Raw genomic sequence first — 93608 nt, forward strand, 5'->3', positions numbered from 1 at the left:
GGGCTTCCCTTCTGCGTGTCGGTCGCTGCCGTGTCGGCGGCGCCGGCGTCGTTCGCGTCGGGAGGCGTCTTATATGCGGCCCAACCCGGACCACGCAAGAACTTTCTGCACTCCCATGACGATTTTTTGACCGGAGGCTCGAGAGGGGCGCCGCATCGCGCGGCGCCCCTGCCCGTCAGAAGGCGGCCGACGGGATTTCGTCGTCGTGCCAAGTGCGACCGTCGCGCTCGATCAAAGCGATGGACTGCGAAGGCCCCCAGGTGCCGGCGATATAGGGCTTCGGCATCTCGTGCCGGGACATCCAGCCGTCGATGATCGGCTCCGCCCACTGCCAAGCCGCCTCGACCTCGTCGCGGCGCATGAACAGGGTGGAGTTGCCGCGCACCACATCCATCAGCAGACGCTCGTAGGCATCCGGGAACCGGCCGCCGAAGGTCTGGGCGAAGCTGAGATTCAGCGCCGCCGGCCGCAGACGCATGCCGCCCGGCCCCGGCTCCTTGGTCATCAGGTGCAAGCGGATGCTCTCGTCGGGCTGGAGCCGGACGATCAGGCGGTTGGCCTGTAGCTCTCCTGCCCCTTGCGGGAAGATCGAATGACGGATCGGCCGGAACTGAATGACGATCTCCGACATTTTGGCCGGCAGGCGCTTGCCGCTGCGCAGATAGAAGGGCACGCCGGCCCAGCGCCAATTATCGATCTCCAGCTTCAGCGCAACGAAGGTCTCGGTGCCGCTGCCCGGCGGAATGCCGGGTTCGTCGAGATAGCCGGGCACAGCACCACCTGCCACCGCACCGGCGCGATACTGACCGCGCACGGTGCAGCCACCGACCTCGTCCGCCCCGATGGCCTTGAGCGAGCGCAGGACCTTCAACTTCTCGTCGCGCACCGATTCCTGGGCGAGCGAGATCGGGCATTCCATGCCGACCAGACAGACGAGTTGCAGCAGGTGGTTCTGGACCATGTCGCGCAAGGCGCCGGACTGGTCATAATAGCCGCCACGCTCCTCCACCCCGACCGTTTCGGCGACGGTGATCTGCACATGATCGATGTGGTCGGCATTCCACAGCGGCTCGAACAGGGAGTTGCCGAAGCGCAGAGCCAACAGGTTCTGCACCGTCTCCTTACCGAGATAATGGTCGATGCGGTAAATCTGCTGTTCGGTGAAGACGGCGCCGACGCGGTCGTTGATCTCCTGCGCCGAGGCGAGGTCGCGGCCGATGGGCTTTTCCAGAACAACGCGAGACTCCGGAGTGGCGAGGCCGAAGGCGCGCAGCTGATCGCTGACCGGACCGAACAGGCTGGGAGAGGTGGCGAGATAAAAGATGCGCACGGCATCGTTGCTGCGCGACGGCGGGTTGTTCAGCCGCTCCGCCAACTCGTCCCAACCATTGTCCGAGGTGGCATCGACCGGGACATAGTCCAGCCGCTCCAGGAAGCGGGCGACCAGGGCGGTATCGCGCTCGTCGGCCGGCACATGCTCGCGGATCGCCTCCTCCGCCTTGGCGCGGTAGTCGGACGGAGCCAGCGGGCTGCGCGAGACGCCGATGATGCGGCTGCCCTCGGCCACCTGCCCCGCCTTGTCGCGCAGGTAGAGCGCCGGCAAGAGCTTGCGCAGGGCCAGATCGCCGGTGCCGCCGAACACCGTATAGTCGAAGGGAGGCAGTGCGGGGGCTGCACCGGTGGAGCGGGAGTGCATCTTCGGACCTCTCGACGTCGATGGCACGGTGCCTTTGGTCTGCCCGTGCGTCATGGTGCCACAGGGATGGGCCAGTCACAATGCGGGGCCGGCACGGCCCGATGCCAGCCCACGGTTCCAGGATTCTGTCCTGCGGGATCACCCCAGCAGGTTGAGGACGGAAGCACCGCTCTCCGCCGGGCCGGCATTGTTGCGGAACAGGGAAAACAGCTCCCGCCCGCAGCCATGGGAGGCATCCTCGCTCGGCGGCGGGGGAGCGCCACGGCTTTCCCACTCAGCGTCATCGACCAGGGCGTTCAGCGTTCCGGCCTCCGCATCCAGCCGCAGGATGTCGCCATCGCGCACACGGCCGAGCGGACCGCCGCCCTTCACCTCCGGCGTGACGTGGATGGCGGCCGGCACCTTGCCCGACGCGCCGGACATCCGGCCGTCGGTCACCAGCGCGACCTTGAAGCCCTTGTCCTGCAACACGCCCAGCGGCGGTGTCAGCTTGTGCAGTTCCGGCATGCCGTTGGCGCCGGGCCCCTGGTAGCGGACGACGACGATCACATCGCGGTCGAGTTCGCCGGCGCGGAAGGCGGTCTGGACCGACTCCTGGCTGTCGAAGACGCGGGCCGGGGCCTCGACCAGGCGATGCTCCGGCTTGACCGCCGAGATCTTGATGACGCCGCGGCCGAGATTGCCGGTCAGCACGCGCAACCCCCCTTCGGCGGCGAAGGGCGCCGCGGTGGTGGCGACGACCGACGGGTCGCCGCTCTGGTCGGTGGCGGCACGGGTCCAGGCCAGGGCGCCGCCCTCGTCCAGTTCCGGCATGCTGCGGTACGGCTCCAGGCCGCCGTCGCCATGAATGGTGGAAATGTCGGTGTGGAGCAGACCGGCGTCGATCAGCTGACCGATGACGAAGGGCATGCCGCCGGCCTGATGGAAACGGTTCACGTCGGCGCTGCCGTTGGGATAGACGCGGGCCAGCAGCGGGACGACCGCCGACAGCTCCGAGAAATCCTCCCAGTTCAGTTCGATGCCGGCGGCGGCGGCGATGGCCGGGATATGCAGGGTGTGGTTTGTCGAACCGCCGGTGGCCAGCAGTCCGACGATGCCGTTGACCAGCGCGCGTTCATCGACGATGCGGCCGATGGGAGTGCCGGCGCCGGGGGCGGTCATCGCCACCACCCGGCGGGCGGCGGCATCGGTCAGCGCGTCGCGCAGCGGCGTGTTGGGATTGACGAAGCTGGCGCCCGGCAAATGCAGGCCCATGATCTCCATCAGCATCTGGTTGGTGTTGGCGGTGCCGTAGAATGTGCAAGTGCCGGGGGCATGGTAGGACTTGGACTCGGCCTCCAGCAACTCCTCGCGACCGACCTTGCCCTGGGCATAGAGCTGGCGCGCCTTGGCCTTGTCGGCATTCGACAGGCCCGACGGCATCGGACCGGCGGGGACGAAGATCGTCGGCAGATGGCCGAAGGCGAGCGATCCGATCACCAGGCCGGGAACGATCTTGTCGCAGATGCCCAGGCACAGGACACCGTCGAAGGTCGCGTGGGAGAGTGCGACGCCGGTCGCCAGCGCGATCACGTCGCGGCTGAACAGCGACAGCTCCATGCCCTCGTAACCCTGGGTGACGCCGTCGCACATGGCGGGCACGCCGCCGGCGACCTGCGCCACACCGCCGGCCGCGCGCACCGACTCGCGGATCATCGCGGGATAGCGCTCGTAGGGCTGATGAGCGGAGAGCATGTCGTTGTAGGCGGTGACGATGCCGATCGACGGCTGTGTCTCGCCGCGCAGCGCCGCCTTGTCGTTCGCACCGCAGGCCGCAAAGGCGTGGGCGAGGTTGGCGCAGCCCAGGCGTTGGCGATGCGGCTTTCCGCCGGCGTTTTCCAGCCGCGCCAGATAGGCGGCACGGCGGTCGCGGCTGCGCTCGGCGATACGCTCCGTGACGCGGGCGACGACAGAATTCAGGGGGGCGGGCTTGCTCATGATCGCGTCTCGACCGTTTGTGGGAGGCGATGATTTCCGGAACGGACCATACGCCTGGGAGGACGGGCTGTGAAGAAAAATTTTTTCATAAATGGGATGGCTCGGTTGGATTTCTCGCCATCCACGGCAAAATTCTTCATAATGATGGCAGCGCCGCTCCGGACACTGAGGCTTTCGCGATGCTCCAGCGGCCGGCGCCCTGCGGAATCGGCCCTTTCCAGGGAAGTAACCTTACGCCATGACATCCCCGGTCAACAGCACAGCCGCCTCCCCTACACCATTGGATATACTGGATGAGATCCGCCGGTTGCGAGGCGAGCTGAAACGGTCGGAAGGACGGATCGCCGATCTGGTGCTGGCCGATCCGCGGCGGGTGCTCGACCTGAACGTCACGTCGCTGGCACAGGCGGCGGAGGTCAGCGAGGCGACGGTGGTGCGTTTCTGCCGCAGCGTCGGCTGCGCCGGCTTCCCGGACTTCAAGCTGCGGCTTGCCGAATCCCAGGCACGGGACGCGTTGCGCGACGAGGTGCGCGGCGGCACCCCCTATGTCAGCAAGGATGTCGCGCCGGACGACGATGTCGGAACACTGGCGCGAAAAATTTTTTCATCGAGCGCTGCGGCTCTGACCGCGGCATCGTCCACGCTGGACGACGAAGCACTGGAGCGCGCCATCGCTCTCCTGGCGGGTGCGTCGCGGGTGTTGTGCGTCGGCACCGGCGGGTCGAGCGCGCTGGCCCAGGACGCGGCGCACAAGCTGCTGCGCTTCGGCGCCGACGCCCAGCCCTGCGCCGACCCGGTGCTGGCGCGCATGCTGCTGGTCAACATGACGGCCGGCGGGGTGCTGCTGGCGCTGTCCAACACCGGGCGCAGCGGGACGATCAACGAACTGGCGGCGGCGGCGCGGTCGCAGGGCACGGCGGTGGTGGCGATCACCGCGCCGCGGTCGCCTCTGGCCGCGATGGCGAGCGTCGTCATCGCCAGCCGACCGGTGGAGGACACCGAGATGTACACGCCGATGGCCTCGCGGCTGGTGCATCTGACGCTGATCGACGTGCTGTCGACAGGGGTGGCGCTGCGGCTGGGCGATCCGGCGGTGCGGCTGCTGGCGAAGGTGAAGGCGGCGATCAATGCCGGGCGGCTGCCGCCGCTGAGCTGAACGGCAGGGTCCCGGCGGATTTCCAGAGGGGCGGATTTCCAGAGGCCTGCCCTTTGCGTCATCCGACCATAGACCAAGCCGCCGCGGCGCAATTCCGGCCTTGATGGCGGGTGTTGTACCATCGTCGAATAATTAAGCGAACGAACGATTGCTATCCTCGGCCGCAATCCGGCCCTGCAACCGTCAAGCACCTCCACGAAACGCGGAGTCTGCGGCACGGCACAAAGCGGGAGCCCAAAGACGGATGCAGGAAGAGGACGCAAGAGATGACGCAGAGCCCTGCCACGCCGCCCACCCGGTCCCGCCGGCTCGCCCCCTTTGCCCCGCTTGCCCTGGCCGGCCTGTTGACGGTGGCACTGTACGGCCAGGCTCTCGCCCATGGCGACGTCGTCCCGCAGCCGGTGGACACCACCGGGCTGGAGAAGCTTGGCGAGACATGGCGGGACAGCAATCCCTACCGCGGCAACCCGCGCGCCGTCGAGATCGGCGCCTCGGCCTTCAACCAGAACTGCGCGCGCTGCCATGGGCTGGGTGCGGTGTCCGGCGGCATCGCCCCCGACCTGCGCTATCTGGAGAAGGGCGATGCCGGCGACGAGTGGTTCAAGGAGCGCGTCACCAACGGCTCAATCCGCAACGGCGTCACCTACATGCCGAAGTTCGGTGACGCCCTGGGGCAGGAGGCGCTGTGGTCGATCCGCTCCTGGCTGGAAACCGTGCACGAGGAGTGACGGCACGCTCCAACCGAAGGGGAGTACATCCGATGGCGGTGCGACATGTTCGCGCACAAAACAATTTGGGTCGTTCGCGTTGTTGCACCCGTCCATTTCGCTCTGACACAATGGAGGCGGGACGCTGTCCCAATCTTCATCTTTTCTGCCGCTGTGCAGGGAACCGCAGGCCATGACCCGGATCCTGATTGCCGATGACCATCCGATGGTGCGCGACGCTTTGCGCAGCGCGGTGCTCTATTCCTGCCAAGCCACCGACGTGATGGAGGCGGACCGGCTCGACAGCGTCATGCAGGCGCTGGAGGAACGGGGCGACCTCGATCTTGTGCTGCTCGACGTCAACATGCCGGGCATGAACGGCCTGGGCGGGCTGCGCACGTTGCGCCAGCGCTTTCCGGCGACCCCGGTCGTCGTCGTCTCCGCCCATGAGGAACGCCGCTGGGTGCGCGAGGCGATGGAGAGCGGGGCCGCCGGCTTCATTCCCAAATCGACCCCGCGCGACGCCATCGCCGCCGCCCTGCGCCAGATCCTGAACGGTGAGCTTTACGTTCCGCCCCAAGCCGCGGAAGAGGCGACCGCCGACGAGACCGAGGATGCCGAGACCGCGGAGATCGCGCGACGCATCTCCACCTTGACCGCGCAGCAGCTGCGGGTGCTGGAGCTTCTGGGCACCGGCAAGCTGAACAAGGAGATCGCCTTCGACCTCAGCATCACCGAGACGACGGTGAAGGCCCATGTCTCGGCGATCCTGCAAAAGCTGAAGGTCTACAGCCGCACCCAGGCGGTGGTGATTGCCAACCGTGTGCTGGCCGACCGGCGGTGAGGGTCTGTACGCACTTACCCCCACCCCTCCCGGCGAGGGAGGTCGGGTGGGGTTCCAAACTCCCAGCAGTTGCCGCTGTTCTTCTAACCCTCGCTCTCACCACCCCCGCCCTTGCCGCCGGCATTCCGCAGCCGGACGGTTACCGCCTGTCCGACTACCGCTCCCCCACGCCGGACGGAGTCGTCGGGGCGGAGACGGTCGATACCCCCGCGGTGCAGGCGCTGCTGTCGCCAGGCCGTCTTATTCCAATCTTCGTCCAGCGCCTGGAGCGCAGCACGCTGCCCGGCGGCCCCTGGCTGCAATCGAAGCCCTACCGGCAAATTCCCGGCAGCGTCTGGCTGCCCAATGTGGGGGTGGGCGCCCCCGATCCGGCGACGCTGGCATGGTTCGAGTCCCAGCTGGACCGGCTGACCGGCGGCGACCGCACCCGCGATCTTTTGTTCTACTGCCTGTCCGATTGCTGGCTGTCATGGAACGCGGCCAAGCGGGCGGTGTTGCTTGGCTATGCCCGTGTCCATTGGTACCCGACAGGCATCGACGGCTGGATGGAAGCCGGTCTGCCGACGGAGGAGGCGCATCCGCTTCCCCCTCCTGCTGCTCCCACTCCCTGATATCGGGGGCGGATCGGCACCGAAGGAGGTGGCGGATTACACCATGGTAGCATGGCGGCCCTCCGCCCCGGACCGCTACTCTTCATCTTGCCAACCATCCTGGTAAGCAACAGTCAGCAAGCAGGAGTATCACGCGATGAAGACCTGGCGCAAACCGAAGACCACCGAAATCGCCGTCGGCACCGAGATCAACGCCTACGCCTGCGCCGGCCTGTAAGCCGGACGAACCGGGGCCGGGGAAGCACGGCGTGACAGCTCTTCCCCGGACCTGCCTTCCATGGGTCCTTTTTCTCAAAGACCGCGCTTAAGTCGCGCTCAAGACGGTGGCCATGAAGATTCTCGTACTCGGTTCGGCAGCCGGCGGGGGCTTCCCGCAATGGAACTGCGCCTGCGAGGGTTGCCGCCGTGCCCGTTCCGGCGATCCGGCGGCCAAGCCCCGCACCCAATCGTCGCTGGCGGTGACCGCCGACGGCGAACGCTGGCTGCTGCTGAACGTCTCGCCCGACCTCGGCGCGCAACTGCTCGCCAACCCGCAGCTTCATCCCCGGAATGGCCTGCGCGGAAATCCGATCGGCGCGGCGCTGCTGACCAATGCCGACATCGACCATGTCGCCGGCCTGCTGACCCTTCGCGAATCCCATCCCTTCGCCGTCTATGCCACACCGCGCGTCCATGGCGTGCTGGCCGGCAACAGCGTGTTCAACGTGCTGAATCCCGAACTGGTCGCGCGCCGCCCGATGGCGCTGGGCGCGCCCTTCCAGCCAGCCGGGGCCGACGGTCGGCCGCTGGGGCTGGAGGTCGAGGCATTCGCGGTGCCGGGCAAGGTGGCGCTCTATCTGGAGGACGCGTCGGCCGGACCCGGCTTCGGCTCCGTCGCCGAGGACACGGTGGCGCTGCGCATCCGCCCCAGCGACGGGTCCAGCGACGGTTTCTTCTATATCCCCGGCTGTGCCGGCATGCCGGGCTGGCTGGCCGACCGGCTGCATGGGGCGCCGCTCGTGCTGTTCGACGGCACCACCTGGACCGACGACGAGATGATCCGCAGCGGCACCGGGGTGAAGACGGCGGCACGCATGGGCCACATGCCGATGTCGGGACCGGCCGGCAGCATGGCCGCCTTCACGCCGCTGAGCGTCGCCCGCAAATTCTACATCCACATCAACAACACGAACCCCGCCCTGCTGGAGGATTCGCCCGAACGGGCGGAGGCCGAGGCGGCCGGCTGGCGCATCGCCCATGACGGGCTGGAGCTGACCCTATGACTGAGCTGATGTCCCGCGAGGAGTTCCGCGCCGCGCTCTATGCCATCGGCGAGCGGCAGTATCACGACCTCCACCCGTTCCATCAGCTGCTGCATGGCGGCAAGCTGCAAAAGGGGCAGATCCAGGCCTGGGCGCTGAACCGCTTCTATTATCAGGTGTCGATCCCGCGCAAGGATCTGACCATCATGTCGCGCATGGACGATCCGGCGCTGCGCCGCGCCTGGTTGCAGCGCGTGCTGGACCATGACGGGCTGACCCAGACCGGTGAACTGGACGAGACCAAGGTCGGCGGCATCGAGCGCTGGTTGCGGCTGACCGACGGGCTGGGGCTGGATCGCGACTATGTGAAGTCGCTGGAGGGTCTCCTGCCCGCCACCCGCTTCGCCGTGGATGCCTATGTCAACTTCGTGCGCGACCATTCGCTGCTGGAGGCGGTGGCATCCTCGCTGACCGAGCTGTTCGCACCGTCGATCCACCGCGAACGCATCGCCGGGTTCGAGCGCAACTACGCCTTCGCCAACGACAGCACGCTGTCCTACTTCCGCAAGCGGCTAGACGAGGCGCCGCGCGACGTGGAGTTCGGGCTGGATTATGTGCTGACCAATGCCCATACAGCGGAACAGCAGCAGCAATGCCTGCGTGCGCTGCGCTTCAAGACCGAGCTGCTGTGGGCGCAGCTGGATGCCCTGCACCATGCCTATGTCACCCCCAACCTGATCCCGCCCGGCGCCTTCGTGCCGGTGGACATGGAACCGACACGGTACAGCCGGTGAACGCCGTCGCTCCCCACATTGCCGAGACCGACCGGTTGAGGCTGGCCCCCGGCGTCATGCTGCGCAACGACCGCCGCCGCGGCCAGTGGATGCTGATGGGGCCGGAGCGGCTTCTGGTGCTGGACGAGATGGCGCTGGCGGTGGTGCGCGCCTGTGTCGGTGCGGAGATCGCCGATGTGGCCGCCGGCATCGACCGGCTGACCGTGGAATACGACGCGCCACGCGCGGAGGTCGCCGCCGACGTGCTGGAGATGCTGACCGACCTGCGCAACAAGGGTTATGTCGTCACATGAGATGCCCCGGGAGGTGTGTCTCCAGGAGGTGTGTTCAATGAGCTGCGCCCTGCCCGCCTTCGCGGCATCCCCGGCCGCCGAACCGGCCCCGCCCTTCGCCGTGCTGATGGAGCTGACGCACCGCTGCCCGCTGCGCTGTCCCTATTGCTCCAACCCGGTGGCGCTCGAGTCCGCCAGCGCGGAGCTGGACACCGCCACCTGGAAGCGCGTGCTTGACGAGGCGGCGGACGCCGGTGCGCTCCAGGTGCATTTCTCCGGCGGAGAGCCCTGCGTCCGCAAGGATCTGGAGGAGCTGGTCGCCCACGCGACGGAGATCGGGCTCTACAGCAACCTCATCACCTCCGCCGTGCTGCTCGATCAGTCCCGGTTGGAGCGGTTGCAGCGCGCCGGGCTTCAGCATGTGCAGATCAGCCTTCAGGATGCCGAAGCCGTTGGCGCCGACCGCGTCGGCGGCTTCAAGGGCGGCCATGCGAAGAAGCTGGAGGTGGCACGGGCGGTGGTCCGGCAGGGTATGGCGCTGACCATCAACGCGGTTCTGCACCGCCACAACATCGACCGGGTGAACGACGTCATCGATCTGGCGATGGATCTTGGCGCCGGGCGGATCGAAATCGCCAACGTGCAGTATTATGGCTGGGCGCTTGCCAACCGCGCGGCCCTGATGCCGTCGCGTGAGCAGTTGCTGGCGATGGATGCCGCAGTGCGCGGCCGGCTGCCCGAACTGGCCGGGCGGATCGTCGTCGATTACGTCGTGCCGGATTATTACGCCCGCCGGCCGAAGAGCTGCATGGGCGGCTGGGCGCGCCGTTTCATGAACGTCACCCCGCGCGGCCGGGTTCTGCCCTGCCATGCCGCGGAGACGATTCCGGGGATGACGTTCGAGACGGTGCACGACCGCAGCCTGTCCGACATCTGGCGCGATGGCCCGGCCTTCGCTCGCTACCGCGGCACCGACTGGATGCCGGAGCCCTGTCAGTCCTGCGACCACAAGGAGGAGGATTGGGGCGGCTGCCGCTGTCAGGCCCTGGCGCTGGCGGGCAGCGCCGATGCGACCGACCCGGTCTGCGAACTGTCGCCGGCCCATGCGGAGGTCGCCGTTCTGCGCGACCGCGACGCCGCGGCACTGGGGACGGAGTGGACCTATCGCGGACTGTAGAAGAGTTTGGCGTCAGGGGGAGTATCGGCCTCGACCCTCCCCCTACTTGACCGCCCTCGTCACTTGTCGTGCCCCGATCCGCCCTTCTTGCCGCCGCCATCCTGCTTGTTGACGGTCGCCCAGGCCCGGCTTTCCGCCTCATCTTTGGACACGCCGCGCTTCTCGTAACTTTCTTCGATATGCTCGGCCTTGCGCTTCTGCTTGTCGGTGTATTTGTCCTTGTCGCCCTGGGACATCGGATCCTCCTGTTGGGCTGTGGGATGTTTCCCGCTCAACAGTGTCGCCGGATGGGAAGTTCCTCAGGGAAATAGGCGAAAACTCATATCCGGGACAGGACAGACGGAAAGCGCGGCTTGCCGTAAGCGCAGCCGTCACCCATCCTTTTCCCAATGCTTTCAGGGGGAGGTTCCGGGGTGTTCACGATCTTCAACAAGAGCCGCGCCTATATGGGTGCGGCAATCCTGGCGGTCGGTCTCGTCGCCGGCACGGCACAGGCGGCGGATGCGGTCCGCGTCGGCTCGAAGCTGGATGCCGAAAGCGGGCTGCTCGGCACCATGATCCTGCAGGTCTTGCAGGCGGGCGGCATCCCGACGGAAAATAAGATCCAGCTGGGCCCGACCAAGATCGTGCGCGGCGCCCTGCTGTCCGGCGAGATCGACATCTATCCCGAATACACCGGCAACGGCGCCTTCTTCTTCAATGTCGACAGCGATCCGGTCTGGAAGAATGCCGGCGCCGGCTATGACAAGGTCCGGCAGCTCGACCAGGAGAAAAACAGCATCGTCTGGCTGAAGCCGGCCCCGGCCAACAACACCTGGGCGCTGGCCGTGCGGCGCGATGTGGCCGACGCCAACAAGCTGAAGACCATGGAGGATTTCGCCAAATGGGTCGGCGGCGGCGGCAAGGCCAAGGTCGCCGCGTCGGCGGAGTTCGTGGAGAGCCCGGCCGCCCTGCCGTCCTTCCAGCAGACCTACGGCTTCGCGCTCAAGCCCGACCAGATGCTGATCCTGGCCGGCGGCGACACCGCGGCCACCATCCGTGCGGCGGCCGAACAGACATCGGGCGTCAACACCGCCATGGTCTACGGCACCGACGGCGCCATCGCGGCGCTCGACCTCGTCGTGCTGGCCGACACCAAGGGCGCGCAGATGGTGTATGAGCCGGCACCGACCGTCCGCGCCGCCGTGCTGACCGCCAACCCGAAGATCGCCGACCTGCTGAACCCGGTCTTCGCCAGCCTCGATGCCGAGACCCTGCGCGGGCTGAACGCCAAGATTTCGGTGGACGGCCGGGACCAGAAGCAGGTCGCCACCGACTATCTGAAGTCCAAGGGCTTCCTGAAGTAAGCCGGCGACGTGACCAGCCGACTTCTCCTGCACAACCGCGTCGCCCTGCTGATGGCGCTGGCCGCGGCGGTCGCCGCCATGGCCTTGCCCTTTCTCGGCTTCGCACCCAACCGCCTGCTGTCGGGACGGCCGGTGTCGCTGTGGGCGGCGGTGCAGGGGCTGGATGGGGCCGCGGCCCTGCTGCCGGGGTTGGTGCTACTGGCGACGCCGTTCCTGCGGCCCACCCGTGCCGGGCTTGGCTTGACCGTCGCAGCGAGTGGACTGTTCACCGCCGGGCTGGTCTGGCTGGCGGGCGCACAGGCGGCAGCACTGGCCCAGGGAGCGTCCGCAACGGCGCGGACTTCCTTCGCCTCCGGCTTCTGGGTGATGGCGGCGGCGGGTCTGCTGACCGCCATCGACGCGGCGCGCCGGCTGGAGCTGGGCGCCATCGGCCGTATGGCGGTCGGCGGCGCGGTCGCCGCGCTGGTGGCGCTGCAACTGGCGTCCGGCCATCTCGACGCGCTGTCGATCCTCAAGGAATACGCCAACCGGCGCGAGATCTTCGCCGACGCCGTGCTGCGCCATGCCACGCTGGTGGCGGCGGCGCTGATCCCGACCCTGCTGATCGGCATCCCTCTCGGCGTCGCGGCCCACCGGGTTCAGGCGGTTGGACGGGCGGTCTTCCCGGTGCTGAACGTGGTGCAGACCGTGCCGTCCATCGCCCTGTTCGGCCTGCTGATGGCACCGCTGGCGGCGCTGGGCGCGATGCTGCCGGGGTCGGGGATCAGCGGGGTCGGACCGCTTCCCGCGGTGATCGCGCTGACGCTCTATTCGCTGCTGCCCATAGTCCGCAACACCGCGGTCGGTCTGGACGGCGTTCCCGCCCCGGTGCGGGAGGCCGCCCGGGGCATGGGGCTGACGCCGCGCCAGATCTTCCTGCGCGTCGACCTGCCGCTGGCGCTGCCGGTCTTCCTGTCGGGACTGCGCATCACCGTGGTCCAGGCGGTCGGGCTGGCGGCGGTGGCGGCGCTGATCGGAGCGGGCGGGCTGGGTGCCATCATGTTCCAGGGGCTTTTCGCCAACGCGCTGGACCTTGTGCTGCTGGGCGCCGTTCCCGTCATTCTGCTGGCGGTGGCGGCCGACGCCCTGCTTTCCATCGGCATTGCCGCCGCCACCCACAGCATCGGCGTCCTGCCGGGAAAGAGTGCGCCATGATCGAATTCGAGCGCGTGACCAAGCGTTTCGGCTCCTGGACCGCGGTGGATGCCGTGTCCTTCACCGTGGCGGAAGGGGAATTCCGGGTGCTGATCGGGCCGTCCGGCTCCGGCAAATCGACGGTGCTGCGGATGATCAACCGTCTGATCCCCGCCGACGAGGGCACCATCCGCATCGACGGCGAGGACATCGCATCCCTGAAGCCGGAGGAACTGCGCCGGCGCATGGGCTACGTCATCCAGTCGGTCGGGCTGTTCCCGCACTGGACGGTGGAACGCAACATCGCAACGGTGCCCGGCCTGCTCGGCTGGCCCAGGGCGCGCATCCGCGACCGGGTGACGGAATTGCTGGAGTTGCTGAACCTCGACCCCCGCCGGTACCGCGGCGCCTATCCGCACCAGCTGTCCGGCGGTCAGCAGCAGCGCGTCGGTGTCGCCCGCGCCCTGGCGGCGGAACCGCGCATCCTGCTGATGGACGAACCGTTCAGCGCGCTCGACCCGATCACCCGCGCCAGCCTGCAAACGGAACTGTCGGCCATCCACCGCCGCACCGGCACCACTGTGGTCTTCGTCACCCACGACATGGACGAGGCGCTGCGGCTTGGCGACAGCATCGCGGTGATGGACCATGGCCGGCTGATCCAGTGCGCCACGCCGCTGGACATCCTGACCCGTCCGGCCAGCCCGCTGGTGCGCGATCTCGTCGGGCGCGAGGAATGGGGGCTGAAGCGGCTGGCGGTGGAGACGGTCGGTGACCGCGCCCGCCGGCAGGAGAGCGTGACCGGCGAACCGCTGACTGCGGAGACCCCGCTCCACCGCGCCCTTTCGGAGATGGTCGCCCGCGGCACCGAACGGCTGCCGGTGGTGGACGGCGACGGCCGGCCGGCCGGCGTGCTGCACCTGTCCGACCTCGTCCGCCCCGCCTCCGGCGGAGCGGTCCCCGGCGGCACCGCATGACCGGCGCCGGCATGGCCCCACGGGATTTCCTGACCGACCGGCTGATGCTGGGTCTGGTGGTGCTGGTGGCGCTGGTGCTGGGCATGCCGTCGCTGAAGCCGCTGTTCGCGACGCTGTTCCCCCGCCTGGACCGGCCGCTGTACGAGGCGGAGAGTTTCGTCAGCCTGACGCTCGACCATATGGCGCTGGTCGGCGCCTCCAGCCTCGCCGCGATCCTGCTGGGCGGCGGTGCCGGCATCGCCGTCACCCGTCCCTGGGGACGGGAATTCCGCGGCCTGCTGGAAACCGTCGCCACCATGGGCCAGACCTTCCCACCGGTGGCGGTGCTGGCGCTGGCGGTTCCGGTGATGGGCTTCGGCCCCGAACCGGCGCTGATCGCCCTGACGCTCTACGCCCTGTTGCCGGTGGTGGAGAACACGGTCGCCGGGCTGGACGGCGTTTCGGCCCCGGTGCTGGACTCGGCCCGCGGCCTGGGCATGGGGCCGGCGGAAGTGCTGTTCCGCGTCGAGCTGCCGCTGGCCGCCCCGGTGATCCTGGCGGGCATCCGCACCGCCGTCATCATCAATGTCGGTACCGCCGCCATCGCCTCCACCGTCGGCGCCAAGACCCTGGGCCTGCCGATCATCGTCGGGCTGAACGGGTCCAACCAGGCCTATGTCATCCAGGGTGCGCTGATCGTCGCCGCACTCGCCGTGGTGATCGATGCCGGGTTCGACCGGCTCGCCGGCTGGCTGACCCGCTGGTCGCAACGCTGACGTCGGACCAGAAGCGGCCACATATTGCGAATGACTTGCATTCGCAATTTTGGCGTCCTACTCTCCGCTGATCCACACCAAGCGGAGTCCGCCATGTCCAGCATGCAGTCCCATCGCCGCCCCGCCCCTCGTCGGGAGCGCTTCCAGGATCTGTGCGATGCGGAGACGCTGGTCGTCTCGGTGCTGCGGCTGTGGGCGGAGCCTCTGCGCGAACCGGAACGGCAGCATCCGCATTGGCAGGATGGAATGACCGCAGCCGGGCTGTCGAACGATGCGGCGGTGGCGTTCGACACGCTGATGCGCATCGTGCTTTCCGCCACCAACCGCCCGCTCGACCTCCACCGTCCGCCCTGCCCGGCCCTGGGCACCGACGAGGCTTTGCTGCTCGACATGTTGCGGCTGGCGCAGCAGGGACAACATGGCGAGGCCGGGGTGCTGATGAACGACTGGCTGTCGCTGACTGCCGTGCGCATGGCGATGGCGCCGCTCTGCGTCCTGGCCGGGGCCCTCGCCCGCGCCGGCCTGACGCTGCCGGACCCCGGGAAGACATCGCATATGCCGAGCCGGCCGGTCACCGGCCCCATCGACCAGTTGAGGGACAGGCCGCGCCCCACCGCCGACCGCGGCGCCACCCTGCTGCACTGAAGCGGCGCTATGCGCCAGCCTAGCGCCGCAATCCCGCGGCGATGCGATCCGCCAGCTGGCCGACCGCCTGGCTCATCGTCCGAACCTGCGCATCGGCCTCTGCACCGCCGGACGACACCTCGACGGTTTCGCGCGCCGGCGCGATCCTGCGCCCGCCGGACCCGCTGCCGGACGACAGGGTCCATTGCGCATCCAGAACCACACGCCCGGTGGCGTCGGCGTCGAAGCGCAGCACGGTGACGGCCAGCACCGGCGTCCCCTCGGCCAGCCCGCTGCCGGCCACCGGCAGCACCGTCGTCCCCGGCAACCGCGCCGCAAGGTCGCCGGCCAGGGTGGAGCGCAGGCCATCGGCCAGCGGCTCCGCCCAGCGGTCATACTCCAGCGTCTCCACCCGGTTGCCGTCGATGCGGCGGACGATCTGCGGCCGGTCGATCAGCATCGGCAGGTCGAGCGAGCCCAAGGCCAGGGTCCGGAACGTTGTCGCTGCCGGCTGCGCCGAACCGGCTGGCGGGATCACCGCCAGCGTGTAGAGCCGGCTGTCCGGCGTCGACTGGCAGGCCGCCAGCACGAAAAGCGGCAGCGCCAGCGCAGCATTCCGGAATCCGCGCATCACCTTCATCCCCTCTGCTCCCCGTCCCATTATTTCTTGCCCCGCAGCAGCGCTTCGGGGTGGCGTTCCAGATAGTCGGCCAGCACACGGAAGGACCGCGCGGCATCGTTCAGCTGCCGCATCACGCCCGGCAGGTCGGCCTGTCCGCTCCCACCGCCGAGCAGCCCGTTGGCGTTCTTCAGCGTTCCTTCCGCCGCGGTCGCCACCCCGCGCAGGCTCTTCACCAGCTGCGGCAGTTGCCGGTCGGCGTCGCGCATCAGCGCATCGGCGCTGCCCAATGCCTTGGCGAGTGCGGCCAGCGACCGCGCGAGGTCCGGCGATCCGGCGAGCCCGCCCACCGACTGCAAGGTGCCGCGCAGGTCGGCGATCAGCGCGTCCAGCGGCAGGGCGGAGATCTTCTCCATCACCACCCCGGCCGAAGCCATGATCGAATCGAGGTCGCTGGAGGCCACCGTCGGCAGTTCCGACCGCTCCGATCCCGGCGAGGGCGGCAGGCCGGGAGCGTAATCGAAGGAAACCAGCTTCTGCCCGGTGATCAGGTTGCCCGAGGCCAGCCGGGCCCGCAGACCCTTCTGCACCTGCATGGCGACCAGCTTGCGCACCGCCGCCTCGTCCATCGGCTTGCCATCGATCACGGCATAGGTCCGGGCGACGAGATCGGGTTCGAAATCGATGTCGACGGGGATGTGCAGTTCCTCCTTGGCCTCGTCATACACCAGCCGCACGGCGGCGACGTGGCCCACCGTCAGGCCGCGCATCAGCACCGGTGCACCGGCCTGAAGCCCCTGCACCGAACCGGGGAATTCCAGCCGGTAGCGCACGCGCAGCCGGTCGCGCGCCGCCGCGGCGGACGCCTGATCCTCGTAAAGCGTGAAGCTGGCCCAATCCAGCGACTGTGCCCCGGCCTCGGGATCGGGCGGGGTCTCCAGCACCACGCCGCCCAGCGCCAGCGACTTCAGCGATTCCGTCTGGAACTTGATGCCGTCGGCCCCGGCGGAGAACTGGATGCCCGACGACCGCCAGAAGCGGCTTCCCTCATGCACCAGGCCCTCATAGGGCGCACGGACGAAAATCGCCACCGACACGCTGCGGTCCTGCGGCGACAGGTTGTAGCCCATCACCTCACCCACCTGGACACCGCGGAAATAGACGGGAGAGCCCTGGGCCAGCGATCCCAGCTGCTCGGTCTTCAGGTTGAAGCTGCGGCCCGGCACGTCGGCGCGGACCACCGGCGGCTCGTCCAGCGCGTCGAACTCCCGACGGTCATCGCCGCCGCCGGGCTCCATCTCCACATAGGTGCCGGACACCACGGTGCTGAGCCCCGACACACCGCCGAGGCCGAGGCGCGGCGCCACCACCCAGAAACGGGTGCCATCCTTCAGATGACGGTCGGCGGTGCGGTCCATGCGCGCGGTGGCGATCACCTGCGACAGGTCATCGGACAGCCGCACCGATTCGATCACGCCCAGATCGACGTTCTTGTGCTTGATGCGGGTCCGCCCGGCCTCCAGCCCGTCGCCGGACTGGAAGGTGATGACGATCTGCGGCCCGCGCTCCTCGAACCAGCGCCAGCCGAGCCAGCCGGCGATCAGCGCCGCCACCAGCGGCAGCAGCCACAAGGGCGACAGCCGCCGGCGCGGCGGTGTCGCGACCTCGGGCGGGTGGCCGGCAGACGGGTGGTTGGCAGGCGAATCGGTGTCCGGCCGGTCGTTGTCTCGGGTCTCGTCAGCCATGCCGCGTCATTCCAGCCTGTTCGTTCTGCGCCGCATCGGGCGCGCCCTCTTCCGCGCGGTCCCACATCACCCGCGGGTCGAAGATGTGGCTTGCGATCATGGTCAGCACGACCACGCCGGCGAAGGCGATGGCGCCGGGATCGGCGCGGACGGAGGCGACGGCGCCGAACTGCACCAGCGCCGTGAGGATGGCGATCATGAACACGTCGATGTTGGACCAGCGCCCGATGGCGTCGATGATGCGGTACAGCCGCGTCCGGGCATGCAGCCTCGCGGCCGAACGCCGCCACGCGGCCAGGAGAAACCAGCCGAGCCCCACCAGCTTCAGCACCGGCACGGCGACGCTGGCGACGAAGACCAGTAGGGCCAGCGGCCACAGCCCGGCCTCCGCCAGTTCATGCACGCCGCTGAGGATCGTGCTGGGGGCACCCTGGCCGAAATTGACGACGGTCATCACCGGCAGCAGGTTGGCCGGGATGTAGAGCACGGCGCCGGCAGACACCAGCGCCGCGGTGCGCTCCAGGCTGTTCGGTTCGCGCGGGTGCAGGCGGCTGTGGCAGCGGGTGCAGCGGTCCGGTGCCGGCCCATGGTCGCCGCCATGGACCCGCTGGCAGACGGTGCAGGCGACCCAGCGCCTGGGCGCCGGCGCATCGCTGGGCGGCACATGGTCGATCGCCTGCCAGACCCGGCGGCTGTCGAGCGCCAGATCCATCAGCGTGCCGGCCAGCACGAAGCCGCCCAACGCCAGCCCGCCGACCAGGAACTCCGCGTTGGCGAAGCCCTTAAGCCGCGAATAGCCGACCAGCAGCCCAAGCAGGAAGACGTCCAGCATCGCCCAGGGCCGCAGCTTCTCGGCCCAGGCGAAGAGACGCGCGGTCTCCCGCACGTGGGTGGGTTGGCGACCGTCATGCAGCCGTTGCAGCACGGCGATCACCGCCATGATGCGGGCGAAGGGAGCGGCAAGCACCAGCGCGCCGACCAGCAGCGACAGCGGCCACATGCCCTGGTCGGCCAGAATCTCGACACCGGTGGTGACCAGGCTTGTGCGGTCGTTGCCCTGGATGTTCACGCCCATCAGCGGGTTGGCGGCGATGAGCATCAGCATCAGGGCGCTGGCGACCGCCATCGGCAGCGCATGGCGGACGCCGCCGCGTCCATTCCGGAACAGCACCGCGCCGCAGCGCGTGCATTCGGCCCGGCGGCCCGGCGCCGGCAGGCGGACGCGGTGCAGGCGGCCGCAGTCGGGGCAGGCGACGAGATCGTCACGACTCTCCGCCGCCGGCACCATCAACCCTTCCTTGCCCGTTCCAACCGACATGCACGCACGCGAACCTTCCAACCGACGAAACCCGCTCTCCAATTGGCTTTTATCAGCGTTGGCGCAAGCCCCTTCGAAGCGGATAGGCGGAATTCCGCCGCATTGCAACATGGCTTGTGTCACGTTCGGGAATTCGCGATTGACCGAAAGATTATGTACATACATTATCGCTGAAACGTCACATCGCGGCGCGGAGAGCGGGGTGCAGGGGTTGGCACGGCAAGGCCTGACCGGACAGAACCGCGGTAACGGACCGGCGTCTCCGCCGGAACATCCGTTGCAAGCCGGTCCGGCGCAGACCGGCCTCGCTCCGGACAGCGCCCCGAAGGACAGCACCCTCGACGGCCGCGGCCCCCTGTTCGACCAGATCAAGCGCGCCGTCGCCGGGCAGATCCTGCGCGGACGCTGGCAGGCGGGCCAGCGCCTTCCCAACGAGGCGGAACTGTCCAGCCTCTACGGCGTCTCCCGCCAGACGGTGCACAAGGCCATCGCCCTGCTGGCGCGGGAGGGCTTCCTGGTCCGCCGCCGCCGCGCCGGCACCTTCGTCGCCACCGGCCGCCGCGACCGCTTCGCCCTGCCCATCGAGGACATCGGCGACGTGGTGGCGCGGGATGGGCGTGTCTACGAATTCCGCATCCGCGACCGCAAGATTTTTCGCAACGGCGAGGGCATCCGCTGGCCCGACCTGCCCGACGGAACGCCGATCCTGACGCTGGAATGCCTGCATTTCAGCGACGGCACGCCGATCCAGCACGAACGTCGGCTGGTCAATCTCGACGTCGTGCCGGAGGTGGTTGACGAATCCTTCGATGTCGTGGCACCCAGCCGATGGCTGGTCGACCGGGTTCCCTGGTCATCGGCCGACCACACCGTGCGCGCGGTCAACGCGACGGCGGAGATGGCGGCCTTGCTGGGGGTGGAAGCCGGTGCGGCCTGCCTGTCGATCCGGCGGCAGACCATGCATCTCAGCCGGCCGGTGACGCTGGTTCATTTCCTCTCGGTCGGCGACCGCTTCAGCCTCAGCGGATCGTCGATCACCGACAGCGCGACCGAGTTGAATTTGTAAACACAAAAGGACCGGTGACAGGCGCCGGCCGCAACAGGGGTGACTTCACGATGGAGAGCAAGGCTATGGTTCGGACGATGTTCAAGACGGCGCTGCTGGGCGCCACCCTGCTGGTCGCCGGTGCCGCCGCCGGGACGGCGATGGCCGACACGCTGGCCGACGTGAAGAAGGCGGGCGTCTTCACCGTCGCCACCGAGATGCAGTTCCCGCCCTTCGATTTCCTTGAGAACAACGAATACAAGGGTGTCGACAAGGACCTGTTCGACGAGGTGGCGAAGGAGCTGGGCGTCAAGGCCAAGTACATGGACCTGCCCTGGACCAGCGTGCTGCCGGGCCTGGAAGCCAAGAAGTTCGATCTGGTCATCGCCCCGGTCACCATCACGAAGGAGCGCATGAAGCGCTACTCCTTCACCGTTCCGATTTCCGAGGCGACCGCCGCCCTGATGAAGCGCGCCGACGACAAGACCATCAACAAGCCGGAAGACATCGCCGGCAAGAAGGTCGGCGGCGGCAAGGGCACGTCGCAGCTGGCCCAGGCGAAGGAATTCGGCCAGACGCTGCCGACCCCGCCGGATGTGCGCGAATATGTCGACAGCAACCAGTCCTACGCCGATCTGGCCGCCGGCCGCGTCGACGCCTCGGTCAACTCGCTGCCGAACCTGAACTTCGCCGCCGCCCAGCGCAAGGAGACCTTCGCCGTCGTCCTGCCGCCCTTCGGCAAGCCCTCCTACTTCTCGTGGGTCGGCCGTCCCAGCGACGACGACAAGAGCCTGATCGAGGCGGTCAACGCCGCCCTGGTCAAGATCCAGAAGGACGGCCGCATGGCCGCCATCCAGAAGAAGTGGTTCGGCGTCTCGCAGGAGCTGCCGACCACCGTTCCGGAACCGCAGCTCTAAGGAACGCATGACCGTCCCTCTCCCGCCTTTCGGGCGGGAGAGGGACAGGATCGCCCGACCAAGGCCCACACGATGAAGTTCAGCGTCATCATCGACGCCTTTCCCTATCTGCTGGGAGCGGCCGTCACGACCATCTGGGTCTCTCTGCTCGGCGTGCTGCTGGGGCAGGTGATCGGCGTTGTCGTCTGCGTGGCGCGCCAGTCCGGCGGCCGGGCGGCGGACATGGCCGGCGGTGTCTATGTCAGCTTCTTCCGCGGCGTTCCGCTGCTGATCCAGCTTCTGCTGATCTACTACATGCTGCCGCTGATCGGCATCGACGTGCCGCCGCTGGTCGCCTCCATCGCCGCGCTCGGCCTCGCGTCCGGCGCCTATGTGTCGGAGATCTACCGCGGCGCGCTGAACGCCGTCCCGCACGGCCAGTCGGAGGCGGCGCTGGCGCTGGGCTTCCCCGGATCGTCGATCTGGACGCGCATCCTGCTGCCGCAGGCTTTCCGCATCTCGGTCCCCGCGCTGGTCAACGAACTGATCCTGCTGCTGAAGGCATCCTCGCTGATCTCCGTCGTCGGGGTGGCAGAGCTGACGCGGACCAGCCAGACCATTTCGGCCAGCAACTACCGTCCGCTTGAGATTTATCTGGCGGCCGGCCTCATCTATCTGGCGATCAACGGCGCGCTGGCCCTGTTCGGCACGCTGGTCGAACGCCGCCTGCAACAGGCCTGACCCGATGTTGGACCTTTCCCTTCTCGTCCAGTACGGCCCGGCGCTGCTGCGCGGCTTCGGCGTCACCATCCTGTGCTGGGGCGCCGGCTGCCTCATCGGCATGGTGCTGGGCTTTGCGCTCATGCTGCTGCGGCAATTGCCGGTGAAGCCGCTGCGCTGGATCATCCGCGCCTACATCGAGGTGATCCGCGGCACGCCCTTCCTGATCCAGCTGTTCCTGCTCTACAGCGGCGGCCCGGCCATCGGCCTGCGGCTGGAGGCGACGACCGCCGGCATCCTCGGCCTCGGCATCTACGGCAGCGCCTATTTCGCCGAGATCTTCCGCGCCGGCTATCAGGCGGTGCCGAAGGGGCAGGTGGAGGCGGCGCTCAGCCTCGGCATGTCCTACGGCTCGATCCTGCGCCGGGTGATCGTCCCGGCGATGCTGGTGTCGACCATCCCGGCCATCGTCAACATGATGGCAATCCTGACCAAGGAGACGGTGGTGCTGTCGATCATCACCGTGCCGGAACTGATGTACGAGATGCAGACGATGGCGGCGGAGACCTTCGCCACCTTCGAGACCATCCTGGGGATGGCGCTGTTCTACTGGCTGCTGGTGGAGGTGGTGTCGCGCCTGGGCCGCCGGCTGGAGGCGCGCGTCACCCGTTTCCTGACCCACGCCTCGCCGCAAGGGTCGTCGTCCGAGACTGCAACCGCGAGGGCGTGATGACCGCCGTTTCCCGAACCGCCAACCCGTCGCGCAGCATGGCCCAGAGCGACACCGTGCCGATGGTCTCGATCCGCGGCGTCGGCAAGAGCTTCGGCACCAACGAGGTGCTGCGCGACATCGACCTGACCGTCAACAAGTCGGAGGTCGTCTGCCTGATCGGCCCCAGCGGATCGGGCAAGAGCACGCTCCTGCGCTGCATCAATTTCCTGGAGGTCTACGACCGCGGCGAGATCCGCATCGAAGGCAAGCTGGTCGGCTATAGCGAGGACACGCCGCGCCGCCGCCTGTCCAACCGCGACCTGCGCGATCTGCGCCGCAACGTCGGCATGGTGTTCCAGCAGTTCAACCTGTGGCCCCACATGACCGCGCTGGAGAATGTGGCCGAGGCGCTGGTGCAGGTCCGCGGCATGGACAAGGCCGCCGCAACATCCCATGCCCGCCGGATGCTGGACCGGGTCGGCCTCGCCGCCAAGGCCGACAGCTACCCCGCCCGCCTGTCCGGCGGCCAGCAGCAGCGCGTCGCCATCGCCCGCGTCATCGCGATGGAACCCCACCTGATGCTGTTCGACGAGCCGACCTCCGCCCTCGACCCCGAACTGGTGGGCGAGGTGTTGCAGGTGATGCGCGATCTGGCGGCCGACGGCATGACCATGGTGGTGGTGACCCACGAGATGGGCTTCGCCGCCAACGTCGCCGACAAGGTCGCCTTCCTCGACCGCGGACGCATCGCCGCCTTCGGAACCCCGCGCGAGGTCTTCCACGAATCCGCCGAACCGCGGGTGCAGCAGTTTTTGCAGACGTATCACGAGCGCAACAGCTTCTGATCGCCATTCGCCGATGAAGAAAGGCCGCCCAAATTGGGGCGGCCTTCGTGGCGGCTCAGTAATGATACCGGCAGGCCAGTATTTCGAGCGATTGAGCGTCGCCGCTCCCGGCCACCCGATACACCAGCCGATGTTCGCCCGTTATCCGTCGCGACCACCAGCCGGCGAGTCCTTCCTTGAGAGGTTCAGGCTTGCCCAGCCCTGAAAACGGATTACGCTCCGTATCGCGGATCAGGTCATTGACCTTCTTCAGCACGGCCCGGTCGTTCTTCTGCCAGTATAAATAATCCTCCCAAGCGCCGTCAGTCCAAATTTTCTTCATTCAGAATGTCCCGCTCGATGCCTTTGCCAGCATCGAGTTGGGCGATGCCTTTGAGCAGCCGTTCCGCATTCTTCGGGCTTTTCAGGAGATGAAGCGTCTCCATCAACCCTTCGAACTCTTCTTCGGAAATCATCACCACCGACCGCCCCTTCTGACGGGTGACGGTCAACGGTGCGCGGCTGTCACAGACCTCGTCCATCACGCTGGCAAGGTTGTTTCTAAGGTCGGTGTAGCTGATGTGTCCCATTTCAGGTCCTGCCCAATCCAGATGAGTGCGGGAAGGGGCTTTTGTCTAATGAGGCCCGCAGTCACCACAACTATGTACAGAAATACGGACATACATCAAGCCCGAGCTGCCACAGCCACGCTACCCCTGGCACCCCGCCGACAAACCCGCTAAGAACCTTTCGCACGCGCAACAGAACAGCAATGCGAAAGCCCGGTCTCCGTCGATGATCGAACTCCGGTCCGTCACCCACGCCTATGGCGACCGCCCCGTCCTGCACGACCTGTCGCTGCGGCTGGCCGAGCGGCGCATCGCCATTCTCGGCGGCAACGGCTCGGGCAAGAGCACGCTGGCCCGCCTGCTGAATGGGCTGATCGTGCCGGCAGCCGGCACCGTCACGGTCGATGGCCTGGATACCCGCAGCGACGGCCGGGCGGTGCGCCAGCGGGTCGGTTTCGTCTTCCAGAATCCCGACACCCAGATCGTCTATCCGACGGTGGAAGAGGATCTCGCCTTCGGGCTGAAGGCGCGCAAGCTGCCGAAGGACGAGATCGCCCGCCGCGTCGCCGGGGCGCTGGAGCGCTACAACCTCGACCGCTACCGGCACCAGCCGGCCCACCAGATGAGCGGCGGCGAGAAACAGCTGCTCGCCATCGCCGGGGTGCTGGTGCTTGAGCCGGCCTATGTCATCTTCGACGAACCGACCACGCTGCTCGACCTGCGCAACCGCCGCAAGGTGATCGACCTGCTGCGCGGCCTGCCGCAGACGGTGGTCGTCGTCACCCACGACCTCGACATGGTGAAGGATTTCGACCGGGCGCTGGTGCTGGAGGATGGCCGCGTCGTCGTCGACGGCCCGCCGACGGAAACCGTACCGGCCTACATCGAGCGGCTCGACTGATGCTGGGCCTCTACCTGCATCGGGAGTCGGTCGTTCACCGCCTGCCGGCAGGGGCGAAGCTCGGCGGCCTGCTGCTGGTGACCATCCTGGTGCTGGCCCTGCCCGGCAGCTGGGGAGCGCTGGCCGCCGGACTGATCGGCGCCGCGGTGCTTGTGGCGGCAAGGCTGCCGGCCAGGCGGGTGCTGGCGGAGTTGCGGGCGCCGGTGCTGATGCTGACTTTGCTGTTCGGTTTCCAGGCGCTGCTGGCCGGCGGCGGGTGGGAGGAGACGGCGGTCGCCGTCGCCCGCTTCGCCGCCCTGATCCTGCTGGCGACCCTGGTCACGCTGACCACCCGCGTCATGGACATGGTCGATCTGTTCGAGCGGCTGTTCGGCCTGCTGCGGCCGGTCGGGGTCAACCCGGCGAAGATGGCGCTGATGCTGGCCCTGACCATCCGCTTCATCCCGCTGCTGGGCGAACAGGTGCGCGAGGTGCGGATGGCCCAGCGTGCCCGCGGCGTGGAGCGCAACATAGCCGCCCTGTTCGTTCCGCTGCTGGTCAAGATCCTCACCATGGCCGATGATCTGACCGCCGCACTGGAAGCGCGCGGTTATGACCCGGTCGATGCCGGGACGAACGAGAGCGAAAACAAAAACAGCACGCAACGATAACGTCACCAGCCGAAGGAAGCGTCCGCCATGTTGTCCACCCGCGACCTCGTCCTCTGCGCCCTGTTCGCCGCCCTGCTGGGCGGGCTCGGCATGGCACCGCCGATTCCGCTCGGCTTCCTACCGGTGCCGGTCACCGCGCAGACTCTGGGCGTCATGCTGGCCGGCACCATCCTGGGCGCCAAGCGCGGCGGCATCGCAGCGCTGCTGTTCGTGCTGCTGGTCGCGGCCGGCCTGCCGCTGCTGGCGGGGGGTCGCGGCGGCATCGGCGTCCTGATGGGGCCGACCGGCGGCTTCGTGCTGTCCTGGCCGGTCGGCGCCTTCGTCACCGGCTGGCTGGCGGAACGGTTCGCCACCACCGCCAACCCGATCCGCCTGTTCGCGGTCAGCGTGCTTGGCGGCATCCTGGTCGTCTATGCCGGCGGCATTCCCTGGCTGTGGCTGGTCGCAGGCCTGCCGATCGACAAGGCGGTGTTCGGCACGCTGGCCTTCGTGCCGGGCGACCTGATCAAGGCCGGCATTGCCGCCGTCGCCGCCTCGGGCGTCCGCCGCGCCGGCATCCTGCCGATTCATGCCTGAGAGAATGATTCCTGAGCAACCATCCCTTACCGGCGGCTATCTGGGTGAGGACAGCCTCGTCCGCCCCTTTGCGCTGGCCGCCGAACGGACGCCTGACCATCCGGCGCTGATCCTCGGCGAGGAAGCGCTGTCCTATGGCGCGCTGCTGGAGCAGGTGCGGCGGGCCGGTGCCGGTGTGGCTGCCCTGCGCCGGGATGGAGCGCCGCCACACGTAGCGCTCAGCCTGGGCAACCGGCCGGAACTGCTGGCATTGTTCTTCGGCATCGTCGCGGCCGGCGGCATCGTCGGCCTGCTCGACCCGAAATGGAGCGCCGCGCAGACCGCCGCCGCCATCGAAACCTTCCGCCCCGATCTGCATCTGACGACCGAGATCGCCGCCACCTGGATCGCTGCGCAGCCGGCGGGCTGGACCATGCCCGCCGTCGATCCGAAGAGGCCGTTCCTGGTCGGCTTCACCTCCGGCACCACCGGCCGGCCCAAGGCCTTCATCCGCAACCAAGGCTCCTGGCTGGCGACGCTGGAGGCGAGCCGGGTGGAATTCGGCATCGGTACCGAGGACGTCATTCTCGTGCCGGGGCCGCTGGTCCATGGCCTGGGCCTCTATGGCGCGGTGGAGGGGCTGTCGGCCGGCGCCACGGTGCGGGTGCAGGCGAAATTCGACGGAACCGACGCGGCGGCGCAGTTGGCGGAGTGCGGCGTCACCACGCTGGTGCTGGTACCGACGATGCTGGTCGGCATTCTCGACGCTGCCGAGCGCGACGGCCGACCGTTCCCCGCCCTTCGCCGGGTGGTCTGTTCCGGCGCCAAGCTGGCGCCCGCGGTGCATGACCGGCTGGCCGCCCTCTGCCCCGATGCCGCCGTGCTGGAATATTACGGCGCGTCCGAGCTGAGTTTCGTCAGCCTGCGCTCGTCCCGCGAAGGCGCCCCCGCCGACAGCGTCGGCCGTCCCTTCCATGGGGTGGAACTGAGCCTGCGCGACGATGACGGCCGTCCGGTGGAGCGCGGCCGGCCCGGCACCGTCTGGGTGCGCAGCGGCATGCTGAGCGACGGCTATCTCGGTGTCACCGACGGCGCCGGCTACCGCGAGCGGAACGGCTGGGGCACGGTCGGCGATTACGGCTGGATCGACGACGGAGGCTGGCTGCGGCTGGTCGGGCGAGCCGGCGATATGGTCATCACCGGCGGCCTGAACGTCTACCCGGCGGAGGTCGAAGCGGTCCTGCGCGCCCACCCCGCGGTGGCGGAGGCGGTGGTGTTCGGCCTGCCCGACCCCTATTGGGGCGACGCCCTGTCCGCCGTCGTGTGGTGGCGCGGAAGCGCGCGCGCCTCGCTCGCCGACCTGCGCGGCTGGTGCCATGACCGGCTGGAGGGTTACAAGGCGCCGCGGCGGGTCTTCGCCGCGTCCGACATGCCCCTGACCGGCAGCGGCAAGATCGCCCGTGCCGATGTGCGCGAACGGGCGAAGCTCGGCGGACCGGACGGCGGGCTGGAGGTGGTGGCGTGACCAGCCGCCCCATCATCGTTGCAGCCCGGCGAACCCCGGTCGGGCGCATCGGCGGCAGCTTGCGCGAGCTTCCCGTCGAGGATCTCGCCGCCCCGGTCATCCGCGCGGTGCTGGCCGACGCCGGCCTCGACCCCGCGGAGGTGGATGAGGTTCTGCTGGGCAACGCAGTCGGTCCCGGCGGCAATGTCGCGCGGCTGTCGGCTCTGGCGGCCGGGCTGCCGGTGTCGGTGCCCGGCGTCACGGTGGACCGGCAGTGCGGATCGGGGCTGGAGGCAGTCAATCTCGCCTCCCGGCTGGTGCAGTCCGGCGCCTGCGACGTTGTCCTGGCCGGCGGGGTTGAGAGCACCAGCACCGCCCCGTGGCGTGTCGCCAAGCCGTCCAGCCTCTACCGCAGCCCGACTTTCTACGACCGCGCCCGCTTCGCCCCCGACGAGGTCGGCGACCCGTCGATGATCGAGGCCGCGGAGACCGTCGCCACGGCCTATGGCATCGACCGTACCCGCCAGGACCGCTACGCGCTGGACAGCCACCGCAAGGCCGTGGCCGCGCAGGCCGCCGGGCGGTTCGACCGCGAGATCGTTCAGTTGCATCTCCGCGACGGCCGCGTCGTCGTCCTCGATGACTGCCCGCGCGCCGATACCAGCCTCGAAAAGCTGGCGGCGCTGAGGCCAATTCTCCGGCCGGACGGCACGGTTACGGCGGGCAACGCCTGCCCGGTCAATGACGGCGCCGCCGTGGTGGCGGTGGTGTCGGAGCGGAAGTTCCGCGCGCTCGGCCTCACCCATGGGCTGGTGGTGGTCGACAGCGCCGCGGCGGGCGTGGATCCGAAGCTCCTCGGCACCGGCCCGATCCCGGCGGTGACCAGGCTGCTGGCCCGCAATCCCAGACTGACCGTCGCCGACATCGACCTCGTCGAGCTCAACGAGGCCTTCGCCGCCCAGGTGCTGGCCAGCCTCGACGCGCTTGGCATCGACCAATCGCGCGTGTCGGTCGGCGGCGGAGCCTTGGCGCTCGGCCATCCCTACGGCGCATCCGGGGCGATCCTGGTGACGCGCCTGTTCAGCGAAATGCTGTTTTCGGCTGCGGGCCGTGCGCCCCGGCTAGGCCTCGCCACGCTCGGCATCGGCGGCGGGCTGGGGCTCGCCACACTTCTGGAGCCAGTTTGAATGACCAGCGCCCCTGCGGCCGGGGATAGTTTCCGGTCGGCCTTCCGTCACCGCGCCTTCGCCCTGTTCTGGAGCGCGCGGGTCTGCTCGATGCTGGCGATCCAGATGCAGGTGGTGGCGGTCGGCTGGCAGGTCTATGCCATGACCGGCGACCCGCTCGACCTCGGGCTGGTCGGGCTGTTCCAGTTCCTGCCCTCGCTGGCGCTGGTTCTGGTGGCCGGCCATGTGGTCGACAACAACGACCGCAAGACGGTCCTGTTCGGCGCCCTGTCGGTCGAGATGATCGCGGTCGCCGCCCTGTTCCTGCTGACCATGGCGGGCGCCCTGTCGCCCCACGCCACCTTTGCCGTGGTGGCGCTGATCGGCCTCGCCAAGTCCTTCGAGGGGCCGGCCAACCAGGCGATCCTGTCCGCGACCGTCCCGGTGGAGGATTTGCCCAACGCCGTCGCCTGGCAGTCGTCGGGCGTGCAGGTGGCGCAGATCTCCGGTCCGGCGCTGGGCGGACTGCTCTACATCGCCGGTCCGGCCGCGGTCTATGGCGTCAGCACGGCGATGCTGCTGCTGTCGGTCCTGCTGATCGCCGCCTGCCGGCCGCGCCCCGTCACCATGACCAGGCGCGCCATGAGCCTGACCAGCATGCTGGCCGGCGCCGCCTTCATCCGCAGCCGGCCGGAGATTCTGGGCGCCATCTCGCTCGACCTGTTCGCGGTGCTGCTGGGCGGGGCGACGGCGCTGCTGCCGATCTATGCGCGCGACGTGCTGCATGTCGGGCCGTGGGGGCTCGGCCTGCTGCGCTCGGCGCCGGCGCTGGGGGCGCTCGCCATGGCGATGGTCATCACCCGCTGGGGCGTGAAGCGCCATGCCGGGCGCTGGATGCTGATCGCGGTGGCCGGCTTCGGCGTCGCAACCATAGCCTTCGGCCTGTCGGCCGATCCGGTGCTGTCCTTCATCGCCCTGCTGGCGGTCGGCGCCACCGACCAAGTCAGCATGTTCGTCCGCCAGACGCTGGTCCAGTTGTCCACTCCCGACGAGATGCGCGGCCGGGTCGGCGCCGTCACCTCCCTGTTCATCGGCGCGTCCAACCAGTTGGGCGAGTTCGAATCCGGCAGCGTCGCAGCACTGATCGGCGCGGTTCCGGCGGTGGTGCTGGGCGGCATCGGCGCTGTCGGGCTCGCCGGGCTGTGGGCGGCGATGTTCCCGGCGCTGCGGCGGGTGGATAGGTTGCTGGGGCGGTAGTCGCCTCTGCTTTGCAGCGATTGAGGCGTCTTTGTTTCCAAGCTAGACATTTTAAGATTGCGCACTTACAGTCAAAAAGTGTGTTTTCATCCCAATCTTTTCGGCTGCTACGCGCGGCAGACGCTATATCTGTCGATTTTAGTTAGGAAACGAGATGGCCACCATTTTTGCAAATGCTGCTGTCGATCTGTCTTCGCGCGGCGGCCTGGGCAGTTATTGGCCTACCAACTATCGCGTAGTATCAGTAGATCATAATCAGGCTGTCATTCGCTACTGGGTGGGAACAAACCAGACGGTTGACGTTACCATGGGTGGTAAATTTTACTTTACTTCATCCATTCTCCATTCAGGCGCAATTTCCTCAATGACGATCCCCACGATCAGCGGAGGAACATCGTTGTCTATTTCTAATATTGATCTTAAATTCTATTCTTTTACAGATCTTACCACCGTAATGAACAATACGTACATTTTAACAAACAATGATCAGATTTTCGGCTCTGCTTCGAACGATACTCTTTACGGATATGTTGGCGACGATCAGATCTTCGCTGGCGCCGGAGACGACCTGATCAGTGGCGGTCTCGGGAGCGATACGATCGACGGAGGCGATGGCAATGACACTATTATTAGCGACCAGCTATCCTACGTGTATAATCAACCAAATTACTACCGGGATAGTAAGGTCATTGCCTATGGCGGGCAAACGGCCGTTCTGGGGTTGAACACCGATTGCGATTTGCTGACCAACGTCGAGTATATCCGGTTCAACGACAAGACGGTTTCCACGGCCAGCGCGGTCGCGTTTGATGCAATGGGCTATCTGGCGGTCAATCGCGACCTGTCCTCCGCCTTCGGCGCTAATGGAGCCGCCGCATTTCTGCACTTCGTTCAAAAAGGCTTTTATGAACGTAGGCCGACGAGTTTCGATGCAGCGAGCTACATTGCCGCAAACCTCGATCTCGCAACCGCCTTCGGGGCCAACACCGCCGCAGCCACCGAGCATTACGTGGTGACCGGCCGCTTGGAAGGACGAAGCACGTCATTCAACTCGCTGGCCTATATTGCGGCCAACCCCGACCTGATCAAGGCGTTTGGGACGAATACGGCAGCTGCGGCCATGCATTACGTCACTACCGGCCGCTTGGAAGGACGGACGACCAATTTCAACACCGCTGCCTACATGGCGCGCAATCCGGATGCCGGCAAAACCGAACAGGTGGCCCTGGCCCATTACATCACTTACGGCTATCGCGAAGGCCGCTCGACTGCGCCGCTCACCACCACCGGACGGGCAGCTGCCCTGATTGAGGCGAATCCTCTGTCCGGAGCGCTCGCCAACTCTGTTTGACAACGCCGCGGCGGGCGAGGAACCGTCTCCCCGCCCGCTGCATGGCACGGTCGATCACAGATACCGGATCGCCACCTTGTCGGCCGCCTGCTTGGCCCGCGCCCGCGCATCGTCGGTGTCGGTGCCGGTTGCGAGCGCCACACCCATGCGGCGGTTCTTGCGGGTGGTCGGCTTGCCGAACAGGCGGATGTCGACCTCCTGCTCGGTCGAACCCAACCGCAGCGCGTCCGCCAGCCCCTCGATGCGGAAATTCTCTGCCTCGCGGTCGGCCAGGATGACGGCGGAGGCCGACGGGGCATGGCACAGGATGTTCGGGATCGGCAGGCCCAGGATGGCGCGGGCGTGCAGTTCGAACTCCGACAGGTTCTGCGACAGCAGCGTGACCATACCGGTGTCGTGCGGCCGCGGCGACAGTTCGGAGAAGATCACCTCGTCGGCGGTGACGAAGAACTCGACGCCGAAGATGCCGTAGCCGCCGAGATTGTCGACGACGCGCGCCGCCATCGCCTTGGCATCGTCCAGCATCGCCTGCGGCATGGCGACCGGCTGCCAGGATTCCTGGTAATCGCCGCGCTCCTGCCTGTGGCCGATCGGCTCGCAATAGAGGATGCCGTCGCGGGTGCGGACGGTCAGCAGCGTGATCTCGTATTCGAAGGGAACGAACTCCTCGACGATCACCTTGCGGCGGTCGCCGCGCATGTTCGCCACCGCATAGTCCCAGGCCCCCTCCAGCCCTGCGGCGTCCTGCACCGTGCTCTGCCCCTTGCCGGACGACGACATCACCGGCTTGACGACGCAGGGGAAGCCGGTGTGCTCCGCCCCGGCGCGCACCTCCTCCAGGCTCTCGGCATAGCGGTAGCGCGAGGTGCGCAGGCCGAGTTCCGTCGCCGCGACCTCGCGGATGCGGTCGCGGTTCATCGTCATGGTCGCGGCACGGGCCGACGGCACGACAATGGTGCCGGCATCCTCGAATTCGTGCAGCACCTCGGTGCGGATCGCCTCGACCTCCGGCACGATATAATCGGGGCGGTGCTTGGCGATGGCGGCACGCAGGGCGTCGGCGTCCAGCATGGAGAACACCTCCGCCCGGTCGGCGACCTGCATCGCCGGCGCGTTGGCGTAGCTGTCGCAGGCGATGACCTCGCAGCCCAGCCGCTTGGCGGCAATGACGAATTCCTTGCCCAGCTCCCCGGAGCCGAGCAGCAGGATCCTGGCGGTGAACATCGACGCACTCCCGATATTGGCGACAGCTGGCGATAGTGGTGACAGCTGGCCGACCATAGGGCTTCCGGCCAGCCGGGCCAAGCCCCGCCGTAAGCCTCCCGTATGCAGCCGCCAAGCGGAACCGGGGTCGCGCAAATATTTCTAAATAGAAATTATAATGATAGAGGATGAAAAACTCCGCTCATGTGTTCATGCGTAAATGAACCCCTGTTTCGGGAGGCGACAATGGCAATGACCACACAAGCGGCGGCAAGGCGCGGGTTCTTCGGCGGCAGGACCCTGATGGCCGTCTGCCTGGCCGGCTCGCTGGCATTGCCGGGCTGTGCCGGCAACGGCAACGATGACATGGCCGGCGCCCTGCTGATCGGTGCCGCGGTGGTCGGGCTGGGCGTGCTGGCCGCCACCGCCGGCGGGGACGACGACGATGGCGACCGCAACCGCGGCCGGCATCAGCGCCATCGCGGCGGCTACGACAACAGCGGCTATTACGGCAATGGCTATGCGAGCGGCTATGAGGGCCGCGGCGGCTACAACCGCTATGCCGGCAACGGCCAATGCGACGATTCGCGCTACCGCACCTCCAATGGCGGGCGGGCCGAAGCCGGGACCGACGAACGGGACTGCCGCCGCTTCGGTGACGGCCGCAAGTAGAAGGCAGCCGTCCGAATAGGGTTCAGCGCCGCCGCCCCTCCAGGTTCTTGCGGACGATGGCGCCGATGATCAGCAGGAAGGCCAGCAGGCGCAGCACATAGACCCAGCTCTGCTCTTCGCGCTCCAGCCCGCCGAGCGCCAGCACGATCTGGTTCAGCGCCAGCAGCAGGAAGGCCAGCGCGAAGCTAACAAACAGCGCATCCCTCGTCCGTCTCCAGAAGCCGAGGAAGAACAGCCCGGCCACCGCATAGAGCGCCGCAAGCACGCCGGTGAAGAAGCTGGAGGTGGTGGGCAGCATCACTCGGCATCCCAGATGAAGCCGTACAGCAGCACGCCCACGCCGGCCATGGCGGAGAGCTGGCGCAGCGGCAGCAGGTCGACCTGTGTCGGCAGGACGACCACATCGATGAACAGCAGCAGATTGTTCACGGCGAGCCCGACGAAGCACAGCGTGCTCCACAGCAGAAGCCGGCTGCGGGAACGCAAATAGCTGCGCAGCAGCAGGACCATGCACAGCAGGCTGGCGGCAAAGCACAGCAGATAGACCGCCGACTTCACGACATCCATGTCGTCTCTCCCACCCCGCTCTCCCCCTGCAAGGGACGGCACGCATTCCTGACTATGAAGACCGCGGTCATTTCATTCACTGGGATCAATCGTTGAGGCGGAAGCGGAAGGAATCGGCAAAGATCTGCACCTTGTTGCCGGGAGCCGCGAAGATCTCCCGGATGATGGCGGACGGACGGGTGGCGTAGGCCTGCTCGATCTCCTCCACCCACTGGTCCAGCAGCGGGGAAGCCGGCCGGTAGCGATGGCGGCCGTCGGTCTGTGCCACCAGCAGGCCAGCACCGAGGAACCCGGCCAGCGCCTCCTGCACCACCACGTCGCTGCCACGCAACTCGCTGACCAGATCGCCATTCGACCAGTCCCGGTCGGGAGTCCGCCGCAGAAGAAGAAGAAGCTCCAACGCCCAGACAGACCGGATCGAACCTCGCAACAGGGTAAGCGCATCATCGGACAAAACCATGAACCAGAACCTGACCTGATATGCACAACCGGCGGCGTGGGGTAACGCCGCCCTCGATCCCCCTCATCACCCCCGGACGGCCTCCGCCGGGGCGAGAGGGGCCTGCAGATCCAGCGCGCGCCGCAGGGCACGGGCCAGATCGCCGTCACGGTACGGCTTGGACAGCGTTTCCGCCCGGCTCAGCACAGCCCCCAGAACGGCGCCGGGATCGGCGGTGCCGCCGGCGTCGGTGGACGCGCCGGCCTCCGGTCCCGGCGCAGACGTTCCGTTGGCATAGCCCGAGGCGAACAGCACCCGCAAAGAGGGATGGCGGCGCAACCCCTCCAGCGCCAGTTCGCGGCCGTTCAGACCGCCGGGCATGACGATGTCGGTGAACAGAAGATCGACCGGCTGCCGGTCCAGCAGGGTCAGCGCCGCCTCGGCACCGTCGGCCTCCAGCACACGATACCCCAGTGCGGCCACCGCCTGCACCGCGACCGACCGCACATCGGCATCGTCATCGACCACCAGCACAGTCTCGCCACGGCCGGCGAAGGCTTCATGGCCATCATCCTCGTCGGCCGACACGCCATGGGCGCTGTCCATCGCCGCCCGCGGCAGGTAAAGGCGGAAAACGGTGCCGCTGCCGGGCTTGCTGTCGATGCCGATCAGTCCACCCGACTGCTTGACGAAGCCATGGATCATGGCAAGGCCCAGACCGGTGCCCTTCCCGGTCTCCTTGGTGGTGAAGAAGGGCTCGAAGGCGCGCTCCAGCACATGCGCCGGCATGCCGCATCCGCTGTCCGCCACCGACAGCAGGATATAGTCGCCGGCCGGCACCGACATGCCGTTTCCGGTCTGCGGTTCCGTAAACCGGGTGTTCGCCGTGCTGATCCGCAGGGTGCCGCCGCCGGGCATGGCGTCGCGGGCATTGATGACGAGGTTCAGCAGGGCCGATTCCGCCTGGGAGCGGTCGACCGAGGCGATCCACAGCGGCTCGGCATCGGCCGGCGGCGCTTCGATGGCGATGGCGACACCGCCGCCCAGCGTGCGCTCCATCAGCTCGCCCATGCCGGCAACCAGATCGCCGAGATCCACCGGTTCCGGGTGAAGTTGCTGGCGGCGGGCGAAGGTCAGCAGCCGCCGCGTCATGTCGGAGCAGCGCAGCGCCGCCTGAAGCGCCATCTCCGCCCGCCGCGCCGCCTTGGGATCGTCGGCAAGGCCGGGGACCAGCCGCTCCAGGCTGCCGATCACCACCATCAGCATGTTGTTGAAATCGTGGGCGATGCCGCCGGTCAGCTGGCCGACCATCTCCATCTTCTGCGCGTGGGCGAGCTGCTGCTGGGCCTGGCGCGTCTCGGTCACGTCCATGATGGTGCCGAACAGCTCGGCCGGCCGTCCGTCCTCGTCGCGCACGACCACAGCCTGGTCCAGCAGATGGCGCTCGCCGCCGTCCGGACCGCGCCAGCGATATTCCACCGTGGTCAGCCCGGCATCGTGGATCGACGCCAACTGGCGCAGCACGCGGCTGCGGTCGTCCGGATGCAGACCGGATTCCCAGAAATTCGGATCCTCGATGAAACGGGCGGCGGGGCAGCCCAGCACCGTCTGCGTCGTGTCGGACAGGTAGCGGAACGGAATGCCCGGTGTCAGGTCGGCAGTGTAGAGCACGATGGGAAGCTGGCCCAGGATCATCGCCTGCCGCTCCTCCGACCGGCGCAGCGCCTGTTCGGCCTGCCGCATCTCGCGCCGCACCCGCTCGTTCTCGTCCAGCAGGCGCTGCTTGGCCTCGACCTCGCGCTTGACCTCCTCCGTCTTGCGGTAGAGGTCGACGAAGACCGACACCTTGCATTTCAGGATCTGCGGGTCGACCGGCTTGAACATGTAATCCACGGCGCCGGTGGCATAGCCGCGGAAGATATGCGTCTCGTCCTTGTTGATGGCGGTCAGGAAGATGATCGGGATATGGCGTGACTTCTCGCGGAGGCGGATCAGACCCGCCGTCTCGTAGCCGTCCATCCCCGGCATGTGCACGTCCAGCAGGATCAGGGCGAAGTCCTGGCGCAGCAGATGCTTCAGCGCCTCCTCCCCCGACCGGGCGAGCACCAGCTGCGCCCCCAGATCCTCCAGCGTCTCCCGCACGGCGAACAGGTTCCGCGGGTCGTCATCGACGATCAGGATCGCGACGTCCGCCTTGTCGGGCTGCGGGTGTGAGTCGGTGGTCATGGTTCCGCTTTCGCATCCCGCGGGAACGGCGGCCGGCGGTGGCGTCACAGTGGCGGGAGGAACGGCCGCGGGGGCAGCCGGCGCCGCTTCCACCGCGGCTGCCGCCGGCGGCAGAGGCGGCTGACGGACTGCGTCGCCGCCGGTCGGCTGGGCGCTGGCGGTGCCGAGCAGGCGCGACCGGCGGGCCGCCGGCACCGGGCTGGCGGCCAGAGGGACGAACGGCGCGCGACGCACCGCCCGAACGGGCTGCAGCTTGCGCCGGGTCATGCCTGCACCCCACCGCGCTGTTGCTGCCGGTTGTTCTTGGCGGTCCAGATCCGCAGCAGAGACAGCAGATGGTCGATGTCGACCGGTTTGGCGATGTAATCGGTCGCGCCGGCCTCGATGCACTTGTCGCGGTCGCCCTTCATCGCCTTGGCGGTGACGGCGATCATCGGCAGCGCCCGGAACTCGTCGATGCTGCGGATCGTGCGCATGGTCTCATAGCCGTCCATTTCCGGCATCATGATGTCGACCAGCACCACGTCCACGCCGGGGTCGGCACGCAGCCGCTCGATGCCCTCGCGTCCGCTCTCGGCATGCAGGACCTCGATCTTGTGGGCCTCCATCACGCTGGCCAGCGAGAAGATGTTGCGGATGTCGTCGTCGATCACCAGCACCCGCTTGCCGGCCAGCGACGGGTCGTGCTGGCGCAGATCCAGGATGCTGCGCCGCTTCTCGTCGGGCAGCCGGTCGACGGCGCGGTGCAGGAACAGCGCGGTTTCGTCCAGCAGTCCGGCCGGCGACCGGGCGCTCTTCAGCACCACGGTTTCGGCCAGCCGGCGCAGCCGCGCCTCGTCCTCCGCCGCGATGTCGGCGGCGACATAGATCACCACCGGCATCCAGGCGAGCGTGTCGCGGGTGCGCAGCCATTCGATCAGCTCGAAATCCACCGTCACCGGACCAGCCAGGGTCGGGCTCGACAGATCCAGCACCATGCAGTCGAAATGGTCGGCGCTCAGCGCCGCCATTGCGGCCTCGATCGAGGTGACGGTGTGCGTCTCCACATCGCCATTGCCGATCAGGGCGGCGACGCCGCCCGGCTGCGGGCTGTCCTTCTCCACCACCAGAAGCCTGCGGTGGTCGCGCTCCCGGAAGCTCTTGACCCGGTTCAGGGCGTCGAAGATCGCCTCGCGCTCCACCGGCTTTTCCGAATAGTCGAAGGCGCCCATCGCCAGACCGCGCCGCCGCTCGTCCTTGGCGGAGATGACATGGACCGGAATGTGCCGGGTCTGCGGATCGCGCTTCAGCAGGTCGAGCAGCGCCCAGCCATCCATATCCGGCAGCCCGATGTCGAGCAGGACGGCGTCCGGCCGGTATTTGCGCGCCAGCGGCAGCGCCGCCGAGCCACCGCTGGACAGGATGGTGCGGAAGCCCTTCTCCCGCGCCAGATCGATCAGGATGGAGGCGAAGGTGTTGTCGTCCTCCACGATCAGCACGACCGGTTCACCGGGCCGCAGGCGCTCGCGGTCGTCGCCGGCCGGCTGCATGTCCAGGAGTGCCAGCCCCTCCTGCGGGCCGGAAGCCACCACCGGGCGCGTCGCCGTCTCGGTCCGCTTGGGCAGCAGCGCGGTGGTCGGCATGGCGGCGCTGGCGGCGGCGATGACGGGCGTGCCGAACTGCGCGACCGGCTCCGCAACGATGTCGTAGCTGCGCGGGACGAACAGCGTGAAGGCACTGCCCCTGCCCGGCGTGCTGGCGACGCGGATCTCGCCACCCAGCAGACGGGCGATCTCGCGGCTGATCGACAGGCCGAGGCCGGTGCCGCCATATTTGCGGCTGGTGGTGCCGTCGGCCTGCTGGAACGCCTCGAAGATGATGCGCTGCTTGTCCTCGGGGATGCCGATGCCGGTGTCGATGACGGTGAAGGCCAGCACCGAGGACGCGGCGTCCAGCGTCGGATGGGCCGCACTCCACCCCTCCGTCGCCTGGGCGACACGGAAGGTGATGCCGCCAGCGTCGGTGAACTTGAAGGCGTTGGACAGCAGGTTGTTCAGCACCTGGGCCAGCCGCTTCTCATCGGTCTGGATGCTGGCGGGCAGCGCCTCGTCCATCTCGATGGCGAAGTCCAGCTTCTTCTCCTGCGCCAGCTGCGAGAAGGTGCGTTCCACATGGTTGCGCAGGTCGCCCAGCACGACCTCGCCGATCTCCAGCGTCACCGTGCCGGATTCGATCTTCGACAGATCGAGGATGTCGTTGATCAGGCCGAGCAGGTCGGAGCCGGCGGAATGGATGGTGCGGGCGAACTCCACCTGACGGTCGGACAGGTTGGTGTCGGGGTTGTCGGCCAGCAGTTTCGACAGGATCAGCAGGCTGTTCAGCGGCGTGCGCAGCTCGTGGCTCATGTTCGCCAGGAACTGCGACTTGTATTTGGAGGTCAGGGCAAGCTGTTCGGCCTTCTCCTCCAGCGCCGCCTTGGCGAATACGACCTCGCGGTTCTTGCGCTCCACCTCGATGTTCTGCTTCTCCAGCTGCTCGGCCTTCTCCTCCAGCGCTTCGTTGGTTGTGGTCAGCTTTTCCTGCTGGGCCTTGAGCAGCTCTTCCGACTTGCGCAGCGAGGCGGCCTGCTGTTCCAGCCGCTCGTTGGTGGTCGTCAGTTCCTCCTGCTGGCTCTGCAGCTCGGTGGTCAGGCGCTGCGACTGCTTCAGCAGGCCTTCGGTGCGCATGTTGGCGGCGATCGTGTTCAGCACGATGCCGATGCTCTCGGTCAACTGCTCCAGGAAGCTCTGGTGCGTCTCGCTGAAGCGGCCGAAGCTCGCCAGCTCGATCACCGCCTTCACATCGTCCTCGAACAGCACCGGCAGGACGATGATGTTCAGCGGCGGCGCCTCGCCCAGGCCAGAACTGATGGCGACATAGTCGCGCGGCACGTTGGTCAGCAGGATGCGCTTCTTCTCGTAGGCGCACTGCCCGACCAGACCTTCCTTCAGGTGGAAGCGGTTGGACAGGTTCTTGCGTTCCTTCAAGGCGTAGCTGGCGACCAGCTCCAGCAGCGGCTCGTCGCGGTCGCGGGTGGCGACATAGAAGACGCCGTGCTGGGCGTTCACCAGCGGGGCGATCTCCGACAGGATCATGTTGGAGACGGTGACCAGATCGCGCTCGCCCTGCAGCATGCGGGTGAATTTGGCGAGGTTGGTCTTGAGCCAATCCTGTTCCGCATTCTTCAGCGTCGTGTCGCGAAGGTTGCGGATCATCTCGTTGATGTTGTCCTTCAACGCCGCGACCTCGCCCATCGCCTCGACGGTGATCGAGCGGGTCAGGTCGCCCTTGGTCACCGCGGTGGCGACCTCGGCGATGGCGCGCACCTGGGTGGTCAGGTTGGCGGCCAGCTGGTTCACGTTCTCCGTCAAGTCCTTCCACAGCCCGGCGGCGCCCGGCACGCGGGCCTGACCGCCCAGCTTGCCTTCGATGCCCACCTCGCGCGCCACGTTGGTAACCTGATCGGCGAAGGTCGCCAGCGTGTCGATCATGCCGTTGATGGTGCTGGCCAGCGCCGCGATCTCGCCCTTGGCGTCCACCGCCAGCTTGCGCTTCAGGTCGCCGTCGGCGACCGCGGTGACGACGCTGGCGATGCCGCGCACCTGACCGGTCAGGTTGGCCGCCATCATGTTCACATTGTCGGTCAGATCCTTCCAGGTGCCACCGACGCCCTCCACCTTGGCCTGACCGCCCAGCTTGCCTTCGGAGCCCACCTCGCGTGCCACGCGCGTCACTTCCGAGGCGAAGCTGTTCAGCTGGTCCACCATCGTGTTGATGGTCGATTTCAGCTCGAAGATTTCGCCCTTCACGTCGACGGTGATCTTCTTCGACAGGTCGCCCTTGGCGACCGCGGTGGTGACTTCGGCGATGTTGCGGACCTGACCGGTCAGGTTGGCCGCCATCATGTTCACGTTGTCGGTCAGATCCTTCCAGGTGCCGGCGACCCCCTTCACCTGGGCCTGACCGCCCAGCTTGCCCTCGATGCCGACCTCGCGCGCCACGCGGGCGACTTCCGAGGCGAAGCTGTTCAGCTGGTCCACCATCGTGTTGATGGTCGATTTCAGTTCGAGGATCTCGCCCTTCACATCGACGGTGATCTTCTTCGACAAGTCGCCATTCGCGACCGCCGTCGTCACCTCGGCGATGTTGCGCACCTGACCCGTCAGGTTGGTCGCCATCGCGTTGACGTTGTCGGTCAGATCCTTCCACGTCCCGCCGACGCCCTTCACCTGGGCCTGACCGCCCAGCTTGCCTTCGGAACCCACCTCACGCGCGACGCGCGTCACTTCCGAGGCGAAGCTGTTCAGCTGGTCCACCATCGTGTTGATGGTCGATTTCAGCTCGAGGATCTCGCCCTTCACATCGACGGTGATCTTCTTCGACAAGTCGCCATTCGCAACCGCCGTCGTCACCTCGGCGATGTTGCGGACCTGCCCGGTCAGGTTGGTCGCCATCGCGTTCACGCTGTCGGTCAGATCCTTCCACGTCCCGCCGACACCCTTCACCTGGGCCTGACCGCCCAGCTTGCCTTCCGAACCCACCTCGCGCGCAACGCGCGTCACCTCCGAGGCGAAGCTGTTCAGCTGGTCCACCATCGTGTTGATGGTGTTCTTCAACTCGAGGATCTCGCCCTTCACCGGCACGGTGATCTTTTTCGACAGGTCGCCGTTGGCGACGGCGGTCGTCACGTCGGCGATGTTGCGGACCTGACCGGTCAGGTTCGCGGCCATCAGATTCACGCTGTCGGTCAGGTCTTTCCACGTCCCACCGACGCCTTCCACCCTTGCCTGACCACCCAACTTGCCCTCCGAGCCCACCTCACGCGCAACGCGCGTCACCTCCGAGGCGAAGCTGTTCAGCTGGTCCACCATGGTGTTGATGGTCGATTTCAGCTCGAGAATCTCGCCCTTCACGTCGACGGTGATCTTCTTCGACAGGTCACCCGTCGCGACGGCGGTGGTCACATCGGCGATGTTGCGGACCTGACCGGTCAGGTTGGCCGCCATCATGTTCACGCTGTCGGTCAAATCCTTCCAGGTACCGCCGACGCCCTCCACCTTCGCCTGACCGCCCAGCTTGCCTTCCGAGCCCACCTCGCGCGCAACGCGCGTCACTTCCGAGGCGAAGCTGTTCAGCTGGTCCACCATCGTGTTGATGGTCGATTTCAGTTCGAGAATCTCACCCTTCACRTCGACGGTGATCTTCTTYGACAGGTCGCCCTTGGCGACCGCCGTCGTCACTTCGGCGATGTTGCGGACCTGACCGGTCAGGTTGGCCGCCATCACGTTGACGTTCTCGGTCAGATCCTTCCAGGTGCCGGCAACGCCCTTCACCTGGGCCTGACCGCCCAGCTTGCCTTCGATCCCCACCTCGCGCGCCACACGCGTCAGCTCGGTGGTGACGGTGACGAGCTGGTCCACCATGGTGTTGACGTTGCGGGCGGTGCGCAGGAACTCACCCTGCAGCGGCCGGCCCTCGATCTCCAGCGCCATGGTCTTGGACAGGTCGCCCTTGGCGACCGCGCCGATGACGCGGGCGATTTCCGTCGTCGGCTGGATCATGTCGCCGACCAGCGTGTTGATGCTGTCGACGCAGGTTTCCCACCCGCCAGACGCATTGTTCAGCTTGGCGCGCTGGCTGATGCGGCCTTCCTTGCCGATTGCGACGCTGAGCCGGCTGACCTCAGCGGTCAGGTTCTGGTTCAGTTCGACCACGTCGTTGAAGGCGGCGGCGATTTCGCCGTCGATCCCGGTGAGGTCCAGCGGCAGCCGCACCGAGAATTCACCCTTGCGCAATTGCCGCAGGGCCATCAGCAGAACCTTCGGATCCAACGCGTCCGCCGTCTCGACCATCGCCGTCATGCCGTTCCCCAATCCGCGCGCCGTGCCCACCATGGACCGCGCTCCGCCCATCCCCAGGACCGCTTCACTACGCGGTCGAAGAAAACGTAGGCCAACACAACCGGGATTCCGAACGTCCGCACCGACAGTGTGCGCACTCCATCCTCATCCGGAGCGTGACTGCGCAGTCCTACAGCCCCGCACGATGAAGTAAAGGCTATTCGGGTCAACTTGGCCTTTCGTAGGCACTCCGCCTTCCGGCATAAGAACTATGCCTATAACTTAGGGTGAAGTGAGCATTTTCTTGAGCTTAGCCGGCCTTGTCACCGGCTCAACTCAGCTGACGTCCATTATGCGAAGCTCGGGCTTCGGAACGATTCGATGGCGTACATCGTTATGGATCCAGCCATGACGGGACATTTCGGCGCCGGCCGCCTTCCGCAGGGCAAGACGACCAGACACATCACAGCCTGGAGCTTGGCGATGACTCTTTGGACATTTTCCATGCAGGCTTCGATGTGCTGCATGCTCTCTTGGATGCGCGCCTGCCAGCAGGGAGCTGCCCTTGCCCATTCCTTTACCGGAATGCCGCTCCTGCCCCCGCCACGTCCGCTGGCCGATGTGCTGCCCTTTCCCACACGGCGCATGGCACGTGGCGGCGGTTTCGGCGGTCCGGCCGTGGTGATCCCGCTCGGCCGGCGCTGATCGCCCCAAGCTGATCGCGCAACGCGCGGATCCGTTCACGCAGCAGATCCGTTCACGCAATTGTGTAGACCCTGTGATTTGCCGACGGCCGGCCGCAGCCCTATGGTTAGTGGCAGGAATGGTCCGTTCGGGAGAGGGTCGATGCTGTTCAAGTTTCCCACCGCGTCGCAGGCACGCGAAGACGAGGTGACGCCGCGGGAGCTGTTCCTGTCGCGCCGCAGCCTGATCGCCGGTGGCGCCGCCGCCATGGCGCTGGGCAGCCTGCCGGTATGGAGCGGCAGCGCACTGGCAGGCCCCTTCCAGGCGGCGGCCACGATCAAGCCGGCCGATCCGAAATTCGATCCGACGACGCCGATGAAGTCGGCCACCACCTACAACAACTTCTATGAGTTCGGCACCGGCAAGAGCGATCCGGCCGAGAATGCCGGCACGCTGAAGACCCGCCCCTGGGAAATCGCCATCGGCGGGGAGGTCGGCAAGCCGATGACCATCGGCATCGAGGATCTGCTGAAGGTCCCGATGGAGGAACGCGTCTACCGCCTGCGCTGCGTCGAAGGCTGGTCGATGGTGATTCCCTGGGTCGGCTTCCCGCTGGCGGAGCTGCTGAAGCGGGTGGAACCGACCGGCAACGCAAAATACGTCGCCTTCCAGACCCTGAACGACCCGAAACAGATGCCGGGCCTGCGCTCCTGGGTGTTGGACTGGCCCTATACCGAAGGGCTGCGCCTGGACGAGGCGATGCATCCCCTGACCATGCTGGCGGTCGGCATGTATGGCGAGGTGCTGCCCAACCAGAACGGCGCCCCGATCCGGCTGGTGGTGCCGTGGAAATACGGTTTCAAGTCGATCAAATCGATCGTCAAGATCTCGCTGGTGAAGGACCAGCCGGCGACCGCCTGGAACAAGTCGCAGCCGCGTGAGTACGGCTTCTATTCCAACGTCAATCCGGATGTCGACCATCCGCGCTGGAGCCAGGCGACCGAGCGGCGGGTCGGCGAGTTCTCGCGCCGCAAGACCTTGCCCTTCAACGGCTATGGCGAAGAGGTCGCGTCGCTCTATGCCGGCATGGACCTGAAGGCGAATTACTGACCATGACCGCCCCCCTCGCCTCCGCCGGCGGCGTCGATGTGCGCGCCGCCGCGAACGCCGCCCTTACGTCACGCTGGGCCAAGCCCGTCGTCTTCACCCTCGCCCTGGTTCCGCTGGTCTGGACCGTCTGGCTCGCCTACACCGGCGAACTGGGGGCGGAGCCGGTGTTGGAAAGCGTCAAGGCCAGCGGGCTGTGGGCCTTGCGTTTCCTGCTGATCGCGCTGGCGCTGACACCGTTGCGCATGCTGACGGGGGTGGCCGGGCTGGCGCGGTTCCGGCGGATGCTGGGGCTGTTCGCCTTCTTCTATGCAGCCGTCCATTTGTCCACCTACGTCGGGTTGGACCAGTTCTTCGACTGGCCGGCGATCTGGAAGGAGATCGTCAAGCGGCCCTACATCACGGTCGGCATGGGGGCCTTCCTGATCCTGACGGCGCTGGCCGCCACCTCCACCGACGGCATGGTGAAGCGGTTGGGCGGCAAGCGCTGGCGTGCGCTGCACAAGGCCGTCTTCGTCGCCGGGCTGGCCGGCTGCCTGCACTTCATCATGCTGGTGAAGGGCTGGCAGACGGCGCCGCTCGTCTATGCGCTGATCTGTATCGGGCTGCTGGCCTTCCGCTGCTGGCCGATCCGGCTCGGGCAGCGGAAGGACAGGACGCGCAGAGAGGCTTCGGTCAGAACACGGCCCGCAGCAACCCCACGGTCCGGCGAAGCGCCAGCACCGCACTTTCCGGATGGAAGCTCCCCCGTTCGTCGCAGTTGAAGCCGTGGCCGGCCGGATAGACATGCACCGGCACCCACGGATAGCGGGACTTCACCCCCTCGGCGACCGACAGCGGGATGGCGTGGTCCTGCTCGCCGAAATGCAGCAGGGTCGGAACCCGCGGGGCGCTGTCCAGCGACTTGCCGATCTCGCCGCCGTAATAGCCGATGGCGGCGCGCACCGGCAGCAGCGCCGCCGACGCCCAGGCGATGCTGCCGCCCCAGCAATAGCCGACGATGGCCGCGGCCCCGTCACCGCCGAGATGGGCCAGCGCCGCAGCGATGTCCTGCAAGGCGTCGGCGGTCGCCACCGCCCCCTTGAGCGCGATGCCCCGCTGAATGCCGGCATCGTCATAAGGCAGCTCGACCCCGCGCTCGGCCCGGTCGAACAGGTCGGGCGCCACGGTGGTGAAGCCCTGCTGGGCGAAGCCGTCGCAGACGCTGCGGATGTGATGGTTGATGCCGAAGATTTCCGGAGCCACGATCAGGCGCCCGATCTCCTCGCCCTTGGCCGGCGCGCGATAGGCGCGCATCCGGTGGCCGTCCGCCGCCGTGAGTTCGATCCAGCCGGCAGCCGTTGCGTCACTCATGTCCTGACCCCTCTTCCTTGCGGGACCGCTCCCGGATCGTCCGGGCGGTCATTGCGGATGATCATAGGGGGCTGAGACTTTGGGGCAACTGGCGACAGGGCAGCGCACTGACTCCTTCGGCATATCCCCCTTCCCTTCGCGGCGGGGAATCGCTCCGTCACCCTATGAAGCACGTCCGCCGAAACGGACCTCAGGCCGCGCGGATGCCAGCCAGGAAGGTCTCGATCTCCCGCCGCAGATCCGCCGCCTGGCGGGTCAGGCCGGTCGAGGCGTCGAGCACCTGCGATGCCGCCTGCCCGGTCTGTGCGGCGGCCTCATGCACCTGGGCGATGTTGCCGCTGACCTCGCCGGTGCCCTGGGCCGCCTGCTGGACGTTGCGGGAAATCTCCGCCGTGGTGGCGCTCTGCTCCTCGATGGCGGCGGCAATGGTCGCAGCGATCTCGTTCATTGCGCCGATGGTTCCGCCAATCTCCTCGATGGCGCTGACCGTCCCCCGGGTGGCGTTCTGGACGCTGTCGATCTGGGCGGAGATGTCCTCCGTCGCCTTGGCCGTCTGGTTGGCCAATTGCTTCACTTCGCTGGCGACGACGGCGAAGCCCTTGCCGGCCTCTCCGGCGCGGGCCGCCTCGATGGTGGCGTTCAGCGCCAGCAGGTTGGTCTGGCTGGCGATGGACTGGATCAGCTTCACCACCTCGCCGATGCGCGCGACCTCTCCGGCCAGATTGCGGACGGATCCGGTGGTGTCCTGCGCCTCCCGCACCGCACGGGCGGCAACACTGTTGGAGCGGGAGACCTGCTCGCCAATCTCGCGGATCGACGCCGTCATCTCCTCGGTCGCGGAGGCAACCGTCTGCACGTTCACCGAAGTCTGCTCCGCCGCCGCGGTGGAGGCAGAGGCCTGCCGGCTGGTCTCCTCCGCCAGCGCCGCCATCGACCCGGCGGTGTCGCTCAACTGGGTGGAGGCGCCGGAGACGCTGCTGAGGATGGCCGACACGGTGCGGTCGAAGCCCTGCACCATCCGCTCGACCACGGCGGTGCGCTTCTCACGGGCAGCGCGCTGGGCTTCCTGGTCGGCTTCCAGCCGCACGCGCTCCATGGCGCTTTCCTTCAGCACCTGGATGGCCCGCGCCATGGCGCCGATCTCGTCCGGCTGCTTGGAATAGGCAATGTCGACGCCAAGGTCGCCGTCGGCCAGCCGAACCACGGTGGAGGTCAGCGATCCCAGCCGCCGCGTCACCTGCACCGACAGCATGATCAGCACGATGCCGAAGGTGATGCACACCGCGGCCAGAACCAGGCCGGCCAGGATCAGCTGTGTCCAGGCCTCGGCGATGCTTTCCTCGTTCAGCTGATGGGCCACGGCCAGGGCCCCATCGCGCATCATCAGGACATTGTTCAGCATCGGCGTCACCCAGGGACGCCAGTCGGCCAGCGCGACCGGCGGCAGCGCGCCCTTCCGCGCCGCGTCGATCACGCTTTGGAAGCGCTGCTCGCCCTCCGTCATCATGGTGGAGCGCACATGGTCCAGCGCCTTGGTCAATTCCGGCGGATTGCCGAGATTCAGCACCGCCTGCTGCATCATCTGCCACAGGACGGCGACCTTGCCCGTCATCTCCGTCGCGGCCTGCAAGCGGTCCGGCCCGAACGCCATGCCGGCGACGAACAGCCCGAGCGACGCGGAGCGGGTGCCGCCGATGTCGCGCATGTCCTGCGCCAGACGCGCCAGATTGACATGCCCGAACAGGTCGGAACTGTTGACGATGGTGGATCGGTAGGTGTCGTCGATCGCCTTGCCGACGCTCTGGTTGGCCGCGGCGATGGCGTCCACGGTGCTGGCCGTAATGCTCGCCGGGCGGGCGGGTTTGGCCTGCTCCGCCGCCTGCCGGGCTGCCATCCGGGCGGCCTTCATCTGGCTGGCGGCGTTCAGGATGGGAGCGGCGGACAGGCCGGAGGCCTCGATCCGCACCCGGGCCTTTTCGATGGCGGCATCGGTGACCGCGACGGCGTCGTCCAGCGGCTTGGCGGTGGCGGCCTCCAGCGGCTTCTCGCTATCGAACGCCACCGCCCAGCGCCCACGCTCGCTCGCCAGCAAGGGGCCGATCTGCAAGGTCGCTTCGAAGGCATAGAGCGAGCGTTCGGTCCGGTGGTGCTGCTGCAAGGCACCGACCGCATCCCATGCGAGGACGGCAGCCATGCAGATCGGAAAGGCGGCAATCAGGATATTCGCGCACAGAATTTTCGTACGAATATTCATGCGTATTCCCCAAGGAGGCTGACACCGGATTCTGCTGTGTCCGGTAGCCATCGGGAGTCTAAATAAGTTTCGTCGCCCGGTCACTTAGGGGGCATCCGTATTCCGGTGTGACCGGTTCCGGGCCTGCACCGTTCGGCGCTTATTTCCCGCCGGGACCCGAATGCGGTACGCAGTATGTACAGTTGTTATGTGCTAAATATATATGATATTCCCTTGTTAGGGAATATTCATTCATGTAGCGTAACCCGAGCCGTCCAACGCCGGAACAAGCGTCGGCCGCAACGTGCCGAAGGCGGCGAACCAACCCAACCCATTCAAGAAACACCGGGCATCAACCGATGAAATGGCTGAAATCGCTTCTCGTCGCCGGCCTTATGCAGGTCGCCGCCGTCTCCGCTGCCCACGCTCAGGCCGACCTTGATCGCATCAAGGCCGACGGCGTGCTGAAGATCGGCACGGAGGGCACCTATGCCCCCTTCACCTACCACGACGCCTCGGGCGCGCTCGTCGGCTTCGATGTGGAGATCGGGCGCGAGATCGCCAAGCGCATCGGCGTGAAAGCCGAGTTTTTGGAAGGTAAGTGGGACGGGCTGATCGCCGGCCTGGACGCCCGCCGCTACGACGCCGTCATCAATCAGGTCGGCATCACCGAGGCACGTAAGGCCAAGTACGATTTCTCCGACCCCTACATCACCAGCCGCGCCGTGCTGATCGTGAAGGGCGACAACAGCGCGATCAAAGGCTTCGCCGACCTGAAGGGCAAGAAGTCGGCCCAGTCGCTGACCAGCAACTTCGGCAAGCTGGCCGAGGCGTCCGGTGCGCAGCTGGTCGGCACCGACGGCTTCGACCAGTCGATCCAGCTGGTGCTGAACGGCCGGGCCGATGCGACGGTCAACGACAGCCTGTCCTTCCTGGATTTCAAGAAGCACAAGCCCGACGCCAACGTGAAGATCGCCGCGACCCAGGACAATGCCGACCAGTCCGGCATCATCGTCCGCAAGGGCGAGGCCAAGCTGGTCTCCGCCATCAACGAGGCGCTGACCGCCATGAAGGCCGACGGCACCTATGCGACAATTTCGCAGAAGTATTTCGGCGCCGACGTTTCCAAATGACGTTTTCAGACTAGTTTCCCGTCTCACGTCAACGCCCGCCACAATGCCCCCAGCCCCATCCGGGCCGGGGGCATTGTCGTTCCATCTTCACGAGAGGCACCTTCCCCGTGCTGCACTGGCTTACCCTGATGGCGGACTCGCTTCCGTCGCTGCTGTGGGCGGCGCTGGTCTTCACCGTTCCGCTGACGTTGGCCTCCTTCGCGCTCGGCCTGGTCGTCGGGCTGGTGGCGGCGGTGGTCCGGCTGTTCGGGCCGGCTCCGCTGGCCGCCATCGTCCGCTTCTATGTCTGGATCATCCGCGGCACGCCGCTGCTGGTGCAGCTGTTCCTGATCTTCTACGGCCTGCCCAGCGCCGGCATCGTGCTGGACGCCTTTCCGGCGGCGCTGATCGGCTTCACGCTGAATGTCGGTGCCTACACCTCGGAGATCATCCGCGCCGTCATCGGCTCGGTGCCGAAGGGCCAGTGGGAGGCCGCCTATTCCATCGGCATGAGCTGGTCGCAGGCGATGCGCCGCACCATCCTGCCGCAGGCCGCCCGCGTCGCCGTGCCGCCGCTGTCCAACAGCTTCATCTCGCTGGTGAAGGACACCTCGCTCGCCGCCGCCATCACCGTGCCGGAGCTGTTCCAGGCCGCCCAGCGCATCGTCGCCACCAGCTACGAACCGCTGATCCTCTATGTGGAGGCGGCGCTGATCTATCTCGCGCTCAGTTCCGTCCTGTCGGCGTTGCAGGTCCGGCTGGAACGGCGGCTCAACCAGTATGGCGGTTTCCTGGAGGCCAAGTCGTGATCCGGCTGTCGAACATCGAAAAGCGCTTCGGCGACCTCACCGTGCTGAAGGGCGTGTCGGTCACCGTGGCCGAAGGCCGCGTCACCGCCCTGATCGGTCCGTCCGGCGGTGGCAAGAGCACGCTGCTCCGCTGCATCAACCTGCTGGAAATCCCGACCTCCGGCACCGTGCGCATCGGCGAGGAGGAGCTGTCCTTCCAGCCCGGCGGCAAGCCCGGATGGAAGGACATCCAGCGGCTGCGAGGCCAGACCGGCATGGTGTTCCAGAATTTCCAGCTCTTTCCCCACCGCACCGCGGTCGAGAATGTGATGGAAGGGCTGGTGACCGTGCAGAAATGGCCGGCGGAGAAGGCGCGCGACCGCGCCATGGCCCTGCTGCGCAAGGTCGGCATGGACCACAAGGCCGATGCCTGGCCGGCGACCCTGTCGGGTGGGCAGCAGCAGCGTGTCGCCATCGCCCGCGCGCTTGCTCCGTCGCCGCGCGTCCTGCTGTGCGACGAGCCCACATCGGCCCTCGATCCCGAACTGTCGGGCGAAGTGGTGGAGGTGCTCGGTACCTTGGCGGCCGAGGGCACCACCATGGTGATGGCGACCCACGATCTGCGTCTCGCATCGCGCATTGCGCATGAGGTGGTGTTTCTCGACGCCGGACAGGTGGTGGAATCCGGACCGTCGCAAACGCTGTTCACCCATCCGACCCGTGAACGCACCCAGCGCTTCATCGCCACCTTGACCCAGCAGGGACAGCAGGGGGAAGGCGTTTAAGGGGCGTCACCGGGGGGCCAGAGGAACCGGCGGCAAGCAGCATTCGACAGAAGAAAGTTGCTCCTCCGGCCTCCCATGGATGATCGTTGCAAGCACCCCGACAGGAAGCCGTCATTCGAGGCACATCATTTCTCGGAAAAATGACGGAATTCACCGTCGGCGGTGGTGCCACATACTGAATGAAGACGGGTTTATGCGTATTATACCAAAAGATACTTTATCTTTGGTCGCAGGATTATAACGGATTCTACCCCTTATTCGTCCAATCCATGAAAAATGCCTCACTATTGCCCCAGCCGACTTGACCATCTTGGCGCCGCATCAAAACCGCTAAGGATACGGACCAATGGCCACGACCTCCGGGAACTCGACCATCACGGTGAGCGCGAAGGGCACCCTCGACGCGCATTTCAACCTGCTGGTCGACGGCAAGAAGATCGGTGAGGGCACCACGGATGCCACGGCCAAGGATTTCGTCTTCAAGACGGACATCGTCGAGGGCCAGGGCCACAAGGTGCAGGTCCAGTACGACAATGATGGCATCTTTCACGGGACCGACCGCAACCTGATCGTCAACGAGATCACGATCAACGGCAAGTCGGTCCTGCCGACCTCCGACCATGTTACCTATGACAAGGGTGCCCTGGACGGCCACGACGTCGCCGACGGTCAGGCCGGCATGTGGTGGAACGGTACGCTGGTCGTCGATGCCGACAAGAGCTATTTCCCCACCTCCAGCGTGACGCCCCCCACCATCCCGCCGGTCAGCGAAGTGCCGACGACCGAACCGACGCCGTCCACACCGGCGCCGACCGTCCCGAAGCCGACCGATCCGGGATTCTATGTCGCCACCAACGGCAACGACAGCTGGTCGGGCAAGCTGGCCGCCCCGAACGCCGACGGGACCGACGGCCCCTTCGCCTCGCTGCAGAAGGCGCAAGCTGCCATGCGCGCCGACCCCAACATCGACACCACCTACATCCGCGGCGGCGACTATCACCAGAACGGGATGTGGCTGGACGGCCAGGACAGCGGCGTGCATTTCGTCGGCTACGGCAGCGAAAAGGCAGTGATCCACGGCGGCTCCAACGCCACGGTGTCCTTCGGCCTCGGCGGCGCCAAGAACGTCACCATCGAGGGGCTCAACTTCGCCGACGGCGTCGTCGGCGGCCACTATGTCTACGCCGACAATGCGTCCGGCCTGACCTTCGCCAACAATGCGGTCAAGGGTGGCGGCTACGGCATCACGGTGCAGAACAGCGCCGACAGCAAGGTCATCGGCAACCAGTTCGACAGTACCGGTGCGGAGGCCATCTTCGTCAAGGCCGGCTCCAACGCCACGGTCGTCTCCGACAACCATATCACCCACCCGAACGCTGCCGACCGCGGCGATGCCGGTATCTGGATCAACGGCAGCTCCGACGTGCAGGTCACTCACAATCTCGTCGAGGATTCGCCGGAGAAGGCCATCGCCGTCGGCTCGGTCCAGACGGACGGCAGCGATGCCACCCATCGCGTCACCATCGCCAACAACAAAGTGGTCGACGCCAATCTGGAGTCCAACGACGGCGGCGGCATCTATCTGATCAACCGCCAGCAGGATCTGACCGACCACACCGTGGTCAACAACGAGGTGACCGGCACCACCGCGACCAACCCGTCGGGCGATGTCGCCAGCTGGGGCATCTATCTGGACGACTGGACCAGCGGCGCCACGGTGAAGGGCAACATCGTCCACGGCAACATCGGCGGTGTGTTCCTGCACGGCGGCTGGGACAACAAGGTCACCGAAAACGTGATCGCCGACAACAGCGGCGCCCAGATCGGCCTTCAGCAGCCGGTCGCCTGGAGCGGCTGGCAGGGCCATCAGATGAGCGGCAACGACATCTCCGGCAACGTCGTCGATGTCCGTGACGGCACGGCCGTCCATATCTACGGCCCGGCCAATGTCGGCAACATCCACAACAACTTCTACAGCAACCTCGACGCCTCCAAGGACATGTTCGACGTCTGGCCGCAGGTGATGTCGGGCGGCGGCAAGGGCGATCTGGCGGAATGGAAGGCCGCCGGCTACGACAACGGTTCGGTGCAACTGGACCCGAGCTTCGTCAATCCAGGGGCGCACGATTTCAGCCTGGCATCGGACTCCGCGGTGTATGGACTGGGCTTCGACCACATCCCCACCCATGACATCGGGCTGCTCGGCTGATCGCAGCCGGTCGCATCCGGGCATAACGATCCGATCAAGCGCGGTCCTTCAGGACCGCGCTTTTTTCTTGCCGCCTTTGTGGCTGACACCAGGGAGTAGTCTGCCGAATTGCCGGGCAAGCTCTTGAATCGGTCACAAGCGCCATCTACATACCATCCACACAGATGGTGAATGGATGGCAAAGCGATGGCCGAGACTGAACAGAGCTTGAGACCGAAAACCGGCGACAGCGAGAAGATCACGATCAATCTCGGCTATGTCGACCTTGGCCACATCGACCTGCTGGTCGAGGAAGGGTTCTATTCCAACCGCACCGACTTCATCCGCACCGCCATCCGCAATCAGGTCGACCGGCACGCCGATGTCGTCCGGCAGACGGTGGCACGCAAAAGCGTCGATCTCGGCCTGCGCCACTTCACCCGGGCGGATCTCGAGGCGGCTCAAGCAGCGGGGCAGATGCTGGATATCCGTGTCCTCGGCCTCGCCACCATCGCCCAGGACGTGACCCCCGAACTGGCCCGCTCCGCCATCGCTTCGCTGAGCGTGCTGGGCGCGCTGCATGCGCCGTCCGCGGTCAAGGCGGCCCTCGCCGACCGCATCCGCTGAAAGTCTTTCGGCGCGGGCCACCGCCTGCGCCCGATGCGAACCAGGAAAGTATGGACATGCGCCACACCACCCCACCCGGCATGCTTCCCGGCATGGCCGAAGCCGCCCGCCTGACACGGGCCGGTAAGCTCGGCGAGGCGACGACCCTCCTCCAGCGCTTGCTGCGGGGGGACGGCAAGGGCGAGCCGGCACCGGACACAATCGCACTTGGGGCCACCCTAGAGGGGGAGTTCGTAAGGCTCGACCCCACGCCTTCGGCAAAGGACGCCGGCCCGCAGCCCGCCAACGACAGTGGGAGGCAGAGGTCCGGAGCCAAGCCGCGCACAGGACTGGGCGAGACCCTGCGCGGCCTCGCCGCACGGTTCACCCCGACCGGTCTTCATGGCGGCGCCCCGCGACCGGCGCCCGACCCACTGCCGGACGGAGCGTCCTTCACCACGCTTTCATACAGCGGGCCGGCCGGAACACGGGCCTACAAGCTCTATGTGCCAGCCGCGGCAGGCGACGGACCGCGCCCGCTGGTGGTGATGCTGCACGGTTGCACCCAGTCGCCCGACGATTTCGCCGCCGGAACCCGGATGAACGCCTTTGCCGAGCGGCACGGCATCCTCGTCGCCTATCCCGAGCAGCCGGTTTCGGCCAACGCACAGCGCTGCTGGAACTGGTTCAAGCCGGAAGACCAGCGGCGCGACCAGGGCGAACCGTCGCTGATTGCCGGCATCACGCGACAGATCATGCGCAACCATCGGGTCGATCCGGAACGAGTCTACATTGCCGGGCTATCGGCCGGTGGTGCAGCCGCGGCGACCATGGCAGCGGCCTATCCGGATCTCTACGCCGCGGTTGGCGTGCATTCCGGCCTGCCGGCCGGCGCCGCGCAGGACCTGCCGTCCGCCCTCGCCGCGATGCGACAGGGTGGCAACCGAAGCCCGCGGGCGGAGATTCGGGGCAACCGCAGGGTGCCCACCATCGTCTTTCACGGTGACCGCGACCATGTCGTCCATCCCAGCAACGGCGACGGCGTTATCACACAGGCCACCACCGGCTCCAATCTGCGGTCGGAGGTGCAGCAGGGTCAAAGCCCGGGCGGCCACGCCTACGACCGCAACATCCTCCGCGATCCCGATGGGCGGACCCAGTGCGAGCACTGGACGATCCATGGCGCCGGGCACGCCTGGGCCGGCGGCAGCCCATCCGGCTCCTACACCGATCCGCAAGGTCCGGACGCGACGGCGGAAATGCTGCGCTTCTTCCTGGAGCATCGGCTGGAGACCTCCCCGAGCTGAACGGGGCCGCGACCGAAAGCCCCGCCGACGCGACAAGGCTTGGCGAGAGGACTCAGCCCCGGTCCTTCACCGCGCCGATCAGGAACTCCTTATTCCCTTCCGGCCCGGTGATCGGACTTTCGGTGATGTCCAGCACCCGCCAGCCCGGCAGCGCGTCCAGCCAACCGCGGATGCGGTCGCAAACCTCCTGGTGCAGTTCGGGTTCGCGCACGACGCCGCCCTTGCCGACACGGCCCTTGCCGACCTCGAACTGCGGCTTGATCAGCGCGACCAGCCGGCCGCCCGGCACCACCAGATCGAGCACAGCCGGCAGCACGATCTCCAGCCCGATGAAGCTGGCGTCGCACACCACGAGGTCGATGGGATCCGGGATTTCGGTTGCAGTCAGGTGGCGGGCGTTGGTCTTTTCCAGAACCGCCACGCGCGGGTCGGTGCGCAGTTTCCAGGCCAACTGGCCGTGGCCGACATCGACGGCATAGACCTTGGCGGCCCCACGGGTCAGCAGCACATCGGTGAAGCCGCCGGTGGAGGCGCCGACATCCACCGCGGTCAGGCCGGTGGGGTCGATGGCGAAGACATCCAGCCCTTTGACCAGCTTCAACCCACCGCGCGACACCCAGGGATGGTCCTGCCCCTTGACCGCAAGCGGAGCCTCCGCCGCGATCTGGTCGCCGGCCTTGTCGATGCGCCTGGTGTCGGAATAGACCAGCCCGGCCAGGATCAGCGCCTGCGCCTTGGCACGGCTTTCCGCCAGCCCGCGCTCCACCAGCGCCACATCAACCCTTACCCGTGCCATGCCGCCGCCCTTCGCAATCCCGCAATGGCGCATTCCTGACGCGGAACGGCCGGAAGGGCAAGCCCCGCTTCCTGGGAGCAAACGTCAGGCAAGGATCAGGCGGGCGGGAACTCCACCACCACACGGGTGCCGTAGGGGCTGCTGTCCGCCGTCAGTTTGCCGCGCAGCTGGCCGACAAAGGCACGCACCACCTTCAGCCCCAGCGTGGTCGCGCGGGACAGGTCGAGGCCGGGCGGCAGGCCGGCACCGCGGTCGACCACCTCCAGCCGGACGCTGCCCCCGTCGCCGCGGCCAAGCCGCACATCGATGGCCCCGGGCGTGCCGGAGGGAAAGGCATGGCGCGCCGCGTTGCTGACAAGCTCGCTGACGATCAGGCTGAAGGGAATGACCGCCTCGGTCGGCATTTCGGTGGCGTCGGCGGTGACATGGATGCGGTGGGCGCCGGGCAGCGTCGCCTCAAGCTCCTGGCACAGCTCGCTAAGATGGACCGCCATGTCGATGGTGCCGGCGCGCAGGGAGCCGTGGGTGCGCTGATGGGCCTGGGTGACGATGCCGACGCGGCCGCCGGCGCTCTGCAAGGCCCGCCGCACCTCCGGATCCTTGCTCGACAAGGTCTGAAGGGTCAGCAGGCTGGAGACCAACTGCAAGGTGTTCTTCAGGCGGTGGCTGACGTCGCGCAGGCGGCGGTCATGCTCGGCCACCGACTCCGGCGTTTCCTCCGCTGTGACGATCAGGGCGCGGACGACGCCGTTGACGCCCAGCATCGGGGTGACGCGGACATCCCAGAAGCGTTCCCCGTCGGTCGAGCGGTCGCCGGCGGCGCGGTTGCGCTGGGGCTGTCCGGTCCGCCGCGCCTCGGCGAGCAGCGAGGCTGCCAGGGCCGGGAAGCGCTCCGTCAGGCCGGCCCCCGCAACAACGCCCAGCGCCCGGAACGCGGCGTTGGCGAAGGCACAGCGATCGGTATCCCCCTCCACCAGAGCCGTGGGCGTCGGCGTCTGGTCCAGCAGACAGCGCAGCATCGCAGGATCGTCGATGCCGGCACCGCCGGCCGCAACATCGGTGCCGACCACCCGTCCCGCTCCCGGATCGGTGCCGAACTCCGCGTTGCGGAATGCCGTGACCGCCATGATATGCGCCATCGCCCCTGACCCCGTAGCCGTCCTGCCGCTGGCTCCTCCCTCCGGTGTCGGCGGGCTACCATTTCAGCTTCGACATTGTAAGGCGTGGCTCGCGCTCCGCACCAGTCCAACAACCCGAAACCTTGCTAGACAAATGGCATTACGACGTTCGGAAGGCGTAATGCCAGTGAGGGTCAGGCTCGGGCGGCGGCGCTCTCGATCCCCAACGCCTGGAGCGCGGTGTGGACGATGTGCTGGGCGCTCAGGCCGGCCGTCTCATACTGCTTGACCGGCGAGTCGTGGTCGAGATAGGTGTCCGGCAGAACCATCGGCCGGATTTTCAACCCGCCGTCAAGCAGCCCGGCCGTCGCCAGGAATTGCAGCACGAAGCTGCCGAAGCCGCCGACCGATCCTTCCTCGATGGTGATCAGCACCTCATGCTCCAGGGCAAGGCGGCGGACCAGATCCTCGTCCAGCGGCTTGGCGAAGCGGGCATCGGCCAGCGTCGTCGAAAGACCGCGCGCCGCCAGTTCCGCCGCCGCGCGCCGGGCCTCGCCCAGCCGGGTGCCGTAGCTGAGGATGGCGATCTTGGTGCCTTCCTGAAGAATGCGGCCCTTGCCGATGGGCAGGACGCTGCCGCGGTCGGGCAGTTCCAGCCCCACACCCTCGCCGCGCGGATAGCGCAGGGCCGAGGCGCGGTCGTCGATGGCGGCCTGGGTCGCCACCATGTGCATCAGTTCCAGCTCGTCCGCCGCCGCCATCAGGACGATGTCGGGCAGGCAGCCGAGATAGGCGGTGTCGAACGACCCGGCATGGGTCGCCCCGTCGGCGCCCACCAGACCGGCGCGGTCCAGCGCGAAGCGCACCGGCAGATGCTGAAGCACCACGTCATGGATGACCTGGTCGTAGGCGCGCTGGAGGAAGGTGGAATAGATGGCGCAGAAGGGCTTGAACCCCTCCGTCGCCATGCCGGCGGCGAAGGTCACCGCATGCTGTTCGGCGATGCCGACGTCGAAGCAGCGGTCGGGGAAGCGTTCCCCGAACAGGTCCAGCCCGGTGCCCGATGGCATGGCGGCGGTGATGCCGACGATGGTTGGGTCGGCCGCCGCCTCGGCGATCAGGCTCTGGGCGAAGACGCGGGTGTAGGTCGGGGCGTTGGACTTCGGCTTGGACTGGGCGCCGGTCACCACGTCGAACTTGGCGACGGCGTGCAGCTTGTCGGCCGACTCCTCCGCCGGGCCGTAGCCCTTGCCCTTCTTGGTGACGACGTGGATCAGCACCGGCTTGTCGTCGTCGGCATCGCGGACGTTCTGAAGCACCGGCAGCAGATGGTCCAGATTGTGCCCGTCGATGGGGCCGATGTAGTAGAAGCCCAACTCTTCGAACAGGGTGCCGCCGGTGACCATGCCGCGGGCATATTCCTCCGCCCGGCGGGCGGCATTGCGCAGCGGGCGCGGCAGCTGGTCGGCGATCTCCTTCGCCAGATGGCGCAGGGACAGATAGGGTTTGGACGAGATCAGCCGCGACAGATAGGCGCTCATCGCACCGACCGGCGGGGCGATGGACATGTCGTTGTCGTTGAGGATGACGATCAGCCGCGACTTGGTCGAGGCGGCGTTGTTCATCGCCTCGTACGCCATGCCGGCGCTCATCGAGCCGTCGCCGATCACCGCGATGACGTTGCGCTGCTCGCCCTTGATCTTGCTGGCGACCGCCATGCCGAGGCCGGCGGAGATGGAGGTCGAGCTGTGGCCTGCACCGAACGGATCGTATTCGCTCTCCGACCGCTTGGTGAAGCCGCTCAGGCCGCCGCCCATGCGGAGCGTGCGGATGCGGTCGCGCCGCCCGGTCAGGATCTTGTGCGGATAGCACTGGTGCCCGACGTCCCAGATCAGCCGGTCGTAGGGCGTGTCGAAGACGTAATGAAGCGCCACCGTCAGCTCGACCACCCCCAGACCGGCGCCGAGATGACCGCCGGTCACCGAAACGGCATCCACCGTCTCGGTGCGCAACTCGTCTGCGAACTGGCGGAGCTGCTCGGGCTTGAGGGCCCGCAGCTTGGCTGGCGTCGGACAAAGGTCGAGCAGCGGGGTCTTGGTGGCGGTCACGTCGTGATAGTCCTCAAAGCTCTGGTCAGGCGCGGCGCGCGACGACGAAGTCGGCGACGGCCTTCAACATATCGGCACGCCCATCGAAAATGTCCAAGTGCTGCGAAGCCTGACTGGCAAGCATTTCCGCCTGGGCACGGGCACGGTCACGGCCGAGGATCGACACGAAGGTCGCCTTGCCCGCCTGGGCGTCGCGGCCGACGGTCTTGCCGGTCTCCTCCGCCGTGCCTTCCACGTCCAGCAGATCGTCGACGATCTGGAAGGCGAGGCCGAGATCGTGGGCATAGGCACGCAAGGCGGTGCGCTGCGGCGGGTTCGCCTTGCCCAGGATGCCGCCGGCCTCGCAGGAAAAGGCGATCATCTCGCCCGTCTTCATGCGTTGCAGCCGGGTGGTGGTGCCGAGGTCGAACGTCTCATGCTCCGCGATCAGGTCCAGCATCTGGCCGCCGACCATGCCGTGGCCGCCGGCCGCCTTGGCCAGCGCCGTCACGAGCTGGCAACGGATGTTGGGGTCCTCGTGCGTCGCCGGATCGGCCAGCACCTCGAAAGCGAGCGTCAGCAGGCCGTCGCCGGCCAGGATGGCGGTCGCCTCGTCGAACTGGCGGTGGCAGGTCGGTCGGCCGCGCCGCAGCTCGCCATCGTCCATCGCCGGCAGGTCGTCGTGGACCAGCGAATAGCTGTGGACCATCTCCACCGCCGCGGCGGCGCGGATGGCACAGTCCGGGTTCACCCCGAAGAGGGCGGAGGACTGCATCACCAGGAAGGGGCGCAGCCGCTTGCCGCCGTTCAGGCAGCCATAGCGCATGGCGTCGAACACACGCGCCTCGGCCAGGTCGGTGGTCGGCAGCAGGGCGCCGATCTTCATCTCGACGGCCTGGGCGATCTCCGCCATGGCGGACTTCAAATCGGATTGGGAAATGGTATGCACGTCAGTCGATCCGGGCGGGTTCGGTGCCGAGGGAGCCGTCGGCGCTTACGGTGATGCGGTCGATCTTGGCCTGCGCCTCGCGCAGTTTCATCTCGCAATGGCGCTTCAACGCCGTGCCCCGCTCGTAGGAAGAGATGGCATCGTCGAGCTTGCCGCGGCCTTCCTCAAGCTGGCGGACGATCCGCTCCAGTTCGGCGAGCGCATCCTCGAAACTGAGGGCGGCGATGTCGGGCGGAATGGGAACAGAAGCGGCGGAAGGGGGCATGTCGGGCAGAACCATCGATGGAACCTCAAGCCCGCGAAGGTATGCCCCGCCCTCGTCCGGCGCAAGGCCCGAGGCACTCCCGTACCCCGGCCCTTGCGGACTATGTTCGGCCGCTGGGCAGCCTATGCGTTCGGGCAGAACTACCCCTTTCGGGAGACAACGGCCGCCCTCCCGCGGAGAAGGCTCCGGTCAGCAGTACATCAGTTCCCGCACATGGGCCGCACTTGCCGACGCCAGGGCGCGAAGGTTGTAGCCGCCCTCCAGCACCGAGACGATCCGTGCGCCGCAATGGGTGCGAGCCAGTTCGCCCAGCTTGCGCGTGGCCCAGACGAAATCGTCGTCGATCAGGTGCAGGCCGGCCAGCGGATCGCGCGAATGGGCGTCGAACCCGGCCGAAATGATCAGCAGGTCCGGCTTGAAATGGTCGATGGCCGGCAGGATGACGTGCGTCATCGCGTGGCGGAACTCGGGCGACCCCGCCATGGCCGGCAGCGGCGCGTTGACGCAGTTGCCGTATTCGCCCTTCTCGCCGGCATCGCCGGTGCCGGGATAGAGCGGCGACTGGTGGGTCGAGCAATAGAGCATGTCGGGGTCGAACTGCAGGATGTCCTGCGTGCCGTTGCCGTGATGAACGTCGAAATCCATCACCGCCACGCGCTGCAAGCCATGGACGGCGCGGGCATGGAAGGCGCCGACGGCGGCGTTGTTGAACAGGCAGAAGCCCATCGCCTTTTCCCGTTCCGCATGGTGGCCGGGCGGGCGGACGGCGCAGAAGGCGTTGCGCGACTGGCCGGTCGCCACCGCATCGACCGCGGCGCAGACGGCCCCGGCCGCGCGCAGCGCCGCCTCCCCCGATCCGGGCGAGACGACCGTGTCGGCATCGACGCCCGCATGCTCCACATCGGGGATCAGGGACAGCACGCGGTCGATGTGCGACTGCGGATGCGCCCGCAGAAGCTGTTCAACCGTGGCGCGCGGCGCCTCCTGCCGTTCCAGCATGTGGAACTCCTCCGTCTCCAGTGCGGCGAGCACGGCGCGCAGGCGGTCGGAGCATTCGGGATGACCGAGACCCGTGTCGTGCTCCAGGCACGCCGGGTGGGTAAACAGGGTGGTGAACATCGATTTTTCGGTCGTTATCGTTGATTTTCGGGCGGCAAAGGCGGCGTTTCCGAAAACCATTCTTCCCGCATCCCTAATGAAAGTACAGGCTGAATCCAGGACGATTCGTCACAGCCCACTTTCGGGAGCGGAGGCAATCCGTGACACGGCACGATTGGGGTACGAACGGATGCGATGCCGGTGGCGCACCGGCCGGCGGTTCGGGTCAGGCCGCCCGCTCGATGACGAAACGCAGGACGCCCTCCTCCTCCACGACCGACAGCAGGCGGTTGCCTGTCGCCTCGCAGAAAGCGGGAAAATCCTTGCGGGCACCGGGATCGGTCGCCTCCACCGTCAGAGTATCGCCGATGGCGATGGCCTTGATCGCCTTGCGGGCGCGCAGGACGGGGAGCGGGCACTGCAAGCCCTTGGTATTCAACGGATGGTCGGTCATGGCGAAAATGCTACCCGACTCGCCATGCGCTGTCACGATGCATGGAGGGAGGGCTGCAACGCCCAATGCGGTTGATTATCGATCACAACCGGTGGCTGATACAGCCCCATCGGCTTTGCTTCGCGATGCGAGAAAAAGCCGGAGCACAGTGAGGATCGCGACGCTCAAGCCTACGGTGGCACCAAGCAGCGGCATGTTCCGCATGCTGGATTCCCACAGGTGGACAAATCCCGCGAGGTACGAATATACTAGGATACGAGCATTTTTCTTTGCCAAGCCGCGCAACGACGGCTCGGGCGTGAAACGAATCGGAACGGACAGGGCGACGGTAAAGCGATGAAGATCGAGGATTTGCAGGCCAACGCCCGCCGGGCGAGTGCGCTGTTGAAGGCAATGTGCAACGAGCGGCGCCTGCTCATCCTGTGCCATTTGAGCCAGGGCGAACGGTCGGTGGGCGAACTGGAGGATCTGGTCGGCCTCAGCCAGTCGGCGCTGTCCCAGCATCTGGCACGCCTGCGCAACGACAATCTGGTCCGCACGCGGCGCAGTGCCCAGAACATCTACTACTCGTTGAACGGACATGAGGCGCAGACCATCATGACCACGTTGCACGGCCTCTACTGCACGCAGGCCGCCGAGGATATCGCCGAAAGCTCGGATGAGGAGGAGCGCGACATCGACCAGACCACCGACCGTTCCGACCTGCGCGCCGCCGCAGCCGGCTGACCGCCCGAGACCGAACGGGCGCCGCCGATCGAGCGCCCTTGACTGTAAGCTGCGGACCTCAGCCGCGCGTCCGCAGCGCCGCGGCCGCCAATGCCACCCAGCCCAGCATGAGGCACCATCCACCGGCCGGGGCCGTCATCGGCACCGGCAGCGGCCCGACCGTCGCCAGCGCATAGAGCGTGCCGCAGAACAGCAGGATCCCGGCGACGAACAGCCAGCCGGCGATCCGCAGGGTTAGACCTCCTATCCGCCCACCCAGCGCCACCAGCAGGACGAGCGCCAGCGCATGGGCCATCTGGTACTGCCCGGCGATGCGGACCCATTCCTGGGCCTGCGGCTGGGCGGCCAGCGCGTGGCTGGCATAGGCGCCGGTGCCGACCGCCACGGCGCCATTCAGAGCGGCGAAGACGATCCAGATGCGGTCGATCAGTCCCAAGGGGCGTCCTTCCCGTTCTCACGCCCCCCGGGCCCATGTGCAGGGCCGGGGGGCGGTGCTATCCTGTCGCCTGTCTACACGCAGGCCCTGCGCCCGAGCAAGAAAGCACGATGTCCTCCCCTGCATCAGCCCCCCTGGTCAGCATTGTCACGCCCACTTGGCAGCGGGAAGAGTTTCTGCCCCGCCTGCATGCCTGCATCCGGGCGCAGACCCATGGGGAGATCGAGTGGCTGGTGTTCGACGACAGCCCACGTCCCTCGGCCTATCTGAAGCCATTGGCAAATCCGCGACTGAAGTATTTCTATTCTCCCCGCCGCTACGCCATCGGCGAGAAGCGCAACATCCTGGCCGAGCATGCCAAGGGATCGGTGATCGTCCATATGGACGACGACGATTTCTATGCGCCGGTCTATGTGGAGCGCATGCTGGGATGGCTGGAACAGGGATACGATCTCGTCAAGCTGTCGGGCTGGTTCCTCTACAGCGTGCCGCACCAACGCTTCGGTTATTGGGATACGGCACTCGGCGGATCGCATCATCGCTGGGGCAGGCAGACTTGCGGCTATGTCGAAGCGCCGGATGCCCCTTTCTTGCCCGACAATCTCGACGGGTATGGCTTCTCATACGCCTACCGCCGGCCGGTCTGGGAGATTGCGCGCTTTCCGGCGGTGAACGCCTGCGAGGACGCGCCGTTCGTGAAGGCTGCCCGCGAGCGCTTCCGCGTCGGCGTCTTTCCGGATGCGGAGGGGCTGTGCCTGCACACGCTGCATGCCCGCAGCACCAGCCTGTGCCTGCCACAATATGAGCTGCCGCCGCGGCTGATCAAGCGGCTGTTCGGCCCAGAAGCCGCCGCCTACACCTGAACGTCGAGGAACATGCCGCGGCGGTAGTTGCGCGGCAGGGTCAGCACGCCGTTGACCACCAGGGCGGCGAGTTCGCGCAGGGTCGGAACCCGCTGCCGCCCCTGCTGGACGGCGCCTTCCGCCCGGGCGCGCGCACCGGATGCGGGGACGCGCCCGCCACCTGAGTCGGGGCGGATCGGCTCGTTCGAACGGTCGCCGGTGCGTCGGGTCTCTACCATGCCCGATCATTTACCATAAATGCCCGGACCGGAAAAGAGGGGCGCGCGGTGACATTCGCAGCCCCCCTCATAACCAAAGCAATAGGACGAAATCTTTTGCGGCTGGGTGGAATGAAAGCGGGAGCGGCGACGTTCATCGGCTCATGAGGGGACAAGATACCCCCGACACCAGGAGGACGCCGGAATGACTGGCCGCATTGGTACTGGATTGAAAGCCGTGGTTCTGGGCGCTCTGGTCGCCGGATCGATGCTGGGTGCTTCCGTCAGCACCGCCGCAGCCCATGATGGCTGGCGTGACGGCTGGCGGGGCGATCGTGGCCGCGAATGGCGGGATGGCCCGCCGGACTGGCGCGGCGGCTGGGACCGCCCGCACCATCGCCACTGGCGGGAGCGCGGCGCCTATTACGCCCCGCCCCCGGTGATCTACGCGCCGCCCCCCGTGGTTTACGCGCCGCCCCCGCCGCCGCGGGTGATCTATGCCCCGCCGCCCGTCGTTTATGCGCCGCAGCCGATGGTTCCGGGCTTCGGCCTGAGCGTCAACATCCGCTGATCCACTGCTGACCGCATACCGGCACCAAAAAGGACGGCTTCCGGCGGAGCGCCCACCGCATTATGGTGCGCGCCGTTCGGTAAAGCCGCCCCGCCGGGGCGCAGCAGCCAGGGAGACGGCATTTGCGGGTTCTTAGTGTGTGCGCCGCGGTGGTGGGCAGCCTTTCGATTGCCTGCGGGATCGCGACCTCCGCCGGTGCGGCGGAGCCGCGCCTGATGGCGGCGCTGGGCAACACCGTGCTGACGATGACCGACATCGGGCCGAAGCACACCCAGGTGGCGGTGAACGACAAGCCGGTGTTTGACGATAAGGAGAGTGACCTGCTGTCCTTCGTCGGTGCCTATTCGATGAAGGATCGCTGGATCGCCCTGTTCCAGTCCGACACCGGCGCCAAGGACTGCCCGACCCGCTTCCGCATCCTGGAGGTCGGCGGCCCGCAGCCGACGGTCTCCTACCCCTTCGGGTCATGCAGCGACGCCGCCCAGGTCACCATCGACAACGACACCCTGACGGTTTCCATGCCCCAGCCGGGCGGCGGGGCCGATGCCGCCTGGACCTACCGCAACGGCAAGATCGGCCGCAGCAAGTAGGCGGCAACAGGCGCGGGCCCTGCGGCCAAGGCCATGCTGGGTCCCGTATCCCCTGCCACACCCTCGATTGACGACGACAGGCGCAGCTTTTAAGGTCCGGACCTCCGCACATTCCCGTTCCGGGACAGGAAGTTCGCCCCAGAAAGTTCGCCCAATGACTGCCAGCAGCGCCAACCGGCCCAGCCGCCGGCCCAACACTCCGCTCTTCTCCTCGGGTCCCTGCGCGAAGCGTCCGGGCTGGTCGCTCGACGCGCTGGACGGCGCGCTGCTCGGCCGCTCCCACCGCTCCAAGCCCGGCAAGGCCAAGCTGAAGGAGGTCATCGACCTCACCCGCGCGGTGCTGGGCATCCCCGGCGACTACCGCATCGGCATCGTCCCTGCCTCCGACACCGGTGCGGTGGAGATGGCGCTGTGGTCGATGCTGGGCGCCCGCGGCGTCGACATGCTGGCCTGGGAAAGCTTCGGCAAGGAATGGGTCACCGACGTCGCCAAGCAGCTGAAGCTGCCGGACGTCCGCAACCTGATCGCCCCCTATGGCGAACTGCCGGACCTGTCGACGGTCGATTTCAGCCGCGACGTCGTCTTCACCTGGAACGGCACCACCGCCGGCGTGCGGGTGGCCGACGCCGACTGGATCGCCGACGACCGTGAGGGGCTGACCATCTGCGACGCCACCTCGGCCGCCTTCGCCATGGCGCTGCCCTGGCACAAGATCGACGTCGCCACCTGGTCCTGGCAGAAGGTGCTGGGCGGCGAGGCGGCGCACGGCATGCTGGTGCTGAGCCCGCGCGCGGTGGAACGGCTGGAGAGCTTCCAGCCCGACCGGCCGCTGCCGAAGATTTTCCGCATGACCAAGAATGGCAAGCTGATCGAAGGCATCTTCGAAGGCGACACCATCAACACCCCGTCGATGCTCTGCGTCGAGGATGCCATCGACGGCCTGCGCTGGGCCCTGTCGCTTGGCGGCCTGACCCAGCTGATCCGCCGGTCGGAACAGAATCTGCGCATCGTCGCCGACTGGGTGGAGACCAGCAGCTGGGCCGGTTTCCTGGCGAAGGATCCGGCGAACCGCTCCTGCACGTCGATCTGCCTGCGCTTCACCGACCCGGAGGTCACCGCCCTGTCGGAGGAGGCCCAGGCCGCTTTCGCCAAAAGGCTGTCCGCCCTGCTGGAAAAGGAGGAGGCTGCCTTCGACGCCGGTTCCTACCGCGATGCGCCTCCCGGCCTGCGGCTGTGGGGCGGTGCCACGGTGGAGAATGAGGATATGGAGGCGGTGCTGCCCTGGCTCGACTGGGCTTTCGCCACTGTGAAGGCCGAGACATTCGGTCCCAAGCAGGGCTGACGCCGGAACGGTCGCAGGCAGGCCAAGCGCAAGCCGGACTGTCATCCACAGCATTTTCCGCAGCCGTCGAACGGCCCCGCCGTGGCACAACCACCACAGCGGGGCTTTTGGCGTGGGCTGGCGTTGTGCTTTGCAGCAAAGGATCCGACCAGCCAACCGTTCGCACACAGCAGCATTTCTGCACCAGTGTGACCGACGTGACTCGCGTTCGAACCTCACAAGCTTGACCATGGTTATCCACAGAACCGTGGACAAGGTGGTGGATAACCCTGTTGAACCATCGGTCCCGCCTGTCTGGAAACTGTCATGGAGGAAGTGCGGCCGATTCGCCCCCGCCGTCGCCGGACGGACGACGCCGCTTCCCCTGTTGGAGACCCACCCTATCCCGAAGATGGTCTGGCAAACCGTCGGTTGTGTCCCGACTCTTGAAGGGGATTTCCGGCGACCCCGCTGCACTGCGGCAAAGCCGGTGCAACGAAGGAAGGGCTTGGACCGACCATGGCGCACTACCTCATCACCGGCGGCTGCGGTTTCATCGGCTCGCATCTGGCCGACCGGCTCCTGGCCGACGGGCATCGGGTGACGATCCTCGACAACCTGTCGAGCGGCAGGCTGGAGAACAAGCCAAGCGCCGCGAAGCTGGTGGTGGGCGACGTGGCCGATCCCGATGCGGTGCGCGAGGCGATGGCCGGCGATGCCGGTGAGGGGGTTGACGGCGTCTTCCACCTTGCCGCCGTGGCGTCGGTCCAGAAATCGCGGGAGCTGTGGGCAGAAACCCACCGCACCAACCTGCTGGGCACCGTCACCGTGTTCGAGGCGGCGCGCGATGCCAGGCGCGGCGGTCCGATCCCGGTGGTCTACGCCTCCTCCGCCGCCATCTATGGCGACAACAGCAACACCCCGCTGAATGAGGACGAGTTGCCGCGCCCGCTGTCCGCCTATGGCGTCGACAAGCTGGGGTGCGAGATGCACGCCCGCGTCGCCTGGGCGATCCAGGGGGTGCCGACGGTCGGCTTCCGCTTCTTCAACGTCTACGGCCCGCGCCAGGATCCGATGTCGCCCTATTCCGGCGTGATCTCCATCTTCGCCCGCCGGGTCGCCCGCGGCGAGGATGTGGAGATCCATGGCGACGGCCAGCAGGTCCGCGACTTCGTCTTCGTCGGCGACGTGGTGCGCATCCTGGCGCTGGCGATGGAGCGGCGCTTTGCCGGGGCGCAGGTCTACAACCTCTGCACCGGCCGCGCGACGTCGCTGGTGATGCTGCTGGAGGTGTTGCAGGAGCTGTGCGGCAGCAAGGTCCGCCGCCGTCACACCGAAGCGCGGGCCGGCGACATCCGCGTGTCGATCGGCGACCCGTCGCTGCTGCGCTCCACCTTCGACACCGTGTGCCAGGTCGGCCTGCTCCAGGGCCTGAGCGCCACCCTGACCGGCCGCATGCCTTGAGGTTGGATCCGATACCGGGGTATGAGGGGGCCGATCAGATCGGATCGCGTAAAATCGGACTCGATTTGAAGCGTGAATCCGATCGCCAAACATAAAGCTATAGCGTCGTGCCTTTAACATTAAACGCACGACGCTATAAACTTCGTCTCCCGCCCCGGGAGAGGACGCCGCCATCAGGATGAGCGAACCATGGCCCGCCGCCGATCCCTTCCCATCCGGGCGCTGCTGATCGTCCTCGCGATCCTCGCCGTCGTCGCGGTGGCCGAGCGGCTCCACATCATCCCGCCCGGCACCCTCGACCGTCTGCTGGGCGAGGAAACCCATCGCCCCCGCCAGCCGCGCAAGCAGGAGCCCGCCGAACCGCCACCGCCGGTCGTCGCCCGCCCCGCCGACCGGATCGACTATGCCGAGGTCGCCCGCCAGCTCGACGGCATCCGGGTGGAGCCCGAAACGCGCAAGGGCTATCAGCGCGAGGAATGGCCGCACTGGCTGGCACTCGACGGCGGCTGCCTGAATGCCCGCGAGAAGGTGCTGATCCGCGACTCCCGCCGCCCGGCGACGCTCGACGCCAAGGGCTGCGGCGTGAAGTCCGGCGACTGGCTCGATCCCTACACCGGCGAGCGCTACACCGACCCGCAGATGGTCGACATCGACCACCGCGTGCCGCTGGAGGAGGCCTATGCCAGCGGCGGCTATGACTGGAGCCGGGAGAAGCGCGCCGCTTACGCCAACGACACCAGCGATCCGCTGACCCTGCTGGTTTCAAGCCGCGAGGCCAACCGTGCCAAGGGCTCCAAGGGGCCGGAGGACTGGCTGCCGCCCAAGCGCGACGGCATCTGCCTCTATGTCGCCGACTGGGTCCTGGTGAAGGCGCGCTGGAGCCTGACCATGGATGAGCGGGAACGGGTGACCGTCGGCAACATCCTGAACGACTGCCGCGCCTCGGCCGGGCAGCAGCGCTGACGCAGCCCTGTCCTGCCCGGTACTTTGTTGGGCAAGCCACCGGTTTCGCGCTACCGTCCGCCCGGAATTCACGAGGCCGGACACGGGAAGACGCATGACCGGAGAAGACACCCCGCTGTGGCGGGAAGGCGCCGTCGCTCTCGCCGCGCGGCTGGCCCGGCGGGAGCTGTCGTCCCGCGAGGCGGTCGAGGCGCATCTGGACCGCATCGCCGCGGCCGAGCCGGCGCTGTCCGCCTTCCTGACCGTCGCCGCCGACGAGGCCCTCGCCCGCGCCGATGCGCTGGACGCCCTGCCGTCGCCCGCCGGGCCGCTGCATGGTGTGCCGGTCGCGGTGAAGGACCTGACCGACACCGCCGGCATCCGCACCACCTACGGCTCTGCGCTCTATGCCGACCATGTGCCGGCCGACAGCGACATCACGGTCGCCCGGATCGAGGCGGCCGGCGGCATCGTCATCGGCAAGACCAACACGCCGGAGTTCGGCTTCGGCGCCATTTGCAGGAACCGGCTGTACGGTCCGACCCGCAACCCGGCCGATCCGAACCTGACCTCCGGCGGGTCGAGCGGTGGATCGGCGGCAGCGGTCGCGGTCGGCATGGCGCCGCTGGCCCATGGCACCGACTATGGCGGGTCGGTGCGGATTCCGGCGAGCTTCTGCGGCATCACCTCCATCCGGCCGACGCCGGGACTGATCCCGGCGCCCGGCCGGGCTTTGGGCTGGGACACGCTGGCGACCCATGGCGTGCTGGCCCGCGACACGGCCGACTGCACGCTGCTGCTGTCGGCAATGGCCGGCAGCGATCTGCGCGACCCGACCTCCCTCTTCGGCGACCGGGATAACGGATCTGAAACGCGGCTGGGCGCCACCGCCGATTTCGGTGTCGCCACCGTGTCCCAGGCGGTGCGTGGGCGCTTCGCCGAGGCGGTCGACCGGCTGGAGCGGGTCGCCGGTCCGGTGATGCGCCGCCATCCCGACTGCGGCGACGCCATGGCGACCTTCCGCACGCTGCGTGCCGCCCAGACCCGCCATGCCTTCGGTCCGATGCTGGCCAAGCATGGCGAGGCGCTGACCGACACCATCCGCTGGAACATCGAGGCCGGGGCCGGCATCACCGCCGATGCCTATCTGGAGGCGCAGGCCGCCCGTACGGCGCTTTACCGCCGCTTCGTCGCGCTGTTCGGGGAGATCGACGTGCTGGCGGCCCCGGCCTGCGGCGTGCTGCCCTGGCCGAACGGGGATGGCGAGGTGACCGTCATCGACGGGCAGCCGGTGGGGTCGATTCTCGATTATCTCGGTGTCACGGCAATCGTCACGCTGATCGGTTTCCCGGTGCTGACGCTTCCGGTCGCCGGAGACGGGCTGCCCTTCGGCATCCAGTTGATCGCCCGGCCGGGAGAGGAACGGCGCCTGATCCGCCTGGGCCTGATGCTGGAGCGCGAGGCGGGCTTCGTTCACCGCTGGCCCGCCGGCTGGGCCGGTTGACGGAAATCGGGTGACAAGACGCCGCTCCCGACAGCCATTGCGGGCGGCTGACCCATAGGCTATGCACCCCCGCATGAGCGCCGACACCCTTCCCAATTCCGCCCTGCCCAGCCCTGTTCTGTCCCGGTCATCCGCCGCCACGCCATCGGTGGCGGAGGTGCGGCGTGCCACCGGCATCGGTTTCATCGCCATCCTGCTGTGGGCGACGGCGGCGCTGCTGACCTCGATGTCCAGCGCCATGCCGCCGCTGCAACTGGTGGCGGTCACCTTCGGGCTCGCCTTCCTGACCGGCAGCAGCGTCGCGGTTCTGCGCGGCCGCAGCGTGATCGGCGCCCTGCGCCAGCCGCTGCCCGTCTGGCTGGTCGGGGTCGGCGGACTGTTCGGCTATCACGCCTGCCTGTTCCTTGCCTTCCATCTGGCGCCATCGGCGGCGGTCGAGGTCAATCTCATCAATTATCTCTGGCCGCTCTGCATCGTCCTGTTCTCCGCCCTGCTGCCGGGGGAGCGGCTGAAGGCCGCCCATGTGGCCGGCGCGCTGTGCGGGCTGGCCGGCACCGCGCTGATCGTTTCCGGGAGAGGCGGCGGACTGCACCTGGACGCCGGCACTCTGGGAGGCAACCTGCCCGCCTATGGTGCGGCCCTGGCGGCAGCGCTGATCTGGGGGGCCTATTCGGTCCTGTCACGCCGCTTCGGCTCGGTCCCAACCGAGGCGGTCAGCGGTTTCTGCCTCGTCACCGCCCTGCTGGGCCTGACCGGACACCTGCTGTTCGAGGATGCCACCGTCTGGCCGCAGGAGGCGCTGGGCTGGCTGGTCCTGCTGGCCCTCGGCATCGGTCCGGACGGGCTGGCCTTCTTCGTCTGGGACCATGGAATGAAGCGCGGCGACATCCGGGCGCTGGGCGTGCTGTCCTATGCCGTGCCGCCGGCCTCCACCCTGCTGCTGATCCTGTTCGGGCAGGCGAGCGGCGGCTGGGCCGTCTGGGCCGCCTGCGCGCTGATCGCCGGCGGGGCGCTGATGGCGAGCTGGGATATGATCCGCGGCAAGTGACAGCGATTTCATGCCCCGGCCGCGGCAAAGGGTGGTAATCGGCAAGCATCGTCCCGACCGCTTGCGAGTGCCCAACCAATGCCCGCGCGTGCGTATTCCCCACCGTCCTCTTCCGGACGCCTGTCCGCCGCCCGCCAATTCCTGTCCGATGTCTGGCGGCTGACCAAGCCCTATTGGTCGTCGGAGGAGAAATGGGCGGCGCGCGGCCTGCTGGCGGCGATCGTCGTCCTCAATCTGGCGGCGGTGTTCATGGAGGTCTGGTTCACCCAGATCAACGCCGACATCTTTAACGCTTTGCAGGAGAAGGACGAGAACGGCTTCATCCAGGCCCTGCTGGTGTTCGGCGGGCTGGCGCTGGTCTTCATCGCGGTGGCGGTCTATCGCCTCTACCTGAACCAGATGCTGCAAATCCGCTGGCGCCGCTGGCTGACCGAGCGCTATCTCGGCGACTGGCTGGAGAACCAGACCTATTACCGCCTGCAATTCACCAACACCGGCACCGACAACCCCGACCAGCGCATCGCCGAGGATCTGCGCAGCTTCGTTCAGCTGACGCTGAGCCTGTCGCTGGGCTTCATGACCAATCTGGTCTCGCTGGTTTCCTTCCTCGCCATCCTGTGGAGCCTGTCCGGATCGGTCACCATCCCCTGGCTCGGCATCGACCTGCCCGGCTACATGGTGTGGGTGGCGCTGGTCTATGCCGTGGGCGGCACCTGGATCACACACAAGATCGGCAAGCCGCTGGCCCGGCTCAGCTTCGATCAGCAGCGGTACGAGGCCGACTTCCGCTTCTCCCTGGTCCGCCTGCGCGAGAATGCCGAGAGCGTCGCCCTGCAACAGGGCGAGGTGCAGGAGGCGCGCGGCTTCGGCGACCGTTTCGCCCGCGTTGTCGCCAACTGGTGGTCGCTGATGCGCACGCAGAAGCGGCTGGTCTGGTTCACCTCCGCCTATGGGCAGATCGCCATCATCTTCCCGCTGCTGGTCGCCGCCCCACGCTATTTCAGCGGCGCCCTGCCGCTGGGATCGCTGATGCAGACCTCGCAGGCCTTCGGGCAGGTGCAGGGGGCTATGTCCTGGTTCATCGACGCCTATGTGAACCTCGCCGACTGGCACGCCACCACCAGCCGTCTGACCGGCTTCCACCACGCTGTAGCGACCGTCCGCGCCGGTGCCCGCGACCATGCCGGGGTGGAGCGCACTGCGGCGGCAGACGGCGCCCTGACGCTGGACGGGCTGGCCCTGACCCTGCCGGACGGCGGCTCGCCGCTGGTCCGCGCCGACCTGACGGTGCAGCCGGGCGAGTCCCTTCTGATCACCGGCCCGTCTGGGTCGGGCAAGAGCACCCTGCTGCGCGCCATCGCCGGCATCTGGCCCTTCGGCCGCGGCCGGATCGCGCTGCCAGGCGGTGTTATGGCGGCTGGCAGCGCCACCTCGGCCAACGGCAGCATGGTCCTGCCGCAGAAGCCCTACCTGCCCATCGGATCCCTGCGCGCCGCCGTCACCTACCCCGCCACTCCCGACGCCTTCCCGGACGAGGCGGTGCGCGAGGTGCTGGACGCCGTCGGCATGGCCGGTTTCGCCGAACGTCTGGCGGAGGAGGACCACTGGTCGCAACGCCTGTCCGGCGGCGAGCAGCAGCGCATCGCCATCGCCCGTGCCCTTCTGCATAAGCCCGACTGGCTCTATCTCGACGAGGCGACCTCGGCCTGCGATCCAGAGACGGAGGAGCGGCTCTATGGCCTGCTGCGCGCGCGCCTTCCCGGCACGACGCTGGTCAGCATCGGCCACCGTCCCAGCCTCGCCGCTTTCCACGACCGGCGGATGACGGTCCGGCGCAACGGAGACGGGGTCGGAGAACTGGCGGCGGTGAGCTGAGAAAATCAGGCGGCGAAGCGGATGGTAGAGGCGATCTCATCATGAGGCATCGACAGGCTGCCATCCGGATGCCGTTCGATCAGACCCAACTCGGCCAGCGCCGCCACATCCTCGTGCACACGCTTGACGTCACGCTTCAGATCGCGCGCCAGTGCCCGTATCCCTTCCGCCGGCCGGCGTCGCAGATGGCGCAGCAACTCGTAACGTTTGGGTGTCAGCACGGCACAAAGCGCCTCCCAACCGTCGAAATACAGCCGGTCGGTGGGTTCGACCGCTTCGCCGGCTTCCGCAGCCTTCCACGCGGCGATCACGTCGGCGCCAGCCTGCGCCAGAGGATCTTCCGTGATGCGGATGTCATGCTTTGCCATGAGTCCTCCTCCACACTGCAACGGCATCCAAGAAATCCGCCACCAGTTGTTCAACGCTGTCGAAGCTATAGGATTCTTCGACATCGCCATAATGGCGATGGTCGCCTTTGCCGCGTTCGTTGTCGAAACCGACGACCCGTTGACCATCCACAATATAGACAAGCCGATATTTGAAACCGTGCGTCGTGGGAGGAACCGGTTCCGGCAAACGCCAGACCACCAACTCCGCGAAATCGCGATTCCCAAAGGCCACCCGGCGACGGATCAGAAGCGTTGCCTTCATGTTGGCATCCTACGCCATCACGCCTGTTGGCGTAAAGCGCCAACAACACTGGCCATTTCCGCGTCAAACCTCCCCCCGCGCCTCGGCCAGCAGCCATTGACGGAAGGCGGCGAAGGGCGGGTGGTTGGCCTTGCCGCGGGGGTGGACGAGGTAATAGGCCCGCGCGCTGCGGTGGGGCCGGTCGATGGCGGGGAGCAGGGTGCCGTCGTCAAGCTCGGCACGGACCAGCAAGGTCGGCAGCAGGGCGACGCCCAGCCCAGCCTCCGCCGCCTGGGCGGTGGTGGCGAACTGTTCGAACACCATGCCGGCACCGGGTCGCGGAGGCAGCCCCTGGGCCGACAGCCACTCGTTCCACGCATCGGCGCGCGTGCTCGTGTGCAGGAGCGGCAGGGACAACAGGTCCCCCGGCTCCGTCACCGGATGCGCCTTGAGAAAGGCAGGGGAGCAGACCGGCAGCACCTCCTCGTCCAGCAGATGGTCGCAGACGGCGTCGGGCCAGTCGCCGAAGCCGTAATGAATGGCTGCATCCAGATCGTGCAGACGGAAATCGAAAGGCGCCAGCTTGGTGGTGAAGTGGATCGTCACCTGCGGGTGCGCCGTCTGGAAGGCCGGCAGCCGCGGAACCAGCCAGCGCGTGCCGAAGGTCGGCAGGATGGCGAGGTTCAGCACGCCGCCCTTGGGTGCTGCGATGGTCCGCACCGTGGCCGCCGCGATCTGGCGCAGCGCGTCGCGGATCGGATCGGCATAGAGCGCCCCGGTCGGGGTCAGCGTCACCCGCTGGCCCTTGCGGATGAACAGGGCGGTGCCGATCTGGTCCTCCAGCGCCTTGATCTGCCGGCTGACCGCCCCTTGCGTCAGCGACAGTTCCGCCGCCGCCGCGGTGAAGCTGCCGGTGCGGGCCGCCGCCTCGAAGGCGGACAGCATGCTCATGGACGGGAGAAGGCGGCGTTGCAGATCCATGACGACCTCATTACCAAAGCTCATGATCTATGGAAAGAAAGTCGTTTGCGCCTTGGCGCGCGGCACGGCACGCTCGATATCCTGGAGATCCGGAAAATTCCCATAGTCAGGGCGGGGCGGGTTCGCGATGAAGACGGGTGGTCAGTTGATCGTCGAGGCGCTGGAGGCGCAGGGCGTGCGGCGGGTGTTCGGCGTGCCGGGCGAGAGCTATCTCGCCGTGCTGGACGCCCTGCACGACAGCCCGATCGAGATGGTCGTCGCCCGCCATGAAGGCGGTGCGGCGATGATGGCGGAGGCGCAGGCCAAGTTGACCGGCCGCCCCGGCGTCTGCCTCGTCACCCGCGGCCCCGGCGCCACCAATGCCGCCTCCGGCATCCATGTCGCCCAGCAGGACGAAACCCCGCTGGTCGTGCTGGTCGGCCAGATCGAGCGCGGCATGCGTGGCCGCGACGCCTTCCAGGAGGTCGATTACGGCAAGCTGTTCGGCGGCATGTGCAAATGGGTCGCCGAGATCGACAGCGCCGACCGCGTGCCGGAGATGATTTCCCGCGCCTTCCACACCGCGATGGCCGGCCGCCCCGGCCCGGTCGTGCTGGCTCTGCCGGAAGACACGCTGACGGAAACTGCGGACGTGCCCGTCGCCCCACGCGCGGAGACGGTCGATGGGGCTCCCACGCCGGCGCAGGTGGCGTCCTTCGGCGCCCTGCTGGCCAAGGCGGAACGGCCGCTGCTGGTCGTCGGCGGTTCCCGCTGGACCGAGGAGTCGGTCGCCGAACTTCAGCGTTTCGCGGAACGGCTGGCCCTGCCGGTCGCCGTGACCTTCCGCCGCCAGATGCTGTTCGACCATTGCCACCCGCTTTATGCCGGCGACATCGGGCTGGGCATCAATCCAAAGCTTTCGGCGCTGGTCAAGGACAGCGACCTGCTGGTCCTGCTGGGCGACCGCTTCTCCGAAGTGCCGTCGCAGAGCTACGACCTGCTGGGCACTCCCAATCCGGGCAAGGCGGTGGTCCACATCCACCCCGGCGCCGAGGAGATCGGACGCGTCTATCGCCCGACGCTGGGCATGGTCGCCACGCCGGCCGCCTTCCTGGAGGCGATGGCGGAGCTCGGCGTGACGGCCAAGTCCGGCTGGGCCGCCCGCGCCGAAGCGGCCCATGCCGCTTATGATGCCTGGAGCACCCCGCCCGACGCCATCCCCGGCGACGTTCAGATGGGCCGCATCATGGCCTGGCTGGACGAGCGGCTGGAGCATGACGCCATCTTCACCAACGGCGCCGGCAACTACGCCACCTGGATCCATCGTTTCCACCGCTTCCGCCGCTTCGGCACCCAGGCGGCGCCGGTCTGCGGCTCGATGGGCTACGGCCTGCCGGCCGCCATCGCCGCCAAGCTTCAGCATCGCACCCGCGATGTCCTGTGCTTCGCTGGCGACGGCTGCTTCCAGATGACGGGGATCGAGTTCGGCACCGCCGTGCAGGAGGGCGCCGCCGTGATCGTGCTGGTCGTCGACAACGGCATGTACGGCACCATCCGCATGCATCAGGAACGCGAGTATCCCGGCCGCGTGTCCGGCACCCGACTGCAGAATCCCGATTTCGCCGCCTTCGCCCGCGCCTATGGCGGACATGGCGAGACGGTGGAGACCACCGAGCAGTTCGCTCCGGCCTTCGAACGCGCCCGCGCGTCCGGCCTGCCGGCGATCATCCACATCAAGCTCGACCCCGAGGCCCTGACCCCCAGCCGGACGCTTTCCGAGATCCGTGCCGCCGGGAAGGGAAAGTGATCTGAGCGAATATCTCCCTCTCCCGGCATGGGACAGGGAACATCATATGCCTCGCTTTTTGACCCAAGGAGCCACCCCGGTGCAGCACAGCGACATCCTCTCCCGTTTCGGCCTGACCTCCAGCGGAGCCGGGCTCACCGCCCGTTCGCCGGTCGACGGCGCCAAGCTCGCCACGGTGGCGGAGACCGCGCCGTCGCAGGTTTCGGACATCGTCGCCAACGCCGCCCGCGCCTTCGAGGCGTGGCGCTCGGTGCCGGCCCCGCGCCGCGGCGAGCTGGTCCGCCTGCTGGGCGAGGAACTGCGCGCCGCCAAGGAGGATCTGGGCCGTCTGGTTTCGCTGGAAGCCGGCAAGATCTACCAGGAAGGCCTGGGCGAAGTGCAGGAGATGATCGACATCTGCGACTTCGCCGTCGGCCTGTCGCGCCAGCTCTACGGCCTGACCATCGCGTCGGAGCGTCCGGGCCATACGATGCGCGAGACCTGGCACCCGGCCGGCCCCTGCCTCGTCATCTCCGCCTTCAACTTCCCGGTGGCGGTGTGGTCGTGGAACGCCGCGCTGGCCCTGGTCTGCGGCGACCCGGTCGTGTGGAAGCCGTCGGAAAAGACCCCGCTGACCGCCGCCGCCTGCCAGGTGATCTTCGAGCGCGCCGTCGCCCGCTTCGGCGATGCTCCGGCCAACCTGTCGCAGGTCGTCCAGGGCGGCCGTGAGATCGGCGAGGCGCTGGTCGCCCATCCCGGCTTCCCCATCGTCTCGGCCACCGGCTCCACCCGCATGGGCCGCGAAGTCTCCAAGGTGGTGGCGGAGCGCTTCGGCCGCTCGATCCTGGAGCTGGGCGGCAACAACGCCATGATCGTGGCGCCGTCGGCCGACCTCGACATGGCGCTGCGCGCCATCCTATTCTCCGCCGTCGGCACCTGCGGCCAGCGCTGCACCACGCTGCGCCGCCTGATCGTCCACCGCTCGGTCAAGGACCAGCTGCTGCCGCGCCTGAAGGCGGCCTACGCCTCCGTGTCGATCGGCAGCCCGCTGGAGAGCGGCGTGCTGATGGGTCCGCTGGTCGATGCCGACGCCTTCAAGGCGATGCAGCGCGCGCTGGAGGCCGCCAAGGCCGAGGGCGGCACGGTGGCCGGCGGCGAGCGCACGCTGACCGACCGCTTCCCCAACGCCTACTACGTCACCCCCGCCATCGTCGAGATGCCGGCCCAGACCGAGGTGGTCCGGCACGAGACCTTCGCGCCGATCCTCTATGTCCTGACCTACGACACGCTGGAGGAGGCCATCGCGCTTCAGAACGCCGTGCCGCAGGGCCTGTCCTCCTGCATCTTCTCCACCGACCTGCGTGAGACGGAGCGCTTCCTGTCGGCCGCCGGTTCCGACTGCGGCATCGCCAACGTCAACATCGGTCCCAGCGGTGCGGAGATCGGCGGCGCCTTCGGCGGCGAGAAGGAGACCGGCGGCGGCCGCGAATCCGGTTCCGACTCGTGGAAGGCCTACATGCGCCGCCAGACCGCGACGGTGAACTACTCCTCCGCGCTGCCGCTCGCCCAGGGCATCAAGTTCGAGATCGGCTGAGGGCTCATGGGCTGAGGCTTTTCCGGCCGGGACGGAGCCGCCATTGGCGAGCCCCTCCCGGCCGGATCGGCACGCGTATCAGATCGCCAGCCGCCCCCGGACCGCTTCGGCCTTGGCCGTCAGGTCCTGGGGCGGCAGCCGACCGATCAGCAGGGCGGCATGGTCCGGCCCGTTCCAATAGGCGATGGACAGCCCACCGCGCATTTCCTGCTCCACCCCGCGCACGGTGCCGGGACGGCGCAGGATGCAAAGCGCCAGCGGGCCGCTGCGCGGATCGAGATAGGTGATCTGGGCCAACGGCATGTCGTCGTAGGACAGAATTTGCGCCCGGCGGAATTCCGCTCCGGCGACCTCCACCGCCTCCGGCGTCAGGGACAGGTTGAGCGGCCGGTTCAGGGCAGCGAGCTGTGCCGACTGGGCGTCATGGCCGGGCGTGGCCCCGCCCAGCGTTTCCCGCGTGTACAACCCCATATATTGCGCGACCACACCATGCCAGTGGTGCTCCCGGTCCGGCCCGCCGTCATCGTCGGCCAACTCGTCGCCGTCGCCGGTTCCGAACAGCCGGACCAGAAGCCGGTCGCCCAGCACGCCCGCCGCCACCGACGCGGCGATGGCGCCGAACAGTCGGCGGCGTGTCAGCGGAACGACCGCGTTGGCAGCAACCGGCGGCGCGGTCATCCCGTCGAGCATGCGTTGCAGATCCGCCGCCGGGACGGCGTCCAACAGGGGCTGGAATGCCTCGCCATAGGGCAGGCTGGCACGGGAAAGATGCTCCACCCTCGCGGCGACCGCCGGATCGCGTTCGATCAGGTCGAGCAGGCGGGCGCGACGCTCCTCCTCCAGTTCGCCGTCGATGAAGGCGGTCAGTTCCTCGTCGGAGGGCATCGCGGATTCGTCGTTCTCTCCGGTCATTTTACCGCTCCGTCGCTCATCCTGTCCGCCAGCTTTGCCCGCGCCGCCGCCAGACGGCTCATCACCGTTCCGACCGGCACGTCGAGAACCGCAGCGACCTCGCGGTAGGTCAGTCCCTCCACATAGGCGAGGAACACCGCCGCCCGCTGCGCTTCCGGCAGATCGCCGACCAGCCTCATCACTTGGCCTGCCAGAACCTTCGCCTCGGTCTCGCGCGCGCCGTCGACTTCCAGGCTCGTCTCCGCCTCAACGGTTCCCTGGCCGAAACGGACCCGCCGCGCCCGGACCTCGTTCAGCCAGAGCGAATTCAGGATGGCGAACAGCCAATGGTCGATGCGGGAGCCGGGCTGGAACTGGCCGTGCCGCTCCAATGCCCGCAGGCAGGTCTGCTGCACCAGATCGTCCGCCCAGTCGCGCTGCCGCGACAGGACGAAGCCATAGCGCCAAAGGCGCGGCAAGGTGACGGACAAGCCGTGCCTGACTTCCGCTTCGCTTGCGATCTCACCGCTCCCTCGCATGGCATCCGGGCCGATCCGGTCCTTTCGGCACTGTACCGGCCGCGACCAACCATATGCCTCACGACCGCTCTCGACGATAGCCATCATCCGCCTTTCCGGTGACCGAACAAAGCGGCGGGAACGCCCCCGCACGGGGAGGGAAAGCGCCCCCGCCGGTGGCGTCAGCCCCTGGCCGGCGCGGCGATGGCCTCTTCCAGGTCGCGATACTCCTCGCATCCGGTGCCGCAGATCGAACGGATCGCCGCCAGCTGCTCCCGAGCCAGATCGGAGCGCCCCTTGAGCATGTAGGCTTCCCCGAGATATTCCCGGACCTTGGCGTAGGAGGGGTCGGCCGCCACCGACTTCAGGTAATAGCCGATGCCCTCGTCGACGCGGCCCAGCTTGCGGGTGGCATAGCCGCGGTAATTCAACACGACCGGGCTTTCCTGATTGCGCGCCGTCGCGAGAATGTCCAACGCCTCCTGATAGCGCTCCGCCTTCGCCAGCGAATAGGCGTAGTCGGCGATGTTGTCGTCGGTGAGGTTGGCGCCGCTCTGCTTCACGCATTGCTTCGTCTTCTTGTCATAGACCTCCCCCGGCTTGCAGGTCGGGGTGGTGTCGTCGCCCATGGCACGGGCGGAGACGGGGGCCAGCAGGCCGGTGCCGAGAACGGCGGCGCACAGCAGGCCGGCCAGGACGCTGCTTCCAGCCTTGGCGTAAACGCTCTTCATGACTTCTCCTGGAATTCGGGGGGACGGTTCGCCGTATTGCGGCGCTGGCGGACAACACGCCACCCCCGGCGGCTATTCGGTCGCAGATAAGTTTTTTCGGGCCCGCGGCAGCAGCGAATAGACGGCCCCACCGGCGTGTTCCCCACCCGCCGCACCGCCAGCATCCCGCTTGCGACCGCGATGTCCTGAATGGAGCCGCCCCCCGTGTTCCCACCCGTGGCTTTGCTTGGCTTGGGCCTCGGCCTGCCGCCCCATGTCCTATCCCAGGAGGAGGCCGCCCTCCTCACCACCCGCATCTTCGGCGACCGGCTGGCCGGCTTCCCCCAGTTCGAGCGGGTTTTCACCAACACCGGCATCGCCCGGCGGCACTGCGCCCGTCCGGCCGACTGGTACGCCACCCCCCATGGCTGGAGCGACCGCATGGGCGCCTACCGGCAGGCGGCGGAGGCCCTGTTCGTCCAGGCTGCGAACGCGGCCCTGGCGGATGCCGGCGTCGCTCCGGCGGAGGTCGATTGCGTGGTCGTCTCCTCCTCCTCCGGCTTCGCGGTGCCGAGCCTGGAAGCGCAGCTCGCCGAGGCCATGGGCTTCCGGCCCGACATCGAGCGGCTGCCGCTGTTCGGGCTCGGCTGTGCCGGCGGCGTCGCGGGGCTGGCGACCGCCGCGCGGCTGGCGGCGCCCCCCGGCCGCACCGTGCTGTTCGTGACCATGGAGCTGTGCAGCCTTGCCTTCCGGCAGGATGACGGCAGCCGCGCCAATCTGGTGGCGACCGCCCTGTTCGGCGACGGTGCCGCCGCCTGCGTGCTGCGCGGCGGTGCGGAAGAGCGCGCCTTCGCTGTCATCGACGGTGCCGGCCAGCATCTGTTCCCGCGGTCGCGGGACATCATGGGCTGGCGCATCGACGATGGCGGTTTCGGCATCGTACTGTCGGCAGCGTTGCCGCAATTCCTGCAAGCCCATCTCCGCCCCGCCCTTGCCCGGCTGCTCGCCCAGTGCGGTGCGGAGGAGGAGCGGATCGGCCGCTTCATCTGCCATCCCGGCGGCACCCGCGTGCTGGCGGCCCTGGAAGAGGTGCTGCGGCTGGAGACCGGCAGCCTCGACCATGAACGGGCGGTGCTGGCCGATCACGGCAACATGTCCGCCCCCACGGTGCTGTTCGTGCTGGACCGGGCACGCCGGGCGGGGTTGCCGGACCGGGCGGCGCTTCTGGCGCTCGGCCCCGGCTTTGCCGCCAACCTGATCACGATGCGGCGGGGTCCGCAATGACGGCGCAGACCATGACAGCTCCGATCATCGTCATGCTGCTGGTGACGGCGCAGCGCCTCAGCGAACTGGTCATCGACCGGCGCAACCGCGCGGCGCTGCTGGCCGAAGGTGCGCAGGAGCATGGGCGCGGCCATTACCCGTGGATGGTGCTGCTGCATGTCGGGTGGCTGACCGGCCTCTGGGATGCCGCACTGGGAGGCCCGCTGCGGACTCCGGGACCGACGGGCATCTTAGCCGTCGAGCCGGCTTGGCTGGCGGTCCTCCTCGCCATGCAGACGATCCGCCTCTGGGTGCAGGCGACGCTGGGGCGGCGCTGGACCACCCGGATCGTCGTGCTCGACGGAGTGCCGCCGGTCCGCACCGGCCCCTACCGTTTCACCAACCATCCCAACTATCTGGCGGTCGCGGTGGAGATCGCCGCTCTTCCGCTCGCCTTCGGCATGGCCGGCTACGCCCTTCTCTTCTCCCTCCTCAACGCGGCGATGCTCGCCGTGCGAATCCGGGCGGAGGACCGGGCGCTCGGTCGGAGACAGGAGGCCGCTCTCCGCGCCGGCTAAGACAATTTGTGGGCACAGGGTTTGATTTGACGCAATGCCGCAACGCGGCGAAGGGGTCTATCCTTGGGTCTGGTGGTCGATCTGGTTGACGCGTTGCCCTCCACCCCGACGGCGCCGCTTCCCGGCGCCCCTTCCCCCGCCCAACGGGGGAAGGCCGGGTGGGGCTTCTTTCCGCAACGTCGCCGTCGCCCGCTCCATCTTGCACGGTTCCCATCCTGCCCAACCGGCCGGAGTGACCATGTCCGTTCAGTCTTCCGCCGAAACACCATCCGCCGACCGTTCGTCCACCCCGGATCCACAGCGGGAACCGGGACAGGTGGTCGCCGTCCGTGGTTCCGTCATCGACCTGCGCTTTCCCGAAGCGGCCCTGCCGCCGCTGTTCGAGGCGGTGGAGATCCTGTGGGACGGTCCGGAGCGGCTGGTGGCGGAAATCCAAAGCCATCTGGACGCCCGGACCGCCCGCGCCATTGCCCTCCAGGGCACCTCCGGCCTGCGGCGCGGCACGCCGGCACGCCCCACCGGCGGCCCGCTGACCGCCCCGGTGGGCAAGGCGGTGCTCGGCCGTCTGCTCGATGTGATGGGGCTTGCGCGCGACGACGGGCCGGAATTGCCGCCCGGCACGCCGCGCTCGCCAATCCACCGTCCGCCGCCGCCGCTGGCCCGCCGCAGTCCGCGCCGCGACCTGATGGAGACCGGTATCAAGGTGATCGACCTGCTGGCCCCGATGGCCCGCGGCGGCAAGGCGGCGATGTTCGGCGGCGCCGGGGTCGGCAAGACCGTGCTGGTGATGGAGCTGATCCGCAAGATGGTGGAGCGCCACACCGGCATCTCCGTCTTCGCCGGCATCGGCGAACGGTCCCGCGAGGGGCAGGAGCTTTGGGAGGAGATGAAGCGGTCCGGCGTGCTGGGCCGCACCGCGCTCGTCTTCGGCCAGATGAACGAACCGCCGGGCGCGCGCTGGCGCGTCGGCCTGACCGCCCTGACCATCGCCGAGCATTTCCGCGACGAGGAAATGCTGGACGTGCTGTTGCTGATGGACAATGTCTTCCGCTTCGTCCAAGCCGGGGCGGAGGTGTCGGGCCTGCTGGGCCGCCTGCCGTCCCGCGTCGGCTACCAGCCCACGCTGGCCAGCGAGATCGCCGAGCTGGAGGAGCGCGTCGCCTCCACCCCCGGCGCCGTGGTGACGGCGATCCAGGCGGTCTATGTCCCGGCCGACGATTTCAGCGATCCGGCGGTGGCGGAGCTGTTCAGCCATCTCGACAGCTCCGTCGTGCTGTCGCGCGCCATGGCGGCGGAAGGGCTCTATCCGGCGGTCGACCCGCTCGGCTCCACCTCCAGCCTGCTCGACCCGCTGGTGGTGGGCGAGGCGCATTACCGGCTGGCGGAGGAGGTGCGCAAGACCATCGCCCACTACCGCGAATTGCAGGACGTCATCGCCCTGCTGGGAATGGAGGAGCTGAGCGCCGCCGACCGTCTGGCCGTGCGCCGCGCCCGCCGTTTGCAGCGCTTCCTGACCCAGCCCTTCCTGGTGACGGAGGCCTTCACCGGCCATGGCGGCGTCAGCGTGCCGCTGGAGGAAACGCTGAAGGGATGCCGCGCCATCCTCGACGGCCAGTGCGACGACTGGGCCGAGAGCGCCTTCTTCATGACCGGCACCCTGGACCAGATCCGCGAGCGCGACCGCGCCGGGAGGGGGGCATGAACGACCTTTCCCTCATCGTCACAACCCCGACCGCCGTCGCCGCAAAACTCACCGGCATCCGCCACCTGCGGGCGGAGGACGCCAGCGGCGCTTTCGGCATCTGGCCCGGCCATGCCGATCTGCTGACCGCCCTCGCCATCTCCGTCATCAGCTGGCGCACCGCCGACGGCCGGGAAGGCCATTGCGCCGTGCGCGGTGGAGTGCTGACCATCCGCGGCGGCGCGCAGGTCGCGGTGGCAACGCGCGAGGCGGTGCCGGGCGACGACCTGCGTGCGCTGGAACGCGACGTGCTCGCCCGCTTCCGCCGCACTGTGGAGGAGGAGGGGGAAGCCCGCTCCGGCGCCCGTCGCATGCATCTGGCGGCGGTCCGCCACATCCTGGCCTATCTGCGGCCGGACCGGCGCCCCACGGGTCCATTCGCACCCACCGCGGACGGCGGGGAGGACAGACCATGACCGACGACAAGGATCCGCTTCCCGGCAGCGTCCGCCGCCACCGTGAACGGCGAGAGCACTGGCAGCGCGAGGGCGAACGGCCGATGGGCCGCAACCTCGCCCTGATCGGGGCGCTCGGCTGGCTGGTGATCGTCCCGACCCTGGCCGGGCTGTTCGCCGGACGCTGGCTCGACGAGCGGGCGGGCGGCGGGATCTTCTGGACGGCGGCGCTGCTGGTCGCGGGCGTTGCGCTCGGCGGCTGGCTCGCCTGGAACCGCATCGAACAGGAACGCTGACATGACGCCCCCCTTCCTTCTCCCCATCCTTGCCGGGGCCCTGGCCGGCCTGACGCTCGGCACCCTGTTCTTCCGCGGGCTGGCGGCGACGGCGCGGCTCTATGTGGTAGGCGGGGTGCGGCGGGCGATGCCGCTCTATCTGCTGCGGCTGGCCGGGGCCACCGCCGGCTTCACCATCGCCGCGGTCTGGGGCGGGGCGGAAGCGCTGTTGGCGATGCTGGCCGGCTTCCAGCTGGCGCGCAGCGTCGTGGTCCGGCGCGAGCGGCGGATGCAGGAGGGGCCGCAGGAGAGGACGCCATGACCGAGTCCCCGCTGACGACGCCGGTCGTCTTCCTGCTGGGCCCGGTCCCGGTGACGCCGCCGGTCGTCGTCACCTGGGGACTGATGGCGGCGATGGCGCTGGGTTCCGCCCTCGCGACCCGGCGGCTGCGGGTGGAGCGGCCCGGCCCGGTGCAGACCGTGCTGGAGCTGGTGGTGGAGACCCTGCGCCGGCAGATCGCCGAGACGATGCAGACCGACGCCACCCCCTTCCTGCCGCTGCTGGGCACGCTGTTCCTCTATCTGGCGGTCGCCAACCTGTCGGGACTGGTACCGGGGCTGAAGGCACCGACCGCCTTCCTGGAGACGGCGGCGGCGCTGGCGCTGATCGTGCTGCTGGCGTCGCAGGCGCTTGGCATCCGCCGGCGCGGCCTGTGGAACTATCTGAAGGGCTTCGCCCACCCCACCCCGATTCTGCTGCCGCTGAACCTGCTGTCGGAGCTGACGCGCGCCTTCTCGCTGTCGATCCGGCTGTTCGGCAACGTGATGAGCGGGGAGTTCGTCATCGCCATCGTGCTGTCGCTGGCCGGGCTGTTCGTGCCGGTGCCGCTGATGGCGCTGGAGCTGCTGCTGGGCCTCGTCCAGGCGTACATCTTCACCATTCTCGCCGCGGTCTTCATCGGCGGCGCTGTCGGAACCATCGAGAAGGGGTAGCAACCATGGACGTCCATGCCATCAGCATCCTGGGTGCGGCACTGGCGGTGTCGGTCGGGGCCATCGGCCCGGCGCTGGCCGAGGGCCGCGCCGTCGCCGCCGCGATGGAGGCCATCGCCCGCCAGCCGGAGGCCGCCAACACCCTGTCGCGCACCCTGTTCGTCGGTCTGGCGATGATCGAGACGATGGCGATCTACTGCCTCGTCGTCGCGCTTCTTCTGCTGTTCGCCAATCCGTTCGCCTGAGTGCTGCAACCCTTGAGGTCCGTCATGCACATCGACGGTTGGACCCTTCTGCTCCAGGCGGTCAATTTCCTGATCCTGGTCTGGCTGCTGCGCCGCTTCCTCTACCGGCCGGTCCTGGCGGTAATCGCCGAGCGGCAGGCCGCCACCGAGCGCGTCCGCAGCGAGGCCGAGGCCGCGCGTCAGGCCGCCGAAGCCGCGCGCCAAAGCCTGGAGGACCAGCGCACCGCCCTGCCCGCCGAACGCGACCGCCTGATCGCCGCCGCCCGCGCCGCAGCGGAGGCCGAACGCGCCGCCCTGCTGGAAAAGGCGAGGGTCGAGGGCGACCATGCGCTGGAGGAGGCGCGCAGCCGGCTGGCCGAGGAGCGGGCGCAGGCGCTGGAGGCTTTGCAGCGCCATGCCGCCGATCTCGGCATCCGTCTGGCGACCCGGCTTCTGCGCGACGCTCCCGCCGCTGTCTTGACCGTCCCGCTGCTGGACGAGGCCTGCGCGGCGGTGGAGGCGCTGAGCGCGCCCCAGCGCCATGCCCTGGCCGATGGGATCGACCCGGTGCCGGTGCGGCTTGCCATCGCCGCTGCGCTGCCGGAGGCCGACACCACCCGAACGCGCGAGCGGCTGACAGCGGCGCTCAGCCGGCCGGTGGCCCTGGAGTTGGTCGAGGACCCGTCGCTGATCGCCGGGGTGGAGCTGCATTTTGCCCACAGCGTCGTCCGCCGCAGCTGGAAGCAGGCGCTGGCCGAGGCGAAGGAGGAGATGACGCGTCATGACGCCCCAAGACACAGTGCCGACGCCGTTGCTTGAGGAGGCGCTCGACGCCTGGATGCCGGGCACGCTGCGCCGGCTCGATGGGCTGGAGACGGCTGCGCGGCTGGAATCGGTCGGGCGCGTGGAGTCGGTGGGCGACGGCATCGCCCATGTCTCCGGCCTGCCCGACGTCCGGGTTGACGAACTGCTGCTGTTCCCCGGCGGCGTCGCCGGGCTCGCCATGGATCTGGACGGGCAGATCGGCTGCGTCCTGCTGGGCGATGCGGCGGTGGTCATGGCCGGCGGCACCGTCCACGGCACCGGGACGGTGCTGCGCGTGCCGGTCGGCGACGGGCTGATGGGCCGGGTGGTCGATCCGCTCGGCAACCCGCTCGACGACGGCCCACCGGTGGAGGCCGAGCGCTGGGAGCCGGTGGAGCGCCCCGCCCCAACCATCGCGGAGCGGGCGGCGGTGTCCGAACCGCTGCTGACCGGCACCGCCGTGATCGACGCCATGTTCCCGCTCGGCCGCGGCCAGCGCGAGCTGCTGATCGGCGACCGCGCCACCGGCAAGACCGCCATCGCGGTGGACGCCATCCTCAACCAGACGGATGGTGACGTGTTCTGTGTCTATGTCGCCGTCGGCCAGAAGGCATCGGGCGTCCGTGCGGCCATCGAGGCGGTGCGCCAGGGCGGGGCGGCTGCGCGCACCCTCTTCGTCATCGCCGCCGCCGATTCCGCTCCCGGCCTGCAATGGCTGGCGCCTTATGCCGGCTTCACCATGGCCGAGCATTTCCGGGACAGCGGCCGCCACGCTCTGGTCATCGTCGACGATCTGTCCAAGCATGCGGCGGTCCACCGCCAACTGTCGCTTCTGCTGCGCCGCCCGCCGGGGCGGGAGGCCTATCCGGGCGACGTGTTCTACCTGCACAGCCGCCTGCTGGAGCGTGCCGCCAAACTCAGCCCGGCCAGGGGCGGCGGATCGCTGACCGCGCTGCCCATCGCCGAGACCCAGGGTGGCAACCTGTCGGCCTACATCCCGACCAACCTGATCTCGATCACCGACGGCCAGGTCTGCCTGGACGCCAAGCTGTTCTACGAAGGGCAGAAGCCGGCGGTCGACATCGGCCGCAGCGTGTCGCGCGTCGGCGGCAAGGCGCAGCCGCCGGTGCTGCGCACTCTGGCCGAACCGCTGCGGCTCGACTACGCCCAGTTCCTTGAACTGGAGGTCTTCACCCGCTTCGGCGGGCTGGTGGACGAACGGACCCGCAAGGCGGTGGCGCACGGCCAGCGCATGCGCGCCCTGCTGGCCCAGCGCCACCTGTCGCCGCGGCCGCTGGCGGTCCAGGCGGCGCAGCTGCTGGCGCTCGCCGACGGCACGCTGGACGGGCTGCCGCTGGAGGCGATCCAGCGCTTCCAGACAGCGCTGGCCGGGCTGGTCGCCGCCCGCCCGCCGAAGATCGGCGAGGCGCTGGACGACGCCACCAGAACCGCGCTGCGCGACCTGATCGCCCAGGCCACCGCCGGGCTTGGCGGGGGGACGCCATGAGCGAGCGGCTGGCCGATGTCGAGGCCCGGCGGGCCAGCGTGCAGGAGCTGGAGGCGGTGACCGACGTCATGCGCTCCCTTGCCGCCATGCGGTTGCAGCAGGCGCTGGGCACGCTGGCGGGAACCCGCGCCTATGCCGAGGTCATCGCCGGGGCGCTGGCCCAGGCGGCGGCCCTGCTGGACGACGCGCCGGTCCAGTGGCCGGCGGACGGGCAGCACGGTCATTCGGCGCTGCTGCTGTTCGCGCCAGAGCATGGCTTCGTCGGCGCTTTCGCCGAACGGCTGGTCGAGGCCGCGTTGGCCGCCCCGGCCGGCTGCGCGCTGTGGGTGGTGGGGCTGCGCGGCGCCGCCCTGCTGGAGGAGCGCGGACGACCGCCGGAGTGGAGCACGGCGATGGCGACCAACACCGATGGCGTCACCGCCACCGCCCGGCACATCGCCGAAGCGCTCTACCGCGCCGCCGCAGAGGGGCGGCTGGGCCGGGTGGAACTGCTCTACGGCCGGACCGAGGGCGGCGCGCCGCCGGAACCGGTGCGCCGGCCGTTGCTGCCGCTCGGGCTACCGCGGGACGGCGCCCGGCCGGTGCCGCCGCTGATCAACATGCCGCCGCGCGAGCTGATCGCCCGGCTGGTGGACGAGTATGTCTTCGCCCTGCTGGCCGATGCCGCGATGGAGAGCTTCGCCGCCGAGAATGCCGCGCGCCTCTCCACCATGATGACGGCCCGCCACAACATCGAAACCACGCTGGACGGGCTGACCGCCACGGCGCGCCACCTGCGCCAGGAGCAGGTCACGAACGAGCTGATCGAGCTGGTGTCAGGGGCGGAGGCGATGGGGTGAGAGGAAATCCTCTCCCGCCCCGGGAGAGGGAGGGACCCGCCGAAGGCGGGAGGGTGAGGGGCGATCCGGGCATGGACTCATATCCTTGGATCACCCCTCACCCTTCCCAAGCTTCGCTTGGGCCCCTTCCCTCTCCCGGGGCGGGAGAGGGAGTGTCAGCGCCACCAGCAGTTCCGCCGCGACGAGGGCCGCGATCACCTCCGGCCGCTTGTCGCCGGTCAGCGCGGCGCCGATGGGACAGGTCAGGCCCGCCAGCGCGTCCACCTCCCGCCCGCGCGCCCGAAACCAGCGCTCGAACTTCGCCCGCTTCGTCGCCGAGCCGATCATGCCGACATAGGCCGCATCGCCGCGCCGCAGGGCCGCCTCGGCAATGTCGAAGTCCAGCGCGTGGCTGTGGGTCAGCACCAGATAGCCGGCCCCGGCGGGAGCCGCCGCCAGCGGGTCGAGCGGGCTGTCGGTCAGGATACGCTCCACCCCCGCAGGGATCGTCTCGGGGAACTCCTGCGCCCGGCCGTCGATCCACAGCAGGCGCAGCGGCAAGGGCGCGAAGGCCGTCGCCATCGCGCGTCCGACATGGCCGGCGCCGAACAGCAGCAGGGTCGGTCGCGCCGCCCGCGCCCGGCGTTCGAGTTCCTCCAGGGCGGCGACGGTGCCGGCGTCGGCGCGCTCCAGCCGCAGCACCACATGCCCGCCGCAGCACTGCCCGGTCGCCGGCCCCAGCGGAAGGTCGAGCGTCTCGGCGGCGCTGCCATCCTCCAGCATCCGCCGCGCGGCGGCGATGGCGGTCCATTCCAGCCGGCCGCCGCCGACGGTGCCGGCGCAGGCCTCCCGCCCGACCAGCATGCCGGCCCCTTCCTCCCGCGGGGTGGAGCCGCGCGCCTCGGCGACGGTCACCAGCACGGCAGGTTCATCGAGGGAGAGCCAGCGCGAGAGGGTGGCGGAGAGTGGCATCATGGATGGGGTGTCATGATCGGGAAGACGCAGCCCGCTCCCGCAGGGCGGCGATGCAGGCCAGCACGCGTTCCGGCGTGGCCGGCGCATCCAGCCGCGGGCAGAGGCGGTGCCCGGCGAGGCTCGCCACCGCGTCGGACAGGGCGTGGAGTACCGACATGCCCAGCATGAAGGGCGGCTCGCCCACCGCCTTGGAGCGGAAGATGGTGTCCTCGCGGTTCGGCGCATTCTCCAGCAGCGCGACGTTGAAGATGCGCGGGCGGTCGGAACAGGCCGGGATCTTGTAGGTGCTGGGGGCGTGGGTGCGCAGGCGGCCCTGCCCATCCCACCACAGCTCCTCCATGGTCAGCCAGCCCATGCCCTGGACGAAGCCGCCCTCGATCTGGCCCCTGTCGATCGCCGGATTCAGCGACCGGCCGCAATCGTGCAGGATGTCCACCCTATCGACGACATATTCGCCGGTCAGCGTGTCCACCGTCACCTCGGCGCAGGCGGCGCCATAGGCGAAATAGTAGAAGGGCGTGCCGCGCCCGGCCGCGCGGTCCCAATGGATCTTCGGCGTCTTGTAGAAGCCGGTGGCCGACAGCTGCACCCGCGCCATGTAGGCAGCACGCACCAGTTCGGCAAAGCTCATGTCGCAGTCACCGACCAGCACCCGGTTGCGCTCGAACCGCACGGCGTCGGGCGCCACGCCCCAATTCTCCGCCGCGAAGGCGACCAGCCGCTCCCGAATGGTCCGGGCCGCCGCCTGCGCCGCCTTACCGTTGAGGTCGGAGCCGGAGGATGCCGCGGTGGCGGAGGTGTTGGGCACCTTGCCGGTGTTGGTGGCGGTCGGGCGGATGGTGGCGATGTCGACCTGGAACTCCTCCGCCACCACCTGGGCGACCTTGGTGTAGAGCCCCTGCCCCATCTCGATCCCGCCATGGTTCAGCTGGATGCTGCCGTCGGTGTAGACATGGACCAGGGCGCCGGCCTGATTGTAATGGCTGGCGGTGAAGGAGATGCCGAACTTCACCGGCGTCAGCGCCAGCCCCTTGCGCAGGATGCGGCTGCCGGCGTTGAAGGCGCGGATCTCCTCCCGCCGCGTCCAATAGCCAGACGTCTCCTCAAGCTGCGCCACCAGTTCGGGCAGGATGTTGTCGGTGACGGTCTGGTGATAGGGCGTCAGGCTGCGGCCGTCCGTCTCGGGATCGCTGCCGTAGAAGTTCCGCTTGCGGATCTCCAGCGGGTCCTTGCCCAGCGCATGGGCGATCTCGTCGATCACCCGTTCCGCCGCAACCATGCCCTGCGGGCCGCCGAAGCCGCGGAAGGCGGTGTTGGACACGGTGTTGGTCTTCAGCGGCAAGGAGGCCAGCCGCGCCGCCGGATAGAAATAGCCGTTGTCGGCATGGAACAGAGCGCGGTCGGTCACCGGGCCGGACAGGTCGGCGGCATAGCCGGCGCGGGCGGCGAACAGCATGTCGACGCCCTCGATCAACCCGCTGTCGTCGAAGCCGACCCGATAGTCGATCTCGAAATCATGACGCTTGCCGGTGATCTGGAAATCGTCGTCGCGGTCGGGGCGCAGCTTGGCGGCGCGGCCGGTCCGTCCGGCGACCAGGGCGGTGCAGGCGGCGAACAGGTTCGACTGCGTCTCCTTGCCACCGAAGCCGCCGCCCATGCGGCGCACCTCGACCGTCACCGCGGCGCTGGGCAGGTCCAGCACATGGGCGACGATGTGCTGGACCTCGGTCGGGTGCTGGGTGGAGATATGGATCAGCACCTCGCCATCCTCGCCCGGCACTGCCATGGCGATCTGGCTTTCCAGGTAGAAATGCTCCTGCCCGCCGATGGCGAGCCGGCCCTCCACGCGGTGTGGCGCCGCGGCCAGCGTCGCGTCGGCATCGCCGACCCGCAGCGTCATCGGCGGGGTGACCAGCGTCCGCTCGCCGTCGCGGGCGGCGGCGATGGTCAGGATGGCCGGCAGATCCTCATACTCGATCACCGCCAGCTTGGCGGCGCGGCGGGCTTGGTCGCGGGTTTCGGCGGCGACAGCGAAGATCGGCTGGCCGACATGCTCGACCAGGGATGACGCGAACAGCGGCTCGTCATGCTTGCCCATGCAGCCGATGTCGTTCACCCCCGGCACGTCGTCGGCGGTGAAGACCGCCACCACGCCGGGGGCCTGCCTGACCGGCGACAGGTCGATGGCGCGGATGCGCGCATGGGCCCGGCTGCTGAGGCCGAGATAGAGATGGAGCAGGCCGGCCGGCTCGGCGATGTCGTCGACATAGACCGCCTCGCCGCTGACATGCTTGTGGGCGCTCTCGTGCCGGCGGGAGTCGTGGACGGCGCCCTGGATGCGGTCCGGGGTGGCGGCGGGGGCGATGGGGGTCGTGATGTCAGGCGCCATGGAATCAGGCATGTGCAAGCCTCCGGTCGCCGACCAGACGGGTCTCCGCCGCCGGGTCGCTGGTCTCGACATACAGCTTCATCAGCAAATTCGCGGCCACGGCGGAGCGGTAGGACGCGCTGGCCCGCCAGTCGGACAGCGGCGCGTAGTCCCCCGCCAGCGCCTCCATCCCCAGCCGAACGCTGTCCTCGGTCCAATGGCGGCCCAGCAGCACCGCCTCGGCCCCGGCGGCGCGCTTCGGCGTGCCGGCCATGCCTCCGAAGGCGATGCGGATATCGGCCACCCGGCCCTCGCCGTCCAGCGTCAGGCGGAAGGCGCCACAGACGGCGGAGATGTCCTGGTCGAAGCGCTTGGCGATCTTATAGGCACGGAACCGCTCCCCCGCCGCCGGTTTGGGCAGGATCACCGCCTCGACGAATTCGCCCTCGCGGCGGTCCTGTTTGCCGTATTCGAGGAAGAAGTCCTCCAGCGGCAGCTCGCGCATCTCCTCGCCGCGCCGCAGCCGCAGGGTGGCGCCGCAGGCGATCAGGGCCGGCGGGCTGTCGCCGATGGGGGAGCCGTTGGCGATGTTGCCGCCGATGGTGCCCATGTTGCGCACCTGCTCCGCCCCGATGCGGCGGATCAGCTCGCCGAAATCGGGATAGAGCGCGGCGATCCGCTCCGCCGCGTCGCTGTAGGTGATGCCGGCACCGATCACCAGCGCGTCGCCGCGATCCTCGATCCGCCGCAGGGCGCGGACCCGGCCGGTGTAGACCACCGTCGCCAGCACGCGCTGGAACTTGGTCACCCACAGCCCGACATCGGTTGCCCCGGCCACGATGGTGGCGCCGGGGTTGTCGAGCAGGAGCCGCGCCAACTGCGGCACGGTGGCGGGGGCCAGGAAGCGGCGCCCGCCGGCACCGACGCTGAGGATCTCCTCGTCGCGCAGGGCCTTCAGCTGTTCCGCCATGGCGGCGCGGTCGGCGAAGCGGTCCGTGACGCGGTCGCCGATCTCGTACATGGCGTGGGCGGCGCGGACGATGGGCTCGTAGCCGGTGCAGCGGCAGAGGTTGCCGGCCAGCGCGTCGTCGATCCGCTGGCTGTCGGGCCGTTCCTCGTTCAGGTACAGCGCCAGCAGCGACATGACGAAGCCCGGCGTGCAGAAGCCGCATTGCGAGCCGTGGCAATCGACCATCGCCTGCTGCACCGGGTGCAGCGCGCCGTCCGGTCCCTTGAGATGCTCCACCGTCAGCAGCCGGCAGCCGTCCAGCGTGGCGAGGAAGCGGATGCAGGCGTTCACCGCCTCGTAACGCAGGGTGTCGCCGTCCAGCCGCCCGACCACCACGGTGCAGGCGCCGCAATCGCCCTCGGCACAGCCTTCCTTGGTGCCGACCCGCCGTTCCGACAGCCGCAGCCAGTCGAGCACCGTCAGGGTGGGATCGACCGCGTCGATCTCCCGAAGCTCGTCCCCGAGATAGAAGCGGAGGCGCTGGCGCATGGCTGCTCCCGTTGAACTGGTGACGATGTGACGCAGTATTTCACTGACGTTAACTCTGTCACCAGATCGGCAGCGCGGGAAAGAGTTTCAAACGATTTGCAAAAGAGCGGCGTTGCGCGGGGCCTCCTTGGGGGGACGATGCGAAGCGTAGCCGGCGGGGGTGGAACAGCGTGGAACGGTTTCCGGCGGGTGTTCCATCCGCCGCCTACCGGTGGCGCGGCAGAGCGGTTGGGCAAGGCGACAGCTTATAAGCCCTCTCCCCCCTGGGGAGAGGGTTGGGTGAGGGGGGCAGCGCGGACGGAACGACCGCGCCAGGGGATTGCCAAGGGGCAGCATGCCCCTTGGCGGCGCGCGGATCGCGCGCATCGGAAAGGTCGTCCTCGAGTTCGGGGACGGGCTGACGAACCGGTTGCGTGGTTTGTCGTTTTGAGGCTGGGGCGGCGAGCCCGTCGAGGATGCCGAGCCG

Annotated in this window: 93 protein-coding genes; 59 read left to right on the plus strand and 34 right to left on the minus strand. The window is 68.0% G+C overall.

Annotation, left to right across the window (positions count from 1 at the left end):
- Positions 1–175: 175 nt before the first annotated feature.
- A complete protein-coding gene (gene zwf / locus VH569_RS28830; protein WP_423319952.1) occupies positions 176–1696 on the minus strand; it encodes a glucose-6-phosphate dehydrogenase in 1521 nt (506 codons plus the stop codon).
- 138 nt (positions 1697–1834) lie between these two features.
- The gene (gene edd, locus VH569_RS28835) at positions 1835–3655 is read right to left on the minus strand and encodes a phosphogluconate dehydratase (protein ID WP_423320088.1); all 1821 of its coding nucleotides are present in this window, start codon (positions 3653–3655) and stop codon (positions 1835–1837) included.
- A 256-nt stretch (positions 3656–3911) separates the two neighbouring features.
- Here edd and VH569_RS28840 point away from each other — a divergent pair, with 256 nt between their 5' ends.
- The 9 genes from VH569_RS28840 to pqqE all read left to right on the plus strand — a co-directional run bounded on the left by VH569_RS28840 (position 3912) and on the right by pqqE (position 10475).
- Entirely contained in the window at positions 3912–4829 is a 918-nt protein-coding gene (locus VH569_RS28840; RefSeq protein ID WP_423319954.1) for an SIS domain-containing protein, read from the plus strand.
- Between the two features lie 266 nt (positions 4830–5095).
- Positions 5096–5557: a cytochrome c-550 PedF gene (pedF, locus tag VH569_RS28845; protein ID WP_423319956.1), complete on the plus strand. Its 462-nt coding sequence runs from the start codon at positions 5096–5098 to the stop codon at positions 5555–5557.
- Between the two features lie 172 nt (positions 5558–5729).
- Complete coding sequence (locus VH569_RS28850) at positions 5730–6380, plus strand: response regulator (protein ID WP_423319958.1); 651 nt, start codon at positions 5730–5732, stop codon at positions 6378–6380.
- A 122-nt stretch (positions 6381–6502) separates the two neighbouring features.
- Positions 6503–6991 (plus strand): rhodanese-like domain-containing protein, encoded by a 489-nt coding sequence (locus tag VH569_RS28855; RefSeq protein WP_423320090.1) that lies wholly within the window; start codon positions 6503–6505, stop codon positions 6989–6991.
- Between the two features lie 136 nt (positions 6992–7127).
- Positions 7128–7208 (plus strand): pyrroloquinoline quinone precursor peptide PqqA, encoded by an 81-nt coding sequence (pqqA, locus tag VH569_RS28860; RefSeq protein WP_014249839.1) that lies wholly within the window; start codon positions 7128–7130, stop codon positions 7206–7208.
- Between the two features lie 112 nt (positions 7209–7320).
- Positions 7321–8253 carry a pyrroloquinoline quinone biosynthesis protein PqqB gene (gene pqqB / locus VH569_RS28865; RefSeq protein ID WP_423319960.1) on the plus strand — a complete coding sequence of 311 codons (933 nt, stop codon included), beginning with the start codon at positions 7321–7323 and terminating at the stop codon, positions 8251–8253.
- Complete coding sequence (gene pqqC, locus VH569_RS28870) at positions 8250–9026, plus strand: pyrroloquinoline-quinone synthase PqqC (protein ID WP_209798530.1); 777 nt, start codon at positions 8250–8252, stop codon at positions 9024–9026. Before pqqB ends, pqqC begins: the two co-directional genes overlap by 4 nt.
- Positions 9023–9319 carry a pyrroloquinoline quinone biosynthesis peptide chaperone PqqD gene (pqqD, locus tag VH569_RS28875; RefSeq protein ID WP_423319962.1) on the plus strand — a complete coding sequence of 99 codons (297 nt, stop codon included), beginning with the start codon at positions 9023–9025 and terminating at the stop codon, positions 9317–9319. Before pqqC ends, pqqD begins: the two co-directional genes overlap by 4 nt.
- Before the next feature lie 37 nt (positions 9320–9356).
- The gene (pqqE, locus tag VH569_RS28880) at positions 9357–10475 is read left to right on the plus strand and encodes a pyrroloquinoline quinone biosynthesis protein PqqE (RefSeq protein ID WP_423319964.1); all 1119 of its coding nucleotides are present in this window, start codon (positions 9357–9359) and stop codon (positions 10473–10475) included.
- A 59-nt stretch (positions 10476–10534) separates the two neighbouring features.
- Here the strand turns inward: pqqE and VH569_RS28885 are convergent, their stop codons facing one another.
- A complete protein-coding gene (locus VH569_RS28885) occupies positions 10535–10711 on the minus strand; it encodes a hypothetical protein (protein ID WP_174473776.1) in 177 nt (58 codons plus the stop codon).
- Between the two features lie 177 nt (positions 10712–10888).
- Between VH569_RS28885 and osmF the strand changes: the two genes are divergently transcribed.
- The 5 genes from osmF to VH569_RS28910 all read left to right on the plus strand — a co-directional run bounded on the left by osmF (position 10889) and on the right by VH569_RS28910 (position 15371).
- Entirely contained in the window at positions 10889–11821 is a 933-nt protein-coding gene (gene osmF / locus VH569_RS28890; RefSeq protein WP_423319966.1) for a glycine betaine ABC transporter substrate-binding protein OsmF, read from the plus strand.
- 9 nt (positions 11822–11830) lie between these two features.
- Positions 11831–13015, plus strand: coding sequence for an ABC transporter permease (locus tag VH569_RS28895; RefSeq protein ID WP_423319967.1), 1185 nt, complete (start codon positions 11831–11833; stop codon positions 13013–13015).
- A complete protein-coding gene (locus VH569_RS28900) occupies positions 13012–13971 on the plus strand; it encodes an ABC transporter ATP-binding protein (RefSeq protein ID WP_423319969.1) in 960 nt (319 codons plus the stop codon). Before VH569_RS28895 ends, VH569_RS28900 begins: the two co-directional genes overlap by 4 nt.
- The gene (locus VH569_RS28905) at positions 13968–14726 is read left to right on the plus strand and encodes an ABC transporter permease (protein ID WP_423319970.1); all 759 of its coding nucleotides are present in this window, start codon (positions 13968–13970) and stop codon (positions 14724–14726) included. Before VH569_RS28900 ends, VH569_RS28905 begins: the two co-directional genes overlap by 4 nt.
- Positions 14727–14819: 93 nt before the next feature.
- On the plus strand, positions 14820–15371 hold the full coding sequence (locus tag VH569_RS28910) for a hypothetical protein (protein WP_423319971.1): 552 nt from the start codon (positions 14820–14822) through the stop codon (positions 15369–15371).
- Between the two features lie 19 nt (positions 15372–15390).
- Here VH569_RS28910 and VH569_RS28915 read toward each other — a convergent pair whose 3' ends face one another.
- From VH569_RS28915 to VH569_RS28925, 3 genes are read right to left on the minus strand one after another with little or no spacing between them, the layout of a single operon-like run.
- Complete coding sequence (locus VH569_RS28915; RefSeq protein WP_423319972.1) at positions 15391–15981, minus strand: PqiC family protein; 591 nt, start codon at positions 15979–15981, stop codon at positions 15391–15393.
- Positions 15982–16010: 29 nt separating this feature from the next.
- The gene (locus tag VH569_RS28920; protein WP_423319973.1) at positions 16011–17714 is read right to left on the minus strand and encodes an intermembrane transport protein PqiB; all 1704 of its coding nucleotides are present in this window, start codon (positions 17712–17714) and stop codon (positions 16011–16013) included.
- Positions 17707–19032: a paraquat-inducible protein A gene (locus VH569_RS28925; protein ID WP_423319975.1), complete on the minus strand. Its 1326-nt coding sequence runs from the start codon at positions 19030–19032 to the stop codon at positions 17707–17709. The genes VH569_RS28920 and VH569_RS28925 overlap by 8 nt, the downstream gene beginning before the upstream one ends.
- 277 nt (positions 19033–19309) lie before the next feature.
- Between VH569_RS28925 and VH569_RS28930 the strand changes: the two genes are divergently transcribed.
- From VH569_RS28930 to VH569_RS28950, 5 genes are all read left to right on the plus strand, one after another.
- Positions 19310–20098 carry a GntR family transcriptional regulator gene (locus VH569_RS28930; protein ID WP_423319976.1) on the plus strand — a complete coding sequence of 263 codons (789 nt, stop codon included), beginning with the start codon at positions 19310–19312 and terminating at the stop codon, positions 20096–20098.
- A gap of 65 nt (positions 20099–20163) precedes the next feature.
- A complete protein-coding gene (locus VH569_RS28935) occupies positions 20164–20994 on the plus strand; it encodes a transporter substrate-binding domain-containing protein (RefSeq protein ID WP_423319977.1) in 831 nt (276 codons plus the stop codon).
- Positions 20995–21066: 72 nt separating this feature from the next.
- Positions 21067–21714 carry an amino acid ABC transporter permease gene (locus VH569_RS28940; protein ID WP_109048685.1) on the plus strand — a complete coding sequence of 216 codons (648 nt, stop codon included), beginning with the start codon at positions 21067–21069 and terminating at the stop codon, positions 21712–21714.
- Between the two features lie 4 nt (positions 21715–21718).
- The gene (locus tag VH569_RS28945) at positions 21719–22423 is read left to right on the plus strand and encodes an amino acid ABC transporter permease (protein ID WP_377806892.1); all 705 of its coding nucleotides are present in this window, start codon (positions 21719–21721) and stop codon (positions 22421–22423) included.
- On the plus strand, positions 22423–23250 hold the full coding sequence (locus tag VH569_RS28950) for an amino acid ABC transporter ATP-binding protein (protein ID WP_423319978.1): 828 nt from the start codon (positions 22423–22425) through the stop codon (positions 23248–23250). The genes VH569_RS28945 and VH569_RS28950 overlap by 1 nt, the downstream gene beginning before the upstream one ends.
- Before the next feature lie 55 nt (positions 23251–23305).
- Here the strand turns inward: VH569_RS28950 and VH569_RS28955 are convergent, their stop codons facing one another.
- On the minus strand, positions 23306–23572 hold the full coding sequence (locus VH569_RS28955; RefSeq protein ID WP_423319980.1) for a Txe/YoeB family addiction module toxin: 267 nt from the start codon (positions 23570–23572) through the stop codon (positions 23306–23308).
- Positions 23553–23819, minus strand: coding sequence for a type II toxin-antitoxin system Phd/YefM family antitoxin (locus tag VH569_RS28960; protein ID WP_423319981.1), 267 nt, complete (start codon positions 23817–23819; stop codon positions 23553–23555). The genes VH569_RS28955 and VH569_RS28960 overlap by 20 nt, the downstream gene beginning before the upstream one ends.
- A gap of 205 nt (positions 23820–24024) precedes the next feature.
- On the opposite strand from VH569_RS28960, the gene VH569_RS28965 reads away from it, so the two are divergent.
- From VH569_RS28965 to VH569_RS28995, 7 genes are all read left to right on the plus strand, one after another.
- Positions 24025–24699 carry an energy-coupling factor ABC transporter ATP-binding protein gene (locus VH569_RS28965; RefSeq protein WP_423319983.1) on the plus strand — a complete coding sequence of 225 codons (675 nt, stop codon included), beginning with the start codon at positions 24025–24027 and terminating at the stop codon, positions 24697–24699.
- Positions 24699–25349 (plus strand): energy-coupling factor transporter transmembrane component T family protein, encoded by a 651-nt coding sequence (locus tag VH569_RS28970; RefSeq protein WP_423319984.1) that lies wholly within the window; start codon positions 24699–24701, stop codon positions 25347–25349. The genes VH569_RS28965 and VH569_RS28970 overlap by 1 nt, the downstream gene beginning before the upstream one ends.
- 27 nt (positions 25350–25376) lie before the next feature.
- Positions 25377–25925, plus strand: coding sequence for a biotin transporter BioY (locus VH569_RS28975; protein ID WP_423319985.1), 549 nt, complete (start codon positions 25377–25379; stop codon positions 25923–25925).
- Between the two features lie 4 nt (positions 25926–25929).
- Complete coding sequence (locus tag VH569_RS28980; RefSeq protein ID WP_423319987.1) at positions 25930–27429, plus strand: class I adenylate-forming enzyme family protein; 1500 nt, start codon at positions 25930–25932, stop codon at positions 27427–27429.
- Entirely contained in the window at positions 27426–28595 is a 1170-nt protein-coding gene (locus VH569_RS28985) for a thiolase family protein (protein WP_423319989.1), read from the plus strand. The genes VH569_RS28980 and VH569_RS28985 overlap by 4 nt, the downstream gene beginning before the upstream one ends.
- The gene (locus VH569_RS28990; protein WP_423319991.1) at positions 28596–29831 is read left to right on the plus strand and encodes an MFS transporter; all 1236 of its coding nucleotides are present in this window, start codon (positions 28596–28598) and stop codon (positions 29829–29831) included.
- 154 nt (positions 29832–29985) lie between these two features.
- Positions 29986–31182, plus strand: a complete 1197-nt coding sequence (locus VH569_RS28995; protein ID WP_423319993.1) for a hypothetical protein — start codon at positions 29986–29988, stop codon at positions 31180–31182.
- 54 nt (positions 31183–31236) lie between these two features.
- On the opposite strand, the gene purT is transcribed toward VH569_RS28995, so the two are convergent.
- Positions 31237–32406 (minus strand): formate-dependent phosphoribosylglycinamide formyltransferase, encoded by a 1170-nt coding sequence (gene purT, locus VH569_RS29000; RefSeq protein WP_423319994.1) that lies wholly within the window; start codon positions 32404–32406, stop codon positions 31237–31239.
- 231 nt (positions 32407–32637) lie between these two features.
- Here purT and VH569_RS29005 point away from each other — a divergent pair, with 231 nt between their 5' ends.
- Complete coding sequence (locus VH569_RS29005) at positions 32638–33057, plus strand: hypothetical protein (RefSeq protein WP_423319996.1); 420 nt, start codon at positions 32638–32640, stop codon at positions 33055–33057.
- 22 nt (positions 33058–33079) lie between these two features.
- Here the strand turns inward: VH569_RS29005 and VH569_RS29010 are convergent, their stop codons facing one another.
- The 5 genes from VH569_RS29010 to VH569_RS29030 all read right to left on the minus strand — a co-directional run bounded on the left by VH569_RS29010 (position 33080) and on the right by VH569_RS29030 (position 42201).
- Entirely contained in the window at positions 33080–33355 is a 276-nt protein-coding gene (locus tag VH569_RS29010; protein WP_377806903.1) for a DUF5985 family protein, read from the minus strand.
- On the minus strand, positions 33355–33624 hold the full coding sequence (locus VH569_RS29015) for a DUF5985 family protein (protein WP_199235262.1): 270 nt from the start codon (positions 33622–33624) through the stop codon (positions 33355–33357). Before VH569_RS29015 ends, VH569_RS29010 begins: the two co-directional genes overlap by 1 nt.
- A gap of 85 nt (positions 33625–33709) precedes the next feature.
- A complete protein-coding gene (locus tag VH569_RS29020) occupies positions 33710–34084 on the minus strand; it encodes a hypothetical protein (RefSeq protein ID WP_098737976.1) in 375 nt (124 codons plus the stop codon).
- Positions 34085–34150: 66 nt separating this feature from the next.
- Positions 34151–36556, minus strand: coding sequence for a response regulator (locus tag VH569_RS29025; protein ID WP_423319998.1), 2406 nt, complete (start codon positions 36554–36556; stop codon positions 34151–34153).
- Positions 36553–42201: a HAMP domain-containing protein gene (locus tag VH569_RS29030; protein WP_423320000.1), complete on the minus strand. Its 5649-nt coding sequence runs from the start codon at positions 42199–42201 to the stop codon at positions 36553–36555. Before VH569_RS29030 ends, VH569_RS29025 begins: the two co-directional genes overlap by 4 nt.
- A 327-nt stretch (positions 42202–42528) precedes the next feature.
- Here VH569_RS29030 and VH569_RS29035 point away from each other — a divergent pair, with 327 nt between their 5' ends.
- The 3 genes from VH569_RS29035 (at position 42529) to VH569_RS29045 (ending at position 44702) form a co-directional block, all read left to right on the plus strand.
- The gene (locus tag VH569_RS29035) at positions 42529–42852 is read left to right on the plus strand and encodes a hypothetical protein (RefSeq protein ID WP_423320002.1); all 324 of its coding nucleotides are present in this window, start codon (positions 42529–42531) and stop codon (positions 42850–42852) included.
- A gap of 141 nt (positions 42853–42993) precedes the next feature.
- Complete coding sequence (msrP, locus tag VH569_RS29040) at positions 42994–43941, plus strand: protein-methionine-sulfoxide reductase catalytic subunit MsrP (protein WP_423320004.1); 948 nt, start codon at positions 42994–42996, stop codon at positions 43939–43941.
- A gap of 2 nt (positions 43942–43943) precedes the next feature.
- The gene (locus VH569_RS29045; protein WP_423320006.1) at positions 43944–44702 is read left to right on the plus strand and encodes a sulfite oxidase heme-binding subunit YedZ; all 759 of its coding nucleotides are present in this window, start codon (positions 43944–43946) and stop codon (positions 44700–44702) included.
- Here VH569_RS29045 and VH569_RS29050 read toward each other — a convergent pair.
- Entirely contained in the window at positions 44614–45291 is a 678-nt protein-coding gene (locus tag VH569_RS29050; protein ID WP_423320008.1) for a dienelactone hydrolase family protein, read from the minus strand. The two genes, VH569_RS29045 and VH569_RS29050, sit on opposite strands and share 89 nt — an antisense overlap.
- 190 nt (positions 45292–45481) lie before the next feature.
- The gene (locus VH569_RS29055; protein WP_423320011.1) at positions 45482–47485 is read right to left on the minus strand and encodes a methyl-accepting chemotaxis protein; all 2004 of its coding nucleotides are present in this window, start codon (positions 47483–47485) and stop codon (positions 45482–45484) included.
- A gap of 398 nt (positions 47486–47883) precedes the next feature.
- Here VH569_RS29055 and VH569_RS29060 point away from each other — a divergent pair, with 398 nt between their 5' ends.
- The 6 genes from VH569_RS29060 (at position 47884) to VH569_RS29085 (ending at position 54310) form a co-directional block, all read left to right on the plus strand.
- Positions 47884–48657 carry an amino acid ABC transporter substrate-binding protein gene (locus VH569_RS29060; protein ID WP_423320013.1) on the plus strand — a complete coding sequence of 258 codons (774 nt, stop codon included), beginning with the start codon at positions 47884–47886 and terminating at the stop codon, positions 48655–48657.
- A 128-nt stretch (positions 48658–48785) separates the two neighbouring features.
- Positions 48786–49445 (plus strand): amino acid ABC transporter permease, encoded by a 660-nt coding sequence (locus tag VH569_RS29065; RefSeq protein ID WP_395453293.1) that lies wholly within the window; start codon positions 48786–48788, stop codon positions 49443–49445.
- A complete protein-coding gene (locus tag VH569_RS29070) occupies positions 49442–50209 on the plus strand; it encodes an amino acid ABC transporter ATP-binding protein (protein WP_109048706.1) in 768 nt (255 codons plus the stop codon). The genes VH569_RS29065 and VH569_RS29070 overlap by 4 nt, the downstream gene beginning before the upstream one ends.
- A gap of 346 nt (positions 50210–50555) precedes the next feature.
- Positions 50556–52418 carry a right-handed parallel beta-helix repeat-containing protein gene (locus VH569_RS29075; protein WP_423320014.1) on the plus strand — a complete coding sequence of 621 codons (1863 nt, stop codon included), beginning with the start codon at positions 50556–50558 and terminating at the stop codon, positions 52416–52418.
- Between the two features lie 186 nt (positions 52419–52604).
- Entirely contained in the window at positions 52605–53024 is a 420-nt protein-coding gene (locus VH569_RS29080; RefSeq protein ID WP_423320016.1) for a CopG family transcriptional regulator, read from the plus strand.
- Between the two features lie 56 nt (positions 53025–53080).
- Positions 53081–54310, plus strand: a complete 1230-nt coding sequence (locus VH569_RS29085) for an alpha/beta hydrolase family esterase (RefSeq protein WP_423320018.1) — start codon at positions 53081–53083, stop codon at positions 54308–54310.
- Positions 54311–54362: 52 nt separating this feature from the next.
- Here the strand turns inward: VH569_RS29085 and VH569_RS29090 are convergent, their stop codons facing one another.
- From VH569_RS29090 to VH569_RS29120, 7 genes are all read right to left on the minus strand, one after another.
- Positions 54363–55106 carry a TlyA family RNA methyltransferase gene (locus tag VH569_RS29090; protein WP_423320020.1) on the minus strand — a complete coding sequence of 248 codons (744 nt, stop codon included), beginning with the start codon at positions 55104–55106 and terminating at the stop codon, positions 54363–54365.
- A gap of 95 nt (positions 55107–55201) precedes the next feature.
- Positions 55202–56233 carry a sensor histidine kinase gene (locus VH569_RS29095; protein ID WP_423320022.1) on the minus strand — a complete coding sequence of 344 codons (1032 nt, stop codon included), beginning with the start codon at positions 56231–56233 and terminating at the stop codon, positions 55202–55204.
- 185 nt (positions 56234–56418) lie between these two features.
- A complete protein-coding gene (gene dxs / locus VH569_RS29100; protein ID WP_423320024.1) occupies positions 56419–58332 on the minus strand; it encodes a 1-deoxy-D-xylulose-5-phosphate synthase in 1914 nt (637 codons plus the stop codon).
- 25 nt (positions 58333–58357) lie between these two features.
- Positions 58358–59260: a polyprenyl synthetase family protein gene (locus tag VH569_RS29105; RefSeq protein ID WP_423320026.1), complete on the minus strand. Its 903-nt coding sequence runs from the start codon at positions 59258–59260 to the stop codon at positions 58358–58360.
- Between the two features lies 1 nt (position 59261).
- The gene (locus VH569_RS29110) at positions 59262–59540 is read right to left on the minus strand and encodes an exodeoxyribonuclease VII small subunit (RefSeq protein ID WP_376962580.1); all 279 of its coding nucleotides are present in this window, start codon (positions 59538–59540) and stop codon (positions 59262–59264) included.
- 174 nt (positions 59541–59714) lie between these two features.
- A complete protein-coding gene (locus VH569_RS29115) occupies positions 59715–60644 on the minus strand; it encodes a histone deacetylase family protein (protein ID WP_085086121.1) in 930 nt (309 codons plus the stop codon).
- A 205-nt stretch (positions 60645–60849) separates the two neighbouring features.
- Positions 60850–61077, minus strand: coding sequence for a sulfurtransferase TusA family protein (locus tag VH569_RS29120; RefSeq protein ID WP_109048710.1), 228 nt, complete (start codon positions 61075–61077; stop codon positions 60850–60852).
- Positions 61078–61413: 336 nt separating this feature from the next.
- Between VH569_RS29120 and VH569_RS29125 the strand changes: the two genes are divergently transcribed.
- Positions 61414–61803: an ArsR/SmtB family transcription factor gene (locus VH569_RS29125; protein WP_423320030.1), complete on the plus strand. Its 390-nt coding sequence runs from the start codon at positions 61414–61416 to the stop codon at positions 61801–61803.
- A 58-nt stretch (positions 61804–61861) separates the two neighbouring features.
- On the opposite strand, the gene VH569_RS29130 is transcribed toward VH569_RS29125, so the two are convergent.
- A complete protein-coding gene (locus VH569_RS29130; RefSeq protein ID WP_109048712.1) occupies positions 61862–62239 on the minus strand; it encodes a DUF423 domain-containing protein in 378 nt (125 codons plus the stop codon).
- A gap of 110 nt (positions 62240–62349) precedes the next feature.
- On the opposite strand from VH569_RS29130, the gene VH569_RS29135 reads away from it, so the two are divergent.
- Positions 62350–63102, plus strand: coding sequence for a glycosyltransferase family 2 protein (locus tag VH569_RS29135; RefSeq protein ID WP_423320032.1), 753 nt, complete (start codon positions 62350–62352; stop codon positions 63100–63102).
- Here VH569_RS29135 and VH569_RS29140 read toward each other — a convergent pair.
- The gene (locus tag VH569_RS29140) at positions 63093–63320 is read right to left on the minus strand and encodes a hypothetical protein (RefSeq protein ID WP_109048714.1); all 228 of its coding nucleotides are present in this window, start codon (positions 63318–63320) and stop codon (positions 63093–63095) included. The genes VH569_RS29135 and VH569_RS29140 overlap by 10 nt on opposite strands.
- 184 nt (positions 63321–63504) lie before the next feature.
- On the opposite strand from VH569_RS29140, the gene VH569_RS29145 reads away from it, so the two are divergent.
- The 8 genes from VH569_RS29145 (at position 63505) to VH569_RS29180 (ending at position 72614) form a co-directional block, all read left to right on the plus strand.
- Complete coding sequence (locus tag VH569_RS29145; protein WP_395452982.1) at positions 63505–63870, plus strand: hypothetical protein; 366 nt, start codon at positions 63505–63507, stop codon at positions 63868–63870.
- A 122-nt stretch (positions 63871–63992) separates the two neighbouring features.
- On the plus strand, positions 63993–64460 hold the full coding sequence (locus tag VH569_RS29150; RefSeq protein ID WP_423320035.1) for a hypothetical protein: 468 nt from the start codon (positions 63993–63995) through the stop codon (positions 64458–64460).
- A 154-nt stretch (positions 64461–64614) separates the two neighbouring features.
- Positions 64615–65802 (plus strand): phosphoserine transaminase, encoded by a 1188-nt coding sequence (locus tag VH569_RS29155; RefSeq protein ID WP_423320037.1) that lies wholly within the window; start codon positions 64615–64617, stop codon positions 65800–65802.
- Between the two features lie 498 nt (positions 65803–66300).
- Complete coding sequence (locus VH569_RS29160) at positions 66301–67245, plus strand: SDR family NAD(P)-dependent oxidoreductase (protein WP_098737999.1); 945 nt, start codon at positions 66301–66303, stop codon at positions 67243–67245.
- A 189-nt stretch (positions 67246–67434) separates the two neighbouring features.
- Positions 67435–68208: an HNH endonuclease gene (locus tag VH569_RS29165; protein ID WP_423320039.1), complete on the plus strand. Its 774-nt coding sequence runs from the start codon at positions 67435–67437 to the stop codon at positions 68206–68208.
- Between the two features lie 94 nt (positions 68209–68302).
- Entirely contained in the window at positions 68303–69691 is a 1389-nt protein-coding gene (locus tag VH569_RS29170) for an amidase (protein ID WP_423320041.1), read from the plus strand.
- Positions 69692–69764: 73 nt separating this feature from the next.
- Positions 69765–70739: a DMT family transporter gene (locus VH569_RS29175; RefSeq protein WP_423320043.1), complete on the plus strand. Its 975-nt coding sequence runs from the start codon at positions 69765–69767 to the stop codon at positions 70737–70739.
- Positions 70740–70817: 78 nt separating this feature from the next.
- On the plus strand, positions 70818–72614 hold the full coding sequence (locus VH569_RS29180; RefSeq protein WP_423320045.1) for an ABC transporter ATP-binding protein/permease: 1797 nt from the start codon (positions 70818–70820) through the stop codon (positions 72612–72614).
- A gap of 5 nt (positions 72615–72619) precedes the next feature.
- Here the strand turns inward: VH569_RS29180 and VH569_RS29185 are convergent, their stop codons facing one another.
- The 3 genes from VH569_RS29185 to gcvA all read right to left on the minus strand — a co-directional run bounded on the left by VH569_RS29185 (position 72620) and on the right by gcvA (position 74225).
- Positions 72620–72982 carry a hypothetical protein gene (locus VH569_RS29185; RefSeq protein WP_423320047.1) on the minus strand — a complete coding sequence of 121 codons (363 nt, stop codon included), beginning with the start codon at positions 72980–72982 and terminating at the stop codon, positions 72620–72622.
- Positions 72969–73265, minus strand: coding sequence for a toxin-antitoxin system TumE family protein (locus tag VH569_RS29190; RefSeq protein WP_423320049.1), 297 nt, complete (start codon positions 73263–73265; stop codon positions 72969–72971). Before VH569_RS29190 ends, VH569_RS29185 begins: the two co-directional genes overlap by 14 nt.
- A gap of 63 nt (positions 73266–73328) precedes the next feature.
- Positions 73329–74225: a transcriptional regulator GcvA gene (gene gcvA / locus VH569_RS29195; protein WP_423320051.1), complete on the minus strand. Its 897-nt coding sequence runs from the start codon at positions 74223–74225 to the stop codon at positions 73329–73331.
- Positions 74226–74352: 127 nt separating this feature from the next.
- Between gcvA and VH569_RS29200 the strand changes: the two genes are divergently transcribed.
- Complete coding sequence (locus tag VH569_RS29200) at positions 74353–76011, plus strand: thiamine pyrophosphate-binding protein (RefSeq protein ID WP_423320053.1); 1659 nt, start codon at positions 74353–74355, stop codon at positions 76009–76011.
- A gap of 79 nt (positions 76012–76090) precedes the next feature.
- The gene (locus tag VH569_RS29205; protein ID WP_423320055.1) at positions 76091–77584 is read left to right on the plus strand and encodes an aldehyde dehydrogenase family protein; all 1494 of its coding nucleotides are present in this window, start codon (positions 76091–76093) and stop codon (positions 77582–77584) included.
- 78 nt (positions 77585–77662) lie between these two features.
- On the opposite strand, the gene VH569_RS29210 is transcribed toward VH569_RS29205, so the two are convergent.
- The 3 genes from VH569_RS29210 to VH569_RS29220 all read right to left on the minus strand — a co-directional run bounded on the left by VH569_RS29210 (position 77663) and on the right by VH569_RS29220 (position 79724).
- On the minus strand, positions 77663–78496 hold the full coding sequence (locus tag VH569_RS29210; protein WP_423320057.1) for an anti-sigma factor family protein: 834 nt from the start codon (positions 78494–78496) through the stop codon (positions 77663–77665).
- Positions 78493–78966, minus strand: coding sequence for an RNA polymerase sigma factor (locus VH569_RS29215; RefSeq protein WP_423320059.1), 474 nt, complete (start codon positions 78964–78966; stop codon positions 78493–78495). Before VH569_RS29215 ends, VH569_RS29210 begins: the two co-directional genes overlap by 4 nt.
- 209 nt (positions 78967–79175) lie before the next feature.
- The gene (locus tag VH569_RS29220) at positions 79176–79724 is read right to left on the minus strand and encodes a tetratricopeptide repeat protein (protein ID WP_423320061.1); all 549 of its coding nucleotides are present in this window, start codon (positions 79722–79724) and stop codon (positions 79176–79178) included.
- Positions 79725–79928: 204 nt separating this feature from the next.
- On the opposite strand from VH569_RS29220, the gene VH569_RS29225 reads away from it, so the two are divergent.
- The 11 genes from VH569_RS29225 to VH569_RS29275 all read left to right on the plus strand — a co-directional run bounded on the left by VH569_RS29225 (position 79929) and on the right by VH569_RS29275 (position 88322).
- On the plus strand, positions 79929–80987 hold the full coding sequence (locus tag VH569_RS29225) for a type III polyketide synthase (RefSeq protein WP_423320063.1): 1059 nt from the start codon (positions 79929–79931) through the stop codon (positions 80985–80987).
- Between the two features lie 11 nt (positions 80988–80998).
- On the plus strand, positions 80999–81544 hold the full coding sequence (locus VH569_RS29230; RefSeq protein ID WP_423320065.1) for an isoprenylcysteine carboxyl methyltransferase family protein: 546 nt from the start codon (positions 80999–81001) through the stop codon (positions 81542–81544).
- 238 nt (positions 81545–81782) lie between these two features.
- On the plus strand, positions 81783–83246 hold the full coding sequence (gene atpD, locus VH569_RS29235) for a F0F1 ATP synthase subunit beta (protein WP_423320067.1): 1464 nt from the start codon (positions 81783–81785) through the stop codon (positions 83244–83246).
- Complete coding sequence (locus tag VH569_RS29240) at positions 83243–83701, plus strand: F0F1 ATP synthase subunit epsilon (RefSeq protein ID WP_423320069.1); 459 nt, start codon at positions 83243–83245, stop codon at positions 83699–83701. Before atpD ends, VH569_RS29240 begins: the two co-directional genes overlap by 4 nt.
- Positions 83698–83976 carry an AtpZ/AtpI family protein gene (locus VH569_RS29245; RefSeq protein ID WP_098738011.1) on the plus strand — a complete coding sequence of 93 codons (279 nt, stop codon included), beginning with the start codon at positions 83698–83700 and terminating at the stop codon, positions 83974–83976. Before VH569_RS29240 ends, VH569_RS29245 begins: the two co-directional genes overlap by 4 nt.
- Before the next feature lies 1 nt (position 83977).
- On the plus strand, positions 83978–84277 hold the full coding sequence (locus VH569_RS29250) for an ATP synthase subunit I (RefSeq protein WP_423320071.1): 300 nt from the start codon (positions 83978–83980) through the stop codon (positions 84275–84277).
- The gene (locus tag VH569_RS29255) at positions 84274–84948 is read left to right on the plus strand and encodes a F0F1 ATP synthase subunit A (protein ID WP_423320073.1); all 675 of its coding nucleotides are present in this window, start codon (positions 84274–84276) and stop codon (positions 84946–84948) included. The genes VH569_RS29250 and VH569_RS29255 overlap by 4 nt, the downstream gene beginning before the upstream one ends.
- Positions 84949–84953: 5 nt before the next feature.
- The gene (locus tag VH569_RS29260) at positions 84954–85193 is read left to right on the plus strand and encodes a F0F1 ATP synthase subunit C (RefSeq protein WP_012977203.1); all 240 of its coding nucleotides are present in this window, start codon (positions 84954–84956) and stop codon (positions 85191–85193) included.
- 24 nt (positions 85194–85217) lie between these two features.
- The gene (locus VH569_RS29265; protein WP_423320076.1) at positions 85218–85991 is read left to right on the plus strand and encodes a hypothetical protein; all 774 of its coding nucleotides are present in this window, start codon (positions 85218–85220) and stop codon (positions 85989–85991) included.
- Positions 85954–87483: a F0F1 ATP synthase subunit alpha gene (locus VH569_RS29270; RefSeq protein ID WP_423320078.1), complete on the plus strand. Its 1530-nt coding sequence runs from the start codon at positions 85954–85956 to the stop codon at positions 87481–87483. Before VH569_RS29265 ends, VH569_RS29270 begins: the two co-directional genes overlap by 38 nt.
- A complete protein-coding gene (locus VH569_RS29275; protein WP_423320080.1) occupies positions 87480–88322 on the plus strand; it encodes a FoF1 ATP synthase subunit gamma in 843 nt (280 codons plus the stop codon). The genes VH569_RS29270 and VH569_RS29275 overlap by 4 nt, the downstream gene beginning before the upstream one ends.
- Before the next feature lie 90 nt (positions 88323–88412).
- Here the strand turns inward: VH569_RS29275 and xdhC are convergent, their stop codons facing one another.
- From xdhC to xdhA, 3 genes are read right to left on the minus strand one after another with little or no spacing between them, the layout of a single operon-like run.
- A complete protein-coding gene (gene xdhC / locus VH569_RS29280) occupies positions 88413–89276 on the minus strand; it encodes a xanthine dehydrogenase accessory protein XdhC (RefSeq protein ID WP_423320082.1) in 864 nt (287 codons plus the stop codon).
- Between the two features lie 10 nt (positions 89277–89286).
- Positions 89287–91677 carry a xanthine dehydrogenase molybdopterin binding subunit gene (gene xdhB / locus VH569_RS29285; RefSeq protein ID WP_423320084.1) on the minus strand — a complete coding sequence of 797 codons (2391 nt, stop codon included), beginning with the start codon at positions 91675–91677 and terminating at the stop codon, positions 89287–89289.
- A complete protein-coding gene (gene xdhA, locus VH569_RS29290) occupies positions 91670–93142 on the minus strand; it encodes a xanthine dehydrogenase small subunit (protein ID WP_423320086.1) in 1473 nt (490 codons plus the stop codon). The genes xdhB and xdhA overlap by 8 nt, the downstream gene beginning before the upstream one ends.
- Positions 93143–93608 lie beyond the last annotated feature (466 nt).

Origin of the sequence: Azospirillum sp. 11R-A (assembly GCF_049472615.1) — a bacterium.
In the GTDB taxonomy this organism is placed as follows: Bacteria; Pseudomonadota; Alphaproteobacteria; order Azospirillales; family Azospirillaceae; genus Azospirillum; species Azospirillum palustre.

Bases quoted from the DNA above. Each gene is read 5' to 3' on its own strand.
- VH569_RS29265 (WP_423320076.1), top strand. From the start codon at position 85,218: ATGCACATCGACGGTTGGACCCTTCTGCTCCAGGCGGTCAATTTCCTG.
- atpD (WP_423320067.1), top strand. From the start codon at position 81,783: ATGTCCGTTCAGTCTTCCGCCGAAACACCATCCGCCGACCGTTCGTCC.
- VH569_RS29060 (WP_423320013.1), top strand. From the start codon at position 47,884: ATGAAATGGCTGAAATCGCTTCTCGTCGCCGGCCTTATGCAGGTCGCC.
- pqqB (WP_423319960.1), top strand. From the start codon at position 7,321: ATGAAGATTCTCGTACTCGGTTCGGCAGCCGGCGGGGGCTTCCCGCAA.
- VH569_RS29025 (WP_423319998.1), bottom strand. From the start codon at position 36,556: ATGACCCGGCGCAAGCTGCAGCCCGTTCGGGCGGTGCGTCGCGCGCCG.
- VH569_RS29190 (WP_423320049.1), bottom strand. From the start codon at position 73,265: ATGAAGGCAACGCTTCTGATCCGTCGCCGGGTGGCCTTTGGGAATCGC.
- VH569_RS29185 (WP_423320047.1), bottom strand. From the start codon at position 72,982: ATGGCAAAGCATGACATCCGCATCACGGAAGATCCTCTGGCGCAGGCT.
- VH569_RS29020 (WP_098737976.1), bottom strand. From the start codon at position 34,084: ATGGTTTTGTCCGATGATGCGCTTACCCTGTTGCGAGGTTCGATCCGG.
- VH569_RS29135 (WP_423320032.1), top strand. From the start codon at position 62,350: ATGTCCTCCCCTGCATCAGCCCCCCTGGTCAGCATTGTCACGCCCACT.
- purT (WP_423319994.1), bottom strand. From the start codon at position 32,406: ATGTTCACCGCCAGGATCCTGCTGCTCGGCTCCGGGGAGCTGGGCAAG.
- VH569_RS28955 (WP_423319980.1), bottom strand. From the start codon at position 23,572: ATGAAGAAAATTTGGACTGACGGCGCTTGGGAGGATTATTTATACTGG.
- VH569_RS29110 (WP_376962580.1), bottom strand. From the start codon at position 59,540: ATGGTTCTGCCCGACATGCCCCCTTCCGCCGCTTCTGTTCCCATTCCG.
- pqqC (WP_209798530.1), top strand. From the start codon at position 8,250: ATGACTGAGCTGATGTCCCGCGAGGAGTTCCGCGCCGCGCTCTATGCC.
- VH569_RS29165 (WP_423320039.1), top strand. From the start codon at position 67,435: ATGGCCCGCCGCCGATCCCTTCCCATCCGGGCGCTGCTGATCGTCCTC.
- VH569_RS29045 (WP_423320006.1), top strand. From the start codon at position 43,944: ATGACCGCCCCCCTCGCCTCCGCCGGCGGCGTCGATGTGCGCGCCGCC.
- VH569_RS28885 (WP_174473776.1), bottom strand. From the start codon at position 10,711: ATGTCCCAGGGCGACAAGGACAAATACACCGACAAGCAGAAGCGCAAG.
- VH569_RS29125 (WP_423320030.1), top strand. From the start codon at position 61,414: ATGAAGATCGAGGATTTGCAGGCCAACGCCCGCCGGGCGAGTGCGCTG.
- VH569_RS29275 (WP_423320080.1), top strand. From the start codon at position 87,480: ATGAGCGAGCGGCTGGCCGATGTCGAGGCCCGGCGGGCCAGCGTGCAG.
- VH569_RS29065 (WP_395453293.1), top strand. From the start codon at position 48,786: ATGGCGGACTCGCTTCCGTCGCTGCTGTGGGCGGCGCTGGTCTTCACC.
- VH569_RS29090 (WP_423320020.1), bottom strand. From the start codon at position 55,106: ATGGCACGGGTAAGGGTTGATGTGGCGCTGGTGGAGCGCGGGCTGGCG.
- VH569_RS28920 (WP_423319973.1), bottom strand. From the start codon at position 17,714: ATGGCTGACGAGACCCGAGACAACGACCGGCCGGACACCGATTCGCCT.
- VH569_RS28915 (WP_423319972.1), bottom strand. From the start codon at position 15,981: ATGCGCGGATTCCGGAATGCTGCGCTGGCGCTGCCGCTTTTCGTGCTG.
- VH569_RS29180 (WP_423320045.1), top strand. From the start codon at position 70,818: ATGCCCGCGCGTGCGTATTCCCCACCGTCCTCTTCCGGACGCCTGTCC.
- VH569_RS29200 (WP_423320053.1), top strand. From the start codon at position 74,353: ATGAAGACGGGTGGTCAGTTGATCGTCGAGGCGCTGGAGGCGCAGGGC.
- VH569_RS28910 (WP_423319971.1), top strand. From the start codon at position 14,820: ATGTCCAGCATGCAGTCCCATCGCCGCCCCGCCCCTCGTCGGGAGCGC.
- VH569_RS29245 (WP_098738011.1), top strand. From the start codon at position 83,698: ATGACCGACGACAAGGATCCGCTTCCCGGCAGCGTCCGCCGCCACCGT.
- VH569_RS29255 (WP_423320073.1), top strand. From the start codon at position 84,274: ATGACCGAGTCCCCGCTGACGACGCCGGTCGTCTTCCTGCTGGGCCCG.
- VH569_RS29160 (WP_098737999.1), top strand. From the start codon at position 66,301: ATGGCGCACTACCTCATCACCGGCGGCTGCGGTTTCATCGGCTCGCAT.
- VH569_RS29220 (WP_423320061.1), bottom strand. From the start codon at position 79,724: ATGAAGAGCGTTTACGCCAAGGCTGGAAGCAGCGTCCTGGCCGGCCTG.
- VH569_RS29015 (WP_199235262.1), bottom strand. From the start codon at position 33,624: ATGGATGTCGTGAAGTCGGCGGTCTATCTGCTGTGCTTTGCCGCCAGC.
- xdhC (WP_423320082.1), bottom strand. From the start codon at position 89,276: ATGATGCCACTCTCCGCCACCCTCTCGCGCTGGCTCTCCCTCGATGAA.
- VH569_RS28905 (WP_423319970.1), top strand. From the start codon at position 13,968: ATGACCGGCGCCGGCATGGCCCCACGGGATTTCCTGACCGACCGGCTG.
- VH569_RS29260 (WP_012977203.1), top strand. From the start codon at position 84,954: ATGGACGTCCATGCCATCAGCATCCTGGGTGCGGCACTGGCGGTGTCG.
- VH569_RS29010 (WP_377806903.1), bottom strand. From the start codon at position 33,355: ATGCTGCCCACCACCTCCAGCTTCTTCACCGGCGTGCTTGCGGCGCTC.
- VH569_RS29145 (WP_395452982.1), top strand. From the start codon at position 63,505: ATGACTGGCCGCATTGGTACTGGATTGAAAGCCGTGGTTCTGGGCGCT.
- VH569_RS28850 (WP_423319958.1), top strand. From the start codon at position 5,730: ATGACCCGGATCCTGATTGCCGATGACCATCCGATGGTGCGCGACGCT.
- VH569_RS28980 (WP_423319987.1), top strand. From the start codon at position 25,930: ATGATTCCTGAGCAACCATCCCTTACCGGCGGCTATCTGGGTGAGGAC.
- VH569_RS28975 (WP_423319985.1), top strand. From the start codon at position 25,377: ATGTTGTCCACCCGCGACCTCGTCCTCTGCGCCCTGTTCGCCGCCCTG.
- VH569_RS29170 (WP_423320041.1), top strand. From the start codon at position 68,303: ATGACCGGAGAAGACACCCCGCTGTGGCGGGAAGGCGCCGTCGCTCTC.
- VH569_RS29230 (WP_423320065.1), top strand. From the start codon at position 80,999: ATGACAGCTCCGATCATCGTCATGCTGCTGGTGACGGCGCAGCGCCTC.
- VH569_RS29080 (WP_423320016.1), top strand. From the start codon at position 52,605: ATGGCCGAGACTGAACAGAGCTTGAGACCGAAAACCGGCGACAGCGAG.
- VH569_RS29140 (WP_109048714.1), bottom strand. From the start codon at position 63,320: ATGGTAGAGACCCGACGCACCGGCGACCGTTCGAACGAGCCGATCCGC.
- gcvA (WP_423320051.1), bottom strand. From the start codon at position 74,225: ATGGATCTGCAACGCCGCCTTCTCCCGTCCATGAGCATGCTGTCCGCC.
- VH569_RS29210 (WP_423320057.1), bottom strand. From the start codon at position 78,496: ATGACCGGAGAGAACGACGAATCCGCGATGCCCTCCGACGAGGAACTG.
- VH569_RS29085 (WP_423320018.1), top strand. From the start codon at position 53,081: ATGCGCCACACCACCCCACCCGGCATGCTTCCCGGCATGGCCGAAGCC.
- VH569_RS28925 (WP_423319975.1), bottom strand. From the start codon at position 19,032: ATGTCGGTTGGAACGGGCAAGGAAGGGTTGATGGTGCCGGCGGCGGAG.
- VH569_RS29095 (WP_423320022.1), bottom strand. From the start codon at position 56,233: ATGGCGGTCACGGCATTCCGCAACGCGGAGTTCGGCACCGATCCGGGA.
- VH569_RS29005 (WP_423319996.1), top strand. From the start codon at position 32,638: ATGACCACACAAGCGGCGGCAAGGCGCGGGTTCTTCGGCGGCAGGACC.
- VH569_RS29240 (WP_423320069.1), top strand. From the start codon at position 83,243: ATGAACGACCTTTCCCTCATCGTCACAACCCCGACCGCCGTCGCCGCA.
- VH569_RS28840 (WP_423319954.1), top strand. From the start codon at position 3,912: ATGACATCCCCGGTCAACAGCACAGCCGCCTCCCCTACACCATTGGAT.
- pqqE (WP_423319964.1), top strand. From the start codon at position 9,357: ATGAGCTGCGCCCTGCCCGCCTTCGCGGCATCCCCGGCCGCCGAACCG.
- VH569_RS28900 (WP_423319969.1), top strand. From the start codon at position 13,012: ATGATCGAATTCGAGCGCGTGACCAAGCGTTTCGGCTCCTGGACCGCG.
- VH569_RS28950 (WP_423319978.1), top strand. From the start codon at position 22,423: ATGACCGCCGTTTCCCGAACCGCCAACCCGTCGCGCAGCATGGCCCAG.
- VH569_RS29270 (WP_423320078.1), top strand. From the start codon at position 85,954: ATGACGCCCCAAGACACAGTGCCGACGCCGTTGCTTGAGGAGGCGCTC.
- VH569_RS28970 (WP_423319984.1), top strand. From the start codon at position 24,699: ATGCTGGGCCTCTACCTGCATCGGGAGTCGGTCGTTCACCGCCTGCCG.
- VH569_RS29250 (WP_423320071.1), top strand. From the start codon at position 83,978: ATGACGCCCCCCTTCCTTCTCCCCATCCTTGCCGGGGCCCTGGCCGGC.
- xdhB (WP_423320084.1), bottom strand. From the start codon at position 91,677: ATGCCTGATTCCATGGCGCCTGACATCACGACCCCCATCGCCCCCGCC.
- zwf (WP_423319952.1), bottom strand. From the start codon at position 1,696: ATGCACTCCCGCTCCACCGGTGCAGCCCCCGCACTGCCTCCCTTCGAC.
- VH569_RS29075 (WP_423320014.1), top strand. From the start codon at position 50,556: ATGGCCACGACCTCCGGGAACTCGACCATCACGGTGAGCGCGAAGGGC.
- pqqA (WP_014249839.1), top strand. From the start codon at position 7,128: ATGAAGACCTGGCGCAAACCGAAGACCACCGAAATCGCCGTCGGCACC.
- VH569_RS29175 (WP_423320043.1), top strand. From the start codon at position 69,765: ATGAGCGCCGACACCCTTCCCAATTCCGCCCTGCCCAGCCCTGTTCTG.
- xdhA (WP_423320086.1), bottom strand. From the start codon at position 93,142: ATGCGCCAGCGCCTCCGCTTCTATCTCGGGGACGAGCTTCGGGAGATC.
- VH569_RS29035 (WP_423320002.1), top strand. From the start codon at position 42,529: ATGGCGTACATCGTTATGGATCCAGCCATGACGGGACATTTCGGCGCC.
- VH569_RS28995 (WP_423319993.1), top strand. From the start codon at position 29,986: ATGGCCACCATTTTTGCAAATGCTGCTGTCGATCTGTCTTCGCGCGGC.
- VH569_RS29115 (WP_085086121.1), bottom strand. From the start codon at position 60,644: ATGTTCACCACCCTGTTTACCCACCCGGCGTGCCTGGAGCACGACACG.
- VH569_RS28960 (WP_423319981.1), bottom strand. From the start codon at position 23,819: ATGGGACACATCAGCTACACCGACCTTAGAAACAACCTTGCCAGCGTG.
- VH569_RS29155 (WP_423320037.1), top strand. From the start codon at position 64,615: ATGACTGCCAGCAGCGCCAACCGGCCCAGCCGCCGGCCCAACACTCCG.
- VH569_RS29055 (WP_423320011.1), bottom strand. From the start codon at position 47,485: ATGGCTGCCGTCCTCGCATGGGATGCGGTCGGTGCCTTGCAGCAGCAC.
- pedF (WP_423319956.1), top strand. From the start codon at position 5,096: ATGACGCAGAGCCCTGCCACGCCGCCCACCCGGTCCCGCCGGCTCGCC.
- VH569_RS28965 (WP_423319983.1), top strand. From the start codon at position 24,025: ATGATCGAACTCCGGTCCGTCACCCACGCCTATGGCGACCGCCCCGTC.
- VH569_RS28990 (WP_423319991.1), top strand. From the start codon at position 28,596: ATGACCAGCGCCCCTGCGGCCGGGGATAGTTTCCGGTCGGCCTTCCGT.
- VH569_RS28935 (WP_423319977.1), top strand. From the start codon at position 20,164: ATGGTTCGGACGATGTTCAAGACGGCGCTGCTGGGCGCCACCCTGCTG.
- VH569_RS28945 (WP_377806892.1), top strand. From the start codon at position 21,719: ATGTTGGACCTTTCCCTTCTCGTCCAGTACGGCCCGGCGCTGCTGCGC.
- VH569_RS29050 (WP_423320008.1), bottom strand. From the start codon at position 45,291: ATGAGTGACGCAACGGCTGCCGGCTGGATCGAACTCACGGCGGCGGAC.
- msrP (WP_423320004.1), top strand. From the start codon at position 42,994: ATGCTGTTCAAGTTTCCCACCGCGTCGCAGGCACGCGAAGACGAGGTG.
- VH569_RS29120 (WP_109048710.1), bottom strand. From the start codon at position 61,077: ATGACCGACCATCCGTTGAATACCAAGGGCTTGCAGTGCCCGCTCCCC.
- VH569_RS28940 (WP_109048685.1), top strand. From the start codon at position 21,067: ATGAAGTTCAGCGTCATCATCGACGCCTTTCCCTATCTGCTGGGAGCG.